Source organism: Nonomuraea candida (genome assembly GCF_000725485.1).
GTDB lineage: Bacteria > Actinomycetota > Actinomycetes > Streptosporangiales > Streptosporangiaceae > Nonomuraea > Nonomuraea candida.
The window spans coordinates 1-112,691 of sequence record NZ_JOAG01000003.1; the positions used below are offsets into that span (position 1 = coordinate 1).

General features: G+C 71.9%; 111 protein-coding genes and 1 pseudogene (1 of these 112 running past the window's edge). 51 read left to right on the forward strand and 61 right to left on the reverse strand.

Going from position 1 to position 112,691, the window contains the following annotated elements; translation table 11 throughout:
• Positions 1-184 precede the first annotated feature (184 nt).
• Complete coding sequence (glgX, locus tag IO39_RS00005) at positions 185-2,311, forward strand: glycogen debranching protein GlgX (RefSeq protein ID WP_043613826.1); 2,127 nt, start codon at positions 185-187, stop codon at positions 2,309-2,311.
• A 129-nt stretch (positions 2,312-2,440) separates the two neighbouring features.
• On the opposite strand, the gene IO39_RS00010 is transcribed toward glgX, so the two are convergent.
• The gene (locus IO39_RS00010; RefSeq protein ID WP_043613828.1) at positions 2,441-2,836 is read right to left on the reverse strand and encodes a hypothetical protein; all 396 of its coding nucleotides are present in this window, start codon (positions 2,834-2,836) and stop codon (positions 2,441-2,443) included.
• Positions 2,837-2,981: 145 nt separating this feature from the next.
• Here IO39_RS00010 and IO39_RS00015 point away from each other — a divergent pair, with 145 nt between their 5' ends.
• The 3 genes from IO39_RS00015 to IO39_RS00025 are packed head-to-tail and all read left to right on the forward strand — an operon-like array spanning position 2,982 to position 5,256.
• Complete coding sequence (locus tag IO39_RS00015) at positions 2,982-3,722, forward strand: pyrimidine reductase family protein (RefSeq protein WP_043613831.1); 741 nt, start codon at positions 2,982-2,984, stop codon at positions 3,720-3,722.
• Positions 3,719-4,888 (forward strand): ATP-dependent DNA ligase, encoded by a 1,170-nt coding sequence (locus tag IO39_RS00020; RefSeq protein WP_084772009.1) that lies wholly within the window; start codon positions 3,719-3,721, stop codon positions 4,886-4,888. Before IO39_RS00015 ends, IO39_RS00020 begins: the two co-directional genes overlap by 4 nt.
• Positions 4,889-4,944: 56 nt before the next feature.
• On the forward strand, positions 4,945-5,256 hold the full coding sequence (locus tag IO39_RS00025; RefSeq protein WP_245641737.1) for a hypothetical protein: 312 nt from the start codon (positions 4,945-4,947) through the stop codon (positions 5,254-5,256).
• Here IO39_RS00025 and pgeF read toward each other — a convergent pair.
• The gene (gene pgeF, locus IO39_RS00030) at positions 5,253-5,960 is read right to left on the reverse strand and encodes a peptidoglycan editing factor PgeF (RefSeq protein WP_043613837.1); all 708 of its coding nucleotides are present in this window, start codon (positions 5,958-5,960) and stop codon (positions 5,253-5,255) included. The genes IO39_RS00025 and pgeF overlap by 4 nt on opposite strands.
• Positions 5,961-6,071: 111 nt before the next feature.
• Positions 6,072-7,145 (reverse strand): class I SAM-dependent methyltransferase, encoded by a 1,074-nt coding sequence (locus tag IO39_RS50085; protein ID WP_157547739.1) that lies wholly within the window; start codon positions 7,143-7,145, stop codon positions 6,072-6,074.
• Positions 7,146-7,280: 135 nt separating this feature from the next.
• Here IO39_RS50085 and IO39_RS00040 point away from each other — a divergent pair, with 135 nt between their 5' ends.
• A complete protein-coding gene (locus tag IO39_RS00040) occupies positions 7,281-8,714 on the forward strand; it encodes an aldehyde dehydrogenase family protein (protein ID WP_211266846.1) in 1,434 nt (477 codons plus the stop codon).
• A gap of 19 nt (positions 8,715-8,733) precedes the next feature.
• On the forward strand, positions 8,734-9,609 hold the full coding sequence (locus IO39_RS00045) for a tetratricopeptide repeat protein (protein WP_052422273.1): 876 nt from the start codon (positions 8,734-8,736) through the stop codon (positions 9,607-9,609).
• 79 nt (positions 9,610-9,688) lie between these two features.
• Here the strand turns inward: IO39_RS00045 and IO39_RS00050 are convergent, their stop codons facing one another.
• The 4 genes from IO39_RS00050 to IO39_RS00065 form a co-directional block, all read right to left on the reverse strand.
• The gene (locus IO39_RS00050) at positions 9,689-10,090 is read right to left on the reverse strand and encodes an RNHCP domain-containing protein (RefSeq protein ID WP_043613844.1); all 402 of its coding nucleotides are present in this window, start codon (positions 10,088-10,090) and stop codon (positions 9,689-9,691) included.
• A gap of 1 nt (position 10,091) precedes the next feature.
• The gene (locus IO39_RS00055) at positions 10,092-10,439 is read right to left on the reverse strand and encodes an RNHCP domain-containing protein (protein ID WP_043613848.1); all 348 of its coding nucleotides are present in this window, start codon (positions 10,437-10,439) and stop codon (positions 10,092-10,094) included.
• 293 nt (positions 10,440-10,732) lie between these two features.
• Complete coding sequence (locus IO39_RS00060; protein WP_084772011.1) at positions 10,733-11,452, reverse strand: class F sortase; 720 nt, start codon at positions 11,450-11,452, stop codon at positions 10,733-10,735.
• A complete protein-coding gene (locus IO39_RS00065; RefSeq protein ID WP_157547740.1) occupies positions 11,442-12,020 on the reverse strand; it encodes a hypothetical protein in 579 nt (192 codons plus the stop codon). The genes IO39_RS00060 and IO39_RS00065 overlap by 11 nt, the downstream gene beginning before the upstream one ends.
• Positions 12,021-12,386: 366 nt before the next feature.
• Here IO39_RS00065 and IO39_RS00070 point away from each other — a divergent pair, with 366 nt between their 5' ends.
• On the forward strand, positions 12,387-13,196 hold the full coding sequence (locus IO39_RS00070; RefSeq protein ID WP_043613853.1) for an MBL fold metallo-hydrolase: 810 nt from the start codon (positions 12,387-12,389) through the stop codon (positions 13,194-13,196).
• A 180-nt stretch (positions 13,197-13,376) separates the two neighbouring features.
• Here IO39_RS00070 and ligD read toward each other — a convergent pair whose 3' ends face one another.
• The gene (gene ligD, locus IO39_RS00075) at positions 13,377-14,378 is read right to left on the reverse strand and encodes a non-homologous end-joining DNA ligase (protein ID WP_043613856.1); all 1,002 of its coding nucleotides are present in this window, start codon (positions 14,376-14,378) and stop codon (positions 13,377-13,379) included.
• 338 nt (positions 14,379-14,716) lie between these two features.
• Between ligD and msrB the strand changes: the two genes are divergently transcribed.
• Positions 14,717-15,118, forward strand: a complete 402-nt coding sequence (msrB, locus tag IO39_RS00080) for a peptide-methionine (R)-S-oxide reductase MsrB (protein WP_043613858.1) — start codon at positions 14,717-14,719, stop codon at positions 15,116-15,118.
• Positions 15,119-15,334: 216 nt separating this feature from the next.
• Here msrB and IO39_RS50090 read toward each other — a convergent pair whose 3' ends face one another.
• The gene (locus tag IO39_RS50090) at positions 15,335-16,333 is read right to left on the reverse strand and encodes a hypothetical protein (RefSeq protein WP_157547741.1); all 999 of its coding nucleotides are present in this window, start codon (positions 16,331-16,333) and stop codon (positions 15,335-15,337) included.
• Positions 16,334-16,561: 228 nt separating this feature from the next.
• Positions 16,562-17,179 carry a TetR/AcrR family transcriptional regulator gene (locus IO39_RS00090; protein WP_052422324.1) on the reverse strand — a complete coding sequence of 206 codons (618 nt, stop codon included), beginning with the start codon at positions 17,177-17,179 and terminating at the stop codon, positions 16,562-16,564.
• A gap of 81 nt (positions 17,180-17,260) precedes the next feature.
• Between IO39_RS00090 and IO39_RS00095 the strand changes: the two genes are divergently transcribed.
• Entirely contained in the window at positions 17,261-18,001 is a 741-nt protein-coding gene (locus IO39_RS00095) for an SDR family oxidoreductase (protein WP_043613864.1), read from the forward strand.
• Between the two features lie 67 nt (positions 18,002-18,068).
• Here the strand turns inward: IO39_RS00095 and hemQ are convergent, their stop codons facing one another.
• Both hemQ and hemG read right to left on the reverse strand, forming a co-directional pair.
• Complete coding sequence (gene hemQ, locus IO39_RS00100) at positions 18,069-18,770, reverse strand: hydrogen peroxide-dependent heme synthase (protein ID WP_439331462.1); 702 nt, start codon at positions 18,768-18,770, stop codon at positions 18,069-18,071.
• Complete coding sequence (gene hemG / locus IO39_RS00105) at positions 18,767-20,179, reverse strand: protoporphyrinogen oxidase (RefSeq protein WP_043613871.1); 1,413 nt, start codon at positions 20,177-20,179, stop codon at positions 18,767-18,769. Before hemG ends, hemQ begins: the two co-directional genes overlap by 4 nt.
• 108 nt (positions 20,180-20,287) lie before the next feature.
• Between hemG and IO39_RS00110 the strand changes: the two genes are divergently transcribed.
• The gene (locus tag IO39_RS00110) at positions 20,288-21,283 is read left to right on the forward strand and encodes a DUF4349 domain-containing protein (protein WP_052422276.1); all 996 of its coding nucleotides are present in this window, start codon (positions 20,288-20,290) and stop codon (positions 21,281-21,283) included.
• Between the two features lie 267 nt (positions 21,284-21,550).
• Here IO39_RS00110 and hemE read toward each other — a convergent pair whose 3' ends face one another.
• Positions 21,551-22,573 (reverse strand): uroporphyrinogen decarboxylase, encoded by a 1,023-nt coding sequence (gene hemE / locus IO39_RS00115; protein ID WP_043613874.1) that lies wholly within the window; start codon positions 22,571-22,573, stop codon positions 21,551-21,553.
• A gap of 599 nt (positions 22,574-23,172) precedes the next feature.
• On the opposite strand from hemE, the gene IO39_RS00125 reads away from it, so the two are divergent.
• The 5 genes from IO39_RS00125 to IO39_RS00145 all read left to right on the forward strand — a co-directional run bounded on the left by IO39_RS00125 (position 23,173) and on the right by IO39_RS00145 (position 28,337).
• Positions 23,173-23,769: a DUF3000 domain-containing protein gene (locus IO39_RS00125; RefSeq protein ID WP_043613880.1), complete on the forward strand. Its 597-nt coding sequence runs from the start codon at positions 23,173-23,175 to the stop codon at positions 23,767-23,769.
• 45 nt (positions 23,770-23,814) lie between these two features.
• Positions 23,815-25,041: a ribonuclease D gene (locus tag IO39_RS00130; RefSeq protein WP_043613883.1), complete on the forward strand. Its 1,227-nt coding sequence runs from the start codon at positions 23,815-23,817 to the stop codon at positions 25,039-25,041.
• Between the two features lie 124 nt (positions 25,042-25,165).
• Positions 25,166-26,311 carry a Gfo/Idh/MocA family protein gene (locus IO39_RS00135; protein ID WP_043613887.1) on the forward strand — a complete coding sequence of 382 codons (1,146 nt, stop codon included), beginning with the start codon at positions 25,166-25,168 and terminating at the stop codon, positions 26,309-26,311.
• Complete coding sequence (locus IO39_RS00140; protein WP_043613890.1) at positions 26,308-27,474, forward strand: dihydrodipicolinate synthase family protein; 1,167 nt, start codon at positions 26,308-26,310, stop codon at positions 27,472-27,474. The genes IO39_RS00135 and IO39_RS00140 overlap by 4 nt, the downstream gene beginning before the upstream one ends.
• Positions 27,471-28,337 (forward strand): sugar phosphate isomerase/epimerase family protein, encoded by an 867-nt coding sequence (locus tag IO39_RS00145; RefSeq protein WP_043613893.1) that lies wholly within the window; start codon positions 27,471-27,473, stop codon positions 28,335-28,337. The genes IO39_RS00140 and IO39_RS00145 overlap by 4 nt, the downstream gene beginning before the upstream one ends.
• A 165-nt stretch (positions 28,338-28,502) precedes the next feature.
• Here the strand turns inward: IO39_RS00145 and IO39_RS00150 are convergent, their stop codons facing one another.
• From IO39_RS00150 to IO39_RS00180, 7 genes are all read right to left on the reverse strand, one after another.
• Positions 28,503-29,168 (reverse strand): response regulator, encoded by a 666-nt coding sequence (locus tag IO39_RS00150; RefSeq protein WP_245641738.1) that lies wholly within the window; start codon positions 29,166-29,168, stop codon positions 28,503-28,505.
• Complete coding sequence (locus IO39_RS00155) at positions 29,144-30,235, reverse strand: sensor histidine kinase (protein WP_043613899.1); 1,092 nt, start codon at positions 30,233-30,235, stop codon at positions 29,144-29,146. Before IO39_RS00155 ends, IO39_RS00150 begins: the two co-directional genes overlap by 25 nt.
• Positions 30,236-30,238: 3 nt before the next feature.
• Entirely contained in the window at positions 30,239-30,937 is a 699-nt protein-coding gene (locus IO39_RS00160; RefSeq protein ID WP_043613902.1) for an ABC transporter permease, read from the reverse strand.
• Positions 30,934-31,698, reverse strand: coding sequence for an ABC transporter ATP-binding protein (locus tag IO39_RS00165; RefSeq protein ID WP_245641739.1), 765 nt, complete (start codon positions 31,696-31,698; stop codon positions 30,934-30,936). The genes IO39_RS00160 and IO39_RS00165 overlap by 4 nt, the downstream gene beginning before the upstream one ends.
• A gap of 145 nt (positions 31,699-31,843) precedes the next feature.
• Positions 31,844-32,128 (reverse strand): hypothetical protein, encoded by a 285-nt coding sequence (locus IO39_RS00170; RefSeq protein WP_043613905.1) that lies wholly within the window; start codon positions 32,126-32,128, stop codon positions 31,844-31,846.
• Between the two features lie 143 nt (positions 32,129-32,271).
• Positions 32,272-32,676: a hypothetical protein gene (locus tag IO39_RS53985; protein ID WP_043613908.1), complete on the reverse strand. Its 405-nt coding sequence runs from the start codon at positions 32,674-32,676 to the stop codon at positions 32,272-32,274.
• A gap of 86 nt (positions 32,677-32,762) precedes the next feature.
• Complete coding sequence (locus tag IO39_RS00180) at positions 32,763-32,978, reverse strand: DUF397 domain-containing protein (RefSeq protein ID WP_043613910.1); 216 nt, start codon at positions 32,976-32,978, stop codon at positions 32,763-32,765.
• Between the two features lie 171 nt (positions 32,979-33,149).
• On the opposite strand from IO39_RS00180, the gene IO39_RS00185 reads away from it, so the two are divergent.
• The 4 genes from IO39_RS00185 to IO39_RS00200 are packed head-to-tail and all read left to right on the forward strand — an operon-like array spanning position 33,150 to position 35,394.
• Positions 33,150-33,398 (forward strand): GntR family transcriptional regulator, encoded by a 249-nt coding sequence (locus IO39_RS00185; RefSeq protein ID WP_043614645.1) that lies wholly within the window; start codon positions 33,150-33,152, stop codon positions 33,396-33,398.
• Between the two features lie 48 nt (positions 33,399-33,446).
• A complete protein-coding gene (locus tag IO39_RS00190; RefSeq protein WP_043613911.1) occupies positions 33,447-33,989 on the forward strand; it encodes a UTRA domain-containing protein in 543 nt (180 codons plus the stop codon).
• Between the two features lie 2 nt (positions 33,990-33,991).
• Positions 33,992-34,726: a GntR family transcriptional regulator gene (locus IO39_RS00195; protein ID WP_043613913.1), complete on the forward strand. Its 735-nt coding sequence runs from the start codon at positions 33,992-33,994 to the stop codon at positions 34,724-34,726.
• Between the two features lie 53 nt (positions 34,727-34,779).
• The gene (locus IO39_RS00200) at positions 34,780-35,394 is read left to right on the forward strand and encodes a class I SAM-dependent methyltransferase (RefSeq protein WP_043613915.1); all 615 of its coding nucleotides are present in this window, start codon (positions 34,780-34,782) and stop codon (positions 35,392-35,394) included.
• Between the two features lie 6 nt (positions 35,395-35,400).
• Here the strand turns inward: IO39_RS00200 and IO39_RS00205 are convergent, their stop codons facing one another.
• From IO39_RS00205 to IO39_RS00235, 7 genes are all read right to left on the reverse strand, one after another.
• Positions 35,401-36,087, reverse strand: coding sequence for a hypothetical protein (locus tag IO39_RS00205; protein WP_043613918.1), 687 nt, complete (start codon positions 36,085-36,087; stop codon positions 35,401-35,403).
• 200 nt (positions 36,088-36,287) lie between these two features.
• Positions 36,288-39,041 carry a PEP/pyruvate-binding domain-containing protein gene (locus tag IO39_RS00210; RefSeq protein ID WP_043613921.1) on the reverse strand — a complete coding sequence of 918 codons (2,754 nt, stop codon included), beginning with the start codon at positions 39,039-39,041 and terminating at the stop codon, positions 36,288-36,290.
• Between the two features lie 61 nt (positions 39,042-39,102).
• On the reverse strand, positions 39,103-40,029 hold the full coding sequence (locus tag IO39_RS00215) for an alkaline phosphatase family protein (RefSeq protein ID WP_043613924.1): 927 nt from the start codon (positions 40,027-40,029) through the stop codon (positions 39,103-39,105).
• A 159-nt stretch (positions 40,030-40,188) separates the two neighbouring features.
• On the reverse strand, positions 40,189-40,962 hold the full coding sequence (locus tag IO39_RS00220) for a sugar phosphate isomerase/epimerase family protein (protein WP_157547742.1): 774 nt from the start codon (positions 40,960-40,962) through the stop codon (positions 40,189-40,191).
• Between the two features lie 13 nt (positions 40,963-40,975).
• Positions 40,976-41,971: a LacI family DNA-binding transcriptional regulator gene (locus IO39_RS00225; RefSeq protein WP_043613928.1), complete on the reverse strand. Its 996-nt coding sequence runs from the start codon at positions 41,969-41,971 to the stop codon at positions 40,976-40,978.
• A 289-nt stretch (positions 41,972-42,260) separates the two neighbouring features.
• On the reverse strand, positions 42,261-43,493 hold the full coding sequence (locus tag IO39_RS00230; protein WP_157547743.1) for a hypothetical protein: 1,233 nt from the start codon (positions 43,491-43,493) through the stop codon (positions 42,261-42,263).
• A 279-nt stretch (positions 43,494-43,772) separates the two neighbouring features.
• Complete coding sequence (locus tag IO39_RS00235) at positions 43,773-44,336, reverse strand: TetR family transcriptional regulator (protein ID WP_245641740.1); 564 nt, start codon at positions 44,334-44,336, stop codon at positions 43,773-43,775.
• Between the two features lie 82 nt (positions 44,337-44,418).
• Between IO39_RS00235 and IO39_RS00240 the strand changes: the two genes are divergently transcribed.
• Positions 44,419-45,150, forward strand: a complete 732-nt coding sequence (locus tag IO39_RS00240) for an SDR family NAD(P)-dependent oxidoreductase (RefSeq protein ID WP_043613938.1) — start codon at positions 44,419-44,421, stop codon at positions 45,148-45,150.
• A gap of 182 nt (positions 45,151-45,332) precedes the next feature.
• On the opposite strand, the gene IO39_RS00245 is transcribed toward IO39_RS00240, so the two are convergent.
• A complete protein-coding gene (locus IO39_RS00245; protein ID WP_245641741.1) occupies positions 45,333-46,877 on the reverse strand; it encodes an LCP family protein in 1,545 nt (514 codons plus the stop codon).
• 183 nt (positions 46,878-47,060) lie between these two features.
• On the opposite strand from IO39_RS00245, the gene IO39_RS00250 reads away from it, so the two are divergent.
• From IO39_RS00250 to IO39_RS00265, 4 genes are all read left to right on the forward strand, one after another.
• Positions 47,061-47,789, forward strand: coding sequence for a hypothetical protein (locus IO39_RS00250; protein ID WP_043613941.1), 729 nt, complete (start codon positions 47,061-47,063; stop codon positions 47,787-47,789).
• Between the two features lie 60 nt (positions 47,790-47,849).
• Positions 47,850-49,013, forward strand: coding sequence for a thiolase family protein (locus IO39_RS00255; protein WP_211266859.1), 1,164 nt, complete (start codon positions 47,850-47,852; stop codon positions 49,011-49,013).
• On the forward strand, positions 49,010-51,097 hold the full coding sequence (locus IO39_RS00260) for a 3-hydroxyacyl-CoA dehydrogenase NAD-binding domain-containing protein (RefSeq protein WP_157547744.1): 2,088 nt from the start codon (positions 49,010-49,012) through the stop codon (positions 51,095-51,097). Before IO39_RS00255 ends, IO39_RS00260 begins: the two co-directional genes overlap by 4 nt.
• A gap of 87 nt (positions 51,098-51,184) precedes the next feature.
• Complete coding sequence (locus tag IO39_RS00265; RefSeq protein ID WP_043613951.1) at positions 51,185-51,568, forward strand: SSI family serine proteinase inhibitor; 384 nt, start codon at positions 51,185-51,187, stop codon at positions 51,566-51,568.
• A gap of 61 nt (positions 51,569-51,629) precedes the next feature.
• On the opposite strand, the gene IO39_RS00270 is transcribed toward IO39_RS00265, so the two are convergent.
• Complete coding sequence (locus IO39_RS00270; protein ID WP_043614654.1) at positions 51,630-53,102, reverse strand: amino acid permease; 1,473 nt, start codon at positions 53,100-53,102, stop codon at positions 51,630-51,632.
• Between the two features lie 81 nt (positions 53,103-53,183).
• On the reverse strand, positions 53,184-55,064 hold the full coding sequence (gene dxs / locus IO39_RS00275) for a 1-deoxy-D-xylulose-5-phosphate synthase (protein WP_043613955.1): 1,881 nt from the start codon (positions 55,062-55,064) through the stop codon (positions 53,184-53,186).
• A gap of 160 nt (positions 55,065-55,224) precedes the next feature.
• Between dxs and IO39_RS00280 the strand changes: the two genes are divergently transcribed.
• A complete protein-coding gene (locus IO39_RS00280; RefSeq protein WP_043613958.1) occupies positions 55,225-56,088 on the forward strand; it encodes a neutral zinc metallopeptidase in 864 nt (287 codons plus the stop codon).
• Between the two features lie 60 nt (positions 56,089-56,148).
• Positions 56,149-56,898: a neutral zinc metallopeptidase gene (locus tag IO39_RS00285; RefSeq protein WP_157547745.1), complete on the forward strand. Its 750-nt coding sequence runs from the start codon at positions 56,149-56,151 to the stop codon at positions 56,896-56,898.
• A 16-nt stretch (positions 56,899-56,914) separates the two neighbouring features.
• Here the strand turns inward: IO39_RS00285 and IO39_RS00290 are convergent, their stop codons facing one another.
• From IO39_RS00290 to IO39_RS00305, 4 genes are all read right to left on the reverse strand, one after another.
• Positions 56,915-58,120: an ROK family transcriptional regulator gene (locus tag IO39_RS00290; protein WP_043614658.1), complete on the reverse strand. Its 1,206-nt coding sequence runs from the start codon at positions 58,118-58,120 to the stop codon at positions 56,915-56,917.
• A 35-nt stretch (positions 58,121-58,155) separates the two neighbouring features.
• A complete protein-coding gene (locus IO39_RS00295) occupies positions 58,156-59,418 on the reverse strand; it encodes a sugar ABC transporter permease (RefSeq protein WP_043613963.1) in 1,263 nt (420 codons plus the stop codon).
• The gene (locus IO39_RS00300; protein WP_043613966.1) at positions 59,415-60,179 is read right to left on the reverse strand and encodes an ATP-binding cassette domain-containing protein; all 765 of its coding nucleotides are present in this window, start codon (positions 60,177-60,179) and stop codon (positions 59,415-59,417) included. The genes IO39_RS00295 and IO39_RS00300 overlap by 4 nt, the downstream gene beginning before the upstream one ends.
• Positions 60,180-60,241: 62 nt before the next feature.
• On the reverse strand, positions 60,242-61,357 hold the full coding sequence (locus IO39_RS00305; RefSeq protein ID WP_043613969.1) for a sugar ABC transporter substrate-binding protein: 1,116 nt from the start codon (positions 61,355-61,357) through the stop codon (positions 60,242-60,244).
• Positions 61,358-61,582: 225 nt separating this feature from the next.
• On the opposite strand from IO39_RS00305, the gene IO39_RS00310 reads away from it, so the two are divergent.
• Both IO39_RS00310 and IO39_RS00315 read left to right on the forward strand, forming a co-directional pair.
• Positions 61,583-62,422 carry a helix-turn-helix domain-containing protein gene (locus tag IO39_RS00310; protein WP_211266847.1) on the forward strand — a complete coding sequence of 280 codons (840 nt, stop codon included), beginning with the start codon at positions 61,583-61,585 and terminating at the stop codon, positions 62,420-62,422.
• Positions 62,423-62,488: 66 nt separating this feature from the next.
• A complete protein-coding gene (locus IO39_RS00315; RefSeq protein ID WP_043613976.1) occupies positions 62,489-63,070 on the forward strand; it encodes a dihydrofolate reductase family protein in 582 nt (193 codons plus the stop codon).
• Between the two features lie 69 nt (positions 63,071-63,139).
• Here the strand turns inward: IO39_RS00315 and IO39_RS00320 are convergent, their stop codons facing one another.
• A complete protein-coding gene (locus IO39_RS00320) occupies positions 63,140-63,331 on the reverse strand; it encodes a hypothetical protein (protein WP_043613979.1) in 192 nt (63 codons plus the stop codon).
• A gap of 64 nt (positions 63,332-63,395) precedes the next feature.
• Here IO39_RS00320 and IO39_RS00325 point away from each other — a divergent pair, with 64 nt between their 5' ends.
• From IO39_RS00325 to IO39_RS00335, 3 genes are all read left to right on the forward strand, one after another.
• Positions 63,396-63,929: an RNA polymerase sigma factor gene (locus IO39_RS00325; protein WP_043613981.1), complete on the forward strand. Its 534-nt coding sequence runs from the start codon at positions 63,396-63,398 to the stop codon at positions 63,927-63,929.
• On the forward strand, positions 63,929-64,861 hold the full coding sequence (locus tag IO39_RS00330) for a CU044_5270 family protein (protein WP_043613984.1): 933 nt from the start codon (positions 63,929-63,931) through the stop codon (positions 64,859-64,861). Before IO39_RS00325 ends, IO39_RS00330 begins: the two co-directional genes overlap by 1 nt.
• Positions 64,862-65,025: 164 nt before the next feature.
• Positions 65,026-65,370: a hypothetical protein gene (locus tag IO39_RS00335; protein WP_043613988.1), complete on the forward strand. Its 345-nt coding sequence runs from the start codon at positions 65,026-65,028 to the stop codon at positions 65,368-65,370.
• Between the two features lie 12 nt (positions 65,371-65,382).
• Here IO39_RS00335 and IO39_RS00340 read toward each other — a convergent pair whose 3' ends face one another.
• Positions 65,383-66,261, reverse strand: coding sequence for a sigma-70 family RNA polymerase sigma factor (locus tag IO39_RS00340; protein ID WP_043613990.1), 879 nt, complete (start codon positions 66,259-66,261; stop codon positions 65,383-65,385).
• 83 nt (positions 66,262-66,344) lie between these two features.
• On the opposite strand from IO39_RS00340, the gene IO39_RS00345 reads away from it, so the two are divergent.
• The 4 genes from IO39_RS00345 to IO39_RS00360 all read left to right on the forward strand — a co-directional run bounded on the left by IO39_RS00345 (position 66,345) and on the right by IO39_RS00360 (position 71,143).
• Positions 66,345-66,794 (forward strand): carboxymuconolactone decarboxylase family protein, encoded by a 450-nt coding sequence (locus tag IO39_RS00345; protein WP_043613992.1) that lies wholly within the window; start codon positions 66,345-66,347, stop codon positions 66,792-66,794.
• 176 nt (positions 66,795-66,970) lie between these two features.
• Positions 66,971-67,507, forward strand: a complete 537-nt coding sequence (locus IO39_RS00350) for a TetR/AcrR family transcriptional regulator (RefSeq protein ID WP_043613994.1) — start codon at positions 66,971-66,973, stop codon at positions 67,505-67,507.
• Positions 67,508-67,659: 152 nt separating this feature from the next.
• The gene (locus IO39_RS00355) at positions 67,660-68,055 is read left to right on the forward strand and encodes a DUF5360 family protein (protein WP_043613996.1); all 396 of its coding nucleotides are present in this window, start codon (positions 67,660-67,662) and stop codon (positions 68,053-68,055) included.
• 217 nt (positions 68,056-68,272) lie between these two features.
• Positions 68,273-71,143 (forward strand): LamG-like jellyroll fold domain-containing protein, encoded by a 2,871-nt coding sequence (locus IO39_RS00360; protein ID WP_211266848.1) that lies wholly within the window; start codon positions 68,273-68,275, stop codon positions 71,141-71,143.
• Between the two features lies 1 nt (position 71,144).
• On the opposite strand, the gene IO39_RS00365 is transcribed toward IO39_RS00360, so the two are convergent.
• Positions 71,145-71,849, reverse strand: a complete 705-nt coding sequence (locus tag IO39_RS00365) for a sulfite exporter TauE/SafE family protein (RefSeq protein WP_245641742.1) — start codon at positions 71,847-71,849, stop codon at positions 71,145-71,147.
• 229 nt (positions 71,850-72,078) lie between these two features.
• On the opposite strand from IO39_RS00365, the gene IO39_RS00370 reads away from it, so the two are divergent.
• The 3 genes from IO39_RS00370 to IO39_RS00380 all read left to right on the forward strand — a co-directional run bounded on the left by IO39_RS00370 (position 72,079) and on the right by IO39_RS00380 (position 73,517).
• Positions 72,079-72,294 (forward strand): hypothetical protein, encoded by a 216-nt coding sequence (locus IO39_RS00370; RefSeq protein WP_043614002.1) that lies wholly within the window; start codon positions 72,079-72,081, stop codon positions 72,292-72,294.
• Positions 72,291-72,623, forward strand: coding sequence for a type II toxin-antitoxin system PemK/MazF family toxin (locus IO39_RS00375; protein ID WP_052422278.1), 333 nt, complete (start codon positions 72,291-72,293; stop codon positions 72,621-72,623). Before IO39_RS00370 ends, IO39_RS00375 begins: the two co-directional genes overlap by 4 nt.
• Positions 72,624-72,704: 81 nt before the next feature.
• Complete coding sequence (locus IO39_RS00380) at positions 72,705-73,517, forward strand: neutral zinc metallopeptidase (protein ID WP_245641743.1); 813 nt, start codon at positions 72,705-72,707, stop codon at positions 73,515-73,517.
• Here the strand turns inward: IO39_RS00380 and IO39_RS53990 are convergent.
• The 3 genes from IO39_RS53990 to IO39_RS00390 all read right to left on the reverse strand — a co-directional run bounded on the left by IO39_RS53990 (position 73,512) and on the right by IO39_RS00390 (position 77,449).
• Complete coding sequence (locus IO39_RS53990; RefSeq protein ID WP_157547748.1) at positions 73,512-73,673, reverse strand: hypothetical protein; 162 nt, start codon at positions 73,671-73,673, stop codon at positions 73,512-73,514. The genes IO39_RS00380 and IO39_RS53990 overlap by 6 nt on opposite strands.
• Positions 73,674-73,846: 173 nt before the next feature.
• Complete coding sequence (gene acnA / locus IO39_RS00385) at positions 73,847-76,576, reverse strand: aconitate hydratase AcnA (protein WP_043614004.1); 2,730 nt, start codon at positions 76,574-76,576, stop codon at positions 73,847-73,849.
• A gap of 144 nt (positions 76,577-76,720) precedes the next feature.
• Positions 76,721-77,449, reverse strand: a complete 729-nt coding sequence (locus IO39_RS00390) for a metal-dependent hydrolase (protein WP_043614008.1) — start codon at positions 77,447-77,449, stop codon at positions 76,721-76,723.
• A gap of 300 nt (positions 77,450-77,749) precedes the next feature.
• Between IO39_RS00390 and IO39_RS00395 the strand changes: the two genes are divergently transcribed.
• On the forward strand, positions 77,750-78,529 hold the full coding sequence (locus IO39_RS00395) for a PadR family transcriptional regulator (protein WP_043614009.1): 780 nt from the start codon (positions 77,750-77,752) through the stop codon (positions 78,527-78,529).
• 58 nt (positions 78,530-78,587) lie between these two features.
• On the forward strand, positions 78,588-79,112 hold the full coding sequence (locus tag IO39_RS56590; protein WP_052422280.1) for a DUF1707 SHOCT-like domain-containing protein: 525 nt from the start codon (positions 78,588-78,590) through the stop codon (positions 79,110-79,112).
• Between the two features lie 13 nt (positions 79,113-79,125).
• Here the strand turns inward: IO39_RS56590 and IO39_RS00405 are convergent, their stop codons facing one another.
• From IO39_RS00405 to IO39_RS00450, 10 genes are all read right to left on the reverse strand, one after another.
• On the reverse strand, positions 79,126-80,004 hold the full coding sequence (locus IO39_RS00405; protein WP_043614010.1) for an ABC transporter ATP-binding protein: 879 nt from the start codon (positions 80,002-80,004) through the stop codon (positions 79,126-79,128).
• Positions 80,004-80,945: an ABC transporter ATP-binding protein gene (locus tag IO39_RS00410; RefSeq protein ID WP_043614013.1), complete on the reverse strand. Its 942-nt coding sequence runs from the start codon at positions 80,943-80,945 to the stop codon at positions 80,004-80,006. The genes IO39_RS00405 and IO39_RS00410 overlap by 1 nt, the downstream gene beginning before the upstream one ends.
• Positions 80,942-81,826, reverse strand: a complete 885-nt coding sequence (locus IO39_RS00415) for an ABC transporter permease (protein WP_043614016.1) — start codon at positions 81,824-81,826, stop codon at positions 80,942-80,944. Before IO39_RS00415 ends, IO39_RS00410 begins: the two co-directional genes overlap by 4 nt.
• Positions 81,823-82,818 carry an ABC transporter permease gene (locus tag IO39_RS00420; protein ID WP_043614019.1) on the reverse strand — a complete coding sequence of 332 codons (996 nt, stop codon included), beginning with the start codon at positions 82,816-82,818 and terminating at the stop codon, positions 81,823-81,825. The genes IO39_RS00415 and IO39_RS00420 overlap by 4 nt, the downstream gene beginning before the upstream one ends.
• Positions 82,819-82,895: 77 nt before the next feature.
• Positions 82,896-84,653, reverse strand: coding sequence for an ABC transporter substrate-binding protein (locus IO39_RS00425; protein WP_043614022.1), 1,758 nt, complete (start codon positions 84,651-84,653; stop codon positions 82,896-82,898).
• Positions 84,654-85,065: 412 nt separating this feature from the next.
• A complete protein-coding gene (locus tag IO39_RS00430) occupies positions 85,066-85,641 on the reverse strand; it encodes a hypothetical protein (protein WP_157547749.1) in 576 nt (191 codons plus the stop codon).
• A 118-nt stretch (positions 85,642-85,759) separates the two neighbouring features.
• Complete coding sequence (locus IO39_RS00435; protein ID WP_043614029.1) at positions 85,760-86,359, reverse strand: response regulator transcription factor; 600 nt, start codon at positions 86,357-86,359, stop codon at positions 85,760-85,762.
• On the reverse strand, positions 86,356-87,468 hold the full coding sequence (locus IO39_RS00440; RefSeq protein ID WP_052422281.1) for a sensor histidine kinase: 1,113 nt from the start codon (positions 87,466-87,468) through the stop codon (positions 86,356-86,358). The genes IO39_RS00435 and IO39_RS00440 overlap by 4 nt, the downstream gene beginning before the upstream one ends.
• Positions 87,465-88,580: a sensor histidine kinase gene (locus IO39_RS00445; protein WP_052422282.1), complete on the reverse strand. Its 1,116-nt coding sequence runs from the start codon at positions 88,578-88,580 to the stop codon at positions 87,465-87,467. Before IO39_RS00445 ends, IO39_RS00440 begins: the two co-directional genes overlap by 4 nt.
• Before the next feature lie 52 nt (positions 88,581-88,632).
• On the reverse strand, positions 88,633-89,766 hold the full coding sequence (locus IO39_RS00450) for a glycoside hydrolase family 18 protein (protein ID WP_043614032.1): 1,134 nt from the start codon (positions 89,764-89,766) through the stop codon (positions 88,633-88,635).
• Positions 89,767-89,932: 166 nt separating this feature from the next.
• Between IO39_RS00450 and IO39_RS00455 the strand changes: the two genes are divergently transcribed.
• The 5 genes from IO39_RS00455 (at position 89,933) to mug (ending at position 97,211) form a co-directional block, all read left to right on the forward strand.
• Positions 89,933-90,850 carry an LLM class F420-dependent oxidoreductase gene (locus tag IO39_RS00455; protein ID WP_043614036.1) on the forward strand — a complete coding sequence of 306 codons (918 nt, stop codon included), beginning with the start codon at positions 89,933-89,935 and terminating at the stop codon, positions 90,848-90,850.
• 113 nt (positions 90,851-90,963) lie between these two features.
• Positions 90,964-92,616 (forward strand): 3' terminal RNA ribose 2'-O-methyltransferase Hen1, encoded by a 1,653-nt coding sequence (locus tag IO39_RS00460; RefSeq protein WP_043614039.1) that lies wholly within the window; start codon positions 90,964-90,966, stop codon positions 92,614-92,616.
• The gene (locus IO39_RS00465) at positions 92,600-95,074 is read left to right on the forward strand and encodes a polynucleotide kinase-phosphatase (RefSeq protein WP_043614042.1); all 2,475 of its coding nucleotides are present in this window, start codon (positions 92,600-92,602) and stop codon (positions 95,072-95,074) included. The genes IO39_RS00460 and IO39_RS00465 overlap by 17 nt, the downstream gene beginning before the upstream one ends.
• A gap of 58 nt (positions 95,075-95,132) precedes the next feature.
• Entirely contained in the window at positions 95,133-96,533 is a 1,401-nt protein-coding gene (locus IO39_RS00470; RefSeq protein WP_043614049.1) for a sugar porter family MFS transporter, read from the forward strand.
• 183 nt (positions 96,534-96,716) lie between these two features.
• Positions 96,717-97,211, forward strand: a complete 495-nt coding sequence (gene mug, locus IO39_RS00475) for a G/U mismatch-specific DNA glycosylase (protein WP_043614052.1) — start codon at positions 96,717-96,719, stop codon at positions 97,209-97,211.
• Between the two features lie 109 nt (positions 97,212-97,320).
• Here the strand turns inward: mug and IO39_RS00480 are convergent, their stop codons facing one another.
• From IO39_RS00480 to IO39_RS52100, 3 genes are all read right to left on the reverse strand, one after another.
• Complete coding sequence (locus IO39_RS00480) at positions 97,321-97,971, reverse strand: CAP domain-containing protein (protein ID WP_211266849.1); 651 nt, start codon at positions 97,969-97,971, stop codon at positions 97,321-97,323.
• Positions 97,972-98,549: 578 nt separating this feature from the next.
• Positions 98,550-99,479: an endonuclease/exonuclease/phosphatase family protein gene (locus tag IO39_RS00485; protein WP_052422284.1), complete on the reverse strand. Its 930-nt coding sequence runs from the start codon at positions 99,477-99,479 to the stop codon at positions 98,550-98,552.
• A 178-nt stretch (positions 99,480-99,657) separates the two neighbouring features.
• Positions 99,658-100,023 (reverse strand): hypothetical protein, encoded by a 366-nt coding sequence (locus IO39_RS52100; RefSeq protein WP_052422285.1) that lies wholly within the window; start codon positions 100,021-100,023, stop codon positions 99,658-99,660.
• A gap of 181 nt (positions 100,024-100,204) precedes the next feature.
• Between IO39_RS52100 and IO39_RS00495 the strand changes: the two genes are divergently transcribed.
• Complete coding sequence (locus tag IO39_RS00495) at positions 100,205-100,684, forward strand: GntR family transcriptional regulator (protein WP_439331463.1); 480 nt, start codon at positions 100,205-100,207, stop codon at positions 100,682-100,684.
• Here IO39_RS00495 and IO39_RS00500 read toward each other — a convergent pair.
• Positions 100,626-101,528 carry an AraC family transcriptional regulator gene (locus tag IO39_RS00500; protein ID WP_043614065.1) on the reverse strand — a complete coding sequence of 301 codons (903 nt, stop codon included), beginning with the start codon at positions 101,526-101,528 and terminating at the stop codon, positions 100,626-100,628. The genes IO39_RS00495 and IO39_RS00500 overlap by 59 nt on opposite strands.
• Positions 101,529-101,606: 78 nt before the next feature.
• Between IO39_RS00500 and IO39_RS00505 the strand changes: the two genes are divergently transcribed.
• On the forward strand, positions 101,607-102,443 hold the full coding sequence (locus tag IO39_RS00505) for an alpha/beta fold hydrolase (RefSeq protein WP_052422327.1): 837 nt from the start codon (positions 101,607-101,609) through the stop codon (positions 102,441-102,443).
• 482 nt (positions 102,444-102,925) lie between these two features.
• On the opposite strand, the gene IO39_RS53995 is transcribed toward IO39_RS00505, so the two are convergent.
• Entirely contained in the window at positions 102,926-103,123 is a 198-nt protein-coding gene (locus IO39_RS53995; RefSeq protein WP_157547753.1) for a hypothetical protein, read from the reverse strand.
• Between the two features lie 618 nt (positions 103,124-103,741).
• Between IO39_RS53995 and IO39_RS00510 the strand changes: the two genes are divergently transcribed.
• A complete protein-coding gene (locus tag IO39_RS00510) occupies positions 103,742-103,921 on the forward strand; it encodes a hypothetical protein (RefSeq protein WP_043614066.1) in 180 nt (59 codons plus the stop codon).
• On the opposite strand, the gene IO39_RS52105 is transcribed toward IO39_RS00510, so the two are convergent.
• The 5 genes from IO39_RS52105 to IO39_RS00535 all read right to left on the reverse strand — a co-directional run bounded on the left by IO39_RS52105 (position 103,914) and on the right by IO39_RS00535 (position 107,841).
• On the reverse strand, positions 103,914-104,660 hold the full coding sequence (locus IO39_RS52105) for a DUF4352 domain-containing protein (protein WP_052422286.1): 747 nt from the start codon (positions 104,658-104,660) through the stop codon (positions 103,914-103,916). The two genes, IO39_RS00510 and IO39_RS52105, sit on opposite strands and share 8 nt — an antisense overlap.
• 614 nt (positions 104,661-105,274) lie before the next feature.
• On the reverse strand, positions 105,275-106,459 hold the full coding sequence (locus IO39_RS00520; protein ID WP_052422287.1) for a methyltransferase domain-containing protein: 1,185 nt from the start codon (positions 106,457-106,459) through the stop codon (positions 105,275-105,277).
• Between the two features lie 13 nt (positions 106,460-106,472).
• Positions 106,473-107,333, reverse strand: coding sequence for a radical SAM protein (locus IO39_RS00525; protein ID WP_043614069.1), 861 nt, complete (start codon positions 107,331-107,333; stop codon positions 106,473-106,475).
• Positions 107,330-107,665: a hypothetical protein gene (locus tag IO39_RS00530; protein WP_157547755.1), complete on the reverse strand. Its 336-nt coding sequence runs from the start codon at positions 107,663-107,665 to the stop codon at positions 107,330-107,332. Before IO39_RS00530 ends, IO39_RS00525 begins: the two co-directional genes overlap by 4 nt.
• Positions 107,662-107,841 (reverse strand): hypothetical protein, encoded by a 180-nt coding sequence (locus IO39_RS00535; protein WP_043614073.1) that lies wholly within the window; start codon positions 107,839-107,841, stop codon positions 107,662-107,664. The genes IO39_RS00530 and IO39_RS00535 overlap by 4 nt, the downstream gene beginning before the upstream one ends.
• Before the next feature lie 334 nt (positions 107,842-108,175).
• Between IO39_RS00535 and IO39_RS59580 the strand changes: the two are divergent.
• Both IO39_RS59580 and IO39_RS00540 read left to right on the forward strand, forming a co-directional pair.
• Positions 108,176-108,352, forward strand: a pseudogene (locus tag IO39_RS59580) (helix-turn-helix domain-containing protein); the annotation flags it as partial.
• A gap of 99 nt (positions 108,353-108,451) precedes the next feature.
• A complete protein-coding gene (locus IO39_RS00540) occupies positions 108,452-109,474 on the forward strand; it encodes a hypothetical protein (protein ID WP_245641744.1) in 1,023 nt (340 codons plus the stop codon).
• A 312-nt stretch (positions 109,475-109,786) separates the two neighbouring features.
• Here IO39_RS00540 and IO39_RS00545 read toward each other — a convergent pair whose 3' ends face one another.
• Entirely contained in the window at positions 109,787-111,058 is a 1,272-nt protein-coding gene (locus tag IO39_RS00545) for a class I SAM-dependent RNA methyltransferase (RefSeq protein WP_052422288.1), read from the reverse strand.
• Between the two features lie 46 nt (positions 111,059-111,104).
• On the opposite strand from IO39_RS00545, the gene IO39_RS00550 reads away from it, so the two are divergent.
• Positions 111,105-112,691, forward strand: partial view of an alpha/beta hydrolase gene (locus IO39_RS00550; RefSeq protein WP_043614088.1) — the 5' portion only. The gene runs 45 nt beyond the window's last position; 1,587 of the gene's 1,632 nt are visible here — the first part of the coding sequence; its start codon is at positions 111,105-111,107; its stop codon lies beyond the right edge, outside the window.

Below are 112,691 nucleotides of genomic sequence, written 5' to 3' on the forward strand. Positions count from 1 at the left end.
GACAAGTCGACCGCACCAACCACCGCGCGAGCACCACCATCGACGTCCTCACCGAACACCAGTTGACAGCAGCCCAAAGCCCTTAACTTCCCGGCATTGGCTCTAGCCCTCGTGCCGCCTCGCACCGGAAGCGATCGGGCCATTGGAAGACCAAGAGCGCTTTCGCGTGCGACAATCAAGTCACATGCGTGAGGTCTGGCCGGGCGAGCCCTATCCACTCGGCGGCACCTGGGACGGCGTTGGCACCAGTTTTTCGGTGTTCTCCGAGGTCGCCGAGCGGGTCGAGCTGTGCCTTTTCCACGATGACGGCTCCGAGGAACGCGTCGACCTGCCCGAGGTCGACGGGTTCGTCTGGCATGGATATCTCCCGGGCATCCAGCCGGGGCAGCGCTACGGCTATCGCGTGCACGGCCCCTACGAGCCCTCGCAGGGTCACCGGTGCAACCCGGCCAAGCTGCTGCTCGACCCCTACGCCAAGGCCATCGACGGGGAGCTGACCTGGAACCAGGCGCTGTTCCCCTACTACTTCACCGATCCCAGCCGGCGCAACACCGAGGACAGCGCGCCCTACATGCCGAAGAACGTGGTGATCAACCCGTTCTTCGAGTGGGGCAACGACCGGCCGCCGCGCACCCCGTACCACCAGACGGTGATCTACGAGGCGCACGTGCGCGGGCTGACGATGCGCCACCCCGACGTGCCCCCCGACCTGCGCGGCACCTACGCCGGCGTGGGTCATCCGGCGATCATCGAGCACCTGCTGTCGCTCGGGGTGACGGCGGTCGAGCTGATGCCGGTGCACCACTACATGCCCGAGCACTTCCTGGTGGCCCGGGGGCTGACCAACTACTGGGGCTACAACACCATGGCCTACCTGGCGCCCCACGGGCGCTACTCCGGGTCGGGCACCCGGGGGCAGCAGGTGCTGGAGTTCAAGGCCATGGTGCGGGCGCTGCACGAGGCGGGCATCGAGGTCATCCTCGACGTGGTCTACAACCACACGGCCGAGGGCGACCACATGGGGCCGACGCTGGGCTTCAGGGGGATCGACAACGTCGCCTACTACCGCCTGCACGACGGCGACCGGCGCTACTACCTCGACTACACCGGCTGCGGCAACTCCCTCAACGTGCGCTCCCCGCACGCGCTGCAGCTCATCATGGACTCCCTGCGCTACTGGGTGCTGGAGATGCACGTCGACGGGTTCCGCTTCGACCTGGCCTCGGCGCTGGCCAGGGAGCTGCACGACGTCGACCGGCTGAGCGCGTTCTTCGACCTGATCCAGCAGGACCCGGTGATCTCGCAGGTCAAGCTGATCGCCGAGCCGTGGGACGTGGGGCCGGGCGGCTACCAGGTCGGGAATTTCCCGCCTTTGTGGACGGAGTGGAACGGCAAATATCGCGACATCGTGCGCGATTTCTGGAGAGGCACCCATTCGGCCCTGCCGGAGTTCGCCTCCCGCCTGACCGGCTCCGCCGACCTGTACGAATCCTCCGGCCGCCGCCCCGTCGCCTCGATCAACTTCGTCACCTGCCACGACGGGTTCACGCTGACCGACCTGGTCTCCTACGACCACAAGCACAACGAGGCCAACGGCGAGGACAACCGCGACGGCACCAACGACAACCGCTCCTGGAACTGCGGCGCCGAGGGCCCGGTCGAGGACCCCCAGATCGTCACGCTGCGCCGCCGCCAGCGCCGCAACTTCCTGGCCACGCTGTTCCTGTCGCAGGGCGTGCCGATGCTCTCCCACGGCGACGAGATCGGCCGCACCCAGCGGGGCAACAACAACGCCTACTGCCAGGACAACGAGCTGGCCTGGGTGGACTGGTCGCTGGTGCACGCCGAGTCCGACCTGCTCGACTTCGTCCGCGCGCTGTCCAAGCTGCGCCGCGAGCACCCGGTCTTCCAGCGCCGCCGCTTCTTCCACGGCCGCCACCCCGACAACGGCAAGCGGGACCTGGTCTGGCTGACGCCCGGCGGGCAGGAGATGACGGCGGGCGACTGGCACATCGGCTACGCCAAGTCGCTGATGGTCTACCTGAACGGCGAGGCGATCACCGAGCCGGGGCCCCGAGGCGAGCGGATCGTGGACGACTCGTTCCTGCTGCTGATCAACGCCCACCACGAGAGCCTGCCGTTCACGCTGCCGGGCCCGGAGTTCGGCACGCGGTGGCTGCCCGTGCTCGACACCAACCACGACACGGTGGAGGAGGCGTTCGCGGACGACGGGTGGCAGGCGGGCGACCTGGTGGCCGTCACGGCGCGCTCGCTGCAGGTGCTGCGCCAGCCCCGGCAGGCAAAGGTTTGAACGAACAGCCCCGGCAGGCGAAGCCCTGGACGAACAGCCCCGGCAGGCGAAGGTCTGAACGTCAGCCCTGGAAGGCGAAGCCCTGGACGATCGTCCCCGGGCCGATGAGCCTGCCGGGCCGGAGCCGGGTCAGAAGACGCGGGTCGCGCTGGCCGCGAGGAACACCAGCGTGAAGACCGTCACCCCGGCCAGGCCGTGCAGCGCCACCGCGAGCGCGGGGAAGCCGCGTCCCGCCGTCGTGTGCCGGCCCGCGCCCAGCCAGCGGGTGAGCATCGCGAACCCCAGCAGCGCCGCCGCGGCCAGCCCCGCGAACGCCGCCCACACCAGCGCCCGGCTGCCCGTGATCAGCCCGGCCGCCCAGAGCACCAGCGCCGAGACCGCCAGCGCCGGATGGGCGACGACCAGGGTGGCGGGGAAGCGGGTGACCTTGGCGCGGCGCAGGCCGCCGTTCGCCACCCAGAACGACAGCAGGTAGACCCCGGCGAGCGCGGCGATCGTCCACGCCACGGCGGTGACCAGGCCCATGGCCCGCCCCCCTCCCCCTCAGCCCCTATCCCTATCGTCACGTTAAGCGGAGAATCGCCGATACGTCCGGGCAATAGGGAAAAGCGGTATCCCGCCGGAAAACCCCCGTCGGATGAATGTCGGTGCGGTGTGCCAAGGTAGAGGAGTGCGGCGCATCTATCCCGACATACAGGACAATCCGGACATCGTGCAGGCCTACGCCTACCCCGAGGACCGGCCGTGGCTGCGGCTCAACATGGTCGCCAGCGTCGACGGCGCGGCCTGGCTCAAGGGGCGGTCGGGGCCGCTGTCGAGCACGGGCGACAAACGCGTCTTCCAGACCCTGCGCGGGCTGGCCGACGTGATCGTCGCGGGCGCCGCGACCGTGCGCAAGGAGGGCTACGGCCCGGTCCCGCCGCGCGAGGCGTGGGCGGAGGTGCGCCAGGGCCGTCCCGAGGTGCCGCCCATCGCCGTGATCAGCCGCAGCCTCGCCCTCGACTTCGACGGCGAGCTGTTCACCGACGCGCCCAGCAGGACGATCGTGATCACCTGCGAGGCCGCGCCCCACGAGCGGCGCAAGGAGGCGGCCCGGCGGTCCGACCTGATCGTGGCCGGCGAGGAGCGGGTGGACATGCGGCAGGCCGTGGCCGAGCTGCACAAACGGGGGCTGACCAGGGTGCTGTGCGAGGGCGGCCCCCGGATCAACGCCCAGCTCTCGGCCTGCGACGTGGTCGACGAGCTGTGCCTGTCGATCAGCCCGCTCCTGGTCGGGGGCGGCGCGGCGCGCATCCAGAACGGCGAGCCCGCGCAGGTCAGGCTGGATCTCAGCCAGGTGCTGGAGGAGGACGGCGTGCTCTTCTGCAAATACACGAGGAGCTCGCGAGCGGACGAGGGGGCACAGGCATGACCGAACCGACTGAGCTGACGGAGCCGGTGGCGGGGGCCGGGGGTGACGAAGAGCCCGAGCCGGTGCCCAACCTGCCGGTGCGGCCGCCGGTGCCGCCGATGCTGGCCAAGCCGGTCAAGACCATGCCGAAGCAGGACGGCACGCTCTACTACGAGCCGAAGTGGGACGGGTTCCGGTGCATCGTCTTCCGCGACGGCGACGAGGTCTACCTCGGCAGCCGCAACGAACGGCCGTTCACCCGCTACTTCCCCGAGCTGGTCGAGGCGGTCAGGAGGGAGCTGCCCGAAAGGTGCGTGGTCGACGGCGAGATCGTGCTGCCGATGGGCTCGCAGCTCGACTTCGACGCGTTGCAGCAGCGCATCCATCCGGCCAAGTCGCGGGTGGCGCTGCTGGCCGAGCGCACGCCGGCCCAGTTCGTCGCGTTCGACCTGCTGGCGCTGGGTGACGAGTCGCTCATGGAGGTGCCGTTCTCCGAGCGGCGGGCGCGGCTGGTGGGGTTGTTCGGCGAGAAGGGCGGCTCCATCCGGCTGACCCCGGTCACCACCAACTACGAGCAGGCGGGCGAGTGGTTCGAGATGTTCGAGGGGGCCGGGCTCGACGGGATCATCGTCAAGCCGGGCGACCAGCCGTACATCCCGGACAAGCGCACGATGTTCAAGGTCAAGCACGAGCGCACCGCCGACGTGGTGGTGTGCGGCTACCGCGAGCACAAGTCGGGGCCGATCGTGGGCTCGCTGCTGCTCGGCCTCTACGGCGACGACGGGCGGCTGCACCACGTGGGCGTGGCGGCCTCGTTCCCGATGAAGCGCAGGGCGGAGCTGGTCGAGGAGCTCAGGCCCTACCTCGCGGAGCTGAGCGAGCATCCGTGGGGACACTGGGCCGAGCAGGCGCAGGCCAACCTCGGGCAGCCGGCCGCCGGGCCCGCGACGGGCGGGCAGCGGGTGCCGGGCGCGGTGTCGCGGTGGAACGCCAAGAAGGACCTGTCGTTCATCCCGCTCAGGCCGGAGCTGGTGATGGAGGTGGCCTACGACCAGATGGAGGGCGACCGGTTCCGGCACACGGCGCACTTCCGGCGGTGGCGCCCTGACCGCACCCCCGAATCGTGCACTTATGAGCAGTTGGAGCGTCCGGTTAGTTACAACCTTGACGACATCCTTGCCCGCTAGCCCGAGATCCCGTTATATCTCGATATATGAGCACAGGGGATGAGTTAAAGGCGGCCGTGGCCGCACGGCGTGATCTCGGGCCCGACTTCGAGGACGCCGTGGTGGAGTCGTTTCTCGACAAGATGGGCCAGGAGATCGACCGGCGGGTGGACGAGCGGCTGGCCAAGGCCGCCCCGCAGGCGCCGGCCCGGCAGAGCACGACGGCCGACGGGCAGCGGCTGGCGCTGGCGATCGTCTCGCTGTCGCTGGGCACCCTCGCCACCCTCGTTCTCGTGCTGACGGGCAACCGGATGTCCTACGTGATCCCGGTCTGGATCTGCATCATCATCGTGAACGTGCTGTTCAACAACAACCGGGGCAAGGGCTAGGACAGCCAGATGAGCCCGGCGAACCGGCCGCCGGGCTGCTCCCTGCGGTGGGAGTAGAGCTCCTGCGACTCGATCGTGCAGCGGGCGTCGTGGCGCACGTCGGCCACGCCCGCCGCCCTGAGCTGGGCCTCGATCCCGGCACGCAGGTCCAGCGCGGGGGTCTGCCACGACGTCGTGGACCACGTCGCCGGCACCTTCGCGGCCACCCGCGCCCGCAGGTCGGCGGGCACCTCGTAGCAGCGGCCGCACGCGCCCGGGCCGATCAGCGCCACCATCCGGCCGGGCTCGGCCCCCTTGCCCGCCATGGCCTCGACCAGGGCCGTGGCGATGCCCGCCTCGGTGCCGGGGCGGCCGGAGTGGGCCGCGCCGACCATCCTGGCCACCGGGTCGGCCACCAGCACGGCGGGGCAGTCGGCGCCGAGCGAGGCCAGCGCCAGGCCGGGCTCGGTGGTGAACACGCCGTCGAGCTCGGGCGGGTCGTCGCCGAACGGCTCGCTCACGTAGGCGACGTCGGCGCTGTGGACCTGGCGCATGAACACCACGGCCCGCACGCCCAGCTCGGCCCTGAGCCCCTCGCGGTTGGCCCGGACGTTCGCCGGGTCGTCGCCGACCAGGCCGCCGAGGTTGCGCGAGCCGTAGGGCGGGGCGCTGACCCCTCCGTGACGGTCGGTGATGACGGTGTGGACACCGGGGGCGAGCTGCATACTCCCGATCTTAGAGCGGCCGGGCAAGGCTCGGCCCAGGCCGGGCCGAGGCGGCCGGGCCCGGGCCAGGCGACAGGGCCCAGGCCAGGCGACAGGGTCCGAGCCAGGTGGTCAGGGGTTGAGGCGGTGGACCGTGAGGGGGCCGCCGCCCCAGCGGCCGATCGCCTCCTCGTCGGCGAAGGCCAGCACCCGCATCATGTTGCCGCCGTCGCTCAGCTTCACGTTGCGGCGCAGCCGGCGGGCCAGGTCGGCGGGCAGGTTGGTGGTGCCGGCCTCGATCGTGTCCCCGTAGTGCGGCGCGAAGGCCACCCCCGCGAAGCCGGTGCGGCGCAGCAGCGTGGGCACGGTCTCGGAGGAGTAGAACATCAGGTGGTTCTTGGTGAAGCCGCTCCACTTGGAGCCGTACGCCTTCAGCAGCAGCGAGCGGGCGTTCACGGTCAGGATGAGCAGCACCCCGCCGGGCGCCAGCAGGGAGCGGAACCGCTGGAAGTCCTCCAGCGGCCTGGGCAGGTGCGCCAGCACCGACCACAGGGTGATCACGTCGAAGCCGCCGGCGGCGATCTCGGGCACGTCCTCGGGCGAGCCGAAGTAGGTGCGGGCCCGGCTGAGCCGCTCGTTGGCCTGGGCCACCGACTCCGGCGACAGGTCCACCCCGCAGGCGTCGAAGCCGCGCTGCTCGGCCAGCTCCAGGAAGAGCCCGACGCCGGAGCCGAAGTCGAGCAGCCGGCGCTCCTTGCCCTCGTCGAACACCGGCGAGAAGGCGCGCATGGTCAGCTCGTAGCGGCGTTGCCGGTTGGCGGCGTATTTGCCGGTCAGGAAGGTGCTGTAGCCGGTGGCGTAGAGGTCGCCGAGGCGCTCGGGGCGGACGTTCGGGTTGCGGTAGAGGAAGCCGCAGGAGGGGCAGCGCACGACGTGGTAGCGCCAGCCGTTGCCGCCGGTCGGCTCGTACAGGGGCTGCTGGCGGGACTCCCCGCACATCATGCAGCTCAGGAACTCCTCGATCTCGCCCAGCGGCCGCAGCCGCTGGTAGTCGGCGAGCGACATGATCGGCGACCGCCTGATCAGCAGGCGCCACTGCGCCTCGCGGACGAGCCGCTCCCCTGGACGGACATAGACCCGCTGTCCCCACGGGACGCGGTCGTAACGTGAGCCGTACGCCAGCCGGCCGAACAATCTGCGCGCCATCGCCACCACCCTTTTCGGGGGCTCTTGCCCCGGCTGATCGCGGCCATGCGCCCGGCTTCGGGCACTTTACGTGATCTTTGGCGGCGCCAGGCCGATCACTGGCCGGGCGCCTTGACCAAGCATATGCTTGGTCGCATGCCTGAGTTCCGCAACCTCATCGGCGGCGAGCTGGTCGCCTGCGCGCGCACGATGGAGACGGTCAACCCGGCCACGGGCGAGCCCTGGGCCGAGATCCCGGCCGGCGGCCCCGCCGACGCCGACGCCGCCGTGGCCGCGGCGGCCCGCGCCTTCCCCGGCTGGGCCGCGCTGCCCGCCGCGGCCAGGGCCCACTACCTGCGCAAGGTGTCGGAGGTGTTCGGCCGGCACGCCGAGGAGCTGGCCAGGCTGGAGACCCGCGACAACGGCAGGATCCTGCGCGACACGCTGAAGCGGGACCTGCCGGGCATGGCCCATCTGTGGCAGCTGGCCGCCGGTCAGTGCCTCGACGCGGTCAGGGGCGACACCGTGGTGCTGGGGCCCGACACGCTCGGGCTGACCCGGCGGGAGCCGTACGGGGTGGCGGTCTGCATCATCCCGTGGAACTCCCCCATCTCGACCTTCTCGGCCAAGGCCGCGTACGCGCTGGCGGCGGGGAACACGGTGATCGTCAAGCCGGCCGAGCAGGCGAGCGCGTCCGTGCTGCGGCTGGGCGAGCTGCTGGCCGAGGTGTTCCCGCCCGGCGTGCTCAACATCGTCAGCGGCCCGGGCGAGGAGATCGGGGACGCGCTCGTCCGGCACCGCGGCGTCGCCAAGATCAGCCTCACCGGCTCCACCGCCACCGGCCGGGCCATCACCCGGGCCTCGGCCGACGCGCTGAAGCCGATGACGTTCGAGCTGGGCGGCAAGTCGCCCAACATCGTCTTCCCCGACGCCGACCTGGACGCCGCCACCGCCGGCGTCACCGTGAACTCCGTCTACACGGGCAATGCCGGGCAGGTGTGCGTGGCCGGCTCACGCATCCTCGTCCACCGCTCGATCTGGGAGGAGATGCTCGGGCGCATCGAGCGGGCCTGCGCCGGGCTGGTGCTGGGGGATCCGCTGGACCTGGCGACCACGATGGGGCCGATCGTGTCGGCCGGGCAGTACGAGCGCGTCACGTCGTATCTGGAGCTGGCCGAGAAGGAGGGCGCCAGGCTCGTCTTCGGCGGCCGGACCGGGGCGGACGTGGTGCCCGCGCTGCCCGGCGGCTACTGGGTGGCGCCCACGCTCTACACGACGGAGGACAACGCGCTGCGCGTGTGCCAGGAGGAAATCTTCGGGCCGGTGGCGGTGGCCATCCCGTTCTCGACCGAGGAGGAGGCGGTGGCGATCGCGAACGACTCCCCGTACGGGCTGGCGGCCGGGGTGTGGACGCGCGACCTGGGGCGGGCGCACCGCCTCGTGCGGGACCTGCGCAGCGGCACGGTGTGGGTGAACACCTTCCGCCAGATGCCGCCGGGGCTGCCGTTCGGCGGGGTCAAGGACAGCGGGTACGGCCACGATTCGGTCCTTGAGTACACCCGTGAAAAGGCAGCCGTTATCCAGATCTAGTTGGATAGATTTACCCCTCATGAGCGAGGGGATCAAGGACCTTTCCGGGCTGTCCGACGCGGCGGCGCAGTCACGGGCCTCGGTGCTGCGCAGCCGGGCCGAATCGTACATCGCCCTGTCGCGCCACGACGCCGCGATCGCGGATCTGACGGAGTCGATCGCGCTGGCGCCGGAGAACGCCCGCGCCTGGCGGCTGCGCGGCGAGAGCCACCGCGTCATCGAGCGGTACGAGGCCGCGCTGGAGGACTTCGGCGAGGCCCTGCGCCTGGAGCCGGACAGCGCCTACGCCCTCGGCTCGCGCGGCCAGACCTACGCCGCGCTGGGCCGCCTCGAGGAGGCCATGGACGACTTCGAGCACGCGCTCACCCTGTCCCCCGACTCCCTGTGGATCCTGGAGGCGAAGGCGGACGCGCTGGTGGACCTGGGCCGGCTGGACGAGGCCCTGGCGGAGCACACCAAGATCATCGAGCTGGACGAGAGCCTGGCGTACTCGTGGGTGGCCAGAGGCGACCTGTACCAGCGCATGAGGCTGTACGCCGAGGCGATCGACGACTACGCCAAGGCCCTGGAGGCCGACCCGGACTACGTGCGGGCGCTGAGCCGGCGGGGCGAGGCGCTGCGCATGGCCGACCGCTACGAGGAGGCGCTCGCCGACCTGAACCGGGCGCTGGAGCTGGACCCCGGCAACGACCGCGCGCTCGGGAGCCGGGGCGCGGTGCTGAGCGAGCTGGGCGACAACGAGGCGGCGCTGAAGGACCTGGACGCGGCCATCGAGCTGGACCCCGAGTACGTCTGGGCGTTCCGGGTGCGCGGGGAGATCCTGCAGGAGCTGGACCGGCACGAGGAGGCCATCGCCGACTTCACCCGGGCCCTCCACCTCGACTTCGGCGACTGACATCCCCCGGGCCGCCGCTCTCGCCCCGGGCGCCTCCGCCGGGGCCGCCGTTCTCGGGCGGTCCCGGCGGAGGCGGGAATCACAGGGCCAGCAGGGCGCTGACCGGCAGGCGGGAGTCGGACAGCGGGCGGATGGCGATGCGGAGCAGCGCCAGCGCGTTGTCGTCACCCGCGATGCGGTTGGCGCTGAGGCCTCCGCATGCCTGGCAGCTGTGGATGATCAGCCACTCCCCGTCATGCCGGACGGTGACGCTCAGCGCCGCCATCCGGCCCCGGCAGCCCGCCCGCCGGTCCCCGGGAATCCGGTGGTCGACGTGCAGGCTCGTGAGGCAGTGCGGGCAGTGGTTGCGGTGCGCGGTGCCGGGCGCGATCATCGGCACGTCCATCCGGCACCCGACGCAGCGGAACGCGTCGCCGGGACCGGCGGTATGCACCTTCTTCGGTCGTTGCGGCCGTTCGCGGCCGGGGTTCCTCCTGGGCATGTCACAGATCACCGAACGCCTCAAGAGGGAACGGCGGCTGCGCCAGCGGCCGCACGGCCATGCGCATGAGGATGAGCTGGTTGTCGTCCCCGCAGATGGGGTTCGACGTCAGCTCGCCGCACCGGGTGCAGCGGTGAATGAGCATCCACTCCCCCGTGCGCAGGACGGCGATCGAGATGGGGATCATCCGTGACCTGCACTCGTCGAGCAGGTGCAGCGAGTGCAGGCAGCTCGGGCAGTGGTTGCGGCGTACGCCGTCGGGGGCGTGCGCGGTGACGGTCAGGCCGCAGCGTACGCAGGCGAACGTCTCTGTGCTCGCGATCGAGCGGGATTTGCCGTTGGCGGACAACGTCGGTACTCCTTGCCGGAATGGTGAAACTCAGGAAGCAAGGAAGCCCTGGCGCGCCTCGTGGGCATGCCGTCGCGCGGCAGGCGGTCTCTCACATGAGGTGATGCCGGTTCAAGGGCAGGATCCGCCTGCGACACGATGAGGCGCACAGGGCGCTGACGCCGGGCATAAATCCCCCTCCTTGACGGGCATGGCCTGCCCCAGACGTTCCGGACAACGGACGTGAGCGAGAATAACGGGACGCTCCCGCCGCCCGCCAGCCATTTTCCGGCCGCCCGGACCGGCCCCGTGATTCAACGGCCGGGATAGTACGGGGCCGCGAGGTGGGCGTACACGATGGTGTTCCGCTCGTAGCTGTGCGTCCGCCGGTCGAACGCGCCGCCGCAGGTCACCAGGCGCAGCGCCGGATATCTGAGCTTGGCGTAGACCTTCTTCGCCGGGAAGGCGCGCTTCGGGGTGTGCTCGACCCGGTCGACGACGAAGACGGCCACCGAGCGGTCGGCGCGCAGCACCTGCACCTGGTCGCCGCGCCTGACGTCCTTGAGCCGGGCGAAGACGGCCGGGCCCGTCCGGGTGTCGAGGTGGCCGGTGATCACGGCGGCGCCGCGTTGCCCGGGGACGGGGCCGTAGCGGTACCAGCCGGCCAGGTTCGGCGGGTCGAACGGCGGGTTCTGGATCGCGCCCTTCGCGTCCAGGCCCAGCTCCATCAGCGGCGCGGCCACGCCGATGGAGGGGATGTAGACGGCGGTGGGGCGGGCGGCCTTCATGGGCTCGGCCACCCCGGCGCCCTTGGCCAGCGGCAGGTCTTTGGGCAGGTCCTTGAGCGGGGCGCGCGACTGCCGCGCCGCGGCCGGCGCGGGATCCGTCCCGCCGCCGCCCGTGCCGCCGCCCGTGCCGCCGTCCAGCACGCCGCCGATGCCCAGCCCGATCAGCAGCACCCCGGCCAGCGACACGACCACCGCCCCGCCCACGACCACCCGCTGCCCCGGCCGCGAGGGTGGGCTAGGAGGCATTGCGGCGGCGTACCGCGAAGCCGGCCAGTCCCGCTCCGGTCAGCAGCGCGGCCCCGCCCACGGCGAACGGCCACACCGGCTCGCCGGCGAGCGCGCCGCCGCCCGTCTCCGGGTGCCCCACGGGCACCCGGTGCTCCTTCTCCCCCGCCGGTCGCCACGGGTGTTCCGGCACGTCCGTCTGCGGCCAGGATTCCCGCGGTACGGGGGCGTTCGACCAGGACTCATCGGTCCGCGGCACGCTCGGCCCGGACCCGCCGCCGGGCGTGCCGGACCAGGAGTCGCCGGGCGTACCGGACCAGGAGTCGGACTCGTCCGGCGCGCTCGACCAGGAGTCGTGGGGCTCGGCGTCGCCCGACCAGGAGCCGTCGGAGTCGCCGGGGTCCGCGGGGGCGCCTGAGGGGTCGTCGCACAGGAGCGGCAGCGGGAGGAGGCAGGTGGCGGCCGTGCCGGGCACCCGGGAGCCGGGGTCGGCCGCCGCCGGGCCGCCGAGGGCGGCCGTGAGGCTCACTCCCGCCACCACGAAGGCGGTGACCGCTCCAGCCGCTGCGAGACGTCGCGCTCTTGCCATGAGAAGGCTCCAGACTCGGTTGTCCGCCCCCCGATGCACAAGAGAGCCTGGCGAATTATTGGACCCCGAGTCAAGTAATGTGATCGAAGTGAAACCGGCCGGATACGGAGGGTTTGACGGTCGTCCGCCGTGGCAGGAGATACCCCACAAAGGGGGACAAAAGCCATGAGCAATCCACAACAGCCGGAACTTCGCCGATCAGGCAAGTCCGCCACCGAGTCCAAGTCCGCCAACGCCGTCCCCGAGACGAAGAGCGGGTCCAGGCGCGCCGGCCGTCCGCACGGCACGGACAAGGGACGCAAGGGCGGCGGCAAGGGAGGCGGGGTGCCTCCGGCCCAGCGACCGCAACATCCGGGGTGATATGACGTGAGGGGAAGCCTGCAGTTCATCGGGAACGCCACCACGCTGATCCGCTACAACGGCTTCACGCTGCTGACGGATCCCAACTTCCTGCACCGGGGGCAGCGGGCGTACCTGGGGTACGGCCTGTCCTCGCGCCGCCTCGCCGACCCGGCCGTGGAGATCGAGGACCTGCCGCCGCTGGACGCGGTGCTGCTGTCGCACATGCACGGCGACCACTGGGACCGGGTGGCGCGCAGGAGCCTGGACAAGGACACGCCGATCGTCACGACCACGGCGGCGGCCGGCAGGCTGCGCCGCCAGGGCTTCGGCCGGAGCGTGGGCCTGCGGAACTGGCAGCAGCACGAGCTGCGCGGCCCGGGCGGGACCGTCAAGATCACCGCCGTGCCCGCCAAGCACGCGCCCGGCCCCGCCGAGGCGCTGCTGCCGCCGGTGATCGGCACGGTGGTGGAGTTCTGCAACCGCGACGAACGAGTGGAGCTGCGCCTGCACATCAGCGGCGACACGCTGCTCGACCGCCGCCTGGACGCGATCCCGCGCCGCTTCCCCGAGATCGACCTGGCCATCGTCCACCTGGGCGGCACCAAACTGCTCGGCACCCTGCTGGTGACCATGGACGGCGAGCAGGGCGCCGCCTGGGTGGACCTGATCAACCCGCACGCGGTCGTGCCGGTGCACTTCGACGACTACTCCGTCTTCAGCTCACCGCTGGACGACTTCCGTCATCACATCGAGCAGGCCGGCCTGGCCGACCGGGTCGTCTACCTGGACCGGGGCGAGACGCGCGAACTGGCGCCGCACCACCTCGTCCGCTGAGCACGCCCCACGCCGGCACCGCCGCTTGGACACCGCCGCTTGGACAGCGCCGCTTGGACAGCGCCGCTTGGGCACCGCCGCTTGGACACCGCCTCCCGGGCACCGCCTCTCCGGCACCGCCTCTCCGGCGCCGGCCGGGAGGCGTCCTGGCTCCCGCACGGGGCCACTGCCCGGCTCGGCTCAGGTGTCGGACCTGGCCTTGCTCGGCTGGACGCGCTTGGGCTCCCCGGGCATCTTCGGGTAGTTGGGCGGGTAGGGCATGTCGCCCCGGCCGTCCTCGGCGTACCGCTCCAGCAGGGGCTCGATCGAGTAGGCCCGCTCGTCGATGGCCGCGTGCACGTCGCCCACCTTGGCGAAGCGGGCGGGCACCGTGCGGATGTCGAAGTCGCGCGGGTCGGCGTCGGCCAGCTCGTCCCAGGTCAGCGGGGTCGAGACGGGCGCGTACGGCTTGGCCCTGACGGAGTAGGCGCTGGCCACCGTGCGGTCTCTGGCGTTCTGGTTGAAGTCGATGAACACCCGGTCGCCGCGCTCCTCCTTCCACCAGGCCGTGGTCACCAGGCTCGGGTCGCGCTCCTCGACCGCCCTGGCCAGGGCGATGCCGGCGTGGCGTACCTGGATGAAGTCCCAGCGCGGCTCGATGCGCACGGCGATGTGCACGCCGCGGTTGCCCGACGTCTTCACGAAGCCGGTCATGCCCAGCTCGCCGAGCACGTCCCTGGTCAGGAAGGCGGCCCGGCGCGCCGCGTCGAACTCCAGGCCCGGCTGCGGGTCGAGGTCGATGCGCAGCTCGTCGGGATGCTCGACGTCGGCCGCTCGCACCTGCCAGGGGTGGAAGTCGATGGTGCCGAGGTTGGCGCAGTAGGCGATGGCCGCCACCTCGGTGACGCGCAGGGACTGCGCGGTGCGGCCGCTGGGGAAGGTCACGGTGACGGACTGGAGCCAGTCGGGATGCCGGGGCGGCATGCGCTTCTGGTAGATCGCCTCGGTCTGCACGCCGTCGGGATGGCGCTTGATGTTGGTGGGACGGTCCTTCAGCGCCCGCAACGCCCCCTCGCCGACGCTCACGTAGTATTCGACCAGTTCCCGCTTGGTGGCGCCGATCTCAGGAAAGTAGACCTTGTCGGGATTGGTGACCTTGACGGTCCGCTCTCCCACCTCGAGCTCTATGTACGGCGATGCCATGCCACCGAACCTACTATCCGTCGTCAAGCGGGGTGGGCCCGCCCCGGAGCCTCCTCGGTGGCGGGACCGAGGGCTCGACGGGACGGGCCGCTGAAGACCGTCCGCCGCCGTTCCGGGCGCTGGCGCGCCACCCGGCCGGCCTGCCGATCCCCAGCGGCGCCAGCACGGGCGTGGGCTGTGCCGCTTGGCGGGATCTGCGGACGATCTCACCCCTTGGCAGGAGGCGATGACACCCCCTTGCCTACAAAGACGCGAATTCGCCCCAGAACGGATGCTTCACCTCTGGAGATCTCTTTTTGCCTGATCTGCCATTTGCGCGGATCTCGTACTCTGGGCGCATGAACAAGGTGGTCAAGAGCGAGGCCGAATGGCGGGCCCAGCTGTCGCCGGAGGAGTTCCACGTCCTGCGGCAGGCCGGGACCGAGCGCGCGTTCACGGGGGAATACGTCGACACCAAGACCGAGGGCATCTACTCGTGCCGCGCGTGCGGCGCCGAGTTGTTCCGGTCGGACACGAAGTTCGAGTCCCACTGCGGCTGGCCCAGCTTCTTCGAGCCGTCCGACTCCGACGCGGTGGTGCTGGTCGAGGACCGCAGCCTCGGCGTGGTGCGCACGGAGGTGCGCTGCGCCCGCTGTGACTCGCACCTGGGGCACGTCTTCCACGGCGAGGGTTACCCGACGCCGACGGACGACCGCTACTGCATCAACTCCATCTCACTCCGTCTCGAACCCAAGGGGTGATCACGCCGCGACAGGGCGTATCGATCGCCATGGAAGGGTACGAGTGGCGCGTGCGCTTTGTCCATCTTCGCCACCGGTGGGTGACGATCGAGACCATCGGCCGAATCGTTACGCAACGGTGCGAAGTGTGCTCGAAGACACGGGTCCGGGTGCGCTGAGTCCCGACCCCCGCCGGAACCCCGTCACCCTTGCGGCTCCGGCGGGGTCGCCCGTGGGTCAGTCCGGGGGCGGATGGGTGACCTTGCAGCTCCGGTCGGCCGAGCCGAGGATGTTGGCCAGCACCGGGTTGCCGTTCCCGCCGAACTCCGCCTGCACGAACACCACCGGCTCGGCCACGCCGCGGCTGCGCAGATAGGCCAGGCCGCGTTCGCAGAGGGTGATCGCGGTGTGCGAGTTGTCCGCGTCTTCCGGCAGATCCGTGTAAATGCGCAAATATCCGCCGACGGTGCGGATATCCCTGAGGCGTTTCAGGGCCTTGTCGCCGGGGCCCCAGTTCGTACGGAAGAAGTGCGCCGCCTGCTGATCCGTGTGCCGCGAGAAGCCGTCGGCCTTGTGGCCGTCGCCGTCCTCCGGATCGGGCTCGCCGGCCGGCACGTCCTCGGGAGCCGTGGTGCCGGCCACCGTCCCCGGCCCGGCCGCGCCCTTGGGGGCGTCCACCGGCCCGGACGCCTCGGCGCGCTGCGACTGCCGGCTCCTGACCTGCGCGTCGGCGTGGAGGCCCGCCCGCGGCTCGCCCCGCCCGTCACCCCCGCCGGGCAGCGCCACCGCGCCGCCCGGCCCCGTCGTCCCGTCCGGCCCGGCCGGCCCGGCCGTGCCGGAGCCCGGCCCCGCACCCGGCTGGTGTGCGGGGCCGGCGCCCGTCCGGGGCGTCTCCTGCGCCCCGAGTCCCATGAGCCCGCCGGGCGCGCCGATCGAGCCGTTCGCGGACAGCAGCACGACCACCCCACCGGCCAGCGCCACCACCCCCGCCACCCACCGCGCACCGCCCGGGAGCCGGGCCCGCCGCGCACGGCGGCGCGGGTGACGCCGGGCATGCCGGCCGGCACGCCCACGCCCCGTGGCGGGGCTGCCCGCGAGGTCGTCGTCGGGGGTGGGGCCGTCGGAGATGTGACGGGCCGTGGCGCGGTGGCCGGCCGCGTGACGGCGGCGGTCCCGTCTTCCGGACTCTTCCACCCCGGCCTCCTCCCCCTTGCCGGCGACCCTGGAACGTGCCACCTTCGTCAACCTGGCGAGCAAGAGATCCCCCGATTGTGACAAAGAGGGCTAGATCACGTCAGTTGGACCGCCAACTTCGGTATGAAGGCCCATCACCAGGCGCGCGGGGGTCCCCGACGCCCGCGCCGGGGCTCCCCGGCCGGGAGCGCGCGGCCGGGAGCGCGCGGCCGGGAGCGCGCGGCCGGGAGCGCGCGGACGAGCGCCCGGACGAGTGCCCGCCGAGGTGGGCTAGGACCTCCGGCCGGGCCAGACGGCGAGGGCCAGCTCGGCGACCGAGCCGAGCTCGCGGCTGTCGGCCCCGTCCCTGGCGCGCTCCGACATGCCGCGCAGCACGGCCGCGAAGTAGGCGGCCAGCGCGCGCGGGTCGGAGTCGCGGGGCAGCTCCCCGTCCTTCCGCGCCGCTTCGAGCCGCGCCACGAACACCTCGAACCCCTTCTCCCGCACGTCCCTGAGATAGGCGGCGATGTCGGCGTCCTGGCCGGTCACGTTGGCCGCCGCGCACATCACCAGGCAGCCCGCCGGATGGGCCGGGTCGGCGTAGATCTCGGCCGCCTCCCGCAACATCCGCGAGAACGCCCCGTACGCGGTCGTCTCCTCCTCCAGCGCCCGGCCCATGAACGCGCCCCCCGGCGTCCGCCCGTAGGCGGCCACGACCTCCTTGAACAGCGACTTCTTGTCGCCGAACGTCGCGTACAGGCTGCCCGGGCGGATGCCCATCACCTCGGTCAGCTCGCCCACCGAGGTGGCCTCGTAGCCGCGTTCCCAGAACAACCGCGTGGCCTGCTCGACCACCGCGTCCCGGTCGAACGCGCGCGGCCGTCCCCGTCTCGTCCCCGTCTCCGCCATGACCACATTCTAGAGTGCTCGCTCAAAAAAGTGTGCTACCGTCCCTTCTTGAGTAATCGCTCAAAAAATAAGGAGCTGGTCATGAGCACACTTGCGGGCAAGATCGCGCTGGTCACCGGGGGAAGCCGCGGCATCGGCCGGGCGATCGCCGAACGTCTCGGCCGCGACGGCGCGACCGTCGCGGTGGCCTACGGCCGCGACGAGGAGGCGGCCAAGGAGGTCGTCGCCCGCATCGGCGGCAACGCCTTCGCCGTCCACGGCGAACTGGGCCGCCATGGCGACGCCGCCGACCTGTGGACGGCCTTCGACGCGCACGCCGGCCACGTGGACATCATCGTGAACAACGCGGGCATCGGTTCCCCCGGCGACATCACGGCCGTCACCGAGGACGCGTTCGACCACGTCTTCGCGGTGAACGTACGGGCGCCGTTCTTCGTCGTCCAGGAAGGGCTGAAGCGGATGCGCGACCACGGCCGGATCATCAACATCTCCAGCGGCGCGGCCCGCCTGGCCATGCCCGACGCGATCGCCTACGGCGCCACCAAGGGCGCGCTCGACACCTTCACCCTCAACCTGGCCAAGACCCTCGGCCCGCGCGGCATCACCGCCAACTCCGTGGCGCCCGGCATCGTCGACACCGACATCAACGCGGGCTGGCTGCGCGGCAACGCCGGCGCCCAGGCCCACGCCGCCTCACTCGCCGCGCTCGGCAGGGTCGGCGAGCCGGAGGACATCGCCGACATCGTCGCGTTCCTGGCCTCCGACGACGCCCGCTGGGTGACCGGCCGCGTCATCGACGCGACCGGCGGCGCGGGGCTCTGACCCCGCGCTTCGACCAGCCGACCGGCCGCTGCCCGGCGGGTGACCCGCCGGGCGGAGCGCTCACCGGCTACGGCAGGGCGGCGACGAGCTCGGACAGGGGCTTGCGGGCGCCGGTGTAGAACGGGATCTCCACCCGCGTGTGGCGGCGGGCCTGGGCGCCGCGCAGCGTGCGCATGAGGTCGACGATGCGGTGCAGCTCGTCGGCCTCGAACGCCAGCATCCACTCGTAGTCGTTGAGCGAGAAGCACGCCACCGTGTTGGCCCGCACGTCGGGGTAGTCGCGGGCCATCCTGCCGTGCTCGGCCAGCATGGCGCGGCGCTCGGAGTCCTCCAGGAGATACCACTCGTAGGAGCGCACGAACGGGTAGACGCTCACGTAGGCGCGCGGCTCCTCCTCGGCGAGGAAGGCCGGGATGTGCGACTTGTTGAACTCGGCCGGCCGGTGCAGGGCCATCGCCGACCACACGGGCCGGGTGTGGCGGCCCAGCCGGGTGCGCCGGAACCGGGAGTAGACGTCCTGGAGGTCCTCCGGGGTGGGCGCGTGCCACCAGAACATGAGGTCGGCGTCGGCCCGCAGCCCGGCGACGTCGTAGACCCCCCTGGTCACGACGTCCTTCCCGGCCACCTGGTCGAGCAGCTCCTGCACCTCGGAGGCCAGCTCGTCGCGGTCGCCCGGACACGGCTCGGTCGCCTGGAAGACCGACCACATGGTGTAACGGATCACCTGGTTGAGATCGCGGGCCTTGGGCCGCGCAGCACCCTCTGTCATGGTGTCCATTCTCCTCGCCTGGTCAGGTGGTCCAGAATCCGGGCGGCCGCCGTGCGGGCGGTGCCGATGCAGGCCGGGATGCCGATGCCGTCGTAGGCCGCGCCGCACACGGCCAGGCCCGGCTGCACGGCCACCGCGGCGCGCACCCTGGCCACCCGGTCGAGGTGGCCCACGTTGTACTGCGGCAGGCCGCCGCCCCAGCGGGTGACCCGGGTGTCGACCGGCAGGCCGCGCACGCCCATCACGTCGGCCATCTCGGCGGTGGCCAGCGACACCAGCTCGGCGTCCTCGCGCTGGAGCAGGTGCTCCTCGCCGACGCGGCCGATGGAGCAGCGCAGGATCACCAGCTCCTTGCTCAGGTGGGGCCACTTCACGGAGCTGAACGTGACGGCCTTGACCGGCCGCCCCTCCACGGGCGGCACCAGGTAGCCGCTGGCGGACGGCGGCTCGGGGAAGGCGTCGCGCGGGTAGGCGAGCGTGACGACGGCCATGCTCGCGTACTGGATCCGGGCCAGCTCGGCGGCCGCCTTGGGCGCCTCGGCCTTGAGCAGCCGGCTGGCGGCGGGCCCCGGCACGGCCACGATCACCGCGTCGGCCTCGATGGTCTCGGGACGCGGCACCGGCCCGGCGACCAGCCGCCAGCCGGTCTCGGTGCGGTGCAGCTCGCGCACGGTGACGCCGGTCCTGACGTCGGCCTCGGACGCCTTCGCGACGGCCTCGGGCAGGCCGCCGATGCCGCCCCGCAGCGTCGTGAAGACGGGGCCGGCGTCCTTCGGCGCCTCCTGCGCCAGGTGCCTGGCCGCGCTGAGCAGCGAGCGCTCGGAGCGGGCCACGGCCGCCACCCGCGGCATCGTGGCCTCCAGCGAGAGCATGTCGGCGCGGCCCGCGTAGACGCCGCCGAGCAGCGGCTCGACCAGCCGGTCCACCACCTCGCCGCCCATCCGGGCGCGGATGTAGGCGGCCACGGACACGTCGGTGCGCACGAGGGTGGGCGGCAGGATCTGGTCGAGCGGGACGCGCAGCAGGCCGCCGGGCGAGATGATGCCGGACCTGGCCAGCTCGGTCAGGTCGGACGGCACGCCCATGATCTGGCTCTTGGGCAGGGGGCGCAGCACTCCCCTGGAGTAGACGGCCGAGCTCGCGTCGCCGGGGAAGACCAGGTCGTCGCCGAGGCCCACCGCCTTGGCCAGCTCCTTGCCCTCGGGACGCCTGGCCAGCATGGCCTCCGCGCCCGCGTCGACGCTCACCCCGGCCACCTCCGAGGCGTGCAGCTTGCCGCCGATGCGCGACGAGCCCTCCAGGACCGTCACCTTGACCCGCTCGCCCGCGCCCTGGCGGAGGTACCACGCGGCGGCGATTCCGGAGATCCCCGCGCCGATGACGACGACGTGCGCCCGATTCCCTTCCACGCCTCCTGACGCTACCGCCTCAGCGGCTCGGGCAACCGCCCGGGGCCATGTGACCGTACCGTGATTTGCCCGGTCAAACCGGGGTGATCCGCGATCCGTCATAGGGACATGACGAGAATCCGGTACGGCATCGTCCTCTCGGCCGTCTGCTCGGCCGCGCTCCTCACCGGCTGCGGCGGTGGCGGCTCGGGCACGTTCACCAATTTGTCCGGGGGCACGCCCGCGGTGGAGTCGCAGTCCCGGTATGACGCGGGCGGCGGGGCCGAGGCGGCGCAGCCGGCCGCCTCCGCCCCCGCGAAGCGTCCGGAGGCGCGGCAGCAGGCGAGCCAGGGCGGCGTCATCTCGGAGGTCGAGCTCACCCAGCAGGAGCGGCAGGTCGTCTACACCGGGAGCATGACCGTCCGCGCCGAGGAGGTGGGCACGGCCGCCCAGCAGGCCAAGCAGATCGTCACCGAGGCGGGCGGCCACCTGGCGAAGGAGGAGAGCAAGTCCGCGGGCGACTCCGAGTCCTCGGCCCTGCTGGAGTTCAAGGTCCCGCCCGCGAAGTATCCCGAGGTGCTGGGCCGGCTGGGCAAGGAGCTGGGCAGGCAGCTCTCGCTGCGGCAGGGCGCCGAGGACGTCACGTTGCGGGTGGCCGACGTGGAGAGCCGGCTGAAGTCGGCGCGCGAGTCGCTGGAGTCGTTGCGCGCGCTGCTGAAGCGGGCCGACACGATCGGGCAGGTGCTTCAGGTCGAGCGGGAGATCTCCGCGCGGGAGGCGGACCTGGAGTCGTTGCAGGCCCAGCAGAAGGAGCTGGCCACGCAGACCGCCATGGCCACGCTGACGCTGCGGCTGGTGGGGCCCGTCACCGTGGTGGAGGAGCCGGAGGAGGAGCCCGCCGGGTTCCTCGGCGGGCTGAAGGCGGGGTGGGGGGCGCTGGTGGCGTTCGTGAAGACGGCGCTGACCGTGGTCGGGGCACTGCTGCCGTGGCTGGTCGTCTCGCTGCCGCTGATCGTGCTGCTGGTCTGGCTGGTACGCCGCTCCCGCCCCGCGCGCCCGTCCACGCCGACCGGCACCGGCACCCCGCCCGGCCCGCCCGCCGAAGCCGCCCCGGAGGCCACCTGACGAGGCCGGCACGAGAGGCCGCCCGGCCGGGCCGAACGCGGAAGAAGCCGGATACGGGAGAGGCCGGGCACGAGAGGCCGGTCACGGGCGGACGGCGGGAAGGGGTGCGTGGGCTACGGCGAGCGCAGCGGGTCTCCGACACGCGTCACGGCGCGCAGCCCGTGGGGGTTCCCCAAAAAGTGGGGCGGCGTCAGGGGCCCGTGGGTTCCCCAAAAGTGGGGCGGCGTCAGGGGCCCGTGGGGGCTCCCCGAGAAAAGCGAGGCGGCGTCAGGGGGTGTGCTCGTGGACCAGGTCGGTGAGGCGCTTGAGCTGGTCGGGGTCGGTCGCGGGCAGGACGCCGTGACCCAGGTTGAACACGTGACCCTCGGCCGCCTCGCCCCTGCGCAGCACCTCGCGGGCCTTGCGCTCGACGACCTCCCACGGCGCCAGCAGGATCGCCGGGTCCAGGTTGCCCTGCAGCGCCCTGCCCGGCCCCACCCGGCGGGCGGCCTCGTCGAGCGGGACGCGCCAGTCGACGCCCACCACGTCGGCGCCGGCCTCGCCGAGCACCCCGAGCAGCTCTCCGGTGCCCACGCCGAAGTGGATGCGCGGCACGTCGGCGACGCCCTCGAAGATGCGCCGGGTGTGCGGCAGGATGAACTCGCGGTAGTCGTCGGGCGCCACGACCCCCACCCAGGAGTCGAAGAGCTGCACCGCCGAGGCGCCCGCGTCGATCTGGATGCGCAGGTGGGCCAGGACGATGTCGGTCAGGCGCTCCATGAGCGCGTGCCACAGCTCGGGGGCGCCGTACATCATGGCCTTGGTGCGGTCGTGGTTCTTCGACGGGCCGCCCTCGATCAGGTAGGAGCCGAGCGTGAAGGGCGCGCCGGCGAAGCCGATCAGCGGGGTGCCGCCCAGCTCGCCGGTCAGCGCGCGGATGGCCTCGGTGACGTAGGGCACGTCGCCGGGCTCCAGCGGGCGCAGCGCGTCGAGCCCCCTGGCGTCGCGGATCGGGTCGGCCACGACGGGGCCGACGCCGGGCTTGATGTCGAGGTCGACGCCGATGGCCTTGAGCGGGACCACGATGTCGCTGAAGAAGATGGCCGCGTCGACGCCGTAGCGGCGGACCGGCTGCATGGTGATCTCGACGATCAGGTCGGGCGTCGCGCACGCCGTGAGCATGGGCACGCCCTCGCGCACCTTGAGGTATTCCGGCAGCGACCGCCCGGCCTGGCGCATGTACCAGACAGGGGTGTGCGGGACGGGCTGGCGGCGGCAGGCACGCAGGAACGCTGAGTCGGCGAGGTTCACCCCACCAGGGTGCCATGTACGGCGAGCGGTCACGGACTCGCCCGCGAGGTGTCGGAAAAAGATGCATTGGACACCCCAAATCATGATCAGATAGCCAGATGAAGGTTTACCGGTCTGCTCGGCATCGGCACCGCACACGGGTCGAACACACCCCATGCCCGGCCAGAGAGCCGGTCTCGACTGGGCCAAATGTTCCCCAAGCCACCGCGCGGCACCGATTCAGCGACCACTTTCGGGACACGCCGAGCGCGTTGCGGGGAATTGTCAGCGGGTCGTGCCAACGTCGGAGCCACGACCCGAAGAAAGGCCCCGGTTCGATGACTCGTGCGATGACCGCGTTGTGGAGTTCCCCAGAACGCCGCGATGAGCGCTGCCCGTCCTGCGCCGGTGTGCGGCCGTTCGAGCAGCCGCCCTGCCTCGACGGGCACGAGCCGGGCCAATGCCCCGAGTGGGCCTGCGTCGACTGCGGCCAGGCGATCAGCCTGTGCGCCGCCGAGACCATCCGCCCGGCACGCCAGCTTGTTACGGCAGCGGCTTGATCACCAAGGATGAGCACCCCCGTGGTCCCCTTCCGACCGTCTTCGACCTACGCTTCGGCTATGACACTCGGTGACCAGCCACCGCCGCCCGCCGCGTTCACGCGTGCCGTGGAGAGCCTGCGGCTGTCCGAGGTCAGGCCGGAGATCGAGCTCGAGGACCTGCCCGCGCCCCAGCGGCTGGCCCCCTACTCGGCCGCGATCGGCGCGTCGGTCTACCGCGACGACGACGAGCTCGCGGTCGGCAGGCTGATCCTGCTCTACGACCCTGACGGCCAGCGCGGGTGGGAAGGCCCGTTCCGGCTGGTGGCCTACGTCAGGGCCGACATGGAGCCGGAGATCACCTCCGACCCGCTGCTCGGCCCCGTCGCGTGGAGCTGGCTGACCGAGGCTCTCGACGCGCACCAAGCCGATTACTCCGCCGCTGGCGGTACCGTGACAAGAGCCGTGTCCGAGGGGTTCGGCAACAAGGCCGACGATCCGGTCACGACCGAGCTCGAGCTGCGGGCTTCATGGTCACCCGCCCAGGAGGATCTCTCCGGCCATGTCGCCGCCTGGTGCGACCTCATGTGCCTGGCGGCGGGGATCCCGCCGCTCCCGCCCGACGTGGCCGCCCTGCCCCGCCGACGTGATGATCCGGAGAGTGACCGAACGAAGTGAGGGCCCCAGTCAAGACAGCACCAGCGTCATGAGGTCGGTGAACTCATGACAGAAGAACGCATCGTGGAGCCGCTGCTGGAACCGCGCGAAGGCATACCTCCGGTCATCGCCGACGCCGACGGGCTGGCCAGGGCGGTGGAGAGGTTCGCCGCGGGCAGCGGCCCCGTCGCGGTGGACGCCGAGCGCGCCTCCGGTTACCGCTACGGCAACCGCGCCTACCTCGTGCAGCTGCGCAGGGAGGGGGCCGGCACCGCGCTGATCGATCCGATCGGCTGCCCCGACCTGTCCGCGCTCGACCAGGCCCTGGCCGGGACCGAGATCGTGCTGCACGCCGCCTCGCAGGACCTGCCGTGCCTGATGGAGGTGGGGTTCAGGCCGCGCGAGATGTTCGACACCGAGCTGGCCGGCCGGCTGCTCGGCTACGAGCGGGTCGGGCTCGGCACGATGGTCGAGACCGTGCTCGGCCTGCGGCTGGAGAAGGGGCATTCGGCGGCCGACTGGTCCACCAGGCCCCTGCCGGAAGACTGGCTCCGCTACGCCGCGCTCGACGTGGAGGTGCTGGTCGAGCTGCGCGACGTGCTCCACCAGGAGCTGGTCGAGAGCGGGAAGCTGGAGTGGGCGCGCGAGGAGTTCGCGGCCGTGCTCAACACCCCGCCGCCGGCGCCGCGCTCCGACCCGTGGCGGCGCACGTCGGGCATCCACAAGGTGCGCAACGTCCGGGCCCTGGCCATCGTGCGCGAGTTGTGGACCATGCGCGACCGCATCGCCCGCGAGGCCGACCTCGCCCCCGGGCGGGTGCTGCCGGACGCGGCGATCGTCACCGCCGCGCTGGAAGGCCCGCGTACGAAAAAGGCATTGACCGAAATTTCGGCATTCACCGGGCGAAGTGCGCGCAGGCACATGAGCGACTGGCTCGCCGCCGTCGCCCGGGCCAGGAACCTGCCCGACCACCAGCTCCCCCAGCCCAGCACCCCCGGCGACGGCCCGCCGCCGCCCAACCGCTGGGCCGACCGCGACCCGGCCGCCGCCAAGCGCCTGGCCGCGGCCCGCGCCGTGGTCGCCGCGCTGGCCGACGAGCACCACATGCCCACCGAGAACCTGCTGCAGCCCGACGCCGTACGCAGGCTGACGTGGGAGCCGCCCGCCGAGATCGACGACGAGAGCGTGACCGCCAGGCTGCGCGAGCTCGGCGCCCGCGAGTGGCAGCTCTCCCTGACCGCCCGCCCCATCGCCAAGGCCCTGGCCAGGCTGGAGGCCCGCGGCGAGCCCTGAGCCCGCCCGGCTTCCCGCCCCGCACGGCAGGCCCACCTGAGGAACGTGCTACTTGACGCCCTCGGTGGCCCGGCCGTACCGTTCGGGAAAGCGCTTTCCACACCTTGTGCCTGAAGGGATCCTCATGAGCGTGCGCACCATCGGCGTCGTGATGAACGGCGTCACCGGGCGGATGGGCTACCGCCAGCACCTGGTCCGTTCCGTCCTGGCCATCAACGAGCAGGGCGGCGTCACGCTCTCCGACGGCTCCAGGGTCAAGCTCAAGCCCGTCCTGGTCGGCCGCAACGCCGACAAGCTTGCAGATATCGCGGCAAAGCATGACATTTCGGATTTCACCACGGACCTCGACGCGGCCCTCGCCGACGACGGCAACCTGATCTACTTCGACGCCCAGGTCACCAGCGCCCGGGTGAAGGCGGTGCTCAAGGCCATCGAGGCCGGCAAGCACGTCTACGCCGAGAAGCCGACGGCCGAGTCGACGCAGGAGGCGCTCGAACTGGCCGAGGCCGCCGCCGCCAAGGGCGTCAAGAACGGCGTCGTGCAGGACAAGCTCTTCCTGCCCGGCCTGCTCAAGCTGAAGCGGCTCATCGACGGCGGCTTCTTCGGCCGCATCCTGTCGGTGCGCGGCGAGTTCGGCTACTGGGTGTTCGAGGGCGACTGGCAGGAGGCGCAGCGCCCGTCGTGGAACTACCGCGCCGAGGACGGCGGCGGCATCGTGCTCGACATGTTCCCGCACTGGCACTACGTGATGGAGAACCTGTTCGGCCGGGTCGAGTCGGTCTACGCCCGGGCCGTGACGCACATTCCCACCCGCGTGGACGAGCACGGCAAGGAGTACGCCGCCACCGCCGACGACGCCGCGTACGGGATCTTCGAGCTGGCGGGCGGTATCGTCGCCCAGATCAACTCCTCCTGGACCGTCCGCGTCAACCGCGACGAGCTGGTGGAGTTCCAGGTGGACGGCACGCACGGCAGCGCCGTGGCGGGCCTGCGCAACTGCCGTGTCCAGCACCGCTCGGCCACCCCCAAGCCGGTCTGGAACCCCGACCTGCCCGCCACGGCGCGCTTCCGCGACGGCTGGCAGGAGGTGCCGGACAACGCCGAGTTCGACAACGGCTTCAAGATCCAGTGGGAGGCGTTCGTCCGCCACGTGCTGGAGGACGCGCCGTTCCCGAACGACTTCGCCTCGGGCGCGCGCGGCGTGCAGCTCGCCGAGCTGGGCCTGCGCTCCAACGCCGAGGGCCGCCGGATCGAGGTGCCGCAGCTGTGAGGATCGACCTGCCCGGCTTCGGGTCCTACCCGCTGCGGGAGCCGGTGACCTGGCCGGTCATCGAGACGCCCGCGGCCAGCCGCATCGTGTACGCGGCCGCGCACGTGGTGGCCGACCCCCTCGGCGACAACACGCCCGGCTCCCCCGCCGCCGTGGACTGGGAGGCCACCCTGCGCTTCCGCCGCCACCTGTGGTCGCACGGCCTGCGCGTGGCCGACGCCATGGACACCGCCCAGCGCAACATGGGCCTGGACTGGGCCGCGACCAGGGAGCTGATCAGGCGCAGCGCCGCCGAGGCCCGCTCGTACGGCGACCCGGCCACGCTGGTGGCCTGCGGCGCGGGCACCGACCACGCCCCCGACGCCGGCGACCTGGACGCGATCACCGCCGCGTACGCCGAGCAGATCGAGACCGTGCAGTCCGCCGGCGCCGGCGTGATCGTCATGGCCTCCCGCCAGCTCGCCAGGGTGGCCACCGGTCCCCGGGACTACCACCACGTCTACGGCAAGCTGTTCGGCCTGGCCGACCGCCCGGTGATCCTGCACTGGCTGGGCGAGATGTTCGACCCGAACCTGGCCGGCTACTGGGGCTCGCGCGACGTGGCCGCGGCCACGGAGTCGTTCCTGGAGCTGATCCACGCGCACGCCTCGATGGTGGACGGCGTGAAGGTGTCGCTGCTGGACGAGGCGCACGAGGTCGGCCTGCGCGCGGCGCTGCCCGAGGGCGTCAGGCTCTACACCGGTGACGACTTCAACTATCCGTCGCTGATCAAGTCGGGCTCGCACGCGCTGCTGGGCATCTTCGACGCCATCGCCCCGGCCGCGGCGGCGGCGCTGCAGGTGCTGGACGCGGCCGAGGCGTCCTGCACGGACGAGGGCAGGGAGCGGCTGCTGGCCGAGTACGACCAGATCCTCGCCCCGACCGTGCCGCTGTCGCGCAAGATCTTCGAGACGCCGACGTACAACTACAAGACCGGCATCGTCTTCCTGGCCTGGCTCAACGGCCACCAGGACGCGTTCGCCATGGTCAACGGGGCGCAGTCGGCGCGCTCGCTGACGCACCTGGCGGAGGTGTTCCGCCTGGCCGACCAGGCCGGGCTGCTGGCCGACCAGGAGCTGGCCGTGCGCCGCATGAAGGCGCTGCTGGAGGTGAACGGGCTGTGAGCCTGTCGCTCAACCAGTGGACGACGCGGCAGTGGTCGCTGCCCGACGCCGTGGACGGCTGCGTACGGCACGGCCTGGAGGCGATCGGGCTGTGGCGGGAGAAGGTCGCCGAGACGGGGCTGGCGGAGAGCGTCAAGCTCGTGCGGGCGGCCGGGCTGCGGGTGTCGTCGTTGTGCCGGGGCGGCTTCCTCACCGCGGGCGGCCTGCCGGGCGAGGAGGGCCGCACGGCCTTCGCGCGCGCGCTGGAGGACAACCGGCGGGCCATCGACGAGGCGGCCGAGCTGGCAGCCGCCTGCCTGGTGCTGGTGGTGGGCGGGCTGCCCGGGGTCAGGCCCGGCGAGGCGCTGCCCGCCTCCGGCTTCACCCGCGACCTGGCCGGGGCTCGTGAGCGGGTGGCCGAGGCGCTGGCGGAGCTGGCCCCGTACGCCGGGGAGCGCGGGGTCAAGCTGGCCCTGGAGCCGCTGCACCCGATCTACTGCCCGGACCGCGCGGTGCTGTCCACGCTGGGCCAGGCGCTCGACCTGAGCCTGCCGTACCCGGAGGAGCAGGTCGGCGTGGTGGTGGACACCTTCCACGTGTGGTGGGACCCGAGCCTGTTCGCCGACATCGCGCGGGCCGGGAGCCGGATCGCCTCCTACCAGGTGTGCGACTACCTGCACCCGCTGCCGGCCGACGTGCTGCTCGGGCGGGGCATGATGGGCGACGGGGTGATCGACTTCGCGCCGATCACGCGGGCGGTCCTGGCCGCCGGGTACGCCGGGGACGTCGAGGTGGAGATCTTCAACGCCGACGTCTGGGCCGCCGATCCCGACGAGGTCGTGGCCACGATGAAGGCCCGCTACGAGGACGTCGTCCTCTCCTGATCCCGCGCGGGGGCGGCGTCGGGTCGCCGCCCCCGCGCGACTTGCCGGACGAGGCGGCGTTCCGGCGCAGGCGGCACCCGCCACAGGCGGCACCCCGCCGGGAGCGGCACCCCGTCACGAGCGGCACCCCGTCACGAGCGGCACCCCGTCACGAGCGGCACCCCGTCACGAGCGGCACCCCGTCACGAGCGGCACCCAGATGAGGCGGCGTTCCATCGCGGCGACCACGGCCGCCGCCCGGTTGTCCACGCCGAGCTTGGCGAAGACGTGCTTGAGGTGGGTCTTGACCGTGGTCTCGCTGATCAGCAGCGCCCGCGCGACCTCCTTGTTCGCGGCCCCGCGCGCGATGAGCCGCAACACCTCCAGCTCCCGGGGGCTGGGCGCCGCCGCCGGGGTCCTCCTGGGCGCGAGGTGGTCGATGAGCTGCGAGGTGATCCGCTGCGCCAGCACCCGCCCGCCGGCCGCCGCCGTGCGCACGGCCGCCTGGAGCTCCTCGCGCGGCGCGTCCTTGAGCAGGTAGCCCGCCACCCCGGCGGCCAGCGCCCGCGACACGTCCGCGTCGGTGTCGTACGTGGTCAGCACCACGACCCGGATCTCCGGATGATCGACGGCCAGCCGCTCCACCGCGCCCACCCCGTCGAGCCCCGGCATGCGCAGGTCCATCAGCACCACGTCGGGCGCGGTCGCCCTGGCCATGGCCAGCGCCTCGTGCCCGTCGCCCGCCTCGGCGACCACCTCGATGCCGGGCACGCCGTCGAAGATGCCGCGCAGCCCGTCGCGGACCACGGGATGGTCGTCGACGATCATCAGACGCACGGGATGCTCACGCACAACGCGGTCCCTTCCCCCGGTGCCGATTCCACGGTCACCGTACCGCCGGAGCGGGCGGCCCGCTCGCGCATGGCGACCAGCCCGTACCCGCTCGCCGGGGCGGCCGGGTCGAAGCCCGTGCCGTCGTCGAGCACGTCCAGGGTGACCTCCTCGTCCATGTACGACAGGGTCAGGACGACGCGGCCGGCCCGGGCGTGCCTGGCCACGTTCGCCAGCCCTTCCTGGGCCGCGCGCAGCAGCGTGATCTCCGCCTCCTCGGGCAGCCGGCGCGGCTCGCCGTCCACGGAGAGCGTCGCGGGCACGCCGGTCGCGGCCGACCAGCGCTCGGCGACGCCCGCCAGCGCCTGGTCCAGCCGGGCGCGTTCCAGCGGCTCGGGGCGCAGCGCGTCCACCGAGCGCCTGGCCTCGTTGAGGCTGTCGCGGGCCAGCCTCTTGGCCGCCGAGATGCGCTTGCGCACCGTCTCCGGGTCGTCGCCGCCCTGCTCGGCCGCTTCGAGCTGGGCGATGATGCCGCTGAAGCCCTGGGCGAGGGTGTCGTGGATCTCCCTGGCCAGCCGGGCCCGCTCCTCCAGCGCGCCCACGACGCGGCTCTGCTCGCTGTGCCTGATGAGGTGCCTGGCGAACACCCCCATGATCGTCGCCAGCGTGGTGTTGCCCACCAGGAAGCCCAGCACGGCGGGGTTCTCGGGCAGCGCCTCCGCCACCCCGCCGGCCAGGGCGGACGACAGCACGAGCAGCATCGCGCCGGCGTAGCCCCATCGGCCGGGCAGCAGCAGGTAGGGCAGCGGGACCAGGCCGAACAGCATCATCTCGTACGCGTCGTGCAGCCTGACGAGCACGAAGTCGAGCACGATCAGCACCAGCAGGTGCCAGGCCATGGGGTTGAGCCGTTCGAGGAGGGCGGGGGGCCGGCGCGCGACGAAGAAGGCGTACCAGCCGGCCATGAGGGCGGCCAGGGCGAGCACGGCGGGGTCGGGCCCGTTCTCCAGGAGCGCGATCGCCGTCGCGACCCCGAGGCAGGTGTAGAAGAGCAGGTGGAAGATGCGCACCCAGCCTGCCTCGTCCATCGATCACTCCCAGCGGAACAACGCGACCGCCAGGGCGGTGCCGAGGATGATTATCCCGGAAATGAGAAGAAAGGTAGTGATTGACGGGGTTCCGGCCCAGCTATCCCGGAGCGCGGTCACAGCCTGGGTCAGCGGGAGATACTCCCCCATCTCGCGCAGCTCCCCTGCCAGGCCCTCGCGCGGGATGGCGGCCCCGGCCAGGAAGATCATCGGGAACATGACGAGCAGCCCGATCAGCTCCGCCGTACGGGCGCGGGGCGCGACGGCGGCGATCACGAACCCGATGGCGTAGCACATCAGCGCGGACAGCACGAAGGCCAGCGCCAGCGCGGCCGGGTGCGCGGGCGGCGCCACCCCGAACCCGAGCACCGCCACGCCGCCCACGATCACCGCGCCGGCCAGGCCCATCACGAGCTGCGCCGCGATCTGCCCGGTGAGCAGCACGAGCGGGGAGACGGGGGTGGTGGCCAGGCGGCGCAGCACCTTGCGCTCCCGGTAGGTGCCCATGACCGCCGGCAGGGTGGCGATGCCGCCGATGGCCAGGATCATCGCCAGGTACCCCGGCACGAAGATCTCCAGGTCGTCCGAGCCGCTGTTGAGCACGAGCAGCATGGCCGGGAACGCCACCATGAAGAACAGGCTGCCGGGGTCCCTGAACAGCAACCGCAGCTCCGACCCCGACAAACTCCTGAAGGCTCTCATCGCCGCTCCTCCGCCAGTGCCAGGTAGGCCTCCTCCAGGGAGCCGGTGCCCGTCCGGCCGGTGAGCTCGCGCGGCGTGCCGAGCGCCGCGATCCGGCCCCGCCGGAACACCGCGACCCGGTCGCACAGCTCCTCGGCCTCGTCCATGAAGTGGCTCACGAGCACCACCGTGGTGCCGGACGCCTTGAGGTCGCCGATGAGCGTCCACGTCTCGCGCCTGGCCACGGGGTCGAGGCCGGTGGTCAGCTCGTCGAGCACCACCAGCTCCGGCCCGCCGACCAGGGCCAGCGCGAGCTTGAGCCGCTGCTTCTGGCCGCCGGACAGGTCACCGTACGCCTTGCCGCCGAGGTGGCCGAGGTCCCAGCGCTCCATCACCTCCCGCCAGTCGCCGGGCCGGTCGTACAGGGTGGCGAACACGCGCATCGCCTCGGCCACCCTCATGCGGTCGGGCAGCTCGCCCTCCTGCAGTTGCACCCCCATGCGCCGGGCGACGGCCCGGCGGCGGCGCGCCGGGTCCTCGCCCAGCACGCGCACCCGGCCCCGGTCCGGCCTGCGCAGCCCGACCAGGCATTCCACCGTGGTGGTCTTGCCCGCGCCGTTGTGCCCCAGCACGCCGAACGTCTCGCCTCTCTTCACCGCGAACGTCACCCCGTCCACGGCGCGGGTGTCCCCGTAACTCTTGCTGAGGTCCTCGACCTCGATCACCGTCATGCCCCGAGCCTCGCGCGCCGTCGCGCCGGGCGGCATCGCCCGATCGTGCACCCGGCATCCTCCATCCGAAGGATGCCGCCCCGGCCCGCACGCGGCCCGCCTCCCCCGGGACCGGCGAGACAGCAGCCCTTCGAACCGGCTCAGAACCGGGCCACCGCGCACACGCCGCACCCAGGACGACAGGTTTGCAGAGCGGCTACCGGGCGTCTCCTTCCAGGAGGGCGTTCCACAGGCGCTCGGCCTCCGTGGGGCGCATCCACGGGCTCTCGCTGACGCGGGTGCCCTTGGCCGTTCTGTCGGTGCGGCGGATGTGGGCCAGGCCGCCCGCCGCGCACAGCTCGTAGGAGGTGGGTTCGTGGTCGCAGGTGTGGGCGCGGACCCGGACGGTGACCGACCTGCCCGCCGGGCGGGACCAGTCGATCCGGGCGTGTCCCTCCTTCGGGGGCTCGGGGTGCGGGCCGTGGAAGTCCTCGGTGCTCATGCCGACCTCCCATGGGGTCGTGACGTACGTTTCTCCGGGCGGGGCAGGGGTCCCGGACGGGTGGGTCAGCCGGGCGCCGGCGTACCGGGCGATGGGTCAGCCAGCGGGACGGCGGACCCGGCGGGGGTTCGCGGGCGGGTGGGTCAGCCGGAGGGACGACGTATCGGGCAGGGGTGGGTGACGTGTCGGTTGGGGCAGCAGACCACGCCGATGGTGGCGAACCGGCCGCCTTGCAGCCATTCGCCCCATTGCGCGTCCACCCCTCGGGCCAGCAGGTCGGCGGCGGTCTCCACCCGCTCCTCCAGCGGCACGCCTTCCGGCCGGAGCAGGGCGTCGCGGGCCTTGGCGTACTCGGCGGCCATCCAGCCGGCGGCCCGGCCGGGCTCGTCGAAGGTGGCGGCGATGCGGGAGGCGGGCTTGGCCAGCCAGTCGCCGGTGCGCATCGGCGGCAGCAGCGAGGAGGGGAAGTCGGGCGAGCTCGGCCGGCGTCCGGCCTCCTCGCCGCGCTCGGCTCCCGGGCCGGTCCACTGGTAGGCGTGCCAATGCATGGTCGGGCGCTCCCGTAGAGTCCAGGGGGATGGCGGCCCCTGTCTGCTTGGATCAGGCAGGGACCGCCGTCCTTCGGGGGTGACGCTCAGATAGTGGCGACTCCGGCCGCGCGAAGCTCGTCACCGGTGAAACGGAGGGTCCCGGCGTCCGGGTTCTTCGAGTCACGCACCGCGAAGGCATCCGATACGCCGGGGATCGGGGCGATCAGGACACAGCTCTCGCCGTCCTCGTTCTGCTGATTCCCGCCACACAGCCTGGTGAACGGCACCTCACCGAGGTCACTGCCGTACAGATCCGTCAAGTGATCGTCCTTTCCTGAAGGTCAGGCACCGAGCGCGATTTTGCGTCGGTCGCGACTCAGCCACAACTCTTCGTGGCCGGTGCGTCACGAGAATACATCATAGGACCTTAGGTGACCTTACAAAAGGTAGCCGAGAGTCATAGCAGGTTGGTCGTCCCCTAGTGTCGTCTTATGTCTTTGCAGGATAAAAGCGACCGCATCGACCACAACGGGCCGAAGCTCGTCTGGCAGCAGGTCATGGAAGACGTAGAAGCCGAGATCACCTCTGGACGCCTCGCTTCAGGCGCACGGATGCCCACTGAGCTCGAAATGGCGAGCCAATACGGCGTATCCCGCGTGACCGTCCGCCGCGCTATCAAGGAACTGGCCGGGCGCAACCTGCTGATCGTCGTCCACGGCCGGGGGACGTTCGTTTCCTGAAGGTCCTGCGGCGGGCACAATGGCGCCGAACCCGGAGAGGTGGGAGCGATGGACCCGGCAGGCTGGATCGACACCTCAGCCCCCTACGTCCGGCCCGGGCGGGAAGGGGCGGCCGATGCGTGGAGTGAGGAGGCCGCGCGGCGGGGGCACGTGGGCACGAACGAGCTGCGGGAGGTCGGCGAGATCACGGCGCCCGACGACATCGCCCGCGACCTGGGCATCGAGGGCGAGCGGCACGTGGTGGTGCGGCGTCGCCTGGTGCTGCTGGACGGCGTGCCGATCGAGCTGGCCGATTCCTACTACCCGGTCTCCATCGCTCGCGGCACGCCACTGGCTCAGCCAGGCAAGATCCGTGGCGGTGCGGTGCGGCTGCTCGCCGACCTGGGCCACCGGGCGCGCAGGGTCGAGGAGACGGTGAGTGCCCGGCCGGCCACGGCGACGGAGCGCGACCTGCTCCGCCTCGGCCCGACGGACTGGGTGCTGGTGCTCCGTCGCGTCAGCCACGACGAAGCCGGCACCCCGTACGAGAGCACCGTGATGACGATGGTCGCCGAGGGGCGCGAGCTGCGATACGAACACGAGGAAGGCTGAAAGTGGCGAGACGGACCGACAGCCGGCCTCGACACCAGCAGGTGGCGGCGGACCTGCGGGCGCAGATCATGTCCGGGCTCCTGCCCGCCGGTGCGCAACTGCCCTCGACGCCCCAGCTCGCGGAGCAGTACGAATGCGCCCCCGCGACCATCCAGGGGGCGATGAAGCTCCTGAAGGACGAACGCTTCCTGGAAGGCCGGCCGGGCAAGGGCGTGTTCGTACGCCGGCGGCAACCCTTCATCGTCACCGCCACCGCGTACAAGACTCCCGAGCCGGGCGGCTACAGCTACGACCTCCTGCACGTGGGCGAGGTGGCGCCCCCGGCCGACGTGGCGCACGCGCTCGGCCTGCGGGACGGCGAGCGCTGCGTGGAGCGGCACCGCATCATGCTGCACGCCGGCGACCCGATCGAGCTCTCGTGGTCCTACTACCCCCTGTCCATCGCCGAGGGGACTCCCCTGGCCGCGCGCGCAAGGATCAGCGGTGGAGCCCCGAGAGCGCTCGCCGGCCTGGGCTTCCCTGAGCGGACGTTCGAGGATCGTGTCTCGGTGCGGCAACCCCGCACCGAAGAGGTCGTCATGCTCGACCTGCCGGCGGACGTGCCGGTCATCAGGCAGTTCCGGGTGGTCCGCAGTGATGGCGGGCGGCCGGTCGAGGCGTCGGTCCTGATCAAGGGTGGTCACCTGTTCGAAGTGATGTACCGGCAGCAGGCCGAGCCCGGGGCCGGAGCACCCTGACCCAGCTCCCGGAAAATCGCTACAAAAGGGACGGCCGGCGCTAGGGTGATCGCGTGTCCGAGCCCTACTGGAACCACAACGTGCACTACCAGAGCCTGGTCATCAGGCTCCTGCCTGCGGGCTGTCAGCGGGCGCTCGACCTCGGCTGCGGTGACGGCCTGCTCGCGAGCAAGCTGGCCGCGCACGTCCCGTACGTGACCGCCGCCGACCGCTCCGCCGAGGCGATCGCCCTGGCCTGCGAGCGCCACGGGGGTCTCGACAACGTCGAGTTCGTCACGGCGGACTATCTCGACGACCCGCGCGGCCTGCTCCCGGAGGGCAAGTACGACTTCGTCAGCGCCGTCGCCGTCCTCCACCACGCCGAGTTCGGCCGCGCCGTCCGGGCCATGGCCGGGCTCCTGGCGCCGGGCGGGCGGCTGGTCGTCATCGGCCTGGCCAGGAACCGCTCGCCCCTCGACTGGATCATCAGCGGCGCCGGCCAGGTCGCCTCCCGCGCGCTGCGCCTGCGTTACGGCCCCAAGACCGGCCCCGGGCGGCGCGTCCCGGCCATGGACCCCACCCTCTCCTGGGGCGAGACCGGCCGCCAGGCCCGCCGCGAGCTGCCCGGCTGCCGCTTCCGCCGCCTGCTGCTGCGCCGCTACCTGCTGGTCTGGGACAAGCCGGCGTGAACGGGGTCACTCGGCGGGAGAATGTTCCCTGCCGAGCGGCAGGCCGTGCTCGTCGGCGAAGGCCCGCCGGCACAGGCCGTGGCAGAAGCCGTACAGGGTGCCGTTGTGGACGAGGGTGAGGGTGGAGTCGTCGAGTTCCACGCCCATGCCGCAGATCGGGTCGATCAGCTGCTCGCGCTCCTGAGCCCGCTGTTCGTGCGCCCGGGTCCGCGTCACGGGGTCGGGCTCGCGGTCGCGGTAGTCGCGTGAGACGAACTCGGTGAGGTCCATGCTGCTCATGACCTTGCCGAAGAACCCGATGCCGCCCTCCGCGACGCCGTCGAGCAGGACCACGGCATGGGGCTCGCGCCGCAGGCGTTCGGGGTCGCGACCGGCCGCCCGCTCGGTCTCGGCCAGGGCGTCGGTGACGATGGTCACCGCGTACTCGCACATCTCCTTGCGCCACGAGGCCGGGACGGTCACGCGTACCAGGTAGCGGGGCGGGTCGGCGGGATCGGCCGCCGGCCGCCGGCCGAGCACCCAGGTGGCGGGCTCGTGGACGAGCACCTGCGTGATCAGGCGCTGCGCGTCGAGCACCTCGACGGCGTGGCTGTCGTCCTCCTGCATGAGCGCGTCGATGAGCCGGCGCCCCAGCGCCTGGCGTTCCTCCTCGTTCAGCACGCCCTTCGGCACGTAGACGTCGATCGCCAGCATTGCCCCACCTCACCCCTCGGCCCGGGTTGCCTTCGGACACCTTCACGATGCCGGGGAGGGGTATATGAAGCCATCCCTCGCGGGGACGATCTCCCACGTACTGCGGGGGAAGTACGCGCACGGACGGCCCGCTTCCACGGCGAGGGCCGGGAGCCCGTCAGGGTGGGGTGATCGTGCCGGCCGCTGAGGGCGGGCGCCCGTCAGGGCGCGGGGATGATCGTGCCGGCCGCGCCGTTCACGGTGATGCGGGTGCCCGGGGTGATGCGGTGGGTGGCGTCGGGGACGCCGACCACGGCCGGGATGCCGTACTCCCTGGCCACCACCGCGCCGTGCGACATCGCGCCGCCCATCTCCATCACCAGCCCGCCCGCCGTCAGGAACAGCGGCGTCCAGCCGGGGTCCGTCGAGGGGCAGACCAGGATCTCGCCCGGCTCCAGGTGGGCGCCGGTCGGGTCGAGCACGACCCTGGCGACGCCCGTGACCGTCCCGGCCGAGGCCGGCGTGCCGGTGAGCACGTTCCCGCCGCCCGCACCGCCCCCGCCGTCCGCACCGCCCCCGCCGTCCGCACCGTTCCCGGCGAGCGCGCGGGAAGCGGCGGTCGCGGCCGGGGAAGCGGCCTCGGGTTCGGTGCCGTCGGAGAGGAGGAGCCGGGGGACGTGCCGGCGGCGCCGCTCCCGCTCGTACGTGGCCCGCCGCCCGGCCACCAGCTCCCGCCAGTCCCGCGCCGCGTCCCCCTGGCCGCCCCCGCCCGGCGGGGCACCGGCGCGCAGCGCCGATCTGGCCTCGCGGAGGTCGAGGAAGAAGACGTCGTCCGCCGTGTCCAGCACGCCGCGGCCCGCCAGGTGCTCCCCCACCACGAGCAGGCTGGCCCGGATCGCCGCGAGGGTCTTGACCAGGTAGAACTTGGGCAGCTCGCGCAGCCCGGCGTACTGGCGCGTGCGGCCCAGCGCGAAGCGCACCACGCCCGCCCGCCACCGCCCCCTGCGCCGGGCCGCCCGCGCCACGTCGGCGATGGCCTGCCGCGCCAGCCCGCGCCCCCGGGCGAACAGGTCGGCGGGGGACGGGGCCGCGCCCGTGCGCAGGTAGTTGGCCAGCACGCCGAGGAGGTGCGCGGGCTCCTCCGACCATCTCGGCACGCCGGCGTCGATCTCGGCCACGCCGCGATGGCCGTAACGGCCGAGGAACGCGGCGATCTCGCGCTGGGCGACGGGCGGCAGCCGGCCCTCGCGGTAGAGCCCGGCCAGCTCGGGCACGGAGTGCTTCCTGAACGGCTCCGGCTCGATGCGGGTGCTCAGGTGCCACAGCTCCATGTCCATCTCGGTGGTCGGGTTGTGGGGCACGCTGCGCAGGACGTCGGACATGTCCTGGATGGGCACGCCGGAGAGCTTGGAGGCCAGGGCGAACAGGGCGTAGCCGGTGACCGCGTACGGCATGACCGAGATGATCCGCGGGAATGTGGTGGTGAGCACCCGCTCGGCGTGGTCGAGGCGCTGCTCGGGGGTGGCCGTGGCGGGCACCCTGAGGCGCCGGTCGAGCAGCTCGCCGAGCCGGACGGTGTACGCCAGCGCCGCCCGGGGCCGGGTGAGCGCCGTCAGGGCGCGGGAGGGCAGGCGGACCCCACGGGCGAACCGGCTCAGGCCGCGCAGGAAGGGCAGCGGGGAGGAGCGGACGGGAGCCAGGCGCGGGTCCGCGTACAGGCTCGTCATGACGCTCCCCGCGCGGGCCTCGGCGAGCCCGAGGAAGCGCGAGAGCAGCACGCGGCCGGGGCGGCTGCGTACGACGGGGGTGATGTCGAACCACACCCGCTCCCCCGCCACCGCCACGAACCCCGCGCCGTCGAGCGGGTCGGCGGGGGCGTGCCCGGCCAGCCCCGCGCCCCCTGAGGTGAACGCGCGGATCGCCGCCAGCCCCATCGGCGTCAGCGGCCCCATCACGCCCTGCACGACGTTGAACGAGAAGTAGACCCGCAGGCCCGGCCGGTCGCGTGCGGGCAGCGGATAGAGCGTGGTGATCGGCCTGGCCTGGGTGAGCCAGAGCCGGCCGTCCCCGTCGATGGCCCATTCGGTGTCCTGCGGGGCGCCGTAGTGCTCCTCGACGCGTCCGCCCAGGTCGGCGAGCCGGAGCACCTCGTCGTCGGTCAGGCAGAGGCCGTCCTGCCCGGTCTCGACGCGCTCGGTGCCCCCGCCGGGCAGGGGGCGGACGGCGACCCGCTTGTCCCCCGCGCGGCGTTCGAGGATCCGGCCGCCGAAGACGACGAAACGGTCGGGGTTCACCGCGCCCGACACGACGGCCTCGCCCAGGCCGGGACTGGCGTCGATCACCGTCTGCCGCCGCCGGCCGGTCACCGGGTCGGCGGTGAACATCACGCCCGCCACCCGCGCGTCCACCATCACCTGCACGACCACCGCCAGCCGGACGGCGGCGTGATCGATGCCGTTGGACTCGCGGTAGGCCACGGCGCGGTCGGTCCAGAGCGAGGCCCAGCAGCGGCGCACCGCCTCCACCACCGCGTCCGCGCCGACCACGTTGAGGAACGTGTCCTGCTGGCCGGCGAAGCTGGCGAACGGCAGGTCCTCGGCGGTGGCGGAGGAGCGCACGGCCACGGGCACGTCGTCGCCGAGCGCGGTGTACGCCTGCACGATCGCCTCGCGCACGGCGTCCGGGACGGGAGCCTCAAGGAGATGCCGCCTGGCCCGCTCGGCGAGCCCCCTGCCACGATGCGCACCGCGATGCGCACCGCGATGCGCACCGCTCGCCGGGGCGCCGGTCGGGGCGTCCGGGTCGTCGTCGATCACCAGGTCGCGGGCGGCCAGCCGGTACGCCTCCGTGGTGAGCACCCAGCCGGGCGGCACCGGCAGCCCGGCCCCGGTCAGCTCGCCGAGGTTGGCCGCCTTGCCCCCTACCTCGGCGAGCATGCCCGAATCGATCTCGGTGAAGTCGAGGACCGTCCTCATCGCCCGCTCCCTGCCGTTTCAGCGTCCCGTCGTCCCAGTGTTCCCCCTTCCGGACAAGAATTCAACGTTCGTTGAAAAGCGGCGCCCCGTCGAGGTCCCAGGCCGGGTCCACGGCCACCCCGAACGCGGCCAGGACGGTCGGGGCCACGTCCACGAGCCGCGGCCCGGCGAGCGGCCGGCCGCCGAGGTCCTCGCCCAGCCGGGCGGCGATCACGAAGATCGTGCGCTCCTCGTCGGAGGTGCCGCCGTGCCCGCCCTCGTCCACGTGGCCGTGGTCGGTCGTGACCAGCACCGTCCAGCACTCCCGGGGGTACGACGGCCGCGCCCGGATCGTGTCGAGCAGGCGGCCCAGGTAGCCGTCCTGGAGGTGGAGCGCGGCGGCGTACTCGGGGCAGTGGGGGCCGAGGTCGTGGGCCACCTCGTCGGTGTCGCCCAGGTAGACGAAGAGGGCGTCCGGGTCGTCCTCGGCCAGGTGGCGCTCGGCGGCCTCGGCGACCCGCTTGTCGCAGGCGGCCCAGCCGTCGGCGAACCCGTCGAGCGCGAGCCGGTGGTCGATCTCCGGGCCGAACGCGCCCTGCTCGGCGAGGGCGGCCCACGAGAAGAACGCGGCGGTGCGGAGGGCGGGGCGGGCCCGCTTCAGGCGCGTCAGGAAGTCAGGAAATTTCCGGAATTGGGCACCGGCAAAACCGTTGTCGACGACCCCGTGCTTGTCGGGCCAGGCCCCGGTGGCGATCGACGACCAGCCGGGACCCGAGTCGGTGCGGGACCTGATCACCCGGCCGCCGTCCCCGGGCTCCGGGCTCTTGGGGACGACCTCGCCGGCCGACTCGGTACGCGGCGTGCCGGCCTCGCCGTACGGGAGCCTGCTGGTGCCGTACGCGCCGGTGGACATCAGCCCCTTGAGCACCGGGGCGTCCAGGGCGATCAGCCGGTCGAAGCGGAGCCCGTCCATGCCGACGACGAGCACCTTGCTGCTAAATGCGGACATCCTCCCATCTAAGCGGTGAAACCACGTAAGGCGCGAAGCGCCGCACCCGCCCCGAGAGCACCCGACCCGCCGGAACGTACCCGCACCGGAACACCGGAACGCACCCACACTGGAGCACCCGACCCGCCGGTACGCACCCGCACTGGAGCGCCCGCGCCGTCAGGACGCGAAGCGCCGGACCCACTCGGCCGCGCCGGGCAGGATCTCCTCGACCGGGGCCACCTGCGGATACCAGGTGCGCTCCCACTCCAGCGACACCCATCCGCCGAACCCGGCCCCGCGCAGCAGCTCGCCCGCCTCGTCCAGCGGCACCGACCCCGTCCACATGGGCACCGGCGTGGTGTCCTGCGCCGAGACGGCATCCTTGACCTGCACATACGACAAGTACGGCGCCAGCGCGGCCAGCGTGCGCGCCGGCGGCTCGCCGTGGCGCCACGGGTGCAGCAGGTCCCAGATCGCGCCGGTGGTCTCCGGCGTGCCCGCCTCGGCGAGCAGCGCGGCCACGGCCGCGCCGGTCGCCATGCTGTCGTGCGTCTCGACCAGCACGCGGCGGCCGAGGTCGGCGGCGGCGCCGGAGACCGCCTTGAGCCGCCGGGCGCCGACGGCCGGATCGTCCCCGCGCGGGAACACCCGCACGCCGGGCGCGCCGAGGTCGGCCGCCAGCCGCAGGTCGGCGAGGAGCGCCTGCACGACCGGCTCGTCCGGGCCCGGCTCGCAGATGCCGACATATCCCGCCAGGGCGGAGATCTCCAGCCCCGCCCCCTCGATCCGCTCCCGCACCGAGGCGCGCTCCTCTGGACCGAGCCCCGCGTGCACCCCGGTGTCCGGATGCAGCCGCAGCTCCAGCCCCCGGCAGCCCTGCCCGGTCGCGATCTCGATCGCCCTGTCCAGCCCGTCGCCGGGCATCCCCAGCGTGCTGACCGCCAGCTTCACCAGCAAACCTCTCTCAGGTCATCCTCCGGACGCTTTCCCGCAGGACGACCTCACCGGCGACCTGCTCGACCGCGACCGGCCGGTCTTCGTTCAGCGCCAGCTCCAGCGCGCGGGCCCCCATGTCCTTCAGGGGCAGGCGCACGGTCGTCAGCGCGGGCACGTGATCACGCAGAGTGACGATGTCGTCGAACCCGGCCACGGAGACGTCCTCCGGCACCCGGACCCCGCGCTCCCGGTAGGCCGCCAGCGCCCCGACCGCCATCACGTCGTTGACCGCGAACACGCACGTGACCTCCGCCCCCACCTGGTTGGCGGCGGCGTATCCGCCGTCGCGGTCGAACGGCCCGTGGATCACCTGCGGCGCGGGCAGCCCGAGCTCGTCGAGCGCCTCGCGGAAGCCGGCGCACCGGTCGGCCGCCGTGACCAGGTGCGGCGGCCCCGCCAGCACCGCGAACCTCGTGTGGCCCAGCCCGGCCAGCGCCCTGGCCAGCTCGGCCGCGCCCTGCCGGTTGGCGGGCGCGACGGTGTCGACGCCCAGGAGGTCCTGCCCGACGCAGGCCGCCCGGCCGCCGCCCTCCTGGTAGCGGGCCAGCTCCTCGCGCAGGCGGCCGGTGACGGCGGGGTCGGCCACGCGCGAGCCGGCCAGCAGCACGGCCCGCACGCGCTGGGCGTGCAGCGTGCGCACGTAGGCGATCTCCTGCTCCGGGTCGCGGTGCGTGGTGCCCACCATGACGAGCAGGCCCTCCGTGGCCGCCGCGCGCATCGCCCCGTCGGCCAGGGCCGCGAAGTAGGGGTCGGTCAGGTCGTGCACGACGATGCCGATGACGTTGCTCGCCCCGCGCGCCAGCGTCTGGGCGGCGATGTTGGCCCGGTAGCCGAGCTCGTCCGCGGCCTGCTCCACGCGCGCCCGCAGGGCCGCGCCCACCTGGCGGGTGCTGCCGTTGAGCACCCGCGAGGCGGTCGCGAGCGAGACGCCCGCCTGCTTGGCGACGTCTTCAAGCGTGACCACAAGACCCTCCCGGAAAGCGGTTTCCAAGTCTGCCAGAGCAGCACCTGGATCCGCATCCTGCCACGCCCGCGGCCCGCGCGAACAGGATGCCCCGCCCGGGAGGGCGGACAGTGAAACGGTTGCGCCACCCGGCCCGCCCGGAAGGACGGCGCCGCGAAGCCCGGTGCCGCCGAAGCCCGGTGCCGCGAAGCCCGGTGCCGCGAAGCCCGGTGCCGCGAAGCCCGTCGCCATCCTCGGCCCGCCCCGGAGGACAGGATCTCCTGTCACCCCGGGGGGCGGAGCCGGCGTCCTAGGCCCAGGGGAACAGGATGTCGAGCAGCCCCCTGCGCTCCTCCTGCGTCGGCGCCGGCACCGGGGCCTGCGTCGGGACCGACTCCTCCGAGGTGCCGGTGCCGGTGCCGGTGTCCGAGCCCGTGTCCCGCCCGGCGCCGTCCTGCCGGTCGGAGCCCGTGCCGCCGTTCGCCTCCCTGGCGGTGTCGGAGGTGTCGTTCATCGTGCGCTGCGGCTCGCGGGTGGGCCGCCTGGTGGGCTCGGCGCTCTCCTCGCGCTGGCGCGTGGGCGTCGGGCGGGCCGACGGCTCCTGCGTGGCCCTGGGGCGCTGCTGCACGGGGCTGGGGTTTGCGGTCTCGGTCTCGGTGGGCTCCTCCGTGACCGAATCGGTGGGCTCGGGGAGAGGCTCCTCCTCGACCGGCGTCTCCTCGGGGAGGGCCGACTGGGAGGGGGAGGTGACCTCGCCCGCACTGGCGCACTGGGCGCCCGCGCACGGGTCGTCGGAGGACGTGCCGGTGAGCATCCAGCCCGCGCCCACGCCGACCAGCACCACCGCGACGGCCGCCACCAGCAGCACCCGGGTGCGCCGGCGCACCTCGCCGTCCCCCCCGGACCGGCCGCCCGCCGACCGCCCGCCGGGGCGTGCGCCGTGGGAGTCGCCGGAGTCGTCGGTCCAGCCCGAGCCGAGGAAGCCGCGGCTGGGCCGCTCCTCCCCGTCGTCGCGGTCCTGGTCGTAGCCGCGGTCCAGGGGCAGGTAGGGGCTGTCGTCCTCCACCCGGTGCGGCCCGCTGTCCCCATCGACCCCGCTGTCCTCGCGGAGGGCGGCGTACGGGTCGCTCGCGCCGTCCTGGGCGCCGGGGGCGAGGTCGTGCGCCCCGCTGTCCTCCCGGAGGGCGGCGTAGGGGTCGTTGTCCTCGCGCAGCGCCGCGTAGGGGTCGCCGTCCTCCCGGAGGGCGGCGTACGGGTCGTCCGCCCCGCCGGCCGGCGAGTCGAAGGCGTTGCCGCCCGTCCTGCCCCTGTCATGGGCGCTGTCAGAGGTCAGGTCGTACGCGCCGTCGGACGGCCCGGCGAGGTCATAGGCGCCGGCGGTCCCGGGAGCGTCCAGCACGTCGTGGCCGGCGCCGCTCAGCACGTCGCGCGGAGCCTCGCCGTACAGCGGCTCGCCGGACGGGAGGACGTAGGTCTCGTTGCCGCTGACCTGGATGGCGGGCTGCTCGTCGGTGTCGTCCGTGCTCCACCGCGGGGACAACACGTCGCCCGTCATCTCCGGGTTTAACGACCTACCCTGCCCATCCTCGTATGCCCTGTCGTTCTCGTCGCGCGCCACGATGGAACCTCTCTAGTACGAATGCGAACCGCGCCCTTTCCTACCACTACTTGTCGGGAAATTTCACTTGTTTCACTAAAACTACTCTCCGTAACATTCGCCCCAATAGCGTTTCCTGTACCAGGCGTCCGGGTAAGTTGATCTTTCACCCGCAACCCCGCCCGGCCCCTTCCCGGACATCCGGATCGGCGCTCAAGGAGGCGATCAGCCGAGGACCCCGGCGACCAGTTCGTCCAGCGCCGCCCGCACCCGCTCGACCGCCACGCCGCCGTCCCCGAGCCGGTGGGCCAGCAGCGGCGCGGCGAGCGGCGCCAGGAGGGCGTCGGCCAGGCAGGAGGCGTCGGCCTCCGGGCGCGCCCGGCCGATCAGCATGGCCAGGTGCGCGTGATGGGCGTCGTACGCGCCGCCGAAGCGGGCCAGCGGCCCCGCCGTCTCGGCCATGAGCAGCAGGTCGAGCTGCTCGACCGTGCGATCGAGCAACGCCCCCAGGAACGCCCGCGCCCGCTCGGCCGGCTCCGCCCCGGGCCCGAGTGGCGGCGGCCCTTCCATGAACGCCGCCTGGAACTCCCGCTCCCGCGCGTCGATCAGCGCGTAGGCCAGCCCGGAACGATCCCCGAAGCGCCGGTAGAGCGTGCCCACGCCGACGCCCGCCGCGGCGGCCACCTCCGCCATGGACAGGCCCTGCACCCCGTGCGCGGCGACGATGGCCTCGGCCGCGGCGAGGATCTTGGCGCGGTTGCGGGCCGCGTCGGTGCGCTCGCGTCTCACGATCTCCATCCTCGCACCGGTTGCAACCGGAATCTCTTCCGCTTACAGTCAAAGCGGAACGGATTCCGCATAAGGAGGACGCATGACGAGGAGAGTCGCCCTGGTGACCGGGGGCAGCAGGGGGATCGGCGCGGCCGTGGCGCGGCGGCTGGCGGCCGACGGGTTCGACGTGGCCATCACGTACCGCAGCGCGGGCGAGCGGGCCGCGGCCGTGGTCAAGGAGGTCGAGGCGGCCGGCGGGCGCGCGCTCGGCGTGCGGGCCGAGGCGGCCGACCCCGGCGAACTGGTCGCGGCGGTCGAGCGGACGGTGCGCGAGCTGGGCCGGCTCGACGTGCTGGTGGCCAACGCGGGCATCGCGCCCTGCGGGGCGCTGGAGGACGTGACGCTCGCGGAGGTGGACGAGTTGCTGGCCGTGCACGCGCGGGCCGCGTTCGTGCTGGCGCAGGCGGCGGCGCGGCACATGGAGGCGGGGTCGGGCATCGTGTTCATCGGCAGCAGCCTGGCCGAGCGGGTGCCGTACGCGGGGTGGACGGCGTACGCGATGAGCAAGTCCGCGCTGGTCGGCCTGACCAAGGGCCTGGCCAGGGACCTGGGCCCGCGCGGCATCACCGCCAACCTCGTCCACCCCGGCTCCACCGACACCGAGATGAACCCGGCCGACGGCCCCGACGCCGACGAGGAGCGCCGCCACACCGCGCTGGGCCGCTACTGCTCCCCCGAGGAGGTCGCCGCCGCCGTCGCCTACCTCGCCGGCGAGGGCGGCCGGGCCGTCACGGGCACGGCGCTCTCCGTGGACGCCGGCGTGACGGCCTGACCCCGGACCCGCCCGGCCCGACACCCCGACCCCGGACCCCGCCCAGCCCGACACCCCGGCCTCGGACATCGCCCGGCCCGACACCCCGGCCTCGGACCCCGCCCAGCGTGACACCCCGGCCCCGGGCCCCGCGCGACGTGCCGGGATCAGCCGGCCTCACGGGCGGGCGGGAAAGGGGTGTGTCACTTGCAGGGGTTCGTGCTGGCGTCGACGACCTTGTCCTTGAGGGAGTCGGGGATGGCCGACAGGACCCGCACGCCGGGCCAGTCCTTGCCGATGACGAGCTGGATGACCGGCCCGGTGAGCTGCCGGCCGGGCTTGCTCCCGGCCTCGTACGGCTGCGAGGTGAGCGCCTTGATCTTGCCCTGCACGGGCGTGCGCTTGTCCTTCGACAACCGCGCGGCCACCGCGTCACCGTGGGCGGGCCCGTCCTCGGCGTCCTTCTTGGCGTACCGGATGGTGGTGGTGTCGGCCGTGGCGGCGTTGCCGACGTGCGTCACCACGAACCCCTGCGCGGCCAGGTCGCCGGCCACCTTGAGCGCCTTGCCCTGCTCGCCGGTGGCGTTGAGCACCTGCACGCGCACCTGCTCGCGCTTGACCGCCGCCGTGGCGGGCTTGCCGGGCGCGGGGCTGGCGGTGACCTCGACGTCGTTGCGCACGTTCTCGAAGAAGTCGCCGGCGGCCGGCTCGGCGAACTGCACCCGCGCCTTGTCCTCCGGGTACGGCTCGACCGGCACCGTGATGCCCTTGAGCTCCTTGGCCGTCAGGCCCCTGACGCTGTTGGCGATCTCCAGCATCCGCTCCACGCTGAGCTTGTCGTCCACGGTGACGGCCTGGGTGGCGGCCCGCAGGAAGTCGTTGAGCTTGACGGGGTCGGTGAGCAGGCCGCCGTCGGTGACCTTCTTGAGCACCTGGGTGAGGAAGACCTGCTGGCGCTCGATGCGGCTCAGGTCGCTGCCGTCGCCGAGGGAGTACCTGGTGCGCACGTAGCCCAGCGCCTGCTCCCCCATCACCACGTGCGTGCCCGGGCCGAGCACGAACTTGGCCTCTTTGTCGTTGACGGCCTCGGGCAGGCAGATCTCGATGCCTCCGAGCGCGTCGATGATGCCCTTGAAGCCGGTGAAGTCGACCTTCACGAAGTGGTTGATCTTGATGTTGGTGAGCGATTCCAGGGTCCGGATCGTGCAGTTGATGCCGCCGTCGTTGAAGGCGGAGTTGATCCGGCGCAGGCCGGCCGGCAGCACGGCGCCGTTCCTGCCCTCGCACTGGGGGATCATGACCATACTGTCGCGCGGGAAGCTGATGACGGTGGCGCTGTCCCGGTTGGGGGCGACGTGCAGGAGCATGATGGTGTCGGTGCGCTCCCCCGCGCCGACGGTCGTGGCGCCGTACTTCTTGTTGTTGCCGTCGCGGGAGTCGGAGCCGACGAGCAGCACGTTGAGCGCGCCGGTGTCGGGCGGGCGGCTGGCGCCCACGTCGATGGGCACGCGCGGGATCAGCCCTTCGAGATAGCGGTAGTAGGCGTAGCCGCCGAGCGAGGCCGCCACCAGCACGACCGTGAGCACCACGCTCACCCAGCCGAGGGGGGTCAGCCGGTTGCCGCGGGGCGCGGCGCGGCGGTCGCGCGGCGGATGCGGGGGCGGCGGCGGGTTCGGTGGCGGGGCGGCGCGCCGGCCCGGAGCCGCCTCGGTCCGCTGCTCGCCCACCCGGTTCACCCCTCGCGCCATGATCGCGAAGCATAGCTATAAATCGGTATCAGGAGGATAAGTAACACCATCCTGACAAGTACGCCGATCGCCGCCGGACGGACGGTGGCCCCACGGGCAGTCCTTGCTCACCTCGATCGAGGGCTCCATGCAAAGCGCGCGAACAGGCGGCATGACCACGTATGGTGACGCCATCATGACGGCATGCTGTTGACCGAGATGGCCCCTCCCCCCGGAGCCCTGGAGCTGGCCGGGCTGCGGGCCAGGGCCAGGGCCGCCCGGCGCGGCGCGCTCGTGACGCTCACCGCCTCGATCGCGCTGCTGACCACCGCCCAGCTGCTCGCCGACCGGGCCGCCACCAGGGAGCAGACGCTGCCGCTGGCCGTGCTGTCCCTGGGCGTCTTCGCCGTCGCGCTCCCCGCGATGGCGATCACCCAGTACGTCTGGGGCGTCCGCGCCCGCCTGGTGCGCCGCCGGGAGCGCGAGCTGTACTCCATCGCCCCCTCCGGCGCGGCGCGCCTGCTGACCCGGCCGGCCCTCGCGTGCGCCTGGGCCGTGACGCTCCTGCTCGGCTGGACCGTGCCGCGCTTCTTCCGGCACGCCGCCCTGCCCGCCTTCGCCGACGCGCTGAGCGGGGCCGCCGAGGTCCTGTCGGTGCTCAGTGTCGCGGCGGGGGTGTTGTTCGTGCTCTGGTGGGCACGTGACGCGGTGGGGATGCTGGCGCGCGCCCTGCGCTCGGGCGGATCACCTGGCGATCCATGGGACCCCGGCCACGGCGCGCGCCCGCGAGAGGGCGCGGCGCTCTGGACGGGCGCGGCCATCGCGGTCGTGGCCCTGCTCGGAGCCCGCGCCCACCTGTGGGAGCCGGCCACCGGCCTGGTCTACGCGCTGCTCACGGCCGCCCTCGTCCTCGGGGTAGTTACTGACGAGTAGCATGGGCACGGAACCCCTTACACAACGAGGAGCGAATCCGTGCCTTCCTCTCGTGACGTCGTGTTCGTGGACGGCGTGCGCACTCCTTTCGGCAGGTCAGGGCCGAAGGGACTGTATGCGGAGACCCGCGCCGACGACCTGGTCGTCCGCGTCATCCGCGAGCTCATCCGGCGTAACCCCAACCTGCCACCCGAGCGCGTGGACGAGGTCGCCATCGCCGCGACCACCCAGATCGGCGACCAGGGCCTGACCATCGGCCGCTCGTCCGCCGTGCTGGCCGGGCTGCCCAAGACCGTGCCCGGCTACGCGATCGACCGCATGTGCGCCGGCGCGATGACCGCGGTGACCACGGTCGCCGGCGGCATCGCGTTCGGCGCGTACGACGTCGCCATCGCCGGCGGCGTCGAGCACATGGGCCGCCACCCGATGGGCGAGGGCGTCGACCCGAACCCGCGCTTCCTGTCGGAGAAGCTGGTCGACCCGAGCGCGCTGGTCATGGGCATGACGGCGGAGAACCTGCACGACCGCTACCCGTCCATCACCAAGGAGCGCGCCGACGCGTACGCGGTGCTGTCGCAGGAGAAGGCGGCCAAGGCGTACGCCGACGGCAAGATCCAGCCCGACCTGGTGCCGACCGCGATCAGGACCGCCGAGAAGGGCTGGGGCCTGGCCGTCGAGGACGAGGCGCCGCGGCCCGGCACCACGATGGAGGGGCTGAGCGGGCTCAAGACGCCGTTCCGGCCGCACGGCCACGTCACGGCGGGCAACTCCTCCGGCATCAATGACGGCGCCACCGGGTGCGTCGTGGCCGCCCGGGAGGTCGCCGGCGAGCTGGGGCTGACGCCGAAGATGCGGCTGGTGTCGTACGCGTTCGCGGGCGTGGACCCCGAGGTCATGGGCGTCGGGCCGATCCCGTCCACGGAACGGGCGCTGCGCCTGGCGGGTCTCGACATCTCCGACATCGGGCTGTTCGAGATCAACGAGGCGTTCGCCGTCCAGGTGCTGGCGTTCCTGGAGCACTTCGGCATCGCCGACGACGACCCCCGCGTCAACGCCTACGGCGGCGCGATCGCCTACGGCCACCCGCTCGCCTCCTCGGGCGTGCGGCTGATGACGCAGCTCGCGCGGCAGTTCGGCGAGCGTCCCGACGTGCGTTACGGCATCACCACGATGTGCGTCGGCATGGGCATGGGCGGCACCGTGATCTGGGAGAACCTCGCATGAGCAACATGGACACCTGGCGCGCGCTGCTGAGCGAGCGCAACACCGACGAGGTCGTCACCAAGGCGCTGGTGCGCGACGTGCAGCTCCCCTACGGGGCCGGCACGATGGCGCTGATCACCCTGGACAACGGCTTCGACCACACCAAGCCCAACACGTTCGGCCCGCACGGCCTGTTCGCGCTCAACGGCGCGCTGTCGGAGATCGCCCAGCGCACCGACCTGGCCGCCGTGGGCGTGACGGGCAAGCCGTTCATCTTCGCCGTCGGCGCCGACCTCAAGGGCGCCGCCGCCGTGGCCTCCCGCGAGGAGGCGCTGGCCATCGGCGCGCTCGGCCACCACGTCTTCCGCCGGCTGGGCGAGCTGGGCATCCCGTCGTTCGCGTTCGTCAACGGCGCGGCGATGGGCGGCGGGCTGGAGATCGCGCTGCACTGCACCTACCGGACGATCTCGGCGGGCGTGCCCGCGGTGGCGCTGCCGGAGTGCTTCCTCGGCCTGGTGCCCGGCTGGGGCGGCACGCAGCTCCTGCCCCGCCTCATCGGCCCGGCGAACGCCGTCAAGCTGGTCATCGAGAACCCGCTGTCCAACAACCGCATGATCAAGGGCAGGGACGCGTACGAGCTGGGCGTCGCCGACGCCGTGTTCGAGCCCGCCGACTTCCTGGAGGAGTCGCTGCGCTGGGCCGCCCGCGTGGTCAACGGCGAGGTGAGCGTCGAGCGCGAGACCCACGACGGCTGGGAGAAGGCCGTCGCCGACGCGCGCTTCCTGGTGGACATGAAGCTGCGCGGCGCCTCGCCCGCGCCGTACCGCGCGCTCGACCTCATCGCGCTGGCCGAGACCGCCGGCCGCGACGAGGGCTTCGCCGCCGAGGACGAGGCGCTGGCCGACCTGCTCATGAGCGACGAGCTGCGGGCCGGGCTCTACTCCTTCGACCTCGTGCAGCGCCGCGCCAAGCGCCCGGCGGGCGCGCCGGACAGGTCGCTGGCCCGCAAGGTCACCAAGGTCGGCGTGGTCGGCGCGGGGCTGATGGCCTCGCAGATGGCGCTGCTGTTCGCGCGCCGCCTGGAGGTGCCGGTCGTGCTGACCGACCTCGACCAGGCCCGGCTCGACAAGGGCGTGGGGTACGTGCACGCCGAGGCGGACAAGCTGCTCGCCAAGGGCCGCATCTCCCAGGACCAGGCCAACCGTCTCAAGGCGCTGGTGACCGGCTCGCTGACCAAGGACGCCTTCGCCGACGCCGACTTCGTGATCGAGGCCGTCTTCGAGGAGATGTCGGTCAAGAAGCAGGTCTTCGCCGAGGTCGAGGCCGTGGTGTCGGAGGAGTGCGTGCTGGCCACGAACACCTCCTCCCTGTCGCTGACCGAGATGGGCGCCGGCCTGGCGCACCCCGAGCGGCTGGTCGGCTTCCACTTCTTCAACCCGGTCGCGGTCATGCCGCTGCTGGAGATCATCAAGGGCGCGGCGACCGACGACGCCACGCTGGCCACGGCGTTCGCGGTGGGCAAGTCGCTGAAGAAGTCGTCGGTGCTGGTCAAGGACGCTCCGGCGTTCGTGGTCAACCGGCTGCTGACCTGCTTCATGGGCGAGGTCGTGGCCGCCGTGGACGAGGGCACGCCGCTGGAGACGGCCGAGCACGCGCTCGACGGGCTCGGGCTGCCGATGACGCCGTTCGCGCTGCTGCAGCTCGTCGGCCCGGCCGTCGGCCTGCACGTGGCCGAGACGCTGCACGAGGCGTTCCCCGACCGCTTCGGCGTCTCGGAGAACATGGCCAAGCTGGTCGAGTCGGGCAAGCCCGGCGTCTACCGGCCGGACTTCACGCTCGACCCGGAGGCGGTGGCCCTGTTCGCGGGCGGCACCTCCCCCTCGACCGCCGAGCAGGTGCGCGAGCGGGTGCTGAGGGCGCTGGCCACCGAGATCCGCATCATGCTGGACGAAGGGGTCGTCGCGGCCCCGCAGGACATCGACCTGTGCATGATCCTCGGCGCCGGCTGGCCGTTCCATCTGGGCGGGATCACCCCCTATCTGGACAGGGCCGGAATCGCGCGGCCGCGCTTCCTCGCCCCCGGCGTGGCATCCGTGCCCGCCTGATCTTTACCGGTTTTTGGGGAGGCTCGCCCACGGGCCTCCCCCTCTCCACCGTAGCGTTTGGTGCCGTCCTACGAACGGAGAGTAACCATGATCAAGGCAGCCGGCACCCTCGCCCTCTGCGGAGCCCTCCTGCTGGGCGGCTCCACGCCCACGCTGGCCGCACCGCACCCCAAGGCCCGCCTCAAGATCGTCGACGGCGTCAAGGGCGGGCCCGTCAAGTCGGTCTGGCTCCACTGCGGGCCCGTGGGCGGCACCCACCCTCACGCGCAGGCGGCCTGCCGCCTGCTCAAGCAGGTCAAGGGCCAGCCCGCCAAGCTCAACGTCACCCCGAAGGCCTCGTGCTCGCAGGAGATCCAGCCGCACGCGGTCATCATCGGCGGGCAGTGGTACGGCACGAAGGTGCGCTGGGCCAAGTTCTTCCCCAACGCCTGCTACATGAAGGCGATGGGCGGCCAGCTCCTGTCGCTCTGAGCCGGCCGGGGGCGGGCCACGCGCCCGCCCCCGCCCCGCCCGGCGCCCGCGCCCCGCACGTTCAGCGGCCGGCCCGCTGCCAGGGGAACAGGTTCCTGCTGTTCCAGTAGCCGTAGCCCAGGTAGACGACGACCCCGATGATCATCCAGACCAGGAAGCGCAGCCACGTCTGCACCGGCAGGTTGAGCATCAGGTAGAGGCAGGCCAGCACCGACAGGATCGGCAGCAGCGGCACCAGCGGGGCGCGGAAGGCCCGGGGCAGGTCGGGCCGCGTACGCCGCAGGATGATCACCCCGAGCGACACCACCACGAACGCGAACAGCGTGCCGATGTTGACCAGCTCGGCCAGCTCGCCGAACGAGACGAACCCCGCCAGCACCATCGTGACCAGCCCGATGAGCACCGTCAGCCGCGCCGGGGTGCCGTAGTGCCGGTCCACCTTCGCCAGCGGGCGCGGCAGCAGCCCGTCGCGGCACATCGCGAACAGCACCCGGGTCTGGCCCAGCAGCAGCACCAGCACCACCGTCGTCAGGCCGGCCAGCGCGCCCACGCTGATGATCGTGGCCAGCCAGGGGTGGCCGACCGCGGTGAAGGCGTCCGACAGCGGCGCGGCCGTGCTCAGCTCGCTGTAGCGCTGCATGCCGACGACGACGAGCGAGACGGCGACGTACAGGATCGTGCAGACGGCCAGGGAACCGAGGATGCCGCGCGGCACGTCGTGCTGCGGCCTGATCGTCTCCTCCGCCGCGGTGGCCACGATGTCGAAGCCGATGAAGGCGAAGAACACGATCGCCGCCGCCGAGAAGATGCCGATCACGCCGAACGCGACCGGCGTGATGCCGAACACGAGCTGGATGAGCGGCGCCTTGAGCCCTTCCACCCGCCCGGTGGGCACCGCCTCGGGGATGAACGGCGTGTAGTTGGCCGCCTTGACGAAGAACAGCCCCGCCACGATGACCAGCAGCACCACCGCGATCTTGGTGATCACCAGGATCAGGTTGACCCGCGAAGAGATCTTGATCCCGGCCACCAGGACCGAGGTGAGCAGCAGCACGATGAGGATGGCGGGCACGTTGACCACCGGGTCGTCGCCCGCGATCGAGGCGGGCAGGCCCATCCCGAGCGACGACAGCAACGAGGCGAAGTAGCCCGACCAGCCGACCGCCACCACGGCGGCGGCCAGCGCCAGCTCCAGGAACAGGTCCCAGCCGATGATCCAGGCGGGGAACTCGCCCAGCGTCGCGAAGGAGAAGGTGTAGGCGGACCCCGCGACCGGGATCGTGGAGGCGAACTCGGCGTAGCACAGCGCCGCCAGCCCGCACACGATGCCCGCCACGACGAACGAGACCGCGACCGCCGGCCCCGCCATCTCCTTGGCGACCTGCCCCGTGAGCACGAAGATCCCGGTGCCGACGATCACACCGATGCCGAAGACCGTGAGATCGAGGGCCGTCAGGCGTTTGCGCAACTGGTGCTCGGGATCCTCGGTGTCGCGGATCGATTGCTCGACGCTCTTCGTGCGAAAGATGTCCACGGTCAGCGATCCTTCCCACACCCCCGGTGATCATGCCGGTTGCGGGGCGGGATCGCGATCTCGGCAGCGTCCACGGGCTCGTCAGCGGCGGGCGGGCTCCACGTGGGAGGTCCGCTTCGCGACCGCCTCGGTGATCTGGCGGGCGAGGTCCTGGCCGGTCAGGCCGATGCGGCCGAGGATGGCGGCCCGCTTGGCGTGGTCGAGGAAGCGCTGCGGGATGCCGAAGGTGCGTACGGGCACGTCGACGTCGGCGTCGCGCAGCAGGCGGGCCACGGCGTCGCCGACGGCCCCGACGCGCCCGTTGTCCTCGACGACCGCGACCAGCTTGTGCGCGCCGGCGGCCATCACGAGCGCCTCGTCGAGCGGCTTGACCCAGCGGGGGTCGACCACGGTGGCCGAGATGCCCTGGGCGTCGAGCAGCACGGCGGCGTCCATGCAGACCTGGGCCATCGGGCCCACGCCCACCAGCAGCACGCCGGGCTCTCCCTCGGCGGCCCGCAGCACGTCCATCTCGCCCAGCTTGCCCACCGGCTCGATCGGCTCGGCGACGGGGCCCTTGGGGAAGCGCAGCACCGTGGGGCCGTCGCTGACGTCGACCGCCTCGCGCAGCAGCTCGGTGAGGCGGTCGCCGTCGCGCGGCACCGCGATGCGCAGCCCGGGCACGACCTGGAGGATCGACAGGTCCCACATGCCGTTGTGGCTGGCGCCGTCGTCGCCGGTGACGCCGGCCCGGTCGAGCACCACCGTGACCGGCAGGCGGTGCAGGGCGACGTCCATGAGGAGCTGGTCGAAGGCGCGGTTGAGGAAGGTGGCGTAGACGGCCACCACCGGGTGCATGCCGCCCAGCGCGAGCCCGGCGGCGCTGGTCAGCGCGTGCTGCTCGGCGATGCCGACGTCGTAGATGCGCTCGGGGTATTCCTCGGCGAAGGCGTTGAGGCCGGTCGGGTGGAGCATGGCGGCGGTGATGGCCACCAGGTCGTCGCGCTCCTTGCCGAGCCTGACCAGCTCTTCGCTGAAGACGTTGGTCCAGATGCGGCCCTTGGGCTTCTCCGCGCCGGTGGCCCGGTCGAAGGCGCCGGGCGAGTGGAACTGGTCCTCGTCGTGGTTCTCGGCGGGGCTGTAGCCGCGGCCCTTCTGGGTGAGGGCGTGCACGATGACCGGGCCGCGGAAGTCGCGGGCCTGGCGCAGCGCGGCCTCCATGGCCTGCTCGTCGTGGCCGTCGATGGGGCCGACGTATTTGAGCCCGAGGTCCTCGAACATCACCTGCGGCGCCAGCACGTCCTTGACGCCCTTCTTGAAGCCGTGGAGGGCGTCGTAGAGGACGGGAACGTTCCCGATCTTGTCCTTGACGAAGTCGAGCATGTCCTCGTAGCGGCGGTTGACCCGCAGGGAGGACAGGTGGGAGGCCAGGCCGCCGATCGTGGGCGAGTAGGAGCGGCCGTTGTCGTTGACCACGATCACGACCGGCAGGTCCTTGATCGCGGCGATGTTGTTGAGCGCCTCCCAGGCCATGCCGCCGGTCAGCGCGCCGTCGCCGATGATCGCGACGACCGTGCGGTCGCTCTCGCGGCGCAGCTTGAACGCCTTGGCCAGGCCGTCGGCGTAGGACAGCGCGGTCGAGGCGTGGGAGTTCTCCACGAAGTCGTGCTCGGACTCGGCCTGGCTCGGGTAGCCCGACAGGCCGCCCTCCTGCTTGAGCGCCTCGAAGCCGGCCGCCCTGCCGGTGAGGAGCTTGTGCACGTACGCCTGATGGCCGGTGTCCCAGATGACGGGGTCGTCCGGCGAGTCGAAGACCCGGTGAACGGCGATCGTGAGCTCCACCACACCGAGGTTGGGGCCGAGGTGGCCGCCGAACCTGGCGCACGAGTCGACCAGCACATCACGGATCTCTCCGGCGAGCTGCGGCAACTCCTCGACAGTGAGCCGTTTGACGTCCTGCGGTCCCTTGATCGAGCCCAGCAACCCGCTCACGGATCCGACTCCCCTCTGCTCTTTTGCGCCGATTCCCCAGAGTCTAGTTCGCGGACGCCTCACTGACTCCATCGAGTCAATTCCACCCACATATGTCCGATCTTGACCTAGTCTTTCGATACCTATGAACTCCGTCCCCAAAAGCCGTCTCGTGACACTTGTCGCCGCCACGCTGGCGCTCGCCCTGGCGGCGGCCGCGCTCGTGCTCGTGCTCGCGGACGTGGCCACGACCTCGACGAGCGGCGTCACCGGGGGACAACAGCTCGCCGCGCCGCCCTCGGCCGCGGGGGCAGGGCGCGAGCGGGTGGCCGACGCCGCGACCAGGGCCCTGGCGACGCTCAACCCGCTCTACAGGACCGGCAGGCTCACCGACGTGAACTGCTCGCCCGGCCCCCTGCCCCCGGGCAGCATGGCGGCCTACCGGCGCTTCCTGACCCGCGTGACCGCCTGCCTGAACAAGGCGTGGGCGGCGCAGTTCCGCAAGGCGAAGCTGCCCTTCACCAAGCCGCGGCTGCGCATCATCACCAGCAAGGTCAAGACGCCCTGCGGAGCCTGGAACACCGGGGCGGACGGCGTCTACTGCTCCACCGACCGCACCATGTACCTGATGATCAGCAAGGAGCAGCTGCGCAACCCCTTTCCGCTGGGCGTCACCCGGCTGGTCGCGCACGAGTACGGCCACCACGTGCAGCAGGTCTCCGGGATCTGGCGCTACTACTGGATCGCGCGCTCGGCCTCGGGCAAGGCGGGGCGGCTGCAGCTGTCGCGCAACTCCGAGCTGCAGGCGGAGTGCTTCTCCGCGGTCTTCATGAGCACGATGAAGGACACGGAGCTGGTCACCGCGTCCGACTGGGCGTACACGGTGGACTGGTTCAGGAAGAACGGCGCCAAGGGGTGGCCGCAGAACGACCACGGCAAGGGGCCGACGCAGGCCGCGTGGATGACGCGCGGCTTCAAGCGCGGCACGCCGGGGTCGTGCAACACCTGGGCCGCCAAGCCACGAAATGTCACCTGACGGGCCCGTTGAGGCTGCCATAAGGCGTAAATCCTCCTAAAGGCTCTAAGATCCGCGTTCGTGCGCACTCCCCTCATGGCGCCGGCCGTGTGCCTGGTCGCGGGTCTCCTGCTGCCGGCGCCCGCGAGCGCGGCCGATCACCGGGCACGCTCCGGCCTCATGGGCGTGATGGGCGGGGACGTGGTCCCGCAGCGCTGCGCGATCCCGGCCATCCGGGCGGGGAGCACGGGCTCGCTCAGGTCGTTCCACCGGGCGATGGCCGAGTGCGCCGACCGGTTCTGGTCGGCCAGGTTCGCCGCGGCCGGCCTGCCGTACAGCCCGCCCGAGGTCGCGATCACCACGGGGGACGACTCGGTCTGCGGGGCGATCGCCGGCAGCGGCGCGCAGTACTGTCCCGACCAGCGCACGATCGTCATCCGCATCATGAAGCACGACCTGCGCGACCCGTTCAGGATGAACATCGCCCACTCCGTGGCCCACGAGTGGGGGCACCACGTGCAGCAGCTCACCGGCGTGCTGGACGCGCAGGCCGCCCTGTACGAGCCGGCCCCGGAAGGGGCGCGGCGGCTGCTCAGCCATCGGCTGGAGATGCAGGCCGAGTGCTTCGCCGGGGTGTTCTACAGCGCCACGCTCAAGTCCATCAGGCCCGGCATCTCGTGGGCGGACTGGATCTCGGCGGTGCGGGGGGCCGAGGAGAGCGACATCCACGGCAAGCCGCGCAACCTGGCCTTCTGGCAGGACCGGGGATACCGGGGCGGCGCCACGGGGTTCTGCAACACGTGGACGGCCGCCAAGAACAAGATCGATTGACCCGCCCCGCAGGCGGTCAGGCGTTGGCGCGGGCCAGGACCTCCAGCGGGTCGGCCAGGACGTGGGCGAAGGCGAGCTCGGCCGCGCCCACCAGGGTCGCGGAGTCCCCCAGCGCCGAGGTGCGCAGCCGCAGCCGCTCCCGCTGCGGCGCCATGGCGTGCAGGGTGAGCTGCGAGCGCACCTGCGCCGCCGAGCCGAGGTAGATCTCCCGCAGGATCCCCCCGAAGATCACCATTTCCGGGTTGAAGATGTTGACCAGGTTGGCCACGCCCAGCCCCAGCCAGTCGCCCACCCGGCTGAGCCCCTCCTGGGCCACGATGTCCCCGCGGTCGGCCGCGTCCACCACCGTGCGCACCGCGTCGCGGCCGTGGCGGCCCGAGGAGACCCGGCCGGCCGACTCCAGCAGGGCCCGCTCCCCCACCTCCGCCTCCAGGCACCCGTGGGAGCCGCACCCGCAGGCGCGGCCTCCCGGGTTGACGACCATGTGGCCGACCTCGCCGCCGTAGCCCTCGTGGCCGCCGAGCAGGTGGCCGCCGGCGATGATGCCGCCGCCGATGCCGACGTCGCCGTGCAGGTAGATGAGGTCGCGTACGGCGGCCCCGACCCCCCGGCTGTGCTCGGCCAGCGCCGCCAGGTTGGCGTCGTTGCCCACGCTGACCGGCAGGCCCAGGCCCAGCCGGCGGCCCAGCTCCTCGCCGAACGGCACCTCCTCGGCCTTCAGGTTGGGCCCGAACCGGACCACGCCGTCGCCCTTGCGCACGCCGCCCGACACGGCCGCCGCCGCGCCGACGCAGACCGTGTCGGCCCGGGTCTTGCGGCGCATCTGCCGGGCGAACCCGGCCAGCAGCCCCGCCACCTCGTCCAGGTCGAACCGGTCGCGGTCGCGCACGGTCTCCCGGCGGTCGAGGATCACCCCGCCGAGCCCGACGCGGGCGACGGCCAGCCGGTCGGGGCCCACGTCGAAGGCGAAGACGTAGACCCGCGCCGACTCGGGGCGCACCACGAGCGAGGGCCGCCCGGCGCGGCCCGTCTCGCGGGGCAGCTCCTCGCGCACCAGCCCGGCGGCGGTGAGGTCGGAGGTCAGCGCCATGATCGTGCTGCGGTTGAGCCCCATCTTCGCGGTCAGCTCGGCGCGCGAGATCGGCCCGCCCAGGTGGACATGACGGAGCAGCGCGCCGAGATTGTGGCGCCTGATGTCCTCTTGAGAGGGGCCGGCACGCATCGTCTGGGGTTCCTTCAGGGGCTGCGAGTCGCTGATCACCTTAGACCAGCGGCAGCCGCCCTCTTGCGCGCCAGGGCGTCGACACCCGCGGCGAGCAACAGGACGGAACCGGTGACCAGGTATTTCACGCTGGCCCCGTACCCCATCAGACCCATGCCGTTCTCGATCACGGCCACCACGGCGCCGCCGAGCACGGCGTCGAGCACCCGGCCCTTGCCGCCGAACAGGCTCGTGCCGCCGATGACCGCGGCGCCGACCGCGTACAGCAGGACGGAGGAGCCGCCCGTGTTCGGGTCCACCGAGCTGGCCCGCGACGCGGCCACGATGCCGCCGACGGCGGCCATCGAGGAGCAGATCACGAACGCGTAGATCTTGATCCGGTCGACCGGGATGCCGGCCCGCCGGGCGGCCTCGGTGTTGCCGCCGACCGCGTACAGGTGCCGCCCGAACCCGGTGCGCCGCAGCACCAGCGTCCACACGACCAGCAGCGCCAGGATGACCGGCACCACGATCGGCACGCCGGTGAGCGAGACCAGCGCGGGGTTGCGGCTGCGCTCCAGGTTGAGCGCGGCGACCGCGAGCCCGGCGAAGAGCGCCAGCATGCCGACGCGGAAGGCGATCAGCGACATGGGGTCGGCCACCAGCCCGCGCCTGCTCCGCGACCTGGCCCGCCTGAGCTGCACCGCCGCGAAGACCGCCACGCAGACGGCGTACAGGGCCCAGCCGAGCCAGGGCGGCAGGTTCCGGTTGGCGATGGCGACGACCACCTCGTCGCGGATGGAGATGTTGGTGCCCTCGTCCACCAGCACCAGGACCAGGCCCTGGAAGGCGAGGAAGGCGGCCAGCGTGACCACGAACGACGGTATGCCGACCTTGGCGACCAGCGTGCCCAGCACGGTGCCGATGATCACGCCGGTGAGGACGGCGGCCGCCATGCAGACGTACCAGGGCAGTCCGGCGCTGGTCAGCGTGACGGCGAGGACCGCCGCGCAGACGCCGCTGGCGAAGCCGGCCGACAGGTCGATCTCGCCCAGCAGCAGCACGAACACCAGGCCCATGGCGATGAGCGTGATGGCGGCGCCCTGGGTGAAGAGGTTGGCGAAGTTGATCGCGGTGACGAAGGAGGGCCGCGCGGCGGCGAAGACCGCGCAGAGCACGACCAGGCCGAGCACCGCGGGCAGCGCGCCCATGTCACCGCCGCGCACGCGCTGCGCGTACGCGAGGAAGCTGTTCTTGATCGAGGGGGTCTGCGCCGCGGCGACGATGGCCTCGCCGGGGAGTTCCTTGACCTTGTTCATGGGGTGACCCCGTTCTTGAGGCCCAGTTCGCCGCTGCGGCCGGAAGTGATCAGCTCGACCACCTGCGCGTGCGTCACGTCGGCGGTCGCGACCTGGGCGGCCATCCTGCCGAGGTAGAGCGCCGCGATCCGGTCGGAGACGGCGAACACGTCGTTCATGTTGTGCGAGATGAGCACCACGGCCAGGCCGGTGTCGGCGAGCCTGCGCACCAGCTCCAGCACCTGCGCGGTCTGGGCCACGCCCAGCGCCGCGGTGGGCTCGTCGAGGATGACGACCTTGCTGTTCCACAGCACGGCCTTGGCGATGGCCACGGTCTGCCGCTGCCCGCCGGACAGGCTGGAGACCTGCTGCCTGATGGACTTGACCGTGCGCACGGACAGCCCGCTGAGCGTCTTCTCGGCCAGCTCCTCCATGCTGTCCTCGTCGAGCAGGAGGCCGTGCTTGCGCTCCCTGCCGAGGAACATGTTCTGGACGATGTCGAGGTTGTCGCACAGGGCGAGGTCCTGGTAGACGATCTCGATGCCCAGCTCGCCCGCGTCGCGGGGGCTGTGCACCTGGACCTCTTCGCCGTCGAAGAGCACCTGGCCCGAGTCGATCGGGTAGATGCCGCCGATGCACTTGACCAGGGTGGACTTGCCGGCGCCGTTGTCGCCGACGAGCGCCGTGACCTGGCCGGCGTAGGCGGAGAACCCGACGTCGTGCAGGACCTTCACCGGACCGAAGCTCTTGTCGATCCCGCGCACTTCAAGGAGGGGGGTCATATGGCTCCCTAAACCGGGGGCACGGCCCCCGCTCGTGGCGGCGGGCCGTACCCCTTGCGGTGTTATTGAATTCCTGCCTCGGTGCACTTGGCGGCGAAGTCGCCCGTGCACAGGTCCTCCTTGGTGACGTAACCGTCGGCCACCACGTCCTTGACGTTCTCCAGGTAGATGGCCTGCGGCTCCAGCAGCTCCGACGGCACGTCCTGGCCCGTCTCGGGGTCCTTGACGCTGCCGCCGGCCGTCGGCTTCTCGCCCTTGGCCAGCGCGACCGCGAGCTTGGCCGCGGCTTCGGCCTCCTTCTTGACCGCCTTGTAGACGGTCATGCACTGGTCGCCCGCGAGGATGTTCTGCAGGCCCTGGACGGTGGCGTCCTGGCCGGTGACGGGCACCTTGCCGTTGAGGTTGTTCTTCTTCAGCACGGTGATGGCGGCGTTGCCGAGGCCGTCGTTGGCGGCCAGCACGCCGGCGATCTTCGGCTGCTCGGTGAGCATCTGCTCGAAGATGGTGCCGGCCTGGGTGTTGTCCCAGTCGGGCACGGCCTGGTCGGGGCCCTTGACGTACTCGCCGGAGTCGAACTTCGGCTTGAGCACCCCGTCGTACCCGTTCTTGAACAGGGTGGCGTTGTTGTCGGTCGGCGAGCCGTTCAGGTACGCGACGATCGGCTTCTCCACCTTCTTGTCGGCCAGGCACTTGCTCAGGCCCTCGCCCTGGAGCGTGCCGACCTTGGTGTTGTCGAAGCTGACGTAGTAGGCGGCGCCGCCGCCGAGCGTCAGCCGGTCGTAGTCGATGGTGGCCACGCCCTGCGACTTGGCCTTCTCGATGACCGTCTTGCCGGTGCCGCTGTCCAGGTTCACGATCATCAGGACGGTGGCGCCGTTAGTGATCATCTGATCGGCAATGGTCTGGAACGCCGTCTTGTCGTTCTGGGCGTTCTGAATGTCGTACTGGACGCCGGCGGCCTTGAAAGCCTCTTCAAGGTACTTGCGGTCGGCCGTCTCCCACCGGGCGGAGGACTTGCTGTCCGGCAGGATGACGCCGATCTTGCCGGCCTTGGCGGCTTGCGTGGCCGAGGCGGACGAGGTCGACGTCGTGGTCTGACCGCTCTCGCCCCCGCAGGCGGTGAGACCGAGGGCGAGCGCGGCTGCCGTGGCGGTCAGGCTGAGGATCCCCTTGCGCATAATGCAGGGTCCTTTCTTCCGGAGGGGCCCGGATGAATGTTGTTTGCGGCAACGTATTCCGGTATCGAGCCCATGGGAAGGGGGGTGAGGGAGCCGATTTGTTGTTTCGGGTAACAATCCAGAAACGCCACCTCAACCTCCCCGACGCACGCGCGCCGACAGCGAGGAGCCCAGGTGGCCCGGCTGCCGGGCCGCGGCGATGGCGGCGTCGGCGATACTGCAGGCGTGAAGTACGTGTCCAGAGTGCCGCGACCGCCGCTGGACAGGCTGATCGACGACCTCTACTACCTGGAGGGCGCGCCGCCGTACGCCCGGCTGACGCTGCCGCCGATGCCGTCGGCGCTGCTCATCGTCAACCTCGGGCCGCCGTTCCGCATCCGCGCCGGCACCGAGACCGCGACGGCCGCGTACGCCGACGGCTGCGTGGTCACCATGCCCACCCGCGCCTTCGAGTTCGGCTATCCGCCGGAGACCCGGTCCGTCGGCGTGCACTTCAAGCCGTGGGGGCCGGCGCCGTTCCTGCCGATGCCCGCGGCCGAGCTGTGTGACCGGCCGGTGACGATGGAGCAGGTCTGGGGCCGGCCCGCCATCGCCGAGCTGCGCGACCGGCTGGCCACGGCGGGCGGACCGCACGAGATGCTGACGCTGCTGGAGGAGGAGTTGCTGCGACGGCTGTGCGAGACCGCCGGCCTGGGGCTGGTCCGCCATACGAGCGGCGTCATCGCGGCGGCCGGCGGGGCGGTGGCGATCGGCGACCTGAGCGTGGCGGCCGGTGTCAGCAGCACTCATCTGGCACGGCGGTTCAAGGAGCTCATCGGCGTCACGCCGAAGCGGCTGGCCCGCACCCACCGCTTCACCGCCACCGTGTTCGCGATCGACCCCGCCGGACCGATCGACTGGGGCGCGCTCGCCGGTGGCGCGGGCTACTTCGACCAGGCCCACTTCGGCCACGAGTTCCGGGCGTTCACCGGGCTCACGCCGACCCGGTACGTCGAGGTCCGGCGGCGGTTCCTGCGCGAGCACCCCGGCCACGTGCTGGACGGCTGGTCGCTGCCGGCCGATTGATTTCTTACAAGAGCGACAGCTCACGACCCGCTAATTTGAGGGCACCCCCAAGCAGAGGAGAGCCCCGTGGGCAAGGTGGCCATGTACAGCTCGGTGTCGGTGGACGGCTTCATCGCGGACGAGAATGACCGGCCCGGACCCCTGTTCGACTGGCTGACCGGCGGCGACGTCCCGCTGGACGAGAGCGGCGAGCTGAAGGTGTCGCAGGCGTCCTACGACCACACCCGGGCGTACTGGGACCGGATCGGCGTCACGATCGTCGGCCGCCGCGTCTTCGACCTGACGGACGGCTGGGACGGGAAGCCGCCGGGCGGGATCGACCACGTGGTCGTCGTGACGCACCGGCCGATGCCCGAGGGGTGGGACCCCGCGGCGCCGTTCCACTTCGCCGGCGGCGTCGAGGCGGCCGTGGCCAGGGCGCAGGAGCTCGCGGGTGAGCGCATGGTCGAGGTCGCCGCCGGCGACGTCGGCGGCCAGGTGCTCGCCGCGGGCCTGGTCGACGAGGTGCGCATGGACGTCGTGCCCGTCGTGTTCGGGTCCGGCAGGCGCTACTTCGGCTCGGTCCGCGCCCAGCACCTGCTGGAGGACCCTGACGTGGTGATTCAGGGCGACCGGGTGCTTCACCTGCGCTATCGGGTGCGCCGCTGACCGATCAGGGCGGGCACGCGAAGAAGCCCGGGCCGTGGGCCCCGGCGGCGCACGTGCGGCGCTTCGGTCTCACGGACGGTCGTGGCCCTGGTCGGGCGTGCCGGCGGCCGGCTTGCGCACGGTCTCGCCGGTGGCCAGCAGCTCGTGGTCGGCCCGGTCGGCGAACGCCCGCATGCCGAGCGCGGTGAAGGAGTCGTGGGCGGTGCGCAGGTGCGTACGCGCGTCGGCCGGGACCCCGGCGGGCGGCGGTGAAACTCGCATGGAAGGGTCGGCGGCGACCGGGCAGTCACCAGTGTCCGCAGTCCCCGGCGAGAGAGACCCATGCATGACCACGTTCCTCGACCGAGAGGTCGCCGATCCCGAGCGATTCTCCGCCCTCTTCGACGCCCACTACGAGGAGATCCGCCGTTACATCGGCCGCCGCCTCGACCTCGACGTCGCCGAGGACCTCGCCGCCGAGACCTTCCTGATCGCCTTCCGCCGGCGCGACGGCTTCGACGCCGCCAGGGGCGGCATCAGACCCTGGCTGTACGGCGTCGCCACCAAGCTCATCGGCCGGCACCGGCGCGCCGAGCTGCGGCGGTACCGGGCACTGGCCAGGTCGGGCCCGCCGGTCGGCGAGGACGGCCACGAGCAGCGGGTGGTGGACCGGCTGTCGGCGCGGGTGACCGTGCAGCGGCTCTCGGCCGCGCTGGCCGGGCTGTCGCGCGGTGAGCGCGACGTGGTGCTGCTCGTCGCCTACGGAGAGCTGACCTACGACGAGGTGGCGGCGGCGCTCGGCATCGCCTACGGCACCGTCGCCTCCCGGCTCAGCCGGGCCAGGACCAAGCTTCGTGACGCGTTGGGAGTTGAGGTGTGATGAAGGAGTTCCAGCTCATCGACGAGGTGATGCCGCAGGCGCCGCCCGCCGGCCACGCCACGGTGATGGCCGCCCGGAACCGGGTGCTGGGCGCCGCCCGGCGGCGGCACCGGCCGCTCTGGCCCAAGGCGATGCTCGCGGCGGTGGCGGTCAGCGCGGTGGTAGCCGGGGGCTTCGTGGCAGTGCCCCTCCTGGGGGGGACGGCCGTCCAGACGGCCGCGGTGCCGCAGGCGGACGCGGTGCTCGCCGCGGCGGCCGACCGGCTGGCCGCCCGGCCCCCGGGCAGCGGGGCGTGGTGGCGGCGGGAGATGGTGCAGGTGGCGCGGGTGAAAACCGCGACCTACACCGTGGAGCAGCGGGTCAGGGACGTGCTGTGGGCGAGCCGGGATCGGAAGGTCGGTTATCGGCACCAGCGCGGACCCGCCTTCGCCAAACCGCTCACGCCCGCTGACGAACAGGCGTGGAAGGACGCGGGCTCGCCCGGCCTGTGCGACGGCTGCCTGTCGGGAAAGACCTACTTCACCCCTCTGAAGATGACGCTCAAGCCCGTGACGGAACTGCCCACCGAACCCGAGGCGCTCAAGGCCGAGATCCTGCGGGCCAAGGACAAGCGGGCCCCGGAGGCGTGGCTGTGGGGGGCGAGCGCATGGCTCCTTCTCGACGCCGAGACCACCCCTGCCACCAGGGCCGCGCTCTACCGGGTGCTCGCCGGCCTGCCGGGGGTGCGCGTGGAGAACGGCGTCACCGACCTCGACGGCCGTACCGGGGTCGCGCTGACCTACGGCGAGGCGCCCGCCCGTCAGCAGATCATCATCGATCGAGACAGCGGGCAACTGCTCGCCATACAGGAGGGTGACGGGTCCTCAGCGTATGTGATCAAGCGGCTGGGCTGGACCGACGACCCGGCCCCGAAGAACTCGACGTTCAGGTGACGCGCCGGACGGCGTGGCGGACGGCGTGGCGGACGGCGTGGCGTGCCGGGGTGAAAGTTTCACCGGGTGACGTGCCCGGACGAGGGTCGCCGGGGCGGGGCGCTGGTGCGGTCGCGGGGGCCGGTCCTATGGTGACGGCCTCCCCCTCTCCCGAAGGAGATCTCATGGCCGCTCTCCACCGTGCCGTCCCCGCTCTGGCCGTCCTGCTGGGCGCCGTCATGGCCGCGACGGCCCCCGCCGCCGCAGCGGCCACCGGCGCCGCGCAGGGCCCGCGTACCGTTCAGGCCCAGGTCGCGGAGTTCACGGTGCAGCGCACCGAGACCCGGCAGGCCGGCGGGGTCACCCCGTACGCCGCCAAGCAGGCCGGCGCGGCCGAGGCGCGCGCGGCGATCCTCGCCGCCGGCGTCTCGTGCACCGGCTGGACCACGACCTCGGCCCTGGTGTGGGCCGCGCCCGGCAGCGTCTGGTACATCTACGACGTCACCGTCACGGCCCTCTGCACCCACTGAACACACGGCGGCTCACACCGGGGCAGGCAGGTCCATCGCGGCCAGCCTGGCGGGGTCGGCCAGGACCGTGATGCCGGCGATCCGGTCGTCCACGACGGTGAACGCGACGACCGAGAGCGGGACCCCGTCCTCGCTCCACGACACGATCCCGGGCAGGCCGTTGACGAGCACCGGCCGCGCCCGTACGGCGCCGCCGCCCGAGATCCGCGCGCCGGCGGCGACCTCGGTGGCGCCGAGCACGACGAAGGCGCCGCCGGGGGTGTCGACGGTCAGCCGCACCTCGGGGTCGAGCACGCGCAGCAGCCCCTCGAAGTCGCCGCCGTGGGCCGCCGCCAGGAACGCCTGGACCACCTCCCGCCGCTCGCGCGAGCCGCCCGCCGGCCGCTCGGTCGCGCGCACCTTCTTGCGGGCGCGGCTGGCGAGCATCTTGGCGGCGTCGGCGGACTTACCGAGGATCTGGCCGATCTCGGTGAACGGCACCCCGAACAGGTCGTGCAGCACGAACGCCAGCCGCTCCCCCGGCCCGAGCGACTCCAGGACGACCAGCAGCGCGAGCCCGACCGAGTCGGCCAGCGCCGCCCGCTCCTCGGGCTCGGGACCGTCGTCGGCCGTCACCACCAGGTCGGGCAGCCGGTGGTCGTAGGACGCCTCGGGGCGGGCCTGGCGCGATCGCAGCACGTCGAGGCTGATCCGGCCGACCACCGTGGTCAGCCAGCCGGCCAGGTTGTGGATGGTGGCCGCGTCCTGGCGCGACAGCCGCAACCAGGCCTCCTGGACCACGTCCTCGGCGTCGGCGTACGAGCCGAGCATGCGGTGGGCGACCGCGCGCAGCCGGTCGCGCTGCGCCTCGAACGCCTCGGCCACCAGGGTGTCCGGCCCGGTCTGTGACATGTCGTTACCTTCCTCGCGATTGCTCCGTCATTGGTCATGACGGGCCCGGAGGGGCACAGGTAACCGACGAAGGAACAACACCCATGGAAGCACGGATCAAGAGCCCGGCGAACGCCGACGTGGTCGCCGCCGTACAGCTCCTCACCAAGGCGATGCACGCCGGCGGCGTGGACCCGCTCGTGCTGGAGCTGGTCCACCTGCGCGCCAGCCAGATCAACGGCTGCAGCCCCTGCGTGTACGGGGGCGTCGCGTCGGCGAAGCGGCGCGGCGAGACCGACGAGCGGCTGCACAGCGTGGCCGCCTGGCGCGAGGCGCCCTTCTTCACCGAGGCGGAGCGGGCCGCGCTCGCCCTGGCGGAGGCGGCCACCCGGATCCAGGACGGGGCGCCGGGGGTGACCGACGAGATCTGGCAGGCCGCCGCCGCCCACTTCGACGAGAAGCAACTCCAGGCGATCATCCTGAGCGTCGCGATGACGAACTTCTTCAACCGCGTCAACCACGCGGTCCGGGAGCCGGCCGGCAAGACCTGGTGAACCGGGCGGCGTTCACCGCCGCGGTCCCGGCGCCGAGCGTCGTCCGCCCGTACGGGACGTGGACGAGCGGCCCGTACTCCGGGTCGTCGGCCCGTACGGGATGTGGACGAGCGGCCCGTGCTCCGGCTAAGGTACCGACCGTCTGGACGGTCGGCACTTTGGGCGTGGGAGGGACGATGCGGGACCGGATTCTGGATGCCGTCGAGCACCTGCTGGTGACCAAGGGGGCCGACGCCGTCCGGCTGGACGCGGTCGCGGCCGGGGCCGGGGTGAGCAAGGGCGGCCTGCTGCACCACTTCCGGTCCAAGCAGGCGCTGCTGGAGGGGGTGCTGAACCGCCAGGTCGAGCGTTTCCAGGCCGAGCTGCCGCCGGAGGGCTCGCCGCCCGGCGCCTTCACCAGGGCCTGGCTGGACGCCACCATCCCCGACGCCGACGTGCCCGCGCGGGCGCACGCCGACCAGGTGGCCGTGGCGCTGCTCGCCGCGCTGTCCGGCGGGCCGGAGGTGCTGGAGTCGTTCCGGCGGCGCTACCGGATCTGGCAGGACCGGCTCGCCGGCGACGGCCTCGACCCGAGCACGGCGTACCTGGTCCGGCTGGCCGTGGACGGCTGGTGGATGGCCCGGCTGCTGGACCTGGCGCCACCCCGCGACGACCTGCACCGCCAGGTGCGCGCCCGGCTGGCCGCCCTGACGGCGGAAGGCGGCGACCGGTGACCCGGCTCCCCGGCCCTCACGAGAGGACGGCCGCTGATCCACATCCCGGCCCTCACGAGAGGACGGCCGCTGATCCGCATCCCGGCCCTGGTGTGAAGACAGCCGCTGATCCGCCCGGCCGGGCCGCTGGAGGGCGGGGAGCGGCGGGGCGGGTGCTGGGGGCGACGAAGGTCGCGATGCTGATCGCCGACGTCGGGCTGCTGGTGTACTGGGTGGTGGTGTTCGCCGGTCTGATCCCGCCCGAGCTGGCCTACGAGGACTACAGCGATCCCGTCCTGGTCGACTGGAACCTCTCGTTCGTCCCGCTCGACCTGGCCGCGAGCCTGACCGGGCTGGCGACCCTGTGCGCGCGGGCCGCCTGGCGGCCCCTGATGACGGTCTCCCTCACCCTGACCAGCACCGCCGGTCTCCAGGCGATCGCCTTCTGGGCGCTGCGCGGCGACTTCAGCCTGGCCTGGTGGCTGCCCAACCTGTTCCTGCTGCTCTTCCCCCTGCCGGCGCTGATCGTCCTGCTCCGCCCCGCCATGGCGCGGGCCGGCGGAGCCTGAGGAAACGCCCACGGCCCGGGCAGCGGCAGCCACCCGGGGAGAGGCGACCGCCCGGGCAGAGGCAGCCGCCCGGGCAGAGGCAGCCGCCCGGGCAGAGGCTTCGGCGTCCGATTGTGGACACAACCGTGACAAAGTGACCCCTCCTTGCGATACATCGGTCAAGGCCATTCGGCGGCTCGGGGACCGCTGCTGTTCGGTTTCTCGCTGGGGGTAATTCGTGAAGCGCCTTTGCAGCGCCCTGACATCCGTCCTGCTCGTCATCGCCGGGCTGATCGCCGCCCCGGCCGCCGCAGCCCGCGCGTTACCGGGCTTGTTCCAGAAACAGATCGTCTTCAGCGGCCTCAACCACCCCTCCAACCTGGAGTTCTCCCCCGACGGCCGGGTGTTCGTCGCCGAGAAGAGCGGCCTGATCAAGGTCTTCGACTCGCTCGCGGACACCACTCCCACCGTCTACGCCGACCTGCGCACCCAGGTGCACAACTTCTGGGACCGCGGCCTGCTCGGCCTCGCCCTGCACCCCGACTTCCCCGCCGACCCGCGTATGTACGTCCTGTACGCCTACGACGCCGTCCCCGGCGGTACCGCGCCGCGCTGGGGCACCCCGGGCGGCACCGACGACCCCTGCCCCACCCCGCCCGGCGCGACCGGCGACGGCTGCCTGGTCACCGGCCGCCTCTCGGTGATCTCCCCGACCGGCGCGGAGACGCCGCTGATCACCGACTGGTGCCAGCAACATCCCAGCCACTCGGTCGGCGACCTGCAGTTCGGCCCCGACGGCGCCCTCTACGCCTCCGGCGGCGACGGCGCCAGCTTCAACTTCGCCGACTACGGCCAGGACAACCTGCCCGCCTCCGACATCACCCCCGACAACCCCTGCGGCGACCCGCCGTCGCCGGTCGGCACCGCCCTCACCCCGCCCACCGCCGAGGGCGGCGCGCTGCGCTCCCAGGACGTGCGCACCGCCGGCGACCCGGCGGGCCTGGCCGGCACCATCATCCGGATAGACCCGGACACGGGGGCCCCCGCCGCCGGCAACCCCAACGCGGGCAGCGCCGACGCCAACGTGGCCCGCATCGTCGCCCACGGCCTGCGCAACCCGTTCCGCATCACCAACCGCCCCGGCACGGACGAGATCTGGTCGGGCGAGGTCGGCTGGAGCGCCTTCGAGGAGATCAACCGCGTCGCCTCGCCCACCACGGCGGTGCCCAACTTCGGCTGGCCCTGCTACGAGGGCGCCGGCCGCCAGGCGGGCTACGACAACCTCAACCTGACCCTCTGCGAGAGCCTGTACACGGCCGGGACCACCGCGCACTCCGTCCCGTACTTCGCCTGGAACCACAACTCCAGGCCCGCCCCGAACGACCCCTGCCCGACCGGCGGCTCCTCCTCCAGTGGCGTCGCCTTCTACGAGGGCGGCCGCTACCCGGACGCCTACGACGGGGCGCTGTTCTTCTCCGACTACAGCCGCTCGTGCGTGTGGGTCATGCTCAAGGGCGCCAACGGTCTGCCCGACCCGGCCACGGTGGCGAACTTCGACTCCGGCATCCCCGCCGTCGAACTGGAGACCGGCCCCGGCGGCGACCTGTTCGCGGTCGACTACGCGGGCGGCACCATCGTGCGCTACATCTACGACAACACGCCTCCCTCGGCGGTCGTCAGCGCCTCGCCGACCTCCGGCGCGGCCCCGCTGACGGTGAACTTCTCCGCCGCGGGCTCCACCGACGCCGACGGCGACCCCATCACCTACGCCTGGGACCTCGACGGCGACGGCGAACTCGACGACTCCACCTCGGCCACGCCGTCCCACACCTACACGCAGCCCGGCTCGCCGGTGGTGCGGCTGCGGGTCAGCGACGACCGCGGCGGCCAGGACGACGCGACGGTCACGGTCAACGTGGCCAACACCGCGCCGCAGGCCACGATCACCGCGCCGACGTCCACCACCACGTGGGCGGTCGGCCAGTCCATCTCCTTCTCCGGCACCGCCACCGACGCCCAGGACGGCACCATCCCCGGTTCCCGCATGCGCTGGGCGCTGATCATGCACCACTGCCCCAGCACCTGCCACGAGCACGAGATCACCACCTTCACCGGCACGTCCGGGACCTTCCAGGCGCCCGACCACGAATACCCCTCGCACCTGGAGCTGCGGCTGACCGCCACCGACGCGCACGGCCTCACCGACACCGAGAGCGTGCTGCTGCAGCCGAGAACGGTGCAGCTCACCTTCGCCTCCGCGCCGGCGGGCCTGCGGCTGGGCTTCAACGGTGAGCAGGTGGCCACGCCGTTCACCCGGACGGTGATCGTCGGGTCGAGCAACTCGGTCTCCGCGCCGTCGCCGCAGGACTCCGGCGGCCAGAGTCACGCCTTCGCGTCCTGGTCCGACGGCGGGGCCGCCTCCCACCAGGTGGTGGCGCCCGCGACGGCCACGACGTACACGGCCACGTACACGCCGGTGCCGCCCGCGACGGGGCTGGTGGCCGCGTACGGGATGAACGAGGGCTCGGGCGGCTCGGTCACCGACTCCTCCGGCAACGGCAACACCGGCACCGTCACCGGCGCGAGCCGGACGTCGAGCGGCAGGTACGGCGGCGCCCTGTCCTTCAACGGCCTGCTCAGCTGGGTCGACGTGCCCGATTCCGCCGCTCTGCGGCTGACGACCGGGATGACGCTGGAGGCGTGGGTGCGGCCGTCGAGCGTCAGCGGGTGGCGTACCGTGATCATGAAGCGGCACTCGGGCGGCCTGGCCTACGCCCTGTCGGCCGGCGCCCCCGACCAGCTCCCGCACGTCCGCGTGCACACCTCCGCGCAGTCCGACCTGCCCGGCCCGGCCGCGCTCCCGGTCAACACGTGGTCCCACCTGGCGGCCACGTACGACGGGGCGGTCCTGCGGCTGTACGTCAACGGCGCGCAGGTGGCGCAGCAGGCCGTCACGGGCGCGCTCCGCACGGACGGCGCGTCGTTGCGGATCGGCGGCAACGGCCTGCTCAACCAGGTCTTCAGCGGCCAGATCGACGAGGTCCGCGTCTATGACAGGGCCCTGACCCCGGCCCAGATCCAGACCGACATGAACACCCCGGTGGGCTGAGTCAGGCGCCGGCCACGGCGGTGAGCGCGTTCTGCAGGATCAGCGCCACCGCCGAGGCCGCCGCCACGCACAGCACCGCCACCCGCACCTTGCCCCCGTCGAGGTAGCGCCGCAGCGGCCCCGACACCAGGAACCCCAGCACCATGGGCACGATCAGCGCGGCCCCGGTCAGCAGCGCCCGCGCGGGCAGCTCCCCCACGACCCGGAGGATGACCAGCGACTGCGCGGCGCTCAGGAAGAAGAACATCGCCAGCGTGGCCCGGATCTGCGGCCCCTTGGCGTTCTGGTAGACGAGCGCGATGGGCGGCCCGCCGATGCCCGTGGCGGTGCCGGTGATCCCCGAGACGAACCCGGCCGAGGTGATCGTGTAGCCGTTGCGTGGCACGCTCAGCGCCCGGGCCGTCAGCGCCACGGCGATCAGCACCATCACCGCCACGAGTATGCCGCGTGCGTAGATGGAAAAGTAGACAACGACGACTGCGCCGATGGCGCTCCCGGGCAGCCTGCCGAGCACCGCGAACCCGAGCCCCGGCCAGTCCACCCTGCGCCACTCCCTGGCCAGCGTGAACAGCGGCAGGGTCAGGTTGACGACCTGGATGGCGCCGGGCATGAGGTCGGGGGCCAGCATGGTGAGCAGGGGCGCCGCGACCAGCCCCAGCCCGAACCCCACAGCACCCTGGACGACCGCCCCCGCGAAAACCGCCAAACTGCCAAATATAAGCACCAATGCCACATCGGTCACGCAGAAGAGTCAATCATCTTTACGCTCTGTTGCCATAAGTGCTGCGAGAGTAACGAGGCTCCTCTAGTATCTGTCGCGACGCCCACATAGCCTGTCGAGTATGAGCCCGAAGCATAATGCGGCGACGACGATCCGTGTGAGCGTCAAAACGAGAGACCGTCTAGCGAAGATCGCCCGCCAGGAGGGCCGAAGCATGACCGAGGTGCTCAACGACGCCATCACCGACTACGAGCAGAAGCTGTTCTGGGAGACCCTCAACGAGCAGATCGAGCGGACCCAGCGCGAAGATCCGGAGAGCCGGGCCGACTACCTGGCCGAGCGCGAGCTCGTGCTGGGCACGAAGCCGCGCACCCGGCACATCGCTCCCGAATGGGAGGGTCTGATCACATTTCCCAAGGAGAAAGAGTGAAACTAGCCCAGGGTGATATCTGGTTCACCCAATTCGGCCGGCCGACCGGTCGCGAGCAGGGTTTCGACCGCCCTGCTCTGATCATCAGCAACAACGACCTCAACCGCTCACGGCTGGACATCGTCTTCGCGGTGCCCTTGACCACCCGTGAACGCGGCTACATGACCCATGTCCGCATCGACCGCGACAACACCGGGCTGGCCAAGACCAGTTGGGCGATGGTGGAGCAGATGCGCGCCCTCTCGCCCGACCGCTTCGAGTTCTACGTCGGCAGCGCACCCGACGAGGTGGTCGCCGAGGCGGTCACCGTGCTGAGACGGATGCTCTGAGGTTTGCCGCCCGGCGAAGTAGCAGTTCGCCGGGTGGCACCTTTCATCGTGCCACACGCGTGGCGGCTCTATGCTGCCGACGTGCCAATCTCACCCCTCGGCCTCGCCACGCTCCTCGCCACCGCACCCCTCTCCCCCGCGACCACGACCGCGACCGTGCCCACGAGCATGCCCACGACCACGAGCATGCCCACGACCACGGCCGCGCCCGTCACCGATCCGTTTCCGGAGCGGGCGGGCAGGCTCGGGGGCACCTCGTGCCCCGAGACGCCGCTGATCGCCGGGGGCATCCCGCGCGGCCGCGAATACCTCCAGCATGCCGTGAAATGCCTGGACCAGGCGTGGGGCGCCTACTTCGGCACGGCGGGGCTGCGGTTCGGCAAGCCGGGCGCCCGCTTCTTCGAGGAGTCGCGGGGCAGCGTCTGCGGGGTGCCGCTGGAGAGCGTGGACGCGCTCTACTGCCACCGTGACCGGACGCTGGTGTTCACGCTGACCGGCCGCTGGATCGAGAACAGGACCGACCTCTACCCGCTCAAGATCGCCGCCCACGAGTACGCCCACCACCTCCAGGCCCTCACCGGCGTGCACCGGGCCTTCGCGGCGGCCCACCGGGCCGCGCCCCAGCGGCGCGCCGCCGAGCTGAAGCGCCGGTTCGAGCTGCAGGCCGACTGCCTGGCCGGGGTGTTCATGGGCAGCGTACGCGCCTCGCAGGCGCGCTCCGCGAGCGACTGGACCACCCTGTACGACGCCGTGCGCGCCGCCGGCGACGACGGCACGGAGCGCGTGAGCCACGGCAAGGGCGCCAACCGGGTCTCCTGGTTCAGGCGCGGGGCCACCACGCTCTCCCCCGCCGCCTGCGACACCTGGAGCGCGCCGCCCGCCAAGGTGTCATGACGGGTACGGGCGCCCCGGCGCGCCGTTCAGGTCACCGGCCGCCCCCCGAAGGACGCGGGGGCCGGGGACGAGCACGCCGCGGACCAGCACGCCGGGGACCAGCATGCCGGGGACGAGCACGCCGCGGACCGGCATGCCGGGGACGAGCGTGCGCACAGGGACTGCCCCGCCACCCCTCGCATGGCGAAGAGCCGCCCCGCGGGGGGTGTCCCGCGGGGCGGCTCTCAGGGTGTCGGGTGGTTCCCCCGATGCGGGGCGCGTGAGGATCACGCCCCAACCCCCGCGCTCCCGCCCGGCTCATGACCGGGCGGAGGCACGGGAAGAACTGGCTACTTGGCCAGCAGCGAGCGCAGGACGTACTGCATGATGCCGCCGTGCCGGTAGTAGTCGGCCTCGCCCGGCGTGTCGATGCGGACGACCGCGTCGAACTCGACGTCGCCGGCCTTGACGTGGACCGTCTGCGGGATGCCGCCCTTGTTGAGCTCTTCGACGCCCGTGATGTCGAAGGTCTCTTCGCCCGTCAGGCCCAGCGCCTCGGCCGAGGCGCCCTCGGGGAACTGCAGCGGCAGCACGCCCATGCCGATCAGGTTGGAGCGGTGGATGCGCTCGTAGGACTCGGCGATGACCGCGCGCACGCCCAGCAGCGCCGTGCCCTTGGCCGCCCAGTCGCGCGAGGAGCCGGAGCCGTATTCCTTGCCCGCCAGCACCACCAGCGGCGTGCCGGCCGCGGCGTAGTTGACGGAGGCGTCGTAGATGAACGACACCGGGGCGTCGGGCCGGGTGAAGTCGCGGGTGTAGCCGCCCTCGGTGCCCGGCGCGATCTGGTTGCGCAGGCGGATGTTGGCGAACGTGCCGCGGATCATCACCTCGTGGTTGCCGCGCCGCGAGCCGTAGGAGTTGAAGTCCTTGACCTCGACGCCGTTGGCCTGGAGGTATTGCGCGGCGGGGGTGCCGGCCTTGATGGAGCCGGCCGGCGAGATGTGGTCGGTGGTGACCGAGTCGCCGACCTTGACCAGCACGCGGGCGCCGGTGATGTCGGTGACGGGCTCCGGCTTCTCCGGCATGCCGTCGAAGTAGGGGGCCTTGCGCACGTAGGTCGAGTCGGGGTCCCACTCGAAGGTGTCGCCCGTCGGGATCGACAGCGAGCGCCAGTGGTCGTCGCCCTTGAACACGTCGGCGTAGTCGCGCTCGAACATGTCGCGGCCGATCGAGGAGTTGACCACCGCGGTGATCTCCTCCGGCGAGGGCCAGATGTCGCGCAGGTAGACGGGCTCGCCGTCGCTGCCCAGGCCCAGCGGCTCGGTGTCGAGGTCGAGGTCCATGGTCCCGGCCAGCGCGTAGGCGACCACGAGCGGCGGCGAGGCCAGGTAGTTCATCTTGACGTCGGGGTTGATGCGGCCCTCGAAGTTGCGGTTGCCGGACAGCACCGCCGTGACGGCCAGGTCGTTGGCCTGGATGGCCTCGGAGATCTCCGGCAGCAGCGGGCCGGAGTTGCCGATGCAGGTGGTGCAGCCGTAGCCGACCAGGTTGAAGCCGATCTTGTCGAGGTAGGGCTGCAGGCCCGAGCGCTCGAAGTAGCCGGTGACGACCTGGGAGCCGGGCGCCAGCGAGGTCTTGACCCACGGCTTGCGGGTCAGGCCCTTCTCGACGGCGTTGCGGGCGAGCAGGGCCGCGCCGAGCATGACGTAGGGGTTGGAGGTGTTGGTGCAGGAGGTGATCGCGGCGATCGAGACGATGCCGTGGTCGATCTCGAACGAGGTGCCGTCGGCGAGCGTGACGGGCACCGGCTTGTGCGGCCGGCCGCCGTCGGCGCTGGCGTTGGAGGCGGGCGCGTCGGAGGCCGGGAAGGTCTCCTGGCCGGCCTCGTCGACGCCGTCCTCGACGTAGTTCTGCACGTCGTGGCGCCAGGTGGCCTTGGCCGCCGACAGCACGATGCGGTCCTGCGGGCGCTTGGGGCCGGCGATGGACGGCACCACGGTGCCCAGGTCGAGCTCGATGTACTCGGAGAAGACCGGCTCGGGCGCGGCCGGGTCGAGCCACAGGCCCTGGGCCTTGGCGTAGGCCTCGACGAGGGCGATCTGCTCCTCGGAGCGGCCGGTCAGGCGCAGGTAGTCGACGGTCTGGCCGTCGATCGGGAAGATGGCGCAGGTGGAGCCGAACTCGGGGCTCATGTTGCCGATCGTGGCCCGGTCGGCCAGCGGCACGGAGGAGACGCCCTCGCCGTAGAACTCCACGAACTTGCCGACCACGCCGTGCTTGCGCAGGATCTCGGTGATCGTGAGCACCAGGTCGGTGGCGGTGGCGCCGGCGGGCAGCTTGCCGCTGAGCTTGAAGCCGACCACGCGCGGGATGAGCATGGAGATCGGCTGGCCGAGCATCGCGGCCTCGGCCTCGATGCCGCCGACGCCCCAGCCCAGCACGCCGATGCCGTTCTCCATCGTGGTGTGGGAGTCGGTGCCGACGCAGGTGTCGGGGTAGGCCTTCCCGTCGCGGGTCATGACGACGCGGGCCAGGTGCTCGATGTTGACCTGGTGCACGATGCCGGTGCCGGGCGGCACGACCTTGAACTCGTCGAAGGCCGTCTGGCCCCAGCGCAGGAACTGGTAGCGCTCGCGGTTGCGCTCGTATTCGCGCTCGACGTTGCGCTGGAAGGCGTCGGGGTGGCCGAAGTAGTCGACGATGACCGAGTGGTCGATGACCATCTCGGCGGGCGCGAGCGGGTTGATGCGGGCGGGGTCGCCGCCCAGGTCGCGCACGGCCTCGCGCATGGTGGCCAGGTCGACCACGCACGGCACGCCGGTGAAGTCCTGCATGATGACGCGCGCGGGCGTGAACTGGATCTCCACGCTGGGCGCCGCGTTCGGGTCCCAGCCGCCCAGCGCACGGATGTGGTCGGCGGTGATGTTGGCGCCGTCCTCGGTGCGGAGGAGGTTCTCCAGCAGGATCTTCAGGCTGTACGGGAGACGGGCGGCGCCCTCGACGGCATCCAGCCGGAAGATCTCGTACGACGCGTCGCCGACGCGGAGCGTGTCACGGCTGCCGAAGCTGTTCGCGGACACGATGATTCGCCTCCTCCATAGACAGGTGTTCAGACAGAATCCTGCCGCACTCCCTGACCGAACAACACGTTAGGTAACCCTAACCACCAGGCCCGCGGCGGATGTCTCGACGTCAAGATATATCCAGAGTATCTCGACATCAAGTTAAACCGGCGCCAGCCGCCAGAACAGCAGCCCGACGATCGCCACCGACAGGACCGGGGCCAGGATCTTCTGCTCGAACTTCCGGCCCGTCTTGATGCCGATCTTCCACGGCAGCACGAACTTGGCCCCCAGCGGCCAGAGCACCGGACAGCCCCGCTCGGTCATGCAGTCGCCGACGACGTGGATGAAGGAGCCGAGCCCCACCGCCAGCCCCAGCCAGGCGTACCCCACGTCGAGGGACATGAAGACGGCGTACAGCCCCGCGGTCAGGCCGATGTTGATCATGATGGATCCGGCCTTGTTGCCGGGGATGCCGATCCCGATGGCGCGCAGGGCGAGCCCGATGAGCAGCACGACCATGATGTCGCGCCCGATCGGATAGGCGCCGGCCAGCCAGTGCGCGCCGAACCCGAGCGCCACCGCGAAGGCCAGCGAGTGCGTCGCGCCGCGGTGCCCGCCGCTGATCCAGGCCACGAACTTGCTCAGCGCCCACGTGACCGGCCCGAACGTCTGCGCGATCGTCGCGCTCGGATGGTCGAGGTCGGGCAGCATCGCGGCGCCCGCGCAGATGAGCGCCCCGGCGATCAGCTCGGCGGGACTGAGCGCGGTGGCCATGATCCCGGTGTCGACGAAGCGGGAGGACTCGTTCAGCAGCGGCAGTGCGGCCAGGGGCGGCGCCAGCCCCAGCCAGGCGATGGCCCCCGTCATCGCGTGCGTGTGCCCCATCATGATCGGGACCCTACGGCAAAGAAGTCCTTTACGCGGGCAGGCATGCCGCGCGAAGACCCTCACGAACCCGGCGAAATCATCCGGAAACGCAGACGAGGTCGTCTCCGCGGCGACAGCACCCCCCAGCCCTGCCGACGCGGAACGACCTCGTCTGCTCTGTTCAACGCCACCTCTCCCGATCCTGTTCCCGGATTCCGCAACTTTTTCGTGATCTGGCTCACTCCTGTCAGAGGGTTGCTAACGGAACAGTACCGATATATCTTTGACGCATCGAGAATAGATCACGATAGAGGAGGAAAAATGACTTCCCCCATCGCGGCAGGCGGACCCTGGCCCGGCGCACACGAGTACAAGCGCGCGCTGCGCGAGGCGTTCCGTGCCATGAGCGAGACGTTCGAGCAGTTCGGCGGCCACCGGGGGCGCGGCGGCGGGCACGGTGGTGGGCACGGTGGTGGCCACGGCGGTGATCCCGGCGAGCCGGGCGGGCCGCACGACCGGCGGCACCGGGGCAGGAGGGGCGGGCCGCCCGGCCCGTTCCCGTTCGACTTCGGGCGGGGCGGCCCGTTCTCCGGCCCGGGCGGGCCGTGGGGCGGCCACCGCGGCTGGGGCGGCCGCGCCCGCAAGGCCAAGCGGGGCGACGTGCGCGCCGCGATCCTGGCCCTGCTGTCGGAGGAGCCGCGCAACGGCTACCAGATCATCCAGGAGATCGCCGCGCGCAGCGAGGGCGGCTGGAAGCCCAGCCCCGGCGCCGTCTATCCGGCGCTCCAGCAGCTCAGCGACGAGGGCCTGGTGATCTCGGAGGAGAACGAGGGCCGCAAGACCTTCCGCCTCACCGACGAGGGCCGCGCCTACGTCGAGTCGCACGCCGAGGAGGTCCGCGCCCCGTGGGACGAGATGCGGCCCGACATCGACGACAACACCGCCGACCTGTGGCACATCGCCCGCCAGTCGGCCTTCGCGATGATGCAGGTGCTCCAGACCGGCAACGACGCGCAGATCCGCGAGGCGCGCAAGGCTCTGGTGGAGACCCGCCGCAGGCTCTATCAGATCCTGGCCGACGACGAGCCGGGTGAGGAGTAGCCAGAGATGACCGGCAGCGCACCGGATCGGCCGGTTCGGGGAGAGCGAGGAGCCTGACATGGACCGCAACGATCTCCGCGTCGGCGACGCCGAGCGCGAGCAGACGATGGCCGCCCTGCGCGAGCACTTCGCGCAGGGCCGCCTGACCCACGAGGAGCTCGACGAGCGCCTCGACGCGGCGCTGGCCGCCCGGACGGCCGGTGACCTCGCCCGGGTGACGAACGACCTGCCCGGTCATCAGCCCGGTCATCAGCCGGCTCACCGGGAGCCCTTCTCCCCCTACGGGATGGACGACTGGCGGGCGGCGGTGCACGCCCACCGGCGGCAGGTGCAGTCGATGCGCGACCTGCGCCGGGACATGCGCGGGGACATCCAGCGGGCCGCCTGGGCCGCCCGGCACGCGCACCTGCGGGGGCAGGCGGGGCGCCGGCGGGGGCCGCACCCGATCCTGCCCCTGCTGTTCGTGCTGATGATGATCGGGCTGGTCATCGGCGGTTTCGGGGTCTTCAAGGTGCTGTTCGTGGTGTGGCTGGGGGCCATGCTGTTCAGCCTGGCCCGCCGGCGCCTGCACCACCGCGGCTGACGCTCCCGATCGTCTATGAGCAGGTGGCCAGCCGGGCGCACGCCACGAAGTGCCCCGGCTCGGCCTCGACCAGGCCGTCCGAGCCGCCCCTGTCGTGATACACGCAGGTCTCCACGGGCGCGGCGTCGTCCCAGGCCGTGTGCAGGCGCGGCACGGCCGACAGCAGCTCCCGCGTGTACGGGTGCAGCGGGTCGCCGAAGACCCGCTCCGTCAGCCCCATCTCCACCACGCTCCCCCGGCGCAGCACCAGCGTGCGCTCGGCCAGGTAGTTGCCCAGCGACAGGTCGTGCGTGATGTAGAGCACGCTCAGCCCCCTGGCCTTCAGCTCGGCCAGCAGGTTGAGCACGTCGATGCGGGTGGAGGCGTCGAGCATGCTGGTGATCTCGTCGGCCACCAGCAGCTTGATGTCCAGCAGCAGCGCGCGGGCGATGAGCAGGCGCTGGAGCTGGCCGCCGCTGAGCTGGTGCGGGTACTTGCCCAGCACCTGGTCGGGGTTGAGCCGCACGTCGCGCAGGGACGTGGCGATCCGCTCGCGCCACTCGGCCTCCGGCACCGACGGGTAGTACGCCTCCTTGATCATGGAGAAGACGCGGTCGGCCTTGAAGACCGGGTTGAAGGAGCTGAACGGGTCCTGGAAGATGCCCTGGACCCGGCGGTAGTACTCCTTGCCCGCCCGCACCGGCAGCCCGTCGAAGGTGATCGAGCCGCTGGTGACCGGGTTCAGGCCGAGGATCATCCGGCCGATCGTGCTCTTGCCGCTGCCGCTCTCGCCGATCAGCGAGACGACCTCGCCCGGCACGACCTCGAAGCTGACGCCCTTGACGGCCGCGACGCTCTTGCCGCCGAAGGCGCCGACGCGGAATTCCTTGGTGACGTCGTGGAGTCTCAGCATCAGGCCTTCCAGCAGGCTACGTGGTGGTCGGGGGCCAGCTCGGCCACCGGCGGGTCCTCGGCGCACTCCTCGCCCGCGATCGGGCAGCGGTCGCGGAACCGGCAGCCGGCGGGCGGGTTCAGCAGCGAGGGCGGGCTGCCGGCGATGCCCTCCAGCCTGCGGTCGGCGTAGCGGACGCCGACCTCGGGCAGGGCGTCGAGCAGCAGTTTCGTGTACGGGTGCCGCGGCGCCTTGACGATCACGTCGGCCGGGGCCTTCTCGGCGAGCCGGCCCGCGTACATGACCATGATCGTGTCGGCGATGTGGTGGGTGAGCGCGAGGTCGTGGGTGACGAAGATCATGCTCTTGACGTAGCCGCTCTCCCTGAAGCCGAGCAGGGCGCGGGCCACGGCCTTCTGGGTGGAGACGTCGAGCGCGGAGGTGACCTCGTCGGCGATCAGCAGGGACGGGTCCAGCAGCGTGGAGATGACCATCACCATGCGCTGCTTCATGCCGCCGGACAGCTCGATCGGGTAGCGGTCGAGCACCTCGGCCGGCAGGCCGACCTGTGCCATGCGGCGCTCCAGCTCGGCGAGGTCGAGGGCGGCGCCGCGCGACCTGAGCAGCTCGGTGACCATCCTGCGGATCTTGCGGGTGGGGTTGAGCGCGCTCATGGCGTACTGCGGGATGAGGGAGACCTCGCGGAAGCGGAACTCGTTCATCGCGCGGTCGTCGTCGATGGGCAGCTCCCGGCCGTCGAGCACGACCGTGCCGCCCACCCGGCGCATGCGGCCGTCCATCCGGATGAGGGACTTGCCCAGCGTGCTCTTGCCGCAGCCCGACTCCCCGACCAGGCCGAGGATCTCGCCGTCGCCGAGCCCGAAGGACATGCCGTCCAGGGCGCGCACGTCGCCCTTGAGCGTCCTGTAGTGCACCTTCAGCTCGCTGACCTGCAGACTCATGTCTCCCTCAGTTTCGGGTTGAAGACCTCGTCGAGCCCGACGTTGGCCACGTACAGGGCGCCCACGATGGCCGTGATGGCGGCGCCCGGCGGCACGAACCACCACCACAGGCCGAGCTGGAGCGCGCTCCACTGGTTGGCGTTCTGCAGCATCAGGCCGAGCGAGACCCCCTCGGTGGGGCCGAGGCCGATGAAGTCCAGCGAGGAGGCGATGAGCACCGAGCCGCCGAACAGCAGGATGAACGTCATGAACAGGTAGGAGCTCATGTTCGGCGCGATCTCCCTGGCGATGATCCGGCCGGTGCCGGCGCCGCTCATCCTGGCCAGGTCCACGAACTCGCGGGTGCGCAGCGAGAACGTCTGCGCCCTGATCGCCCGCGCCGCCCACGGCCACTGCGTCAGCCCGATGAACAGGCCCTGCACGGCCACGCTGCGGATGCCCAGGTAGGCGTTGATGATCAGCAGCACGGCGAGGGTGGGGATGACCAGGATGACGTTGGTCAGCATGTTGAGGATCTCGTCGACGATGCCGCCGCGGTAGCCGGCCACGAAGCCGACCAGCATGCCGATGACGGCCGCGATGCCGCCGCCGATCACCCCGACCGCGAACGTGCTGCGCAGTCCGTGCACGAACTGCGTGAACACGTCCTGGCCGAAGGTGGTGGTGCCGAACCAGTGCTCGCCCGAGGGCGGGGTCATGGGCTTGGGGCCGTACTCGTTGGGCGCGCCGCCGACCAGCAGGGGGCCGAGCAGCCCCAGCAGGAACAGGACGGCCACGATGCCGAAGCCGGTCATGAGCTTGCCGTTGCGCGCCGCGAAATAGAGCGCCTCGCGCCGCACCCCGGCCGGCTCGCGCGGCGCGACTTCCTGGATCACGGTCATGCCTGGGCACCCGCCATTCCCGCCCTGGTCCGCGGATCGACCACGACGTAGACGATGTCGATGATGAAGTTGGCGATGAGCACGCCGAGCACGATGAACAGGAACGTGCCCTGCAGCAGGAAGAAGTCCTTGTTCTGGATGGCCTTGAGGATCAGGCTGCCCAGGCCCGGATAGGCGAAGACGATCTCGGTGACCAGCGCTCCCGCCACCAGCACGCCCAGTTGCAGGGCCAGGCCGGTGATCTGGGGCAGCACGGCGTTGCGGAAGGCGTACCTGCGGATGAGCCTGCTGGGCGCGCCGAGCGCGGACAGGTAGTTGGAGTAGTCGGACTCCAGCTCATAGATGATCATGTTCCGCATGCCGATCGCCCAGCCGCCCAGCGCCACGAGGAACAGCGACAGGAACGGCAGCGTCCAGTGGTGCAGCAGGTCGAGCAGGAACGTCCACGACCAGTTGGGCCGCATCGAGAAGCTGTAGCCGCCGGCCACCGGGAACCAGCCGAGTATCACGCCGAACGCCCAGGCCAGCAGCACGGCCAGCCACATGTACGGCATCGCCGTCAGCACGTAGCCCACCGGCAGCACGGTGTTGTCGAGCAGCTTGCGGCGGGCGGCGTACGCGCCGAACCGGTTGCCCACCACCCAGCTCAGCAGCACCGACGGGACGATCAGGGCCAGCGTGTACGGCACCGCCGTCGTGATCACGTCGCTGACCGGGGTCGGGAACAACCAGATGCTGACCCCGAAGTCGCCGCGCAGCAGCGCGCCCCAGAAGTTGAGGTACTGCTGCCACAGCGGCTGGTCCAGGCCGAACAGGTTGGTGTAGTACGCCCGCATCGCCTCGACGGCCTCGGGCTTGGTGACGTTGGCCCGCGCGACCATGCTGGCGACCGGGTCGCCCGGCATGAAGCGCGGGATCATCCAGTTGACCGTGACGGCGACGAAGAAGGTCAATCCATAGATGAGCAGTTTCCTGCCGAAATAACGACGCACGTGTTTGCTCTCCGGGGAAGTCCCCCGCCCCTGGGACGCGCGGGGCGGGGGATCGCGGGATTCGTCGGATCAGATCGTCAGGAAGCCGCGGGCTGGAGCTGGGTGAGGGTCTCGAAACCGCCCAGTTCGAGCCAGTTGCGCCACATCACCGCGCCGGTCTTGGGCGCGCTGCCCTCGGCGGACGGCCAGTTCTTCCACACGCTGGTGCTGGACTGCGCCCACAGGCCGTTGTACCAGAGCGGGATGACCGGCATGTCGTCGAGATGGATCCGCTGGAGCTGGGAGATGACCTTCTGCATGCCCGCGGTGTCGTCGGTCTTGATCTGGTCGAGCTGCTGGACCAGCTCCCACGCCTTCTTGTTCTCGTAGCGGGCGAAGTTGACCGTGTTCTGCTGCTCCTGGATCGGGAGCTGGAACATGTACTCGTAGTAGGTGTACGGCGAGTTCGACAGCTGCCGCTCGTTGTTGATGAGCAGGTCGAAGTCTCCCTTGGCGCGCTGCTCGACCAGCGCGTTGAAGTCGGGGAACTCGGGCGTGATCTGGATGCCGGCGGTCTTGGCGCTGGCGGAGATGGACCTGGCCGACTCCATCCAGTCGGTCCAGCCCGACGGCACGATGAGGGTCAGGCTGATCTTCGAGCCGTCCTTGTTCTCCACGAACCCGTCGCCGTCGGTGTCCTTGTACCCGGCGTCCGACAGCAGCTTCTTGGCCTTGGCCGTGTCGAAGGTGAAGCCCGCGGAGGAGACCACGCCCTGGTCCACGAACTTGTCCCACTGCGGCAGCAGGCCGGTCGGGCTGGCGGCCTTGACGAGGTTGCCGTACACGCCTTCGACGATCTTCTTGACGTCCACGGAGGCGGCCAGCGCCTTGCGGAAGGCCGGGTCGTCCATCGGCTTCTTCGTGGTGTTCGGCACCAGCCACGCGGTGTTGGCCGACAGCATGTACGGGGGCTCTTTGTAGTAGGTCGTCAGCCCGAAGTTGCCCTTGACCAGGTTGGCCACGCCGGGCAGGAAGTTGTTGCTGAGGTCCAGCCCCTTCTGCAGCAGCATGCCCATCGCGACCTCGTTGCTCGGAGTGGCGATGTCCACGATGTAGCGCGGCTTGGGCTCCATGCCGAGCGCCGTCTTGCCCCACCAGTCGTCACGCCGCTGCAGCACCACGCGGTCCTGGTCCTTGCTCAGGAACTTGTACGCGCCCGTGCCGACCGGGTTCTCGTTGATCCCGTCCAGCACCTCCTTCTCCGAGCGGCCCTTCCAGATGTGCTCGGGGACGATGGAGCGGCTGTAGAGGTTGAAGTCCCACTGCTGGTAGTTGGCCTTGGTGAAGGTGAACGTCACGGTGTGGTCGTCGGTGGCCTCGACGCTCTTCAGCCAGTCCCACAGGTGGTGGTAGGGGATGGTCTCCATCTTGCCGAGCTCGAAGGAGAAGACGACGTCCTTGGCGGTGAAGGGCTGCCCGTCGGCCCACTTGACGCCCTGGCGGAGCTTGACCTCGTAGGTCGTGTCGTCCGTCCAGGAGCCGCTCTCGGCCAGCCACGGGGTCAGCTTGGCCGCGTTGGTGTCGTAATGGAACATGGTCTCGTACACCAGGCCCTTGGTGCCGGTGGCCGAGTCCCACTCCCTGATCGGGTTGAAGTTGGCCGGCGGCCCCCACTGCACGCCCGTGGTGTAGAGCGTCTCGTTGCGCGGAAGCTGGTCGGGGTTGGCACTGGCCGCCGCGCCGGGGCTCTGCGACTGTGCGGCCGGCGGGGTCGGCGTGGCTCCGCCGCCGCTGCAGGCCGTGGCGAGCAGGCCCGCCGCCACGAGCGGAATCATGATCCGAGCCCGGTTACGCATCGCTTCTCTCCTTCCTCCGCGCATGGCGCGAAGGTACGAACGTCTGTCAGACCCCCCGATGGTCCGGCTCCGGCGGCAATCTGGGAGCGCTCCCAGAGCTGACGCAAAACAGGCTTCCGCCTTGGAGACCGGTCAGCGACTTCACTTTTGTTTGAGCGCAGACCGCGAAGGGCCTGCTGAACCGGATAAGTACCGCGAACGTAAATTCCCCGTGTCCGCGCCGTCAATAGCCGTGACGCTTTCGAGACGTGGCTCCGCAAACGCTCTCATGCGGGCGCACGCCCGCTGTCCAGGCACGACGCGGCCGGGATGGCTAACCGGTTCAACGACGTTCGCCGGCCGCCGTAGGCAGGGAAAGGGCCGTGACGCCCCCGGCGGCCCGGGGAGCGTCACGGCCCCGCTCCTCCGCGCGCTACTCGCAGAGCGTGCGGATCTCGGCGTCGCACTTGTCGGCGCCGTCGCCGCCGTGGGCGCTGTCGAGCCCATCCGCGCCGAGCAGGACGTCGTCCCCCGCGAGCCCGGCCAGCCGGTCGTCGCCCACGTCGCCGAAGGCCATGTCCACGCCCGTCCCGCCGACGAACTGGTCCGCGCCGGCCCCGAGGACCACCCGCGAGCGCAGCGCGGTCCTGTTCTCCATCCGGTCGTCCCCGTCGCCCAGGTCGGCCACGATCGTGGTGACCTCGCCGGCCGGGCAGGCCGAGACGTTCTTGGCCATGGCGACGCACGGCGCGGCGGGGATCAGCAGGCCGCCGTCGTTCCTGACGACCAGCCGGGTCCCGACCTGGGTGATCAGGAGGTCGTCGGCGGCGGCGTCGGAGGCGATCCGCAGCACCGAGCCGGACACGCTCACGTCGGCGGTGGCATGCGCGGGCCCGGCCACGGCCGACAGCGCGGCCGCCAGCGCGGCCCCCGCCGTGAGCGCGCGCACCCCGTGACGGCGCAGGAAGGTGGCCCTGGAGCGGCGCCCGCTCCCCCGTGTCGTACTCATCTGTCCCCCTCTGTCGGTTGCCGGCCGCCTGAATCGGCGGCCGGAGATGAGTACAACCCGGAAGCGCCCGGCCCTCAGTGCCGGAACGGACACCCCTTCTGTGGCGAAATGCCTGGCGTCAGAGCCAGCCCATGCGCTGCGCGGTGCGGATGGCCTCCAGGCGGTTCTGGGCGTTGAGCTTGGTCATGGCGCTGGACAGGTAGTTGCGCACCGTGCCCTCGGTCAGGTGCAGCTCGGCGGCGATCCTGGCGATGGCGGCGCCCTCGCCCGCCAGGCGCAGCGCGTCGCGCTCGCGCTCGGTCAGCGGGCTGTCCCCCGCGGCCATCGCCGCCGCGGCCAGCTCCGCGTCCAGGTAGCGCCCGCCGGACTGGACCTTGCGGATGGCCATCGCCAGCTCTTCCGCCGAGGCGTCCTTGCCGAGGAAGCCGCTGACCCCGGCCGCCATCGCCCGGCGCAGGTAGCCGGGGCGGCCCAGGCTCGTCAGGATGACGATCTTGCACTGGGAGCTGATCCGCTCGGCCGCGCTGAGCCCGTCCATGCCGGGCATCTCGATGTCGAGCACGGCCACGTCGGGCCGGTGCTCGGCGACGGCCGCCACGACCTCGTCGCCGCGGCCCACCTGGGCCACGACCTCGATGCCGTCCTCCAGGTCGAGCAGGGCGGCGATGGCGCCGCGGATCAGGTGCTCGTCGTCGGCCAGCAGCACGCGGGTGGTCACGCTGGCACCGCCGCCCGCAGCAGGTAGCGGCCCGCCTGGTCCGGCCGCGCCTCCAGAGTGCCGCCGGCCGCCCGCAGCCGCTGCGCCAGCCCGGCCAGGCCGTTGGGCGCGTGTTCGCCCACCGGGCCGTTGACCCCGTCGTTGGACATCTCCAGCACTCCATCCTCGATCGTGATCGTGCAGCGTTCGGCCTTGCTGTGCTTGAGCACGTTCGTCGCGCCCTCGCGTACGACGGTGGCCAGCAGCGTCCGGGTCTCGGGCGACAGCGAGCCGGTCTCGGCGCGCACCGTGCAGCGCACGTCGGCGGCCTCCAGCACCGCCCGCACGCTGGCCAGCACCTCGTCCAGGTCGATGGCGCGGTAGTTCTGCACGACGGTGCGCACCTCGCGCAGCGACCGCTTGGCCAGGTCGCGAACCTCGAACATCTCGGCCGCCGCCGCCTCCTGGTCCGAGGCCAGCGTGCGCCGGGCGTGCTCGGCCCTGGCCGCGACGTCGGTCAGGCTCTGCCCGAGCAGGTCGTTCAGGTCGCGGGCGAAGCGCAGCCGCTCCTCCGAGACCGCCAGCCTGGCCAGCGCCTCCTCCCCCTCGTGCGCCACCAGCGTCAGCCGCCACAGCGCCAGGTTCGCCCAGACCCCGCCGACGCTGATCACCGTGAACAGGCTCTGCACCACGATCATCAGGGCGACGTTCCACCCGCCGAGCCACCAGAGGTAGAGGTTGAAGCCCGCGATCGAGGCCAGGGCCAGCGCGAGCCCGGCGCGCTTGGGCAGGAAGGCCGCCAGCAGCGCCACCCACGTGGGGATCGACCACATCTGCCCGGCCAGGCCCAGCAGCAGCGCGATCACCCCGGTGACCGCCAGGATGGCCGTGGGCCGCTTCCCCCCTCTGACGGCGATCCGGAACGGCCTCGTGCTCAGCACGTTGAAGGTCAGCAGCAGCACCACGCCGGCCGCGATCAGCGGCAGGGCCACGCCGCCCTCCTGGTGGCGTATGTACAGGTCGAAGTAGCCGACGAGCGGGAACATCAGGATGACGTCCGTGCAGTACTCGATCACCCAGCGGATCTTGGTGAGCTTCGGCGCGTTCCACAGCCGGCCGAGCAGGCTCATGCCGGCACCGCCGCGCGCAGCAGGAACTCCCCGCTCGGGGTGGGCTCGGCGGAGAACGAGCCACCGGCCGTGTTCAGCCGCTCCGCCAGGCCGTGCAGGCCGTTGCCGGGCCTGGCCGGCGACCGCGCCACCCCGTCGTTGACCATCTCCAGCACGCCCCCGTCGATCCTGATCGCGCACCGCGTGGCCGAGCTGTGCTTGAGGATGTTCGTGCCGCCCTCGCGCACGGCCCACGCGAGCAGGGTCCTGGCCGCCGGTGACAGGCCGTCGGTCCTGGCCTCGATCACGCAGCTCGTCCCGGCCGCCTCCAGCGCGGCGCGCACCCCGGCCAGCTCCTCGTCCAGGTCGAGGTGCTGGTAGCCGTGCACCGCCTGCTGCACCTCGGCCAGCGCGTCGGCGGCCAGCTCGCGCACCGCGGCCATCTCGGCGGCCGAGCGGCCGGCGTCCTTGGTCGCCAGCTTGGCGGCCAGCTCGCTCTTCAGCGTGATGACCGACAGGCTGCGCCCGAGCAGGTCGTGCAGGTCGCGGGCGAAGCGCAGCCGCTCCTCGGCCACGGCGAGCCGGGCCCTGGCCTCCCTGCTCCGGTTGGCGTCCCTGATCGCCCACCAGATCCAGCGCCACAGGAGCATGGTCCCCGTCAGGATGACGGCGGTGGCCGTCTCACCGATCAGCAGCCTCGGCCACGACGCGCCGGTGACGAGCACGAGGTAGCCGGTGACCAGGATCATCGTCACCGCGATGAGCGCGGCGATGGCGCGCGGCCTGAGATAGAGGGCGGCCAGCGACAACCACAACGAGACGGCGCTCACCCACGGGGCCGTCATCTCCTGGGCGGGCGGCACGAGCACGGCCAGCCCCGCCACGAGCACCCCCGCGACCATGAGCTTGCGGGTGGGCTCGGGCCGGCGGTCGAACGCCTCGCGCAGGATGAAGGGATAGAGCCCGGAGAAGCCCACCAGCAGCGCCAGCACCACCGCCATCCGGAGGAGGGAGATTCGGCCCTCGGCCGCGATCCCGACCGTGAAGATGGCGAGCAGGACGAACACGAGCACGATCGAGCCGTCCATCCAGTACAGCAGGAGCTTCCTCGCGGTCTCTGGCCGTGCGGCCATCAGGCCCCTCCCCCTGCTGACTCAAACCTCCCTGGTCAGCGGAATCCTATCTTCAGGGAGGACTTCGCCAAAGAATTCGGGATACGTCCGGCTTTGGGGAGACGCCGCGTAGCGACAACCAGGCCAGGCCCTGCCGGGCGGCGTAACCGGCCAGCGTGCGGGCGTCGCGTTCGCTCAGGTCGTACGGGCCGGACAGCACGGGGGTCAGCGCGATGCGCGGCCACGCCTCCGCGGGGCCGGCCAGGCCCTGGGCCCGCGCGATCTGCCCGGCCGCCGCCCGCACGGCCGCCGCCGTCCGGCCCAGGCGGGCGCCGCCCGGCGGGATGGGGACCAGCAGGTTGACCGTGCCGACCTCGGCGCCCGCCAGGCGGGTGGCGCGCAGCATCGCCACGTCACTGCCGGCCAGCCCGTCGCGGCTCAGCGGCAGCGTGAAGCCGACCCGCAGCCGCCGCTCGCGCTGCACGGCGTGGATGGCGCGCGCCCGGCGCAGCACCGCGGCCCGGTCGGCGCTGTCGCGCACCTCGAAGTCGATCGCGGCGGCGCCGAACGCGCCGACGACGCGGCGGTAGGCGGCGGCCAGCCCGCCCGGCCTGGTGCAGGTCGCGGCCAGCTCCCGGCCGGCGGGGCCGCCGAAGACGGGCGCGGCGTCCCCGCCCAGCGCCCTGAGCCGCCCGATCCGGCCGGCCACCGGATTCCGCCCCGGATCGAGCAGCCCCTCCCGCCCGGCCACCGCGCTCACGGCGGGGGCGGGCAGGGGCGTCCCGTGGGCCACCAGATCGGCCTCCGGCTCGTACCGCCCGGGCCCGCCGCCGGGCTCGGCCGGTGTCCCGTCGCGGACGGGCGCGAGGGTGCCGCTCCACTGGGGGGCGCAGCCGTCGCCGCCCGCGACGAGGTGGCCGAGCGCGTACTGGCGGACGCCGGTGCGGCGGGAGTAGGCGGGCAGGTCGAAGGCGGGCTCGCGGGCGGTGTCGACGAAGGCCACGAACGCGGTGCGCGGCCGTTCGGCCGGCGAGGCCGTGACGGGCGGGCCCGCGACGGGCGGACGCGCGGGCGGGGGCTCGGGCGAGGGCGCGGCGCCCTCGGGCAGCAGGCGCACCGCCGCGGCGGTGCCCGCGGCGAGCGCGAGCGCTCCGAGCAGGGCGAGGGGCCGCGGGAGCAGGCCGGGCCCCCTTCTGTGCCGAGTCATGGGCCACCCCAGGTGGTCGGTCGGCGTGGTCGGTCGGTTACGCCTCGCACTCGCCGGTGAACGGCGGCGAGCCCGTACGGCGCCGGCGGGTGAACGCTAGCAAGCCCGTACGGCGCGGCGCGGGTCTTTTCCGGTTCGCGTCCGAAGTGTGCGGATAATGTGGACCATGAAGCTGCGGATCTTCACCGAACCCCAGCAGGGCGCGACATATGACGACCTGCTCGCCGTTGCCCAGACAGCCGAACGGCTGGGTTTCGACGCCTTCTTCCGGTCTGACCATTACCAGCGCATCGGCCCCGGCGACCAGGGCCCCGGCTCGACCGACGCGTGGATCACCCTTGCCGGGCTGGCCAGGGAGACGTCCACGATCCGGCTGGGCACGCTGGTGTCGCCTGCCACGTTCCGGTTGCCCGGGCCGCTGGCGATCAGCGTGGCGCAGGTGGACCAGATGAGCGGCGGACGGGTGGAGCTGGGCTTCGGCACCGGCTGGTACGACGGCGAGCACGCGGCTTATGGCATCCCGTTCCCGCCGGTGGGCGAGCGGTTCGGCCGTTTCGAGGAGCAACTGGAGATCCTGACCGGTCTGTGGGCGGCGGAGGGCAGCTACTCCTTCGAGGGCAGCTACTACCGCCTGGCCGACTCCCCCGCGCTGCCCAAGCCGGCCCAGCGCCCGCGGCCGCCGGTGATCATCGGCGGGTTCGGGGCCAAGCGCACGCCGCGGCTGGCGGCGACGTACGCGGACGAGTACAACGTGCCGTTCCACACTCCCGGCGAGACCGGTGAGGCGTTCGAGCGGGTGCGCAAGGCGTGCGAGGCGACCGGGCGGACGCTGCGGTTCTCGGCGGCGCAGACCACCGTCGTGGGCTCGGACCGGGCGGAGGTCGAGCGGCGCGCGGCGGCCATCGGCGAGGACCCGGACAAGCTGCGCGAGAGCGGCCTGGCCGGCACGCCCGCCGAGGTGGTCGAGAAGATCGGCAGGTTCGCCGAGCTGGGCGCCGAGCGGCTCTACCTGCAGATCCTCGACCTGGGCGACCTGGAGCACCTGGAACTGATCGCCGCCGAGGTGCTCCCCCGGATGGCGTGACCGCCCCGCACCGGATGGCCTCCTGACATGGCGCGGTCGCCGCACGTGAGGTGGCTTTCCGGCGGCGGTTAATCGGTTGGCGGGGATTCGAGCGGTTACGGCAGACTTGGGGCGTGCTGCTGACGATCACGACCACCGCCAGACCCGCCACCGACCTGGGCTTTCTCCTGCACAAGCATCCCGAGCGCGTGCAGGAGTTCGGCCAGTCGTTCGGCACGGCCACGGTGTTCTATCCGGAGGCGGGCGAGGAGCGCTGCACGGCGGCGCTCATGCTCGAGGTCGACCCGATCGCGCTGGTCAGGTCGCGCGGCAAGAACTCCCCCGACTTCAGCCTCTCGCAGTACGTCAACGACCGCCCCTACGCCGCCTCCTCGCTGCTGGCGGTGGCGCTGGCCGACGTGTTCCGCACGGCGCGGGCCGGCCGCTGCAAGGCCAGGCCCGAGCTGCCCGGCACCCCGCTGCCGCTGGAACTGCGGCTGCCCGCGCTGCCCTGCCGGGGCGGGCCCGAGCTGGCGCGGCGGGTGTTCGAGCCGCTCGGGTGGGAGGTGGACGCGCGGCCCGTGCCGCTCGACGAGGGCTTTCCCGAGTGGGGCGAGTCCCGCTATGTCGGGCTCACCCTGCGCGGCACCGCCCGCCTGTCCGACGCGCTCAACCACCTGTACGTCCTGCTGCCGGTGCTCGACGACGGCAAGCACTACTGGGTCGCGCCCGACGAGGTGGACAAGCTGATCAGGGCCGGCGGGGGCTGGCTGGGCCGCCATCCGGAGCGCGGCCTGATCACCCGGCGTTACCTGGGACGCCGCTGGGCGCTGGCCCGCACGGCGCTGTCGCGGCTGGCGGAGCTGGGCGACGAGACCGAGGAGGAGCTGGAGCCCGCGGTCGAGGAGGACGCGCCGGCCGAGGTGACCGCCTCCGACGAGGCCGCCGCCGCCGAAGCGGAGGCCGTGGCCGAGGCCGCCGACGCCGAGACCGCCGACGCCGGGGCCGCCGACGCCGGGGCCGCCGACGCCGGGGCCGCCGACACGGAGATCGCCGACACGGAGGCCGCCAACGCGGACGCCGCAGACGGGACGGACACCGCAGACGGGACGGACACCGCAGACGGGACGGACGCGGCGGCGGGGGCCGGCGCGGCGGTCGAGGGGCCCGCGCCCAAGGCCAGGCCGCTCAGCACGCTGCGGCGGGAAGCCGTCGTCGGCAGGCTTGAGGAGCTGGGCGCGGTCAGCGTGATCGACCTCGGCTGCGGCCAGGGCGAGCTGGTCGGCGCGCTGCTGGCCCGGCCCAGGTTCGCCCGGGTCGCGGGCATGGACGTCTCGCCGATGGCGCTCACCATCGCCGCCCGCAAGCTGCGCCTCGACCGCATGCCCGACGCCAAGCGCGCCCGGCTCACGCTCTTCCAGGGTTCGCTCACGTACACCGACAAGAGGCTGTCCGGCTACGACGCCGCCGTCCTCATGGAGGTGGTCGAGCACGTCGACCCGCCCCGCCTGGCCGCGCTCGAACAGGTGGTGTTCGGCCGCGCCAAGCCCCGCCACGTGCTCGTCACCACGCCGAACATCGAGCACAACGTGCGCTACGAGTTCCTGACCGGGCTGCGCCACCCCGACCACCGCTTCGAGTGGACCCGGGCAGAGTTCGCCGGCTGGGCCACCCGGGTGGCGGCACAGTACGGCTACCAGGTCGCCTTCGAGCCCGTCGGCGACGACGACCCCGAGGTCGGCCCGCCGACCCAGATGGGAGTGTTCACCCGTGATCAGCGTTCCTGAGCTGTCCCTCGTGGTGCTCGTCGGCGTGTCGGGCAGCGGCAAGTCCACGTTCGCGCGCAGGCACTTCAAGCCCACGCAGGTCATCTCCTCCGACTTCTGCCGCGGCCTGGTCTCCGACGACGAGAACGACCAGGCGGCCACCCCGGCGGCGTTCGACCTGCTGCACCACATCGTCGGCGTGCGCCTGGCCAGGGGTCTGTTCACGGTGGTCGACGCCACCAACGTCCAGTACGCCGCCCGCAAGAGCCTGATCGACCTGGCCAGGCGGCACGACGTGCTGGCCGACGCGATCGTCCTGGACGTGCCGGAGGAGGTGGCGATCGAGCGCAACGCCGCCCGCCCCGACCGCGACTTCGGCCCCGGCGTGGTGATCAGGCAGCGCAAGGACCTGCGGCGCTCGCTGGGCAAGATCTCCAACGACGGGTTCAGGCGGGTGCACGTGCTGCGCGGACCGGCGGAGATCGACGAGGCCGTGATCACGTACGAGAAGGCGTGGTCCGACAAGACGGAGCTGACGGGCCCGTTCGACATCATCGGCGACGTGCACGGCTGCCGCTCGGAGCTGGAGACGCTGCTGCGCGAGCTGGGCTGGCGCGCCGACGGGCAGGGGTGGCGCCACCCGGAGGGCCGCACGGCGGTGTTCGTCGGCGACCTGGTGGACCGCGGCCCCGACACGCCGGGCGTGCTGCGCCTGGTCATGGACATGGTCGAGGCCGGCGCCGCGATCTGCGTGTCCGGCAACCACGAGCAGAAGCTGGTGCGCGCGCTGAACGGCCGCAAGGTCAAGGTCGCGCACGGCCTGCGGGAGTCGCTGGACCAGCTCGCCGCGGAGCCGCCGGAGTTCGTGGCGCGGGCCAAGGCGTTCATGGACGGCCTGCTCAGCCACTACCGGCTGGACGGCGGCCGGCTCGTCGTGGCGCACGCGGGCCTGAAGGAGGAGTACCACGGGCGCGCCTCGGGCCGCGTGCGCGCCTTCGCCCTGTACGGCGACACGACCGGCGAGACCGACGAGTACGGCCTGCCGGTCCGCTACCCCTGGGCCGACGAATACCGGGGCCGGGCCATGGTCGTCTACGGCCACACGCCCACCGTCCGCCCCGAGTGGGTCAACAACACGATCTGCCTGGACACCGGCGTGGTGTTCGGCGGCCACCTGACCGCGCTGCGCTACCCGGAGCGCCAGATCGTCCAGGTCCCGGCGGAGAAGGTCTGGTACGAACCGGCCAAGCCGCTGTCCGCCGCCGCCGGCCGCGACCCCGGCACGCTGGACATCAACGACGTGATCGGCACCCGGCACGTCGAGACCAGGTTCGGCACGCGGGTGAAGGTGATGGAGCAGAACGCCGCGGCCGCGCTGGAGGTCATGAGCCGGTTCTCGGTGGACCCGCGCTGGCTGGTCTACCTGCCGCCGACCATGGCCCCGCCGGAGACCTCGCGGCTCGACGGCTACCTGGAGCACCCGCACGAGGCGTTCGAGGAGTTCGCCGCCGCCGGGGTGCGCGAGGTCGTGTGCGAGGAGAAGCACATGGGCTCGCGGGCCGTGGCCGTGGTGTGCCGGACCCCGGAGGTGGCGGCGGCCAGGTTCGGGGTGGACGGCGGCAGCACGGGCGCCGTCTACACGCGCACCGGGCGGCCGTTCTTCGCCGACACCGCGCCGCTGGTCGAGCGGCTGCGCGAGGCGTGCGAGCCGCTCTGGGCCGAGCTGGGCTCCGACTGGGTGGTGCTCGACTGCGAGCTGCTGCCCTGGTCGGCGAAGGCGGGCGAGCTGATCAGGTCGCAGTACGCCTCCGTCGGGGCGGCGGCCCGCGCCGCGCTGCCGGAGGCGGTCGCGGCGCTGGAGGCGGCGGCCGGGCGCGGGCTGGGTGTGGGCGATCTGCTGGACCGCGCCCGGCGCCGCTCCGGCAACGCTGCCCTGTTCCGCGACGCTTACGCCCGTTACTGCTGGCCGACCGACGGGCTGGAGGGCGTCCGGCTGGCGCCGTTCCAGATCCTGGCCTGCGAGGGCCGGGCCACGGCGCTGGAGCCGCACGCCTGGCACCTGGCCACGCTGGCGCTGCTGGACTCGCCGCTGATCACCGCCACCCGGCACGTCTTCGTCACGCTGGACTCGCCGGAGTCGAGGGCCGAGGCGACGGCCTGGTGGGAGTCGATGACCGCGGCGGGCGGCGAGGGCATGGTGGTCAAGCCGGCCGCGTACACACCGGGCCGGGTGCAGCCGGGGGTCAAGGTGCGCGGGCGCGAATACCTGCGCATCATCTACGGCCCCGACTACACCGAGTCGCTCGACGTGCTGCGCCGGCGCTTCCTGGGTAAGAAGCGGTCGCTGGCGCTGCGCGAGTACACGCTGGGCCTGGAGGCGCTGTCGCGGCTGGCCGAGGGCGAGGCGGGCTGGCGGGTGCACGAGCCGGTCTTCGCCGTGCTCGCCCTGGAGTCCGAGCCGGTGGATCCCCGGCTTTGATGAGCATAGGAGGGTAATCGTCGGGTAGCTCCCCTGATCATCCGGGGGAGGGACCTGCATGGCTACTCAATACACCCATCATGAGCATCTCGGGCACGTCGTCTTCATCACGGCGGCCGCGGCGATCGGTGGGTTCCTGTTCGGATACGACAGCTCTGTCATCAACGGCGCGGTGGTCGGCATCCAGAAGCACTTCCAGGTGGGTTCGGTCGAGACCGGCTTCGTGGTGGCCATCGCGCTGCTGGGCTCGGCCGTGGGCGCCTGGGCGGGCGGCGGGCTGGCCGACCGGTGGGGGCGCACGCGGTCGATGCAGGTGGCGGCGCTGCTGTTCGCGGTCAGCTCGATCGGCCAGATGTTGCCGTTCGCGATCTGGGACCTGGCGCTGTGGCGGATCATCGCGGGCTTCGCGATCGGCATGGCCTCGGTGCTCGGGCCGGCGTACATCGCCGAGGTGGCCCCTCCCGCCTACCGGGGGCGGCTGGGCTCGTTCCAGCAGCTCGCCATCGTGCTCGGGATCGCGGTCTCGCAGCTCGTCAACTACGTGATCGCGCGGCTGGCCGGCGGGGACGTCAACAACCATCTGTGGGGGCTGCAGGCGTGGCAGTGGATGCTGGGCGCGTGCGTCGTGCCCGCGCTGCTGTACGGGCTGTTCGCCCTGAACATCCCCGAGTCGCCCCGCTACCTCATCATGTCCGGACGCACCCGGCGGGCGCGGGAGGTGCTGGCCGAGGTCGAGGGCGACGACGTGGACCTGGACAACCGCATCTCGGAGATCCAGCACGTGCTGCGCACCGAACGCGTGCCCGGCCTGAAGGATCTGCGCGGCAAGGCGATGGGGCTGCTGCCGATCGTGTGGATCGGCATCGTGCTCTCGATGTTCCAGCAGCTCGTCGGCATCAACGTCATCTTCTACTACTCGTCGGTGCTGTGGCAGTCGGTCGGCATCAACCAGAGCGACTCCCTGCTGATCAGCTTCTCCAGCTCGATCATCAACATCGTCGGCACGTTCATCGCGATCGCCCTGGTCGACCGGCTCGGCCGCCGGCCGCTGCTCATGATCGGCTCCGCCGGGATGGCGATCGCGCTCGCCACGGCGGCCTGGGCGTTCAGCTTCGCCCGGGGCCAGGGCGAGGCGGTCTCGCTGCCCGACCCGCAGGGCGCGATCGCGCTGGTCGCGGCCAACGTGTTCGTGCTGTTCTTCGCGCTGTCGTGGGGCGTGGTCGTCTGGGTGCTGCTCGGCGAGATGTTCCCCAACCGCATCCGCGCCGCCGCCCTCGGCGTCGCGGCCGCCGCCCAGTGGGTCGCCAACTGGCTGATCACGGTGTCGTTCCCGGCCCTGGCGGAGTGGAACCTGCCGACCACGTACGCGATGTACGCCCTGTTCGCCCTGCTGTCGTTCCTGTTCGTGGCCAAGTGGGTCAAGGAGACCAAGGGCCGCAAACTGGAGGACATGGGCTGACCACCCGCTGCGTCGCGGCATGATCCACCCGCTGCACCGCGGCATGATCCACCCGCTGCGTCGCGGCATGATCCACCCGCCCGGCCACCCCGGCGTGAAAGGTCACGACGACGTGGCTTCTCGACGGGGCGGGCCGGGTGGGTTTCGCCGGAGCAGTGGCCGGGATCGGCTACCCTCCGGCACGTGCTGAACGATGTGCTGGGCCCCTCCCTGGATGTGCTGTTCTGCGGCATCAATCCCGGTCTCATGTCCGAGGCCACCGGACACCACTTCGCCCGCCCCGGCAACCGCTTCTGGCCGGCGCTGCACCTGTCCGGATTCACGCCGCGCCTGCTGGCGCCCGCCGAGCAGCACCTGCTGCCCTCGTACGGGCTGGGCATCACCAACATCGTGCCCCGCCCGAGCGCCAAGGCGTCGGAGCTGACCAGGGAGGAACTGGTGGCCGGCGGAGAGGCCCTGGCCGCCAAGGTGGCCGAGGCCGGTCCGAAGGTCCTGGCCGTCCTGGGCATCTCGGCCTACCGCACCGCCTTCGCCCGCCCCAAGTCCGTCATCGGGCCGCAGCCGGAGACGGTGGGCGGCGTCCGGGTGTGGGTGCTGCCGAACCCGAGCGGCCTCAACGCCCACTGGACGGTCACCACGATCGCGGAGGAGATGGCGAGACTCCGCGCCACGCTCTGATCCGCCCGCCCGCAAGGTCCCGGCCGGCACGCAAGCACCGAGCGGTGCAGAAGCACCGGACGGCGCAGAAGTTCGGCGCCGCCTCGGCGCCTTCTTGGCCGAGGCCGGATCACTTGGCGGCGAAGTCCTGGGTCCAGTAGATCTTGCCCCGGGAGTCCTGCACCGCGCCGACCCCGATGAGGTCGTAGGCGCAGTTCACGATGTTGGCCCGGTGACCGGGGCTGTTCATCCACCCGCGGACGACCTCGGCGGCGCTGCGCTGGCCCGCGGCGATGTTCTCGGCCCAGGCGGAGCCGCCCGTGAAGCCGGCCGCCTTGATGCGGTCCATGAAGGAGCGGCCGTCCTGGGAGTCGTGGTCGAAGTAGTTCTTGGCCGCCATGTCGGCCGAGTGCCCGCGAGCGGCCGCGTACAGCTTGGGATCGTGCTTGAGCGGCCCGCAGCCCGCCTTGGCGCGCTCGGCGTTGGTGAGCGTCACGACCTGGTTCTCCACGGCCGTGCCCACGCTGCCGCCGGACGCCGGAGGCGTGCTGGGGGTGCCCGGGGCGGTCGGGCTCGGGACCGGCGTGGGGGCGCCGCTGCCCGGGGTGCAGGTCAGCCGGACGGCCTTGGACCTGGCGGTGTGGCCGCGGTAGTCGGTGACGGTCGCGTAGTACGTGCCCGGCCGGCAGTCGAGCTTCAGCGTGAGGCGGCCCTTCCGGGTGGCGCCGCTCTTGACCACCGGGTCGGGGCCCGGGACGGCGCGGTTGATACGGATGCGCATCAGCGCAGAGGTGAAACAGCCGCGTCGGGCGGCCGCGGTTTCGATCTTCAGCGTGTCGTTGACGTGCGGTTTGGCCACAGCGACCCGACAGCGGGCCGTCTCCGTGGCCGCGGCAGCCTGCGATGCGCTCAACGGCACGGCGATCGCTGCCAGGCTCACGGATGCGGCGAGTACCCCAAGGGGTCTACGCATGGGGGTGTCCTCCAGTTGCGGTAGACGCTGGATGGCACCGCATTCTGTCGGGGCCGATACCGATTTGTCATCTAAATCGGAATGTTTCCCCCATGCGCAGGTAAACCAAAGTGATCTCTGAGGCGTCTGTGCAGGTCACACGATGATCACGACGAACGACCCGAAACCCCGACAGGCCCGACCGATTCACAACCCAACAGCACTGTCAGACCACCCCGAAGATCGGCTCCATCCAGCCCCGCCACGTGACCAGAATCACGTTTCAACAGCCACGCCACACAAGCGTGATCAAGCAACTGCAGGTCAACGTCATGCCGACCCGACTCGGCTCACCAGGGAACCACTGACACACCGTCTTTTGCCCTGCCCCTCTGGAACCTTCCCGTTCAGAATGCGATGCCGGCCGCGACCGGGAGGTGGTCGCTGGGGGTGGCGGGGAGGGTCCAGGTGGTGACGGGGGTCGCGGTGCGGGTCAGGACGTGGTCGATCCTGGCGACGGGGAAGGACGCGGGCCAGCTGAAGCCGAACCCCTCCTCCGCCGGGGTCATCCGGGAGGTGAGCGGGGCCAGGCCGCGGTCGTCGAGGGCGCCGTTGAGGTCGCCCAGGAGGATCACCCGGTCCAGCGTCTCCGCCGCGAGGGCCGCGCCCAGGGCGGCGGCGCTCTCGTCCCGCCGGGCGGTGTCGTAGCCCTCCGGCAGGCGGAGGCGGACCGAGGGCAGGTGGGCGACGTACACGGCCACGTCGCCGTACGGGGTGCGCGCGGTGGACCGCATCCCCCGGTTCCAGTCCGCGTCGACCCCCGCGGGCCTGATGTGCACCGGCCGGGAGTCCACGAGGGGGTGGCGCGACCAGAGCCCGACGCTGCCCACGACCGCGTGGTGGGGGTGACCGGCCCCGAGCACGGCCCGGTAGACGGGCAGGGCCTCGGGCGTCAGCTCCTCCAGCGCGACGAGATCCGCCCCGGCCGCGGCAAGGGCGCGCGCGGTCCCCTCGGGGTCGGGGTTCGCGTCGTCGACGTTGTGCTGCAGCACGGTCAGGTCGTACGCCGCCTCCCCTTCGGCGGGCAGCAGCCGCCCGCCGAAGAGAACGCCCCAGGCCACGACGGGCCCCACCAGGGACACCAGCGCCGGGACCGAACGCCGCAGCAGGGCCACGACCATCAGCACGGGCACGGCCAGGCCGGCCCAGGGCAGGAAGGTCTCCAGCAGGCTGCCGAGATTGCCCACGGCGTTCGGCACGACCCCGGGAAAGACCAGCAGCACCGCCACCACCACGGCGCCCACCGCCGGCCCCCTCCCCCGACGCCAGACCGCCACCCCGCCCCACCTCCGACGCCAGACCGCCGCCCCATCCCTCCCCCGACGCCAGTCCGCCGCGCCGCCCCTCCCCCGACGCCATAAGCGGACGCGACCGGCACGCCCGTCCTCGGGACGCAGCTCTCGATCCGCAACGCTCATACGCCGACCGTACGTTGACGCGCTCCGTCCGCGCGCGCTACCGCGCGTCTCCTTCGAGGAGGTCGCGCCACAGGGCCGTCACCAGGGCGGTGCGCAGCCACGGGCTCTCGGTGACCCGCTCGCCCTGAGCGGTCCGCTCCGTACGGCGGATGTGCGCCCGCCCACCGGCGGCGCACAACTCGTAGATGGTCGGCGTGCACTCACAAGTGTGATCCCGGACCCGGACACTGCTGCTCCGCCCCACCGACTTGTACCAGTCGATCCTCCTGTGCCCCTCCCGCGGACTCTTCGGGTGCGGGAAGAAGTTGTCGGTGCAGGGGACGGGTCCGCGGCTCTCGTCCTCCTGCCGGGGGCGGTCGTTGTCGTCCGCTTCGCCGGGGGTGGTGCCCTTCCGGTTCGTCACGTGATCTCCTTCCGTCTCGCGCCACGGGCGCGCAGGTGAGAGGCGTCCTGATGGCGAAGATACAGGAAGACGTCATATCTAGTCCAGGGGTTGCTATAGCTGGTCTAGAGGAATTGCGTGCTGGTCGAGTGGGACGTAGTGTATCGATAGGGGACCAGATAGCACATCTATCATGCTCCACGTGCTCAATCGCGAGGACCCCGTGCCGCTCTACCAGCAGGCCGCAGCCGAGATCAGGCGTCGCATCGAGAGCGGTCTGATCAAGCCCGGGCACGCCGTGCCCAGCGAGCAGGAGATCGAGTACGAGTTCGAGGTCTCCCGCATCACCGCCGCCAAGGCGCTCCGCCTCCTGCGGGAAGAGGGCCTGGTCTATCTGGTGCAGGGCCGGGGCACCTTCGTCGGCCCGGAGGACGTGCCGCGCGTGTCCAAGACCGACAGCCCGTACGAACGGATCGCCGCCGAGATCGTGGAGCGGATCAAGGCCGGCGAGCTGCGGCCGCGCTTCCCGATCCCGAGCGAGCGGACCCTGCGGCAGCAGTACGGCGTCGCCAAGGGCACCGTCCGCCGCGCGGTCGCGCTGCTGCGCGAGCAGGGCTGGGTGTTCACGGTCGAGAAGCGCGGCAGCTACGTGGCCCAGCCGGAGAACTGGCCGGAGACCTGAGGGCGGCGTCGCGGTCGGGCCAGGCGAGGTCGTCGACCGCCAGGAAGCGTTCCCCGGCCACGGCCGCCGGGGTCACCCCGGTGAACGCCATGACGTCGCGGTGCAGGTGGGACTGGTCGGCGTACCCGGCGTCGGCCGCGACCCCGGCCGCGCTCTCCCCCGCCACCAGCCGATGGGCGGCGTGGTCGAAGCGGACCAGCCGCACGGCGTGCTTGGGACGCAGGCCGAGCTGCGCGCGGAACCGGGACCACAGGCGCTTGCGGCTCCACCCGAGCTCCGCCGCCAGCCGCTCGACCCGCACCGCGCCCCGGCCGCCGACGATGCGCTCCCAGGCCCAGGCCACCTCCGGGTCCACCGGCGATCGCTCCGCCTCGCGGCAGCGGCGGGCGAGCAGGGAGTCCGTCAGCGCGAAGCGCTCCTGCCAGGACGTGACCTCGCCCAGCCGCTCCCGGATCCGCGCCGCCTCCCGGCCCCACACGTCGTCCAGGCCCGCCACGGCGCCGTCCAGCTCGGCGGGAGAGACGCCCAGCACCGCGCGGGCGATCACCGGGGACAGCCGGACCTGGAGGCACTCGACGTTCTCGCCGCGCGCCCAGACGGCGCCGCCGGCCCCGACCCCGGGCCCGGCCACGGCGCTTCCCCCCTGCTGCCGCCCGGCCGCGTGATCCAGCACGTACGAGCCGGCGCCGACGTCGAGGAACAGCGTCACAGCGGGATGCGGCACCATGCGCAGCGCGTCCAGGTCGCGGACGTGAAAGCCCGCCATGCCGACCCCGGCCACCCGGCCGGGCCGCTCCGGCCGCACGACCCCCCACACAGCCGCACCATGCACGAACGTCCGCACGCCCTCATGCTAGGCGAGCCGCCCGGAAGGGAACATTTGTCCAATCCTCCGGCGGGCGCCGTGGGCGACATTGGCCTCATGACCACTTTCGACGACCGGCAGCGCCTGAAGGCCGAGGACACCATCCTCGCCCTGGACGACGGCGACATCCACGTGCGCCAGGACGGTCCCCGCGACGCCCCCGCGCTCCTGCTCATCCACGGCTCGGCGGCCTCTGCCCGCTCCTGGGACCTGCTGGTCCCGCTGCTGACCGGAGCCCATCGCGTCATCAGGATCGACCTGCTCGGCCACGGCCGGTCCGCCAAGCCGGACGACCGCGGCTACGCCACCCCCGACCAGGCCCGCCGGGCCGGCGCCGCCCTGGACCTGCTCGGCGTCCGGCGCGCCGTCGTCGCCGGCCACTCCAGCGGCGGCGTGGTCGCCACCGCCCTGGCCGAGGAGCGCCCGGACCTGGTGGCCGCGCTCGCGCTGATCAACACCGGCCCGAGCCTGGACGCCTTCATCGCGCCGCCGTCCGCCGGCATCGACCCCGCCCACTGGCCCCCGACGGACGAGCAGCTCCGCGCGTTCGCGAGCACCGGGTTCAGCCGCCCGGGCTTCGAGATCCCGGGCGAGCTGCTGGACGAGGTGCGCGTCATGACGTTCCACACCCTGACCGCCACGATGCGGGGCACCACCGACTATCTGGGGCAGCGGGCGCTCCCGGAACGGCTGGCGGGGCTCGGCAGGCCGCTCCTGGTGATCTTCGGGGCGGACGATCGCCGCTGGCGCTCGTCCGCCGCCGCCGGCTATCGCGCGGTGCCGGGCGCGCGGGTCGAGCTGCTCCCGGGGGTCGGGCACACGCCGATCCTGGAGGACCCGGCGCGCACCGCCGCCCTCCTCCTCCCCTTCACCACGGCCCACACGGCGGCCTGACGGCCCCGGCCTACTCCTTGGTGAGCCGGGCCACGAACACCCACGCATCCGTCGCCCGGCCCTCCAGGAGCGGAGCTAGGAGGTCGAGCACGTGGCGGGGGAACAGGCACCTCCCGCCGCGAGCTCGACGTCGTCGGGTACTCCTTCCCATTCCCGTGCTGAGTCAGCGACCCTCGGATCAGGATCCGCCCGCGCAGCCAGTCGACCGGGTTGCCCGTCTCGTCCTTCCGGTCACCACTGGCCACCGCGGCAGCCTCGCCCCAGCGCAGGCCCGTGTAGCACGTCAGCTCGACCGTCGCCGCGTGCCCGGCCGGGAGCCGCCACACGATCTCATTGACCTGGTCGCGCGTGAGAGCGGCGGATCACGTGCCGGTCCACCTTCTGCTGCTCCGTCGTCCCGGACCCCACGTCTGCACGTCGATGCGGCCGATCTCGCCGAGCGGCCACTCCCCCAGTACGGCAGGAGCCGTAGCTGAGCGTCGTCACCGCGCCGGGTCTCCTCCTCCCCGCGCCCGGGCCGGCCACCACCGCTTATACCACGCGCCCACCGTGATCCGGCCGGACCGGGGATCGATGCGGCGGCCCTTGGCGATGTCGGCCTCTTGCTGGATCGCCCATTTCTGCACGATCGACTTGAGCTTGTTCGTGTGCGTGATGCGCTTCCCGGAGGGCAGATGCACGCTGGCCTGCCACCGCCCGGACGGTAACTTGCGGTAGGACGCCGTCAGTCCCCCGGGCGAGGACCCGGAGCAGCGTGGCCTCCAGCTCGGCGGCCATGTTCATCGTGATGAGGTCCTCAGGAACGAAGATGGTGAGCCCGGCAGCGCTCCAGGTGAACGAGGGCTCGCCGCTCGCTGTCTCATCGGATGCGTGACCCACGTCGGCAGCCACATATCCGCGAGGAACCGCGTCGGCCGCCCAGCCGAGGGCGTCTATGTGGGTGTCGTGCGTGGCCGAGCGGCGCGTGCCATCAGGCATGCGGACGGTCGCCTGCCAGCGGCCGGTACGGGTTTGCGGATGGATCCCACAGTGGAGCTGCCTGCCTCCAAGGCGCTCACCACGCGCGACGGCCGCGCCGTCCTTCTCACGGGGATGTACGAGAGCCTGTACGCGCCCACCGCGCCACCTACCCGGCCGATGGCCGATACGAGGTGCGCGGCACTCCCGGCCAACGCGTGTCCTGGCTCGTCAAGGTGATCAAAAGGGCGTGCCGTCGCTCATGGTGGAACCCTGCCGTGACGAGATCAACGTGTACGGGAACGGTCCGTACCGCTACTACGACATGAAGGAGCACCAGCATGGATGAGCACGGTGTCCAGGTCCCATTCGCACTCCTGATCGCCGCCGTCGAAGAGCAGCGCGACACCGCACTCACCCAGGCCGCCCAGATGCGGGCTCTGGCACGCCACCTGCAAGCCGAGAACGAGCGGCTCACCGCCGAGTTGGAGAAGCTCCGCGCCGACACCAGCGTCAGCTGAGCGTCCATTCCCCCTTCTGATCAGCGAACCCGCTGTTCAACCCAAACTGCAGCTTCGCCAGTTTCGCCGACTCGGGCACCTCGAACACGAGCACTCCCTTACGAGAGTCGCCCTTATTGATCGTCGCGCCACCCGCGAACGGCTGCCCCTCCTGCACAGTGTGGTATGTCGTCCGGAACTGCTGACCCTCACCATCGATCAGCAACGCCCCATTCGTCGGGGAATCGTCGTACACCGCGTCACCGACGTTGGCCAGCGTCACCTCGACCGCGACGAGCCGGTTACCGGTCTTCGGCTTCGAGAACTGATCACCCGTCGCCGGATCGATCACCCGCGCGACGGTCACCTGCATCTTCAGTCCCGGGTCCATCCCCTCCAAGGTGATCGCCCCGCCGACCGTGGCAGCCGACGGCTGCTCCTGCTTCGGCTGCTCCTGCACCTTCGTCGGCGCGCTCGACGGTAAGACCCGATCCCGTTGCGCGTCGGCCTCGGTCACGATCGTTTCCCGCCCCGGGTTGGCCACGACCAGCACCACGGCGGCGCACCCGCCGAGCAGCAGGAGCGGGATGCCGATCGCGAGAGCGAGGATCAGGCCGGTGTTGCTGCGCTTCGGCGGCGGCGGGGTGGGCGGCTGGTACCCGTACCCGGGATGCGGGCCGCTGCTGTGGCCGTGGCCGTAGGGCTGGGGTGGGGGCTGCTGGCCGTACGGCTCGTGCGGCTGCTGGGGCGGGTAACCCATGGTGCGACTCCAGGTAAGGGACGAGGGCCCTGATGGGACGTTCCAAACATGCGCCTGGTTGACAAAGATCGCGTGTCCGGATCCGAACACCCAAGACGAGGAGCACATACTCGCCGAGCTGTATGGGCCCGGCCGACGCCGACGGCGTCCTGCCGCGCGGGGATCGGACGTACACAGTGCGAGAAGAGCCAGTCTGAGCGGTCGCGACGGCGGTGATGCAGGAGCAGGACCGGATCGAAGCGCACCTTGACGAGGTGAACGAGAACGCTCGTGTCCGCAGTGCTGGGCCTGCTGCTGCGGGCCAACGTCTCGCCGACGGCCACGCCCAGGCCGGCCTACCACCCGGGGGTGCACTCCGGCCGGGACTGACCGCACAACGACGTGGCCTCCGTTCTCCCCCTCGTGGGAGAACGGAGGCCGCTTTCGTGCTGCCCGCAGTCAGGCTGGCGGCGGGCAGCGGCCCCGGGCCGCCTGGGTCAGCCCGACCGGTGGTGTCTCGCCCTCGGCACCATCAGCCGGACCCGCTCGGTCGGCGTCATCACCTGCCACACATCGGCCAAAACCGGGTCGTCGCGGTGCTCGCCGTCCTGATCATTCGCAGTGCGTTGCCGGCCTCAGCTCGGCGCATCCAACCAGATCGTCTGCTCGTGAGGAGTCACCGTCAGCCCGAACCGATCCCGGCCCGGATGACCAGCACGAACCCACGCAAAATAGGCCGCCTGCACCTCATCCCACAGATCCCGATCCCCGCCCTCCACCACCTCGAACTCCGCGCCCGCGCCCGACTCACACACCGCCCACGCGTCCCCGGCCAGATCCCGCAGGTGCACCCTGCAGCCCCAGCCGTCGGCGAGACGCTCCTGACTCGACGCGATCGCGATGGTCGGCACCAGCGCGGCCAGCATGAGCACAGCACCGTCGTACCGGCCCAGCAGATCGTCCAGCGTCCGCGGATCGAATCGGGTCGAACCGGCCCGGCCGTCGCCGCCGCCCGGCCGGGCGCCCTGCTGGCGGCGCTGAGACCGCAGCATCATGTACCCGGCCCGCCCGTGGAACCGCCCGATCGCGGTCCCGTCGTCGAGCACCGTCAACGCGAGTTGCAGGCCGCCCTGCTCCGCCGTCGGAGCCGGCATGTACGGCAGGACGATCCGGCCGCCCGGCCTGGTCTGCTCGATCCACGCGTACGGCACCTCTCGCACCCCGCACGTGACGTGGACACGGTCGTACGGCGCCAGCTCGTGCATGCCCTCGGCGCCGTCGCCGGTGATCAGCGTCGGCGCGAACCCGGCCCGCCGGACGTTCTCGGAGGCGAGATCGGCCAGCTCGGGGTCCACCTCCACCGACACCACCTGGCGGGAGCTGAGCCGCCACGCCAGCATGGCCGCAGTCCAGCCGGTGCCGGTGCCGATCTCCAGCACCCGGTGATGGTCACGCACGTCGAGCAGGTCGAGGAAGGCCAGCGCGATCCCGGGCGCCGACAGGGAGCAGGTCGGCGTGCCTGTGGGGTCATCGGGAGCGGTCGCGCCGTCGTCCCGCTGCGTGATGATCGAGCAGTCGGTGTAGCACGCCCGCCACCAGTCCGTCGCGTTGGCCTTGCGGTCGATCGGCCGCGACGATTCGCCCGGCTGGTAGGCCGCGGCGTACGCCCGGGAGGGTACGAACACATGCCGGGGCACCTCGTGCAGGCCGGTCGCCCAGGCCGCACTGGCCCAGTCGCTCCGGTCGATCACGCCCTGGGCGGCGAGGTACTCCACGAGCGGGCCGACCCGGTCGCGGAACCTGACATCTTGCCAGCTCACAACAGCCTCCCTCTCAGCCGTCATCCTCGACGCCCGGGTCACAGCCCGGCGTACAGGACGGCTCGCACGGGTTGCACTGGCCGTCGTTGTCCGGCCCGCACATCCGGATGGGTCTGACGGTAGCCGCGATCTGTTCGGCGTGCGGGCGCATCGCGGCCAGCGCCGCCGGGAGGCCGGCCTGCCGGACGTCCACGCCGGAGGTCATCCACCGCGACAGCGGGCACGGTGTCACCGTCCCGCCGGGCAGCACCGCGGCCGACTTGCGCCCGCAGTTGCCGCACAGCTCGCTGATGTCACACGCGCGGCCTCGGCTTGGCCGGCCGAGGACGCGTAGCCGGTCGGTGCCGATCTTTTCGACGCCGAGGTGGTGCAGAAGCGTCTTGGCCTCGTCGATGCGCTGGCCGGGGTTGACGTGAACCATGCCGACGCGGAGGGGGATGTTGAGGGCCAGGGCCCGGGTGATGTTTTCGAGGGTGCGGGCCAGGGTGGGGCGGCCGGTGATCTGCCGGTGCTGGACGGGGTCGTCCGTGTAGAAGCTGGTGGCAAGCTGGACGCCGGGCTGGGCGAAGGTCTCCCACAGAGCCCGAGTGACGTGGACGAGATTGGAGTACACCTCCACGCGCACGTCGCGGTCGAGCGCGTGGGCGATGAGCCCGGGCAGGCCGGGGTGGAGGGTGGGCTCACCACCGATGAACTGCACGAGGCGCGTGCCGAGGGCGGCGGCCTGGTCGATGACGCTGATCCAGTCGCTGTAGTCCATGCTGCCGTGGGTGCCGGAGGGGCCGCTGTCGGCGTAGCACTGGACGCAGTCGAGCTGGCATTTCCCGGTGAGTTCGAGCCAGAGGAATCCCAGCTCAGGTGATGTGGTGGTCATGCTGCTCCCTTCGTGGGCTGGTGGGCGGCGCAGGGCGGGCCTGCGCAGGACGGGGAGTCGGGTAAGCGTGCGAGGCGGCGCACGACCGGGAGGATGGGAGCGGCCCACCAGATCGTCGCGGCAGCGGCGACCATCAGAAGCGGGCCGGCGGCCCCGAACACGTACCGCCACTCCCGCTCTCGCCGCCAGTTCTCCATGCGCAGGCACCGGCACGCCTTGCACAGCTCGCTGTGGTCGAACGCGGCGAGCCTGCCCAGGGCCACTGCCGTCGGGCGGATACTCACCAGCCAGAGCGGCGCCCACACCAAGCCGATCCACTGCAGCATCGTCACGATGCGGCCCTATTGCGGTGCCACTGCCGGTGCTGGGCGCCGAGGGCGAGCCACGCCTCCACGGCCGTGCTGTAGTCGCTCCGGCCGGTCTCCACCAGGCGGCCCGTCTTGTCCCAGCGGGTCACGAAGTACTGGGGAATCTCGGAGCAGAGCTGGTATTCGTCGCAGCAGCTCACCTCAATGACGCGGCGCCGCCGGCCAGCGTTCGGGGCATGTGGTTTCCAGATGTGCATCGTGACCGCCGAGTCGGCCGGGCCCGCGAGCTGGCGAGGGTCGGCCAGTGCTGGGGCAGCTTCAGGTGGGGTCATTCCTGATCACTTCCGTCTGTTATGCGAATAGCGACTCAGCAAGAAACTGCCCTCGAATCCGAGGACGTTTTCGCGGTTCACCAGTAGCGTGGCCAGCAGAGGGAAGCCAGGTCCAGATAGAGCGGACTGACACATCCGTCCCGACTTTTCCAGACCACAGGAAAAGACAGGAAAAAAAGATCAAGGGTGATGCGGAGGCCGGATGAGCGAAGAGGCGTTCGGGCAGCTCCTACGCAGATTGCGCGGCAATAGACCCCTTGAAGCAGTGGCACACGCAGCAGACATATCCGCCAGCTACCTATGGAAGCTAGAAAACGGGAAGAGAAACGCGACTCATACAGTAGTAGAGCGGCTCGAAGTCGCCACACATGCGCAAGGTGCGCTTATTGAGGCTTATGAGAGAATCGAGACCAAACCCGCACCGAATGCGGCCTTTGCTCCCTCTATCGCCGAAATAAGGCCCGTGCGTACTCTGGACATGAACGACGCATTCGGGGAGGACGCCACGGAACGCCGACGCCTTCTGCAAATCGCTGCCGGAGTCGGATCACTAGGACCGACCGAAGCTCTCCGGCAACTCATCGACCTCGCCATCCCCACCGCCAGGTCCATCGAGGACTGGGAACTCACGTGCGCCGACCACCTCCACGCCATCCGGCACAGGCCACCGGCCCAGGTGGCGGCGGACGTCAACATCGACCTCGGCGCCGTCCTGCACCAGCTCCAGCAGACCACCGCCCAGCTCGGCGCCGACCATGCCCAGTCGCGCGGCCTGTACCGTGCGCTGGCGGCCCTGAGCACGCTGCACGCCAACGTGCTCACCCGGCTCGGCGACCACGGCGCGGCGATCCGCTGGTGGCGCACCGCCCGGCACGCCGCCGATGCCTCCGGCGACCTGTACCTACAGCTCGGTGTGCGATCCACGGAGGCGGGGCATGGGATGAGTGGCCAGCGCGACCCCGCGACGGTGTTGAGGATGCTGGACAGCGCCCAGCCGCTCGCCGCACGCGCACCGGGCTCGTACGGGGCCGCGCTGATCGACTACACCCGCTCCAAGGCCCTGGCCATGGTTGGCCGCCACGACGAGGCCCAGTTCACTCTGGAGCGCGTCAGCGAGCAGCTCGCCACCGGGAGCCTGCCGGTCGGGATCATGCCCGACTACTGGCGGGCCGGCCAACTGCCGTATGCCCGCGTGTGGGTCTACAGCGCGGCCGGCGACGAGGACCGAGCCGTTGAGGCGCGGGAGCAGGTGATCGCGGGCAATCCTGACTACCAGTATCCCGTGATCGCGCGTCTACTGACGGCGCAGTGCACGGTGGTGTCGGGTGGCGTGGACGCTGGCCTTCGAGAGGCTGCGGAGGTGCTGGACGATCTGCCGGTCATGCATCGTACGACGATGGTGGCGCATGCTGGGCGGATGGTGGTGGGGGCGGTGCCAGTGGAGCAGCGTGAGCGGCCAGCCGTTGGAGACCTCAAGGCGATGCTGGCGATCGAGCGGTAGCCGCCCGGCCGCAAGATCACCGAGAGCGCGATCGAGGACGAGTCCAAGATCAGAAAAGTGACCGTGCGCGAGGTCATGAAGGGCCTGCGGGATGAAGGCCGGGCCTACACCCGGCCGAACCTCGGCAGCTTCGTCGGCCAGCCACCCGATGATGAGTAAGGGGCCCAGCGCACGGCGCCCCGCCACCGGCGTGGCGGCGGGGCGCGTTCATGATCGTGCGCCGCTCATGCGTCATGATCTTGAGAAGTCTGGAGAGGCGCTGAGAGACCAGGATTCACGTTCTGTTGTCTAGCTGCTGGTCAGAGCCACACATCACTCCCTGACCAGCAGTCCCACACACTCCACGTGGTGGGTCATCGGGAAGGCGTCGAAGGCGCGCAGGTCGGACAGGACGTAGCCGTGCTCGCGGAGCCAGGCCAGGTCGCGGGCCAGGGTGGCCGGGTCGCAGGAGACGTACACGATCCTGAGGGCGTCGAGGGAGGCGACGCGTTCGACGACCTCGCGCCCCAGCCCGGCACGGGGCGGGTCGACCACCACGATGTCGGCGCGCTCGATCTGGAAGCGGTCGAGGGCCTCCTCCACGCGGCCCCGCTCCACCCGGGCCTGCGGCAGGTCGCGCAGGTTGGCGCGGGCGTCGCGGACTGCGGCGGCCTCGGACTCCAGGCCGAACACCGCGCCCTCGGGCCCGACCGCCTCCGCCAGCCCGGCGGCGAACAGGCCCACCCCGCAGTAGAGGTCGAGCGCCCACTCGCCGGGCTCCGGCGCGGCGTAGGCGAGCACCGCGTCCAGCAGCGTCTCCGCCGCGCCGGGGTGCACCTGCCAGAAGCCGCTCCCGGCCACCCGGAACTCCCGGTCGCCCACCTGCTCGTGCAGCACGCCCGAGCCGCGGCGCGGCACGGTGCGGCCCTTGCCCTGGTCGAGCAGGATCGAGGCGGGCGCCTCCAGGTCGGGCACGGTGACGCTGCGCCGCGCCCGGGGCGCGACCACGACGGCGCGCTCGCCGCCCGAGGAGGCGATGACCTCGACGCCGGCCGCTCCCGGCCACAGCCGCTCCTCCACGCCGGCCGCCTCCACCTCGGGGTGGGCGATCAGGCAGGCGTCCACGACCTCGATGTCGTGGGAACGGTGCCGGCGGAAGCCCAGCTCGCCGGAGGGCAGCGCGGCGAACTGCACCCGCGTGCGCCAGCCGAGCCCGTCCTTGGCCCCGGGCACCTCCTCGACCACGACCTCGCGTTCGATGCCCGCCAGCCGGCGCAGCTGCTCGGCCACGACCTGGGCCTTGAGCCGCCGCTGCGCCTCCAGGGTGGCGTGCTGCCAGTCGCAGCCGCCGCAGCGCCCCGGCCCGGCGTACGGGCAGGGCGGCACGACCCGGTCGGGCGAGGGCTCCAGGATCTCGACGGCGTCCGCCCGCAGGAAACGGGAGGTCTCCTCGGTGACGTCGGCGATCACCCGCTCACCCGGCAAGGCGTGCCGTACGAACACCACGCGCCCTTCATGGCGCGCCACACACCAGCCGCCATGGGCGACCGGACCTACCGTCAGCTCGAGAGATGCCTGTTCCACACTCGACACCTTAGTGCCCATGCCCGGATGACCACTTATCGGACTTGATCCATTACTGTAGGTGGTCATGGACAGGGTGGTGCGGCGGCGGCTCGGCTTCGGCGGGACGCTGCTGGCCACGCTGTTCGCCTGCGCCTCGCTGACGCCGTCGCTGCTGCCGCGCACCTGGCTCTACCAGGGCGTGATGGGCGCGGTCACGGGCATCATGGGCTACGCGGTGGGGGCGGCGTTCGGCGCGCTGGGGCGCGGGCTGATCCCCTACCGGCTGCCCGAGCGGGGGCGGCGGATCGCCTGGCGGGTGATGCTGGCCGGCTGCGCCGGGCTGGTGGCGGTGACGCTGTGGTACAGCCACGACTGGCAGCGCGACCTGCGGGCGCTCATGGGCATGGACGCGCGGATCACCTGGTTCCCGCCGGTGATCCTGGCCGTGACGGTCGTCCTGTTCACGGCGGCGCTGCTGGTCTGCCGGCTCGTCCGCCTGGCCGGCCGCAAGCTCATCGCCTGGTTCGACCGGTTCGTCCCCCCGTACGTGGGCCACGCCGCGGGCGTGCTGATCGTCGGGTTCCTGGTCGCGGTGTTCGCCAACGACGTGCTGTTCGGCGCGTTCGTGGCCAGGGTGAGCGACGTGTCGTCCGTCGCCAACGAGGGCACCCATCCGGGCGTGCGGCGGCCGACGTCGGCGAACGTGTCGGGCGGGCCTGGCTCGCTGGTGAGCTGGGAGTCGCTGGGCAGGGAGGGCCGCCGCTTCACCGGCACCGCCGCCACTCCGGCCGGTCTGGCCGCATTCTCCGGCAGGCCGGCCGCCGAGCCCATCCGGGTCTACATCGGCCTCGACAGCACCACCTCGCCGCGGGCCCAGGCGGAGCTGGCGGTGCGCGAGCTGGAGCGCACCGGCGCGTTCGCCCGGCCGGTGCTGGCCGTGCTCGGCACCACGGGCACGGGCTGGGTCGATCCGCGCATCGCCGACACCCTGGAGTACATGTACAACGGCCGTTCGGCGATGGTGGCGCTGCAGTACTCGTACCTGCCGAGCTGGGTGTCGTTCCTGGTCGACCGGGACAGGGCGGCGGCCGCGGGGCGGGCGTTGTTCGAGGCGGTGCGCGAGCGGTGGGCCCGGCTGCCGGCCGGGTCGCGGCCGCGGTTGCTGCTGTCGGGGGAGAGCCTGGGGTCGTACGAGCTGGAGGAGTCCTTCCGCGACCTGGACGACCTGGTCTCCCGGGCCGACGGCGCGGTCTTCGTCGGCCCGCCGAACGCCAACCGCATCTGGCACCGCCTGACCACCGGCCGCGAGCGCGGCAGCCCCGTGTGGCGGCCCGTCTACCGGTCGGGCAGGACGGCCAGGTTCGCCCAGCGGCCCGGCGACCTGCGCAGGCCGCCCGAGCCGTGGCCGCGACCGCGCGTGGTCTACCTGCAGAACGCCTCCGACCCGGTCGTGTGGTGGTCGCCGCAGCTCATCTACCGCAGGCCGCCGTGGCTGGAGGGCGCGCGCGGGCCCGGCGTTAACCCGGAGATGAACTGGTTCCCGCTGGTGACGTTCTGGCAGGTGCTGGTGGACATGACGGCCGCGCTGGACGTCCCGCCCGGCCACGGCCACCGGTACGGCGCCAACATCGTCGACGGCTGGGCCGCCGTCGCCGCGCCGCCCGGCTGGACC

Excerpts from the sequence above, each read along its gene's own strand:
- glgX (WP_043613826.1), top strand. The coding sequence starts at position 185 with ATGCGTGAGGTCTGGCCGGGCGAGCCCTATCCACTCGGCGGCACCTGG.
- IO39_RS00010 (WP_043613828.1), bottom strand. The coding sequence starts at position 2,836 with ATGGGCCTGGTCACCGCCGTGGCGTGGACGATCGCCGCGCTCGCCGGG.
- IO39_RS00020 (WP_084772009.1), top strand. The coding sequence starts at position 3,719 with ATGACCGAACCGACTGAGCTGACGGAGCCGGTGGCGGGGGCCGGGGGT.
- pgeF (WP_043613837.1), bottom strand. The coding sequence starts at position 5,960 with ATGCAGCTCGCCCCCGGTGTCCACACCGTCATCACCGACCGTCACGGA.
- IO39_RS50085 (WP_157547739.1), bottom strand. The coding sequence starts at position 7,145 with ATGGCGCGCAGATTGTTCGGCCGGCTGGCGTACGGCTCACGTTACGAC.
- IO39_RS00040 (WP_211266846.1), top strand. The coding sequence starts at position 7,281 with ATGCCTGAGTTCCGCAACCTCATCGGCGGCGAGCTGGTCGCCTGCGCG.
- IO39_RS00045 (WP_052422273.1), top strand. The coding sequence starts at position 8,734 with ATGAGCGAGGGGATCAAGGACCTTTCCGGGCTGTCCGACGCGGCGGCG.
- IO39_RS00050 (WP_043613844.1), bottom strand. The coding sequence starts at position 10,090 with ATGCCCAGGAGGAACCCCGGCCGCGAACGGCCGCAACGACCGAAGAAG.
- IO39_RS00060 (WP_084772011.1), bottom strand. The coding sequence starts at position 11,452 with ATGCCTCCTAGCCCACCCTCGCGGCCGGGGCAGCGGGTGGTCGTGGGC.
- IO39_RS00065 (WP_157547740.1), bottom strand. The coding sequence starts at position 12,020 with ATGGCAAGAGCGCGACGTCTCGCAGCGGCTGGAGCGGTCACCGCCTTC.
- ligD (WP_043613856.1), bottom strand. The coding sequence starts at position 14,378 with ATGGCATCGCCGTACATAGAGCTCGAGGTGGGAGAGCGGACCGTCAAG.
- msrB (WP_043613858.1), top strand. The coding sequence starts at position 14,717 with ATGAACAAGGTGGTCAAGAGCGAGGCCGAATGGCGGGCCCAGCTGTCG.
- IO39_RS00090 (WP_052422324.1), bottom strand. The coding sequence starts at position 17,179 with ATGGCGGAGACGGGGACGAGACGGGGACGGCCGCGCGCGTTCGACCGG.
- IO39_RS00095 (WP_043613864.1), top strand. The coding sequence starts at position 17,261 with ATGAGCACACTTGCGGGCAAGATCGCGCTGGTCACCGGGGGAAGCCGC.
- hemQ (WP_439331462.1), bottom strand. The coding sequence starts at position 18,770 with ATGACAGAGGGTGCTGCGCGGCCCAAGGCCCGCGATCTCAACCAGGTG.
- IO39_RS00110 (WP_052422276.1), top strand. The coding sequence starts at position 20,288 with ATGACGAGAATCCGGTACGGCATCGTCCTCTCGGCCGTCTGCTCGGCC.
- IO39_RS00125 (WP_043613880.1), top strand. The coding sequence starts at position 23,173 with ATGACACTCGGTGACCAGCCACCGCCGCCCGCCGCGTTCACGCGTGCC.
- IO39_RS00130 (WP_043613883.1), top strand. The coding sequence starts at position 23,815 with ATGACAGAAGAACGCATCGTGGAGCCGCTGCTGGAACCGCGCGAAGGC.
- IO39_RS00135 (WP_043613887.1), top strand. The coding sequence starts at position 25,166 with ATGAGCGTGCGCACCATCGGCGTCGTGATGAACGGCGTCACCGGGCGG.
- IO39_RS00155 (WP_043613899.1), bottom strand. The coding sequence starts at position 30,235 with ATGGACGAGGCAGGCTGGGTGCGCATCTTCCACCTGCTCTTCTACACC.
- IO39_RS00160 (WP_043613902.1), bottom strand. The coding sequence starts at position 30,937 with ATGAGAGCCTTCAGGAGTTTGTCGGGGTCGGAGCTGCGGTTGCTGTTC.
- IO39_RS00170 (WP_043613905.1), bottom strand. The coding sequence starts at position 32,128 with ATGAGCACCGAGGACTTCCACGGCCCGCACCCCGAGCCCCCGAAGGAG.
- IO39_RS53985 (WP_043613908.1), bottom strand. The coding sequence starts at position 32,676 with ATGCATTGGCACGCCTACCAGTGGACCGGCCCGGGAGCCGAGCGCGGC.
- IO39_RS00185 (WP_043614645.1), top strand. The coding sequence starts at position 33,150 with ATGTCTTTGCAGGATAAAAGCGACCGCATCGACCACAACGGGCCGAAG.
- IO39_RS00190 (WP_043613911.1), top strand. The coding sequence starts at position 33,447 with ATGGACCCGGCAGGCTGGATCGACACCTCAGCCCCCTACGTCCGGCCC.
- IO39_RS00205 (WP_043613918.1), bottom strand. The coding sequence starts at position 36,087 with ATGCTGGCGATCGACGTCTACGTGCCGAAGGGCGTGCTGAACGAGGAG.
- IO39_RS00210 (WP_043613921.1), bottom strand. The coding sequence starts at position 39,041 with ATGAGGACGGTCCTCGACTTCACCGAGATCGATTCGGGCATGCTCGCC.
- IO39_RS00215 (WP_043613924.1), bottom strand. The coding sequence starts at position 40,029 with ATGTCCGCATTTAGCAGCAAGGTGCTCGTCGTCGGCATGGACGGGCTC.
- IO39_RS00240 (WP_043613938.1), top strand. The coding sequence starts at position 44,419 with ATGACGAGGAGAGTCGCCCTGGTGACCGGGGGCAGCAGGGGGATCGGC.
- IO39_RS00245 (WP_245641741.1), bottom strand. The coding sequence starts at position 46,877 with ATGGCGCGAGGGGTGAACCGGGTGGGCGAGCAGCGGACCGAGGCGGCT.
- IO39_RS00250 (WP_043613941.1), top strand. The coding sequence starts at position 47,061 with ATGCTGTTGACCGAGATGGCCCCTCCCCCCGGAGCCCTGGAGCTGGCC.
- IO39_RS00260 (WP_157547744.1), top strand. The coding sequence starts at position 49,010 with ATGAGCAACATGGACACCTGGCGCGCGCTGCTGAGCGAGCGCAACACC.
- IO39_RS00265 (WP_043613951.1), top strand. The coding sequence starts at position 51,185 with ATGATCAAGGCAGCCGGCACCCTCGCCCTCTGCGGAGCCCTCCTGCTG.
- IO39_RS00290 (WP_043614658.1), bottom strand. The coding sequence starts at position 58,120 with ATGCGTGCCGGCCCCTCTCAAGAGGACATCAGGCGCCACAATCTCGGC.
- IO39_RS00295 (WP_043613963.1), bottom strand. The coding sequence starts at position 59,418 with ATGAACAAGGTCAAGGAACTCCCCGGCGAGGCCATCGTCGCCGCGGCG.
- IO39_RS00300 (WP_043613966.1), bottom strand. The coding sequence starts at position 60,179 with ATGACCCCCCTCCTTGAAGTGCGCGGGATCGACAAGAGCTTCGGTCCG.
- IO39_RS00305 (WP_043613969.1), bottom strand. The coding sequence starts at position 61,357 with ATGCGCAAGGGGATCCTCAGCCTGACCGCCACGGCAGCCGCGCTCGCC.
- IO39_RS00320 (WP_043613979.1), bottom strand. The coding sequence starts at position 63,331 with ATGCGAGTTTCACCGCCGCCCGCCGGGGTCCCGGCCGACGCGCGTACG.
- IO39_RS00325 (WP_043613981.1), top strand. The coding sequence starts at position 63,396 with ATGACCACGTTCCTCGACCGAGAGGTCGCCGATCCCGAGCGATTCTCC.
- IO39_RS00330 (WP_043613984.1), top strand. The coding sequence starts at position 63,929 with ATGAAGGAGTTCCAGCTCATCGACGAGGTGATGCCGCAGGCGCCGCCC.
- IO39_RS00335 (WP_043613988.1), top strand. The coding sequence starts at position 65,026 with ATGGCCGCTCTCCACCGTGCCGTCCCCGCTCTGGCCGTCCTGCTGGGC.
- IO39_RS00340 (WP_043613990.1), bottom strand. The coding sequence starts at position 66,261 with ATGTCACAGACCGGGCCGGACACCCTGGTGGCCGAGGCGTTCGAGGCG.
- IO39_RS00345 (WP_043613992.1), top strand. The coding sequence starts at position 66,345 with ATGGAAGCACGGATCAAGAGCCCGGCGAACGCCGACGTGGTCGCCGCC.
- IO39_RS00350 (WP_043613994.1), top strand. The coding sequence starts at position 66,971 with ATGCGGGACCGGATTCTGGATGCCGTCGAGCACCTGCTGGTGACCAAG.
- IO39_RS00370 (WP_043614002.1), top strand. The coding sequence starts at position 72,079 with ATGACCGAGGTGCTCAACGACGCCATCACCGACTACGAGCAGAAGCTG.
- IO39_RS00390 (WP_043614008.1), bottom strand. The coding sequence starts at position 77,449 with ATGATGGGGCACACGCACGCGATGACGGGGGCCATCGCCTGGCTGGGG.
- IO39_RS00395 (WP_043614009.1), top strand. The coding sequence starts at position 77,750 with ATGACTTCCCCCATCGCGGCAGGCGGACCCTGGCCCGGCGCACACGAG.
- IO39_RS56590 (WP_052422280.1), top strand. The coding sequence starts at position 78,588 with ATGGACCGCAACGATCTCCGCGTCGGCGACGCCGAGCGCGAGCAGACG.
- IO39_RS00405 (WP_043614010.1), bottom strand. The coding sequence starts at position 80,004 with ATGCTGAGACTCCACGACGTCACCAAGGAATTCCGCGTCGGCGCCTTC.
- IO39_RS00410 (WP_043614013.1), bottom strand. The coding sequence starts at position 80,945 with ATGAGTCTGCAGGTCAGCGAGCTGAAGGTGCACTACAGGACGCTCAAG.
- IO39_RS00415 (WP_043614016.1), bottom strand. The coding sequence starts at position 81,826 with ATGACCGTGATCCAGGAAGTCGCGCCGCGCGAGCCGGCCGGGGTGCGG.
- IO39_RS00425 (WP_043614022.1), bottom strand. The coding sequence starts at position 84,653 with ATGCGTAACCGGGCTCGGATCATGATTCCGCTCGTGGCGGCGGGCCTG.
- IO39_RS00430 (WP_157547749.1), bottom strand. The coding sequence starts at position 85,641 with ATGAGTACGACACGGGGGAGCGGGCGCCGCTCCAGGGCCACCTTCCTG.
- IO39_RS00440 (WP_052422281.1), bottom strand. The coding sequence starts at position 87,468 with ATGAGCCTGCTCGGCCGGCTGTGGAACGCGCCGAAGCTCACCAAGATC.
- IO39_RS00445 (WP_052422282.1), bottom strand. The coding sequence starts at position 88,580 with ATGGCCGCACGGCCAGAGACCGCGAGGAAGCTCCTGCTGTACTGGATG.
- IO39_RS00450 (WP_043614032.1), bottom strand. The coding sequence starts at position 89,766 with ATGACTCGGCACAGAAGGGGGCCCGGCCTGCTCCCGCGGCCCCTCGCC.
- IO39_RS00455 (WP_043614036.1), top strand. The coding sequence starts at position 89,933 with ATGAAGCTGCGGATCTTCACCGAACCCCAGCAGGGCGCGACATATGAC.
- IO39_RS00470 (WP_043614049.1), top strand. The coding sequence starts at position 95,133 with ATGGCTACTCAATACACCCATCATGAGCATCTCGGGCACGTCGTCTTC.
- IO39_RS00480 (WP_211266849.1), bottom strand. The coding sequence starts at position 97,971 with ATGCGCATCCGTATCAACCGCGCCGTCCCGGGCCCCGACCCGGTGGTC.
- IO39_RS00505 (WP_052422327.1), top strand. The coding sequence starts at position 101,607 with ATGACCACTTTCGACGACCGGCAGCGCCTGAAGGCCGAGGACACCATC.
- IO39_RS00510 (WP_043614066.1), top strand. The coding sequence starts at position 103,742 with ATGGATGAGCACGGTGTCCAGGTCCCATTCGCACTCCTGATCGCCGCC.
- IO39_RS52105 (WP_052422286.1), bottom strand. The coding sequence starts at position 104,660 with ATGGGTTACCCGCCCCAGCAGCCGCACGAGCCGTACGGCCAGCAGCCC.
- IO39_RS00525 (WP_043614069.1), bottom strand. The coding sequence starts at position 107,333 with ATGACCACCACATCACCTGAGCTGGGATTCCTCTGGCTCGAACTCACC.
- IO39_RS00540 (WP_245641744.1), top strand. The coding sequence starts at position 108,452 with ATGAACGACGCATTCGGGGAGGACGCCACGGAACGCCGACGCCTTCTG.
- IO39_RS00545 (WP_052422288.1), bottom strand. The coding sequence starts at position 111,058 with ATGGGCACTAAGGTGTCGAGTGTGGAACAGGCATCTCTCGAGCTGACG.